Origin of the sequence: Marinomonas lutimaris, from assembly GCF_019426345.1 — a bacterium.
Taxonomy (GTDB): Bacteria; Pseudomonadota; Gammaproteobacteria; order Pseudomonadales; family Marinomonadaceae; genus Marinomonas; species Marinomonas lutimaris.
On the sequence record NZ_JAHLLW010000010.1, the window covers coordinates 57,672 to 167,582 of the forward strand.

Here is a 109,911-nt window from a genome sequence, read left to right on the forward strand (position 1 = left end):
AACGCAATACGGTCACGGTGCTTAGGATCCATGTTAGCCTGGATTTTAAAAATAAAGCCGGAAAACTTTTCTTCCTTTGCTTCAACTTTGCGGCTATTGGTTTCGCGATCAATAGGAGCTGGCGCCCATTCCACAAAACCATCGAGCATTTCACGAACACCAAAATTAGAAAGCGCAGTACCGAAAAATACTGGCGTCAACTCACCTGCTAAATAAGCAGCATGATCAAATTCATGGCTCGCACCACGAACCAGTTCGATTTCATCGACATAAGCTTCCCAATCATCACCAAGCAATTCTTTTGCTTCGTCAGACTGTAGACCTTCGATACGAATATCGTCCATCAATGTATGACCACGACCACGAACAAACACATGGATAGTATCTGTATAAAGGTTATAAACCCCCTTAAAGAAATCGCTCATACCAATCGGCCACGTAATCGGTGCGGCAGCGATTTTTAGGACTTCTTCTACTTCATCTAACAATTCAATAGGATCACGAATATCGCGGTCCATTTTGTTGATGAAAGTCAAAATAGGCGTATCACGTAAACGACAAACGTCCATCAATTTGATAGTACGGTCCTCTACCCCTTTTGCGCCGTCAATGATCATCAATACCGAATCAACCGCAGTAAGTGTACGGTAAGTATCTTCCGAGAAATCTTCGTGCCCAGGTGTATCAAGCAAATTCACAGTACGATCTTTGTATGGGAACTGCATCACTGAAGAGGTAATTGAGATACCACGCTGCTTCTCCATCGCCATCCAATCAGATGTCGCGTGCTTATCACCTTTACGGCCTTTTACGGAACCCGCTGTTTGAATAAGCTGACCAAGCAACAAAAGCTTTTCAGTGATGGTTGTTTTACCTGCGTCAGGGTGGGAGATTATAGCAAAGGTTCTTCGTTCGCTTACTTCGTTGAGAAAATTCTGGTCTGCCATTAAAGTGTTCTTTTAAGTTATACGCGGGTTCTACAAGCACTCGACATAAAAGCCAATACTCAACCCCGTTATGTTAATCGTGATTTCATTACGGCTATTTTCGCTGATCTCGGCCTTATAAACAATCAATGCCTATGGAATTAATCACTATTTAAACTTTCATGCGATAACCACCTAACATCCTCTGCATAGCACAACAGCAGATAATCAACACATACCCACCAAGAAAATCAAAAGTTAAATTTACAAATGATTTGCATTACCATTATCAACAACAATAAAATAACATCCCGTTAGAGTTTCAGTACAAAGCCTCAAATGCGGGTATAAGCACGATAAATCATCGATTTAAAATAGTAGAGCCTTAAAAAATGATAGAGTCTAGAGAACTGCAGTTTAGTATCGGTGACCGTTCACTATTAAAAAACTTTTCAATGTCATTTGAGCCAGGGAAAATTTACGCTCTGGTTGGTCACAATGGTTCTGGCAAATCGACTCTTTTAAAACTCCTTGCTCAGCAACAAAAACCAACAGCTGGCAATATTTTGTTAGACAGCAAATCTATTACTTCTTGGTCTCAAAAAAAGTTTGCTCAGCAAATAGCGTACCTTCCTCAACAAACACCTTCTACAGACAGTCTTTCTGGAAGAGATCTTGTTAGCTTTGGTCGCTATCCTTGGCATGGATTACTCGGACGACTAAACAAAGAAGATCAACAATACATTGACGAGGCAATGGAACTAACCGATACAACAGGCTATGCCGATCGGTTGGTTGACACCTTATCAGGAGGTGAGCGCCAGCGCTTATGGTTGGCTATGTTATTGGCCCAACAAACACAATATCTACTTCTCGATGAACCTCTTTCGGCACTCGATATCGCACACCAAGTTGATATGCTCAATCTCATAAAAACACTCAGTGAAAAACTCAACTTAGGCGTTATTATCGTCATCCACGACATCAATATGGCGGCACGCTTTTGTGACCATATTGTGGCACTTCACAGCGGTGAAATGATTGCTTCGGGCTCTGTAGAGAGCATTTTTAACCAAGATCAATTGCAAAAAATTTATGGTATCAAGATGCATATCTCTGAACACCCAGCCGGCTACCCAGTTGCTATGCCCTACTGATGAAAAAAGACTTTATAACGATGAAACACTCAATGATTTTAATGGTATTTTTTGCTTTTTTCGCATCAAATATTCTTCAAGCAGAACAAACAACGCCACTTAGAGTGATGTCGATTGACTGGACTCAAACTGAAACACTTATCGCGCTTGGTGTAAAACCTATTGCCATGGCACAACAGTCTGGTTACGACGCTTGGGTTAAAGAACCAGCGATCCCGACTACAACCGCAGATGTGGGATTAAGAACCCAACCAAACCTAGAACGACTTTCAGAGCTCAAGCCTAACAAGATTTTCATTTCACCCATGTTTAGCTCGCTTATCCCTAAGCTTTCCCATATCGCTCCTGTTACTAATATCACCCTTTATAAGCAAGACAACATCTCTTGGAATGGTCTTAAGACCTTTACTCGTAGGCTTGGCGACGAGACAAATACACAGGCAGAAGCAGAAGCCCTAATTTCCTCCTCAGAAAAAAAACTCGCCGATCTAGCCGGTCAAATAGCAAAAGACACTCCACCACTACTGATGGTCCAATTTATGGACAGTCGTCATGTCCGAGTTTTTGGTGCAAACAGCATGTATAAAGTTGCAGCGAATAAAGTCGGTTTAGAAAGTGCTTGGAAAGAAGAAACCAATGCTTGGGGATTTTCGCTGGTAGGCATAGATAAATTAATGAATACCCAGGGTCAAATCATCATTATTAAACCTTTACCTGTTGGCGTAGAACAAAACTTACAACAAGATTTATTTTGGCAATATTTAGTGAAGAAATCTGGCCAACCCGCTTTGACTGTAGCGCCCACATGGAGCTTTGGCGCGATCCCATCTACGGTTCGCTTTGCAGAGTTACTCACCAACACTTTAAGCAATAAGGAGAAGCAATAATGCGATTTTTTCCTATTAGCTTTATCACCATATTAACCGCCAGTGTCGCATTACTTATCGGATGGCAATTGTCACTTAATGACACTTTTATCCATAATCTCACAAGTTTAATACAGCCAGATTGGCTCTCGGACAACTCAATAAAGCTTCACTTGACCTGGTGGCCTCGACTCTTTACCACTTTAATTTGTGGTGCCGCATTAGCTATTGCAGGCCTACTAATGCAACAAGTATTAAGAAACCCATTAGCCTCACCAACTACGCTTGGTGTTGCAAGCGGGGCCAGTTTTAGCTTAATGATGGCAACGCTCTATGCGCCATGGTTGATCGAATTGTCTCAAAGTTTAGTCGCACTGGCTGGTGGCTTAATAACCATGGGGATTGTTTTTGCCCTTTCTTGGCGTCGTGCTCTTTCACCTACCATTGTGGTTATATCTGGACTCATCCTTAACCTCTACTTTGGCGCTTTCAGCTCTGTCCTCCTCATCATGAACCAAGAGAAACTCGCGGGACTAATGATCTGGGGTGCAGGTTCGTTAGTGCAAACAGGCTGGGAAAATGTTGCCTATTTGGCACCTAGAATTATCGTACTTATTCTTATTGCCTTCCTTTTCGTTAAGCCTTTAACACTCTTACAACTGTCTGAATCTGGCGCAAAAAGCCTTGGTGTCTCACTCGCTAAATTGAGAGTTATCTGTCTAGGTCTTGCTGTATTATTAACCTCCTTTGTAGTGGCCACCGTTGGCATAATAGGTTTTATTGGGCTTGCCGCACCAGCTATCACACGCCTTATTGGCGTTCATAGATTACTACCGAAATTTCTAGTATCTATGTTTATTGGCGCATTTTTATTAACCCTGACTGATTTGCTGATACAACGCTTACCTGGCCTCATGTCGATCATGCTTCCAACAGGCGCCGCAACGGCTGCTCTCGGTGCGCCACTCATGTTGTGGTTATTACCAAAACTGACAATGCGCAGCCAAGCACATACCGAAACGGTTTTAACTCGCCACAGCGAACAAGGACGATACCTGAGCAAATACACCATCTGGATTGCTCTTAGTAGTGTTTTGATCGGGTTCTTTGTTTTTTCAAGCCTGTCTATTGGCAATCATGGCTGGAGCTGGATATTCACCACAAAGGATTGGCCAGTATTAGAGTGGCGACTGCCTCGATTACTAGCTGCCATTCTAGCTGGCGCCATGCTGGCAACAGCTGGAACCATTATTCAACGTCTAAGTGGCAACCCAATGGCAAGCCCAGAAGTCATTGGCATCAGTTCAGGAACAGCTCTTGGCGTTATTGCTGTGCTATTTTCTGGTCTGAGCGCAAGCTTAACCGGAATGTATGTTGGCGGTTTAATTGGTGCTCTATGCGCTGTTGGTTTAATCATATTACTCAACCGGAAAACCGGCTTCCAACCAGAAAAAATGCTATTAACCGGTGTTGCTATAACCGCATTAATGGGAGCGGTACAAAGCATTGTTTTGGCTGGTGGCGATCCAAGAAGCTATCAGTTACTTGGCTGGCTGGCTGGCACAACGTATTACGTTACGACTGATGCCCTCATTCCACTAACAACGATTACATTTATCTTTATCTCTATTGGTTTTCTCTGCCATCGTTGGCTGGATATTTTGCCGTTAGGCGAAGCCAGTGCTCGAGCTTTAGGAGTAAATGTCTCTCGATCAAGAATGCTACTGTTATTGCTCGTTTCAGGACTAACAGTTAGCGCAACGTTAGTAGTTGGCCCTCTTAGCTTCATCGGCCTAATGGCACCACACCTAGCTCGTTTATTGGGATTTAGCCGTGCCAAAGAACATCTGATTGCCTCTATTCTGGTTGGCAGTACATTAATGCTTTTCTCTGATTGGCTTGGTCGTCAGATACTTTATCCTCAGGACATTCCAACCGGTATGGTTGCCTCTATTATCGGCGGGCTCTATTTGATGTGGGGGCTGATAAGACTCTAAATTACAATTGAAAAATTCTCTTTGATCATTCAGAGCCACAAACTTGTTAAAGAGTTAATGCTCGCTAAAGCAGGCGATATTCAGACTAAGGGGCTCTGGACATCAAATTATTATCACTGTTTCAGCGGTTGTCAGATTGAAGTCACCAACAAAACTAACTTGTTAATTGCTCACAAAGGGACTGCCAAGAACAACGAAAACTCCCCATTCCCGTCACAAGAGAAATTTCACCAGATAACAAATTTGAGTCAGTAACAGCATGCCAATGCAAAATTTTCTGCTGATCTAGTACCGTTTTAACACTATCGAACAATTCAGGAGAACACAAAAGGGTCCCATTATGTGATTGACGCTGAACCTTCACAAGCTGCCTTACAAGAACTTGCGCCTTTTCCTGATGTCCTGCTTGCCCCATAAATTGCAGGAGTGCTTCATTCAAAACCACTGTTGCACTCTTCTCAATATCATCCCACAACTTCTCCTTTTGTTGATTCAACTCTGCAATAAGCTGATTCAACTCACGCCAAGCCTCCTGCTCTATTTCTTGCCGGACAAGTAAAGCTTGCTCATTTGCTTCCTTTTCAGCCTGTTGGCGAATATGTTCTGCTTGCTCCAATGCTTCATCCAATATGTTCTGAGCACGTTGTTGGGCATTAGCGATGATATCGTCAACAGTAAGACACACGTTTATATCTTGGGCTTTAAGCAAGGACAACACCGCATCATCATTTTTCGAGAGGTTAAACTGCCGTTTCACAAATGACATTTTTTTATTCCTTACCAGTATCGGCAGCATGATCATCTAACGATTGGTTAACAGATTGCAGCTGTGATACCCGCCACATCACCGCATGCCAGAGCTGATTTAAACGCTTCTCAGGAATCTCTAAAAAAGGTTCTACTGATAAAGAGTCTACAAGGCCTTTATCGTAAAAAAGACGCAGTCTCTGCCAAGTAATAGGAGACACCCACTGACGCATAAGCAACAACCCAACCTGCTCAACTAGTAGTAATTTCCATGAGGCCACAGACCATTTCCCAGGTGTGAGCGCTTTAGCTATATGACGCCCCCATTTAATATCGTCATTTTCCAAGTCAGCCCTACCTATCTCAGGTATTACAATTTCAGCTGCTAACTTTAGCGCATATGAGCGAGCCTTATCGTTCATCATAAGCCAATATTGCAGTGCCTCTCCTGGCTCCGACGGGATACTATCTTCAATAGAAAAGACTGAGCGCATGCATTCGGAAGGAAATTGCTCCCTGCGCCAGCTACCTTGCTTCTTCCATTCTTCAGGAACACATACCTCCCAACTAGGATGCATGCTAACCCAAGGAGACTGCCAAATTCTCAGCCATGCTAAAAAGCAAGATGGAAAAGGGCCATACAATTCGGACATAGCATATGACTCCAGACTAACTACGAGACAAAATAGCGCGACGCCATTGTGGGTTCAGCAACACAGCCAAACCTGCAACCAGTAATACAAAAAATACGCTCCCCCCTACAAGCAAAACTTGCCAGAAACTGACATCTTCTTGTGCCAAAAGAAAAGGGCCAAGATATACAAGTTGTTGCTGCTCCTGATAAGCTTTAGCGGGGACAAATACAACGCTCATTTTTTCTTCTTTTTCAGATAATCCAGGAATACTAGTTCGAACAAGTCTCTCTATTCGTGGCCTGATGACATCTGGATCAAGGTCTTCTCTATGCTTAATAAAAACCGCTGCGGAAGCTGGCTGGACAGGCTCTCCTGGTGCGATGCGTTCTGGTAATACAACGTGCACTCTCGCTACTAAAACACCATCTATTTGTGACAGAGTAGATTCTAGTTCTTGCGACAATGCGTAAATATAACGAGCTCTCTCCTCAAGAGGGGAAGAAATAACACCTTCCTTGCGAAAAATATCTCCCATATTAGAGCGTGCTTCCTTAGGTAAACCAGCAGCATCGAGAATACGAACCGCACGAGCCATATCTGATCCACCTACCGTCACAGATACACCTTCTTTAGTGATCACTTTTTCGGCTTCGATATGCTTTTCCGCTAGTTGAGCAATAACATCATTTGCATCTGATTCACTCAACTGGCGGTGGAGCTCGACATTTTTTTCGCAACCTGTAAGAAAAAGAAGAACGAACAACAGGGCCCCTTTAATAAGATAGTACCTCATAGAAATACCCTTATTTCTTATTGAAGGCTGGTTAATTTTTCTACGGCCTGCGTACCTTTACTGATCAACTTAGTTGTAAGTAAACTCTCCAAATAGAATGAAGAAAGTGCTCGGTTTGCTTGAACAACGTCTTGTGCATCATTGGACTTAGAGGCTTTTTTTAGTGCTCGATCCGCGTCATTTGATAACTTTTGCAAATGTTCAGATGAGCCTGACAACTGCCCAACAATACGCTCGGCAACGTTACCTGTTTCAGTTGTTTTTTGATTCTGCTGAAACGCTGCACTAAACCAACTAGCATCGGTCTGATTCGCCTCTACAGGCTTATTTTGTGTCGCGCTCGCTGAATAATTAGCAGAACTAGGTTCTATACTCTGAATTGATTTAACAGACATCATGCTCTCCTGCCATTTTAAAAAGCGGGCAATGAAAAAATCATTGCCAGCTACTTTATGCTCAGTACTTTTTCCACAAAGCTACTTAGAAACCTTATGCATTGCTTCATTAACAATCGCGTTAGAAAGCATCATGGCATCCATATCAATCTGTTGATCACCAGTGCTCTTGCCTTCCATCACACCTTTAACAGCTTCCATTGCTTGCTTAAAGCGACCTATCTCTTCCGAGTTAAAGTCTTTTCCACGTTCGATTCGACTAGCCCAACCACCACGAGGCTGCTCTCCAAACTTATCGGTATGTTGATCCATGAATTTACCGATATCCTTAGCCATATCTTTATCTTCTTTACTAAAAGAAAAACGCTCGCCACCATGAGATGAGTTTTTCTCACTTGAGCGAAACCCACTTTCTTTTATATCGATAGAATCGACTGCTGTTTTACCCAAATGGGAAACAAAGTCTCCTCCCATTGAGAAGCCGTTACGGCTTGCAGGAGACATATCTCCTAAGCCTAATCCACCACCGATTCCAGAATTGCCAATAGAAGAACTACCGAAGCCTGCACCACCAAAACCACCGACACCGCCAAAGCCTGACCCACCTAAACCGCCAATAGCATTACCTAAGCCGCCCATTGCACCACCAGCCATACCGCCAAGAGCCCCACCTAAAGTATCTCCAACCATACCACCGACAGCGCTACCCAATGGGCCCCCAACACTACCTAAAACAGAACCAGCCATGCCACCAGCAAGCCCTCCGAGCCCACCCATAGAACCACCAATTCCACCTAATATTTGCTGCAGTCCACCAGTAATAGCCGTGCTTAATGCATCCTTCAAGCCGCTTGTAAAATCCTTAAGCTCGCTGCCACTTAGATAGTTGTCTTCTGACATTTCATCCTGCCAGTTACGCACGTTACCTGTAGCATCATGTGGACCATTGTATTTACTCGCATTTTGGTCCATAAATTTAGCAATCATATCCATCATTGGATTATTGCCAGCATTATTGAAGGTTGCGCCATCGCCTTTTTTCTGTAGTAGTGAATCTATTAGCAAATCCGCTAACATACCTACTAGTGCATCAGCACCTTGATTAGGAGAGTTGTTCCCGGTAGGTTTATTGAAATCGGCAATACCCTTGTTGCTACCGCCACCCACACCCTGACCAGCCATAAAACCGCCAGACTGATTTAAAGGAATACTAATGGTTAATTTTGCTTCTATCATACTCACCTCTGCATTTTGTTAGACAGCCTATAAAACCCGCTCAACAAACAGGATTGATAGGAAATTGAAAGATGACTTAGACCAATACACAGGTATAAGTCATTCTTTCATAAATCCACAATTAATTAGTAGTTGATGGCTTTACCACTTTGAGTCGCGGCGTTATTCGCTTTATTGGCAGAGTCAACATAGCCATTCATAATGCTATTCACAGTATCTGTCTTCATTTTGTCTGACTGAGCCTGAGCATTCATTTTCGTTGTTTCTGCTGAAGTTTTATCCAACATTTGCAAAGCATCTTGAGACGCTTGAAGACCAGAACCACCTATTCCACCTAAAGCACTTAGTAAATTACTCATAACAATATCCACCTTAAAAATTAATTAGTTAAAAAATGAGAACACATATTTATGTCTCGCTAATCTAAGTGGCAGAGATCTATATTCAGTTCCTAGATTTTTTGTTCTATATTTTAAAAGCTCAATATTCCGTCAATTGGAACCAATCCTTCTTTCTTAGCCACTCACTGGATGTGATGGTTTATCTATTACAAACAACCTCATTAGCTATATCGGAGTGAAAGGATTACTCAGTTACCATAATGAAGTTAGGACTATGGTTACTTCCCCCTAACACTCACCACTTTTTTATCCATATAGGAGATTAAACATGACTATTTCATCAGGGTGCATGCCACCACAAAACTGGAATAACCAGGGACCTTCAGCTCAAGCAGGAAAACTAGAAATCACCTTTAGTTTTTCAATGGGTAAAGAAAATCAGATATCAAATCAACCTAAAAATGGATGTACATCAGATCAATTTAATGACGATTATCTTTACGGTGGCTGTCAAGACAACAATGCAAAATCAAGCTCTGGTAGAGATTCAGGAATTGGCTGTGGCTCAGGACTTGGCGGTGGCTCAGGGCTTGGCGGTGGTTCAGGACTTGGCGGTGGCTCAGGACTTGGCGGTGGTTCAGGACTTAGCGGTGGTTCAGGACTTAGCGGTGGTTCAGGACTTGGCGGTGGTTCAGGGCTTGGCGGTGGTTCAGGAGTCGAAGGTCAAACAGGCACAGACAGCGCTTCTGGGTCTCCCAACTTTAATTCCATTGAAAAAGATATGAAACAACGTAGCCTAGAACTACAAAAGCAAACCTTAGAATCATTAGAACTACTCGACCATTCCATGGCCGAAACCATAAGAATGGCCAGTATTGCTCAATCAGAAAAGTTAATCGTTGATACAAGAAACTCAATAACAAATGGCTACGTAGATTCCGCCAATAAAGCCAACAATGCCAACACCCAAAATGGTAAAGGTATTAATTTCTAAACACCGTATGCCAGCCTCTGGCTGGCGCTTTCTCCTGTAAAACCTAAGTTCGTCTATTCATAAGCCAACCTTACACTCCACGTATCACTAAATACTAGAACAATTTTTTACAGCACAGTAAGCTAACTGTTTAACAAAATAATTGGGCTTCAATATGGATAATGCTGATACCCTTATAGGACCATCAAGCAAGGTTGACCATCTACTACAGGAGAACTCTCTACTTCGAACATTATTTGAATTCTCTCTTCGCCCCGCAATATTCGTCACCGATCCAGATAATGATTTTAGATTTGTTTTAGTAAATCAAGCTGCCTGTGAACACTTTAAAGTCTCCAGAAAACAGCTCTATCAATGGACGCCATTAGATGTTGATCCATCCTGTACTAAAGAAACACTTCAAGGTTTGTTAGTCGATTTGAAAAAATATAAAACCAAGACTTTTGAATCCTATCACCTACTCCCTGATGGTAAAATTGTTCCGGTCGAAATCATTACAAACCTGTTCGAGTTCAACGAAAAACAATTTATCGTGGGTTATTTCTCGAATATCGAAGAGCGAAAATCAGAAGAAAAACGACGAAATGAGGAGCAAATAAAGCGCGAGAATGATCTCCTAGAACAACAATATCAAAAGGTATTCGATAACTTATATGACCGAGTATATTTATTAGATGTGACTAACAATAAAATCCTCAACCTCAATAACACAGCAAATATTTCTCCCTCTAAAACACCGACCACAACTTGCAATACTCTATGCTTAGAAGACATTATCCCTCCTTCTAAGTTGCTTTTATTCGAATCCCAAAAACGGCTTTGTTTGCGCAAAAAAGAAAGCTGTCACTACGAAGAAACAATCATCCAAGCAGATAATTTGCGCATACACTTAGATATTGTTTTAATCCCAATAATATCTTCTACAGAAGAAGTAAAGCGTATCATCCTTGTCGCGCGCGACATCACAGAAAAAAAGAACAAAGAAGAAGAGTTGGCACGTAAGGAGCAAGAATTTCGCGCTTTAGTCGAACTATCAAAGGATGCTATCACTCGCTACGATATTAATTTAAAGAGGATTTATGCAAATCCTGCGTTCACAACACTTTCTCCCATAAAAGAAAACGACATTCCATCATCCGTAGAATTTCACAATAAATTAACCCAAGTTTTTCAGTCTGGAGTTAGCCAAACATTAGACCTTTCTCGATTTGTCCATAACGAAGAGCGCTTCTACGAAATTCATTTTATTCCTGAGTTTGATCTAAACAAAAAGGTTATTAGCGTCCTTTGCATAGGCCGAGACTGTAGTGCAAAAAAGCATGCCGAACGAGCCTTATTAAAACGGGAGGAGGAGTTTCGATCATTAGTTGAAAATTCTCTAGATAATATAACCAGACATGCTCCTGATGGTCGTCGAATCTATATAAACCCTATTAGCGCAAGCTCGGCTGGTCCGCTAACTCAAAGCTTAATTAACACCACCCCCGAAGAATATCCAGGCGGAGAAAGCGGCCTTTTGTACCAACAAAAAATCCAGCAAGTAGCCAAAAACAAAACAGCAGCTGAATTCGAGCTCTATTGGACATCAAAAAACAGACAAAAGTGTTCATTAATTAGTCTAGTTCCCGAACAAGATAAAGATGGCTCCGTCATTAGTATACTAGCTATAGGCAGAGATATTACCGAGCTAAAGAAAATCAGTAACGATCTCAAGCAATCGCAATCTCAACTTCGCGACCTTGCCGCACATCAGGAACGAGCAAAAGAAAACGAGCGTAGACAGATCGCCAGAGAGCTACATGACGAACTAGGGCAGCAATTAACAGCACTCAAAATAGAAACACAAATTCTAGAAGTACGTTATGGACACTTAGACACAACGTTCAAAGAACAAATTTCTCGCATTAAAGATCAACTAAAAAACACCATTTCGTTCACGCGTGGTTTTGTTTCTTGGCTACGACCAGCCGCACTGGACCTTGGCTTTACAGCTGCATTGGAATGGTTAGTAGAAGACATTGCCAAACTGAATCCAAGCTGCCATTTCAATTTAGAACTCTCACATGAGGATATTGATGTATGCGAAGAAAAAGCTATTGCTCTGTTTCGTATCGCCCAAGAATCACTAACAAACATTATCAAGCACGCCTATGCCAGCCAAGTGAATATTAAACTCAAGCTACAGAACTCTTTTTTAGTAATAAAGATAAAAGATAATGGATGTGGTTTTGATACGAAACAATACAACACAAAATCCTTCGGTTTGGTCGGCATTAAAGAGCGAAGTATCATGATCGAAGCCTCATTAAATTTAACCAGCAAGATAGGACAAGGCACATGTATTATCGTCCGCACGCCTTTAGAAAAGAAAAAAAAGCAACAACAAAACTAATTATTGTGGATGATCATTCCATTGTAAGAGCAGGCTTAAAACAACTCTTTTCTATATATAGAGATATTGAATTAGTGGCCGAAGCCGAAAACGGAGAGCAAGCGATTGAACTCATTAGGCAACATCGTCCCGATGTGATCACCTTAGACATACTTATGCCAGGATTGAGTGGCATTCCCCTTATTGAAGCCATTTTAAAAGAGTTTCCTGAACAAGCCATTCTTATATTGAGCATGCATAACGACACGCAAATCACCCGTAGGACATTAAGAGCAGGCGTTAGAGGCTACCTCAGCAAAGACTGTGATACTGAAACTCTGCTTGATGCCATCCGTAGCATTCATCACGGTGGGCGATATATCCAACCAGATGTCGCTCAAAAGCTTGCCTTTGAATATGACGATGCCATTGATAGCCCTAAACACAAGACATTATCTAAACGAGAATTTCACATATTCTGCCAGCTCGCAAAAGGAACCAGCATTAGTGATATTGCTCAGACATTAAGCATCAGTAACAAAACAGTCAGCACACATAAATTTCGTTTAATGCAAAAAATGGGCTTCTCAAGCCACTCAGAAATTATCCGCTACGCCTTGGCTCACAACCTTATTAACTAACTAATTAGTACAGCTAAATTCCTTTCATATCTAATTTAGGACAAGGAAAGTGCTCAGCAAACTTCAAGAATAATGGAACCTAACGGCACAAATTTTCACTCATTGCTCGGATAATAGAACTTTTATTCGCACTAAGAAGCAGTGACTAGTTTTATCTAAACACTATTTCGATCACTCACTTGCATTACATGGGAAGGTATCAGCTATGTCGATAGGTATTCAATCAAACTCGTTTGGAGGTGGGATTAATTCATTTGATTCATCGAATTTATCCACTGATTTTTCTCAACAGGGAAAAAACACCAGCTCAAGTCAAAAGCTAGGAGGAGAGCAAGGTGGCTCTATGGAGCAACTAGTCGAGCTGCTAGTAAAAACACTTGTCGATATGCTGAAGCAACAAGGTGCCAACGGCCAAAGTAATGGCGGCGGCATGAATGGCATGGGCGGCATGAATGGCGCCGCTCAAGATGGTGGCCTCGCTGGAGGGCTTGGTGGTGCTTTAGGCAACAAACTCCTCGATACATTAACAGACAGTCTGGGCGGTGGCGATAAAAACGCTGGAGCAACAGGCACAGGCAATGCAGACAGAAGTAATGGACAAAACAATGGTATGGGAAGTTCGGATGGCCAAATGAAGCCTGAAGAATTAATGAAAATGCTGATCATGGCCATGTTGCAAATGATGTTAAGCCAAGACAGTCAAGGTGGCGCAAACAAGGGTGGCATGGATGGGGCTGGAGCGCTAGGCAACAATGCAGGCCCAAACAGCACAGGTGCAGCTGGGCCAAGTAATGCAGGTGCAGCTGGACCAAGCAATAGCAGTGCTTCCAGTGAAGGCGGCTCATTGCTAAAAGATTTAGGCAAAAGCCTTGTTGATATGGGCAACTCTCTTATGCAAGGCGTAGGAGAAAGCGCACTAAATAATGCAATCAGTCCAACCAAAGATGGTGGCGGTCAAGTCGAAGATCTACTCAAAGACTTTCTCAAACTCATTGCCAAAATGATGGATAACAACTCAGGTGAATTCAGTAGTCCAGCTGGAGCTGGTGATACAAATTCAGCGGCCCCAAAAATCGAATTATCTATTCAAACCAGTTAATCACCTATTAAGGAATTGACCTAGTCAATTCCTTACGTTTATGACTTAAACAAACTCCATTATCTGTGAGGCCTCATATGAACACTCAACTATCAAACACAGCTGCTCCACAATTCACAACATGGCAAGCTCTTATTGAGCAAGGCGATGGGTATCTCACTCCCGAGCAACGCCAAACCTTTGAAAAAGCGATCAACATGCTAATAGAACGCTTTCACGTGACACTTGGGAAGGCAATATCTCCCGCAGAACAAGCAGAAACCTTTGAGTTTCAGAATTATATCGAAAGCATGGAAGAACGCTTTTTAAAGGACACACCAAAGGACGATGAGCTACAGCAGGATGTTGCTTTGACCGCTGCACGTATCATTGAACAAATTGGTCAAATTATTCAACAAGGAAAATAAGATCAATTGTCTTGTCTTTAATTAATAGGAAGCAAGGTTGATGAACTTGCTTCCTATTAATCACTTCATCATTCTTTTTTGCAGATCATTTTTATCGCTAGGCAATTTTAGGAACCAATTCCACAGTAATTCCACCAATATCAGAAGAAAGATATCCTTAAACTGATTGACGGCGGCATTTACCTCATGAATATATCGTCTACCAACAATGCGACATTGAACACGATGTTCAACACTACGGCGGCACCACAAAAGGCCGCCGAAGTGAAAAGTGTAGCGAACAATGAATCAGACAACATGGAGGAAATCTCCATGAAGTTTAGCGAAAGCATAGAGCGCAACTCAAAAAGCTTAGAAAAGAGGACTATTAAACCCCAGACGCAAATGCGCGCAGAAAAATTAGAGGCCCTTTATAAACTATTAGCTGGGCAAGGCGATCAGCTGCACGAAGAAATACAAAGAATTCTTGCCAGAGGACAACAGGCTCTTTCGATGGAAGCCTTTATGTCCGCAGCAAATGGAGACCCCACCAAGGCAGAGGTTCTACTTCAGCATGCAACCCATCAGACAAAAACCTCTGGGAATCAAGCATTGCTCAAAACGTTACAAAATATCTCACAAGAACTCAACGAAGAGCATGGTCAAGATATCTTAGCTGGCATAAACACAGCAGAAGCGCTGGCGATGTACTCTCAAGACCCTCAGCAAAGACAAAATATGCGCAATCTTTATTACCGAAATATTGTTGGACAAGGATCACTGGCAGCTATTTTCGATACGTTATTAAGCCAATTTGACGAAAAACATTTTGCACAAGGTATACATACGCTTATGCGAGCGTTATCAGATGATATTTCCTCTCTGTTTCCATCTAAACCAGGTGCACAACTAAAAGCGCTACTAAAAGACCTTACCGCGAGCCAGAAGCTAAACAGCATACTCAATAGTAGTCGCGATTTATTAGACCGTGTTTCTACTCAGCACCCTCCCCAAGATATGAGCGCTGCGCGCCTAACAAAACGCCTAATTGATTTTACTCAGGGAAGCCTTTATCCAAGGGAAATAAAAAGCCTAAGCGATGACACAGTCGGACAAGATCCGCTTAAGCATGTAAAGTTTCTCAACTCACTCTACCCCTTAGTTAAAGAAATGCCTCTACCACTCTGGAAAGACGGTGAATCTAGACGCAGCGCGCTGCAAGTCATTTTACGCATGATGACCGAATACACTCATTACGAGCGCCAACATCTGGCAAGCACGCAAGCCAATCAAGTACAACAATAGCAGAGACACGGAGAGATCGAATGCCAACACCCCCAACGATGCCTACAGAACGCCAAAATTTTTTTATGCGCCGTGCAGACGACAATGATTTGATCTTTGCACGTGAGCTCATACGCAACAATATGATGAGCTACTACAAAATGATTGGGCTTGATTGGAACAATGATGCTTTCCAAGAAATATGGAACCTTACATCTAATATCATCGTTACTCCCCCTGAGAAAGATGCTTCTCCAATCGGCGTCATGAGAATGCATATTAGCGATCAAGAGGCCACCTTGTGGGATCTGCAATTGTTGTCTGAATACCGTAATCAAGGTATGGGGAAACAGCTTCTGCAGCACTGCATCCAAATATCACGTAATGCAGGCTGCAAGCTCATCACTCTCAATGTCTGCAAAGCCAATCCTGCGCTTTCATTGTATCAGCGTGCCGGATTTCAAATCGACAACGAGACCGAACACCAAATAAAAATGAAATTTTTACTATCTTGAAGTCATCGAGCACACTATGAACACACTTTTTAACATTCTAAATCGTATCGCCATCAGTGCAATGAAGCGCTCAGAAGTCGTTGGTGCTGTCTTTGTCATGGCCATTGTTTTTATGATGATCATTCCTTTACCAACAGGTCTATTGGATGTTTTGATCGCCATAAACATAAGCTTGTCATCACTCTTAGTCGCGCTAGCAATGTACCTACCGGGTCCGCTGGCATTTTCATCTTTCCCTGCCGTTTTATTGCTAACCACCATGTTTCGCTTAGCACTATCTATCTCCACCACCCGACTTATCTTACTCGAACAAGATGCTGGGGATATCGTCGAAGCATTTGGTAACTTCGTTGTCGGTGGAAACCTCACGGTCGGTCTCGTCATTTTCTTAATTCTAACCGTCGTTAATTTCTTAGTGATCACCAAAGGTTCAGAACGGGTCGCTGAAGTTGCCGCTCGTTTCACATTAGATGCCATGCCAGGCAAACAAATGTCCATCGATAGCGACCTTCGTGCAGGATTAATTGATGCAAATGATGCACGTTTTCGTCGCGAGCAATTAGCCAAAGAAAGCCAACTATTTGGTGCCATGGATGGCGCGATGAAATTTGTGAAAGGCGATGCTATCGCCGGTCTTGTCATCGTTTTTATTAACTTAATTGGTGGTTTTTCTATTGGCACATTACAGCACGACATGTCAGCCTCGGAATCCATGCATCTATATTCGGTCTTAACTATCGGCGACGGCCTCATCGCACAAATCCCAGCACTTCTAATATCCCTCACTGCCGGCATGATCATCACTCGAGTGGCACCTGACAACCAAGCTCTAGATGCCAATATAGGGCGTGAAATGGCAGAGCAAATTACAAGTCAACCGAAAGCCTGGATTATTGCAGCCTTTGGTATGACAGGCTTCGCACTTCTTCCAGGCATGCCTACGATTATTTTTTTAGTGCTCGCAAGCTTGTCTTTCACCTGCGGTATTTTCCAGCTATTCAAGGCACATCGCATTCTAAAAATGCGAGAATCTAATCAGCTTTCTGCAGACATGCCACCAGAACAAAATGGTGTTGAAGATATTCGTCGCTTCAACCCTGCCAGAGCCTATTTATTACAATTCCACCCTTGCCGTAGTGGAGAAAGCGATCCGTTTACCGTCGATCTTATTCAACATGCGCGTAAGTGTCGTAACCGTATCGTTAACCAATATGGTATCACCCTACCTTCGTTCGATATTGCTTATAATGATGAACTAGCTGAAGATGAATTCTGTTTCTGTGTCTATGAAGTTCCCACTTTAAGAGCCACTTATATAAAAGATAAGATAGCCATAGAACGAGAGTTCGTGCCAGAAAATCACCTTGAAGAAGGTGAGCAATCGCCAGGCAATAGAGAAGAAGAACGCTGGCTATGGTTTTCGATCAACCATCCTATTTGTCAACAAGAAGACATACCAAAGACGACGCCAGATACCCTGATTATCGAACGATTAGAACGACTTTTCTTTGCCACAGGACCACAATTTATCGGTTTACAAGAAACCAAGGCCATCCTTAGCTGGGTAGAAATGGAACAATCAGAACTAGCACAAGAGCTGCAGAGAGTTCTGCCTATGTCACGGTTTGCCGCTGTATTACAACGCCTTGCCGCTGAAAGCGTTCCACTTAGAGCAATACGTCCAATTGCTGAGGCCCTCATAGAACATGGTCAATATGAACGAGATATAGGAGCCTTAACTGACTATGTGCGAGTAAGCTTAAAAGCACAGATTTGTCATCAATACAGCACGGTCGATGGCATGCATGTATGGCTGTTAACGCCGGAGGCGGAAGAACTGTTGAGGGACTCATTACGCCAAACTCAAACAGAGTCATTTTTTGCTTTACCGCCAGAAGTGAATCATACTCTAGTGCAACAGCTAAACTCGTCGTTTCCAGTTCTAGCAAAGCCAAAACCTGTTATGCTGGTAGCTCAAGACCTACGTCGAGTATTGCGAAATTTACTACAAGATGAGTTTAACCATGTCCCTGTATTGTCATTCTCTGAGCTACAAAGCACTTCACAAGTTAATGTATTAGGACGTATTTCTTTTGAAACCTAACCTATCCCTAGACAAACATATCACTACCAATACTAAACTGGCCTTACAAACTAGAATACTGACGCTATTCATTTTACTTACAATAGGACTCACTTCTATTTCCGTTTATCGCGAAATAAATAACGCCCAAGCGCAAGTAAAAAAAAGTTTAACTATTGCTACATCTTTAAGCCAAAACGCTATCGATAACCTATCTAAAGGTCGTGCCCTAAATACCTTGTCATACATAGAAAAAAACGAATTACAAGCACAGATAAATAGCCTCACACAACATTTCAATTGCCAGCTATATATCATTAATAAAGAAGAAAACCTGCTATTTACCGGCTCAGAAGGCGGACCTTTCAACACGGCAGCAGGACAGCAACTACATAATATTACAGGTCTAAGCCAAGCCATTAGCAAAATACTAGCGGAACAAGAGGAGGAAGCCTATTACGATGGAATAAGCAATCAACATCTGCTAAAAATACTGCCCTTAGAATCACCTAATATGTTTATTGTAGGAGATACCCCGCTATCAGCTTGGTATATGAATTTAGGTGGATCGCTATATTTCTTGTTCATTGGACTAACAGGGCTATTACTTGCTCGTAAATGGATCAAGCAAGCAATCACTGACTGGCGTCGTCAAAACTTGAGCCAAACCATTATGGACTCTTTAACCAGCCTACCTAATCGACGTGGTATGGAGCTCTTTTTACAGCAGGCATTTGCTACACCGTCCTCTGCAACAAATCCACACTCTCTGTTATTAATTAGCTTGGATCATTTTGCGCAGGTCAACATCCACTATGGAACGGATGCTGGCGATATGATTTTAAAACAGATCTCTAGCCGAATACGAACCTTACTGGATTCAGAAGATCTTGTTGGCCGCTGGGATGGTGATACCTTTTTAATTCTCCATAAAGGCATATCTGACACTAATGCAGCCACCATAGCTGAAAAAGTGTTCTTAGATATCAATAGAATAAACTTCGATATAGCAGGAGAAACGGTTCGTATCAATATCAGCATTGGCGTGCATACGATCAACGATCCAGATACGCAACGCTTCTCTCTAGCACACACAGAACAGGCTCTGCGTAAAGCAAAGAAAAAAGAAGACCACCATGTGGTCTACAGCAACGGTATCGCCTAAATAAAGCCTCCTGAGCACTTAACCGAGCATATCTATCAATAGTTATTCACTCTTAAGTGCTCTCTCAACAGTCATCACATTCTATCTCCCTTGCTATTCACTTAGGGAACTCATCCCGTACTTATGCCACTTAATAGTTGAATCTTAGAACTGTCATAGATGTGACTCTAGGAGAAGTTTTAATTTTTTAGGACAAGCTATCATGTACGAATTACGAGTTCTGACGGGTCTACATCGTGGCGCAGCTCTCCCCTTAATTGGGCAACAATGGAATCTCGGTAATGATGACAACGCCGATCTTGCTTTATTTGATCCAGGGATCAGACCAAAGCATTGCCGCCTTATTCAGTTAGAAAATGGCTGGGGATTAGAAAGCGAACAAGGCAAGATTACCGATAACGAAGGCCACAAAGTCGATAAAATTGACCTTCTTTCGGTGAATGCCTCTTTCGCATTAAGTGGTATTTGGATGAGCATTGTTGACGCAAACACCCCGTGGCAACAATACGAAGAAGATGAGCTGATTACCCAAAATATCGAAGATGCTTCAAATAGCCCCAAAAAAACAGCGAAAAGCCCCAAAAGAACCAAATCCCTTATCAATTTCACTTTGGGTTTTTTAAGCGCTGGAGCCATCGTCGCTACGAGCACTTGGGCTTCTTTAAACACCAGCTCTTTTGACAAACCACAAGCCACTAAAAAACAGGAAGAAACAAAACCTGCAGAGCAGTTACTACCTAATCTATCAACAGAACCAGAAGTGATCAGCCAGCTACGTACAATGCTGCAAGCACGAGAATTAGATAGCTTGGTTCAGGTCAAATCTAGCAACAACCAAATCGTCATCAATGGCGCTATTGACGATTCAGATCGAGAGCGATTAACGCGTATGTTGAAACGCTTTAACAAACAGTTTTATACGTCGATCAAGATCACAAATCAAACCTCTGAATTACCAGTAAATCTACCCTTTAAAATTGTGCAAATCACATCCGGATCAATGGGGAGCGTTGTCACCAATACTGGCAAACGATTATTCGTTGGTGACGAGCTAGACGGTATGCGCTTGATGTCAGTTAGTGAGAATAAGATCATTTTCAAAGGCAAACAGGACTATGAGGTAAACTGGTAATGCAAACCTCATCTCGGTTACAAAACTGGGGGGAAGAACGAAAACACCATTTTTCAAACCTTCATCCGGTCAAGATCCAAGGCAAAGTATTGCAGATTAATGGCATATTATTAGAAAGCCATCTACCTTTTGCTCGAATTGGTGACCTATGTACCATTCACGGTGAAAATGGCAAAGAAATTTTAGCCGAAATCATTGGCTTTAACGCTGAAACAGTACTGCTCTCTGCTCTCGCTGCCCTAGAGGGAGTCGAAGCAGGTGCACTTATCACCCCTCATTATCAATCACATCATATTGAAAGTAGTGACGCGTTATTTGGCTCTGTATTAGATGGTTTTGGACGACTATTACAAGGACCAAAAGACGCCTTCACCTTGGCAAAAAGTGAGACGATTACTCCCGTGATTAATGAAGCTCTGGCCCCCACCCAACGCCCACGAATAAGCACACCGATGCCCACAGGCATTCGCGCTATCGACGGTTTACTTACCATAGGTGAAGGTCAGCGCATTGGCGTTTTTGCAGGGGCGGGCTGTGGTAAAACCACCCTACTTGCCGAGCTAGCTCGCAACATGCCCTGCGATGTTATTGTCTTTGGCCTTATTGGTGAGCGGGGCCGAGAACTTAGAGAATTTCTAGACCACGAACTAGACGATGAACTACGCAGCCGCTCTATTCTTATATGCTCTACATCGGATAGAACCAGTATGGAGCGTAGCCGTGCCGCTTCAACCGCCACAGCCATTGCAGAAGGTTTTCGAGCTCGCGGTAAACGTGTTTTATTGCTCATTGACTCTCTCACACGCTTTGCGAGAGCCCAGCGAGAGATCGGCCTTGCCGCAGGCGAGCCACCAGGTAGAGGCGGCTTTCCTCCGTCGGTTTACACTATGTTGCCACGCCTAGTTGAACGTGCTGGCAATATGGAAGGAGCAGGATCTATTACAGCACTTTACACAGTGTTAATTGAGGGCGACGTTATAGCAGGCGACCCAGTTGCAGACGAAGTACGTTCATTATTGGATGGCCATATTATTTTGTCGCGAAAACTAGCGGAGAAAAACCATTACCCAGCGATTGATGTACTTGGCAGCATCAGCCGAACTATGGGTAATGTAACCGACTCTTCTCATATCCAATCTGCTGGAAAAATGCGCAACCTCATGTCCGCTTACAAAGAAGTAGAAATGCTGATTCGCCTTGGAGAATATGAACAGGGCCACGACCCATTGACCGACTCTGCGGTCTCGTTAAATGGGCCTATCAATACATTTCTTAAGCAGTCTATGCGAGCACCATCATCGCTCAATGATACCGTTGAACAATTAAGTCAGTTGGTATCCCATGCTAACGACTAAACCCAGATTCGTGATTGAAGAATCACCTCCTCCTAATCCTGAACAACAAACGCTAAAAGATACCTTAGCGATTCTTATGCCAATTCGTGCCCACCGCCAGTTCAAGAGTGAACAACAATGGCGAGAGGCAAAGCTAAAACTAAAACAAATAGAGCAACAAATTGAAGAAATGGAAGCCCATCTTGAATCACAAAAACAAGAGCATTTAACTCGCCGCCAAGAACTAAGCGATACACACCAAGGCCAAACACTTAACCAAAAAAACTTGAACGAGTGGATAGGTGAAGAGAAACAGTTGTTGGTCAAATTAGACACAATTAACCGTGAGCTAAACGCTCTACACCAAACGCTTCAAAAACAACAAGAAATAGAGCAACAAGCCAAAGCCCAAGTTCAAGTTAAACAACGAGACCTTGAAAGACTCACGACCTTAAAAAACGAAATTGAGGAGGCCTTATGAACATGGCGACTTCCCAAGCCACCAGTCAACCAGACAGAGAAAGAAACACTCAAGCACTAGAAAATAAGCCGCGAGCAAGGGGCAATGATGAACTGATCGCAGACTCATCCTTGTTTAGTTCGTTTGTTTATCCATTCATACCACCATTATTGGAACCAAACAGCCCGATTGAAAACACGGCCCCTATATCTAAAGCGCCACATTCAATCTATCTTCCACCTCACTTAAATGACGAAATGGTCTTGAATTCGCTGGAAGTACAAGTATCCGATGAACTTAGCGGTAAACAACCCTCTTTCAATTGCACGCTAATCCTACCTCACTTAGGCGAAGTTAAAATGAACGCCAGCCAATCATCCAGTCAATGGCATATTAATTTGGCTTTTAACAAACCAGAAGCATTGGAATACTTACGTCGGACTCAGTCAACGGCAACCCATCGCCTACGCGAGAAGCTAGGGGCAAATGTCATTCTAGGCTTATCCTTAATAAGGGAGAAAGTCACTAATGAGTAACTTTTTAAACACACGTCGTTCCATCAATGCAATGGATATTCCACTCAATAAACGTCTTGGCCGTGGTGTAAACCTAGCTTATAAAGGTAAAGAAAAAGGCACCTTAACGCTCGATTATGGATCCCCTTTTTTTTCACCTAACGATTATCTTGAGATTCAAACGGATATTGGCTGCATTGGCATTAAGATCAATCAAGCCGAACATTGCTTAAATCTTTTTTCCAGTGTGCCCTTTGTGTTAACGCCCTCCGTTACGCAAATAGAAAAACAAGAATGGTATATAGAGCTGTATAACCAGTGTTTATTTTCTAGCTTTCGTGCTCTATTTGGTCGCCTCACAATAAGCCGCACACCATTATTAGACGATGTAAGACCCTATGAGCTCAACTGGAATGAAGAAGCAAGCACTGGAACAGCCTCGCTATTACTCTCACCTAGCACTTTAGAACAGATGTTAGAGCGTCAGCCTTGGCAGTTTTATTCGTTTCTAGACATTTCTGAACTGATACTGTCCTCTCCTGTCCGCTTAGCAACGACTCGTATTCGATATTCGCAACTAAAACGGTTAGATATCGGCGATATATTAATCCCTGATCGGCCTTTTTTTTCTAGTGAAGGCCAAGGCAGCCTACGTCTATCTAATCTAATTCTGCAATTAGACTTCACCGATAATGGAACTCTTCGCTCTTATAAGGTCACTCAACTACATAAAGCAGCAGTAGAAGAGCTAAATATGTACAACGAGAATGAAGAACATACCTCAAATGAAACACCAACACATCTTGACGAGGATAATGCTTTGAACATCCTCCCCAATGCGGAACATAACAACCCAGCTAGAATAATACCAGAGACACAAATCGCTCTATCTCTGTGTGCTGGAGAAGTGTCTCTCAGTCTACACGAGCTAAGCCAATTGCGTGTTGGTAGCACTCTCACTGCTATTGGTGAGATGCCCGGACACGCAACGCTTTACAAGGGCAATATCGCGGTTGCCCATGGTGAACTAGTTGAAGTTGATGGCCGCTTAGGTGTGCAACTTACCCAAATTCTACTGAATCAAGTACCTCGTTCCGAGGGAGCTAACACATGAATCTTGGCCAAGTCGATCCGATGCTATTCGCCCTCTTTTTAGGAGGGTTATCATTGCTTCCTATCATGCTTATTGTCTGCACCGCTTTCTTAAAAATATCCATGGTGCTTTTAATTACCCGTAATGCCATGGGGGTTCAACAAGTACCGCCAAATATGGCCATTTATGGTATCGCTCTAGCTGCAACATTTTTTGTAATGGCGCCGGTCTTCAAAGACATCAGTATCAAGGTAAAAGAGACGCCACCTGACTTTTCGTCATTGGACGCAATGCAAACCAGCGTTAACCACCTTATTGGGCCACTACAAGCCTTTATGTCTCGAAATGTTGCCCCTGATATCCAGTCCCATTTAATGGATACAACAGCACAAATTTGGCCCAAGGAAATGGCAGAAAAGGTTACCAAAGATGACCTTATGATTGTGATCCCCTCCTTTATGCTTTCAGAGCTACAAGCTGGACTGAAAATAGGCTTTCTAATTTACATCCCCTTTATCGTGATTGACCTAATTGTCTCTAATTTACTTCTAGCATTAGGAATGCAAATGGTATCGCCAATGACCATTTCTCTACCACTAAAGATTTTACTATTTGTACTCGTCGATGGTTGGAGCCGACTACTGGATGGACTCTTTTACACCTATATCTAAGCATTAAATCTGAGGCAAGTATCATGGACGTATTAACACTTTTTAAGCAAGGAATGGTATTGGTTGTCATGTTGTCTGCTCCACCTCTTTTGGTTGCCTTGCTTGTCGGCGTGATCGTCTCGTTATTACAGGCTCTACTACAAGTGCAGGATCAAACATTACCATTCGCCATAAAACTCGTTGCCGTCTCAGTGACCCTAGCATTAACGGGGCGTTGGCTTGGTGTGGAGTTAATTCAATTCACCGGACAAATGTTCAATCTGATTGCATTAACAAGAGCGTAAGACATGGTTTTCCAAGGAATAGAACCTTTAACAGACTGGTTATTATCTATTGCATTAGCGATGGCACGTTTGTACCCATGCTTACTACTGGTTCCAATCTTCTCCTTCCACGAATTAAAAGGCATGCTGCGCTACGCGATTGTTGTGATTATGGCGCTTATGGTTTCTCCTGGCATTCATGAAGCATTACCTAGCGACCACTCTTGGCTCACACTTTTTTTACTGTACTTCAAAGAAGCCGTACTAGGCATGTTATTAGGAACCCTGCTGGCCATTCCTTTTTGGTTGTTTGAGTCTATTGGGGCTTTATTTGATAACCAACGAGGCGCCTTAATGGGTGGACAACTTAACCCTTCTTTAGGTGCAGACTTCACACCACTTGGTTTCCTTTTTAAGCAAACATTAATTGTATTAATCGTTACAACGGGCATGTTTCCATTTCTATTGCAAATCATCTGGGACAGTTATGTTATCTGGCCACCTACTGATTGGTTTCCAAGCCCGTCACCAGATGGAATGGAGGTCTATCTGAGCCTATTAAAACAAGCATTTGTTGATTTGGTCCTATACGCTCTTCCTCTTGTAGCACTTCTGCTATTTATTGAATTTGGCATGGCACTACTCAGTCTATACAGCCCACAACTACAAGTTTTTGTGCTGTCGATGCCATTAAAATGCCTAGTCGGTCTGGGCTTTTTAATCCTATATATACCAACGCTGTTTTATTTAGCCGCAGAACGGAATCAAGAATGGCTTCAATTTGATCACATCCTAAAACAACTATTAACCGTTGATTAATTAGGCCTATCTCATGAGCGAAAAAACGGAGAAAGCGACCCCAAAGAAAGAACAGGACTCCAGAAAAAAAGGGCAGGTTGGGCAAAGCCAAGATGTCCATAAGCTCATGATCGCCGCAGCCCTTTTTGAAGTCATACTAGCAATGGTAGACAATAGCATGGCTAGCCTCACCTCTATGGTGTCAACGCCTCTATACTTACTAAATCAACCCTTCTCATACGCCATACAAAAAGTACTCGTTCAATGCAGTACTATTGCTGGATCACTCATTATTATGGCGATAGGAATTGCCGTTATAATGAGGCTTGCAGGAGCTTGGATTCAATTTGGTTTTCTATTTGCTCCAGAAGCATTAAAACTGGATTTTAATAAACTCAATCCCATGAGCCAACTAAAAAACATGTTTTCAGGTAAAAAGCTGTTTGAACTCTTCAATAGCTTAGCCAAAGCGATTGTTTTAGGGTTTATTCTCTACCTTCTCATCACTCCCTCTCTTCAAACATTGATAAAAATACCACTCACCGATATCAATACTGCATGGCATGGCATAGTGCAAATATTCATAAAAATAGAGCGAACCTGCCTAATGGCATTGCTGGTCTTGGCCAGCATAGATTTCGGTATGCAAAAATACTTCCATTTGAAAAGCCTTCGAATGAGTAAAGACGATATAAAACAAGAGTACAAAAACTCCGAAGGAGACCCACACACAAAGGGCCATCGACGCTCTGAAGCCCAACGTTTAGCAAATGAAGACATCCCGACGCCACAAAAACAACAACCTCAAAACTTGGGAGAAGCAGACGCTTTAATCGTCAACCCCACTCACTTTGCTGTCGCCTTATACTACCGCCCAGAAATTACCCCCTTACCTAAAATCATTTGCAAAGGAATGGACAACGATGCATTAGATTTAATTTCTCAAGCAAAGAAGAACAACATCCCAATCATACGTTTTGTATGGCTTGCTCGTACGCTACATAAAGAAGATGTAGGGAGCTATATTCCTCGTAAAACTCTACGCTATGTCGCAAAAATATACCAAGTTATTAAAGATTTTGACAAAGATGCTATGCAAGATGGTCTGCTACCTATACCAGACCTAGAGTCTTTATAAAAGCCAGCTTCTCTTCCCCCCAAAAAAACAATCTTAAATACTCCAACTCAATCGATCAATCGATCAATCGATCAATCGATCACGACAACTTTACTAATCGAAAAAAAAACGAACAACCATATAAAGCCATAAAAAATATAAGAATAAAAAACAAATCAAAGCCACAAACAAACAAAATAAATGATTACATCGCATGTAATCATTTATTTACATTAAAATAAAAATACATGAAAACAAAAAATTAAACGCAAAAAAACAAACGCCTAAGTCATTGTTTTTAAAGAATTTTAATAAATACTATCAGGCCAATTTATTATTGCTATAAAAATAAGCACAGCCCCCTATTAATAAAATGTTTTTTTCTGTTAACCTTTAACACCTCAAAAGAAAAAATTAAGGGAACTAAAAATGACTTTCGTCCACTCAACTAATAAAGAAAAAATAAATATTGAAAATTTATTTAAAAACCAAAACAGTAGACTAAAAAAATTCATTAGTAAAAAAATATGGAAAAATGAGGATGTCGAAGAAGTTCTACAATTAACTTATTTAGAAGCTATTCGTTGTAAAGATAAGTTTAATGGTGAATCAAAACCTGAAACATGGTTGTTTGGTATTGCCTCAAATTTAACAAAAAATTATTTCAAACGTCACTACAAGCAACCACACACAGAAGAAATCACAGAATTATTAATATCTGAACTACAATCAGATATTGAAACAGATCCAGCTATTTTAATTGAATATGAATATACTTTAGAAAAAACACTAGCGGCAATGGCTAGCTTACCTCAGGAAACACAGCATATTCTCAACATGATTGTAGATAATGAATACAGCTATCAGGAAGCTGCAGATAATATTGGAGTACCAATTGGCACTATTCGCTCCAGACTTTCAAGAGCTCGACAAGTTCTAAAAAAATGTTTGATCTGAAATCATCATGTAAAAAACAAGAGCGGTAATAATCTATTTTATTACTGCTCTTATTAGGAACCAAGGAAGAGTATCAGTCACTTAAGTAAAAAGACTGAAACCAATACATATATAAAATCATAAGGAATAAAGATGACTGAGACACAGTTAAAAGCTGAACAGCTAATTAAAAATTTTGGAAAAAAAATCAACACTCCTCTCTCTTTAGAGAATGGCGTCTGCGCTATATACGATTTAAACAACCAAGAACAAGCAATAATTGAAGTTCCAGAGCACAGTGAAAATATAATTTTGCACTGTACAATAATAAAGATTACTGCAGATATTTCCGTACAATCATTACAAAAATTATTATTATTAAACTTTGAGGTCAGTGCTATGCAGGGTTGCTGGTTGGCGATTGATGAAGAAGATCAAATTTGTTTATGTCACATCTTAGACATCAAAAAAACCGATGAAAAATATTTTTCCAATACTCTCGTAGGTTTCATGGAAAAGACAAAAGATGTTCGACTATTTGTAACGAACTTACTAATCCCCATGCAAAAACATTGAAAAAATAAAACTATCACTTAAATCTCTTCAAAATAAAAATGGAACTTATTTTTATTAAAATCCACCTATATTACGTACAAAAACTTCTAATTAATATAATGCGAGGTGACTATGTCTTCCATTAATTCGACACGTTCTCAATTAGACCTACAATTTAACCGTACTCTAAAAAACATGGATAATCTAATCACAAATTTAGACAATGCCTCCCTTGAAGATGTCTATGCTTTTAACTCCGCCATGCGACAAAATGCCACTGCAAGTTGGGCAGTAAACCAAGAAGTACAGGTTAAACATAACCTAGCTAAAACCATAATCAATGAAATTCGTTAGCCATGTTTTCAACTGCTGAACTAAAAAATAGCCTATGTCACTTTCTAGTAGGCTCAAAAGCACGTATTAGTTTTGCAATCGAACAACATCAATGCGAGCTAATTAAAGTAAATCAAGGCATAAATTGTTTGATCAGTATTGATGCAGAAAACAACAAAGTTGCCCCCGATCTACTATCACGACTAACACAAATAGGGGCAAACCAATTTCCAGGAAAACCGATCTTAGGCTCTGACGGGATGTATTGGCTTGAAGTTTGGCAGCCTTTATCAAAAGCTTCAGATACAAATAGCGAGAAGCTAATGGCAATCATTGAAATACTGGCGAATCAGGCTGCGGTTTGGAATGAAATGTTAAACAATTTTAAGCCGAACAAAACGACCTCGGCGCCAAACGATATGCTTAAGTTTGCAACTCGATTATCTAAAAGTCCCAGCCCTTTTTAAACGCCTTATTATATTTATACATTTTGATACAAGGCCATATTAAGAGAAGCATATGCGCAAAATTTCATTCGTTTTTATATTACTAATTGGTCTCTGGAACACCCAAGTTCAAAGTGCTGTGCCGGAGCTATGGAAGAAAAATGCTTATGCTTATGATGCAGACAATACGTCTCTAGAAGATGCTCTTAATACCTTTGCTAAAACATTTGGTGTAAGCCTAAATCTTGATCGTGTAAAAGGCGTTGTCGAAGGTAAGATCCGAGCTAACTCAGCCGTTGACTTCCTGAACCGCCTAGGCATGGAACATCAATTTCTTTGGTTTGTTTACAACGGTACTCTTTATATTAGCCCTCTCAATGACCAGCGATCTGTCAGCTTAGATGTATCTAAAGACGCCATTTCTGATTTAAAAGAAGCCCTGCTACAAGTTGGCTTATTAGAAGAACGTTTTGGCTGGGGGGAATTACCGGATGAAGGTACAGTCATCATTTCTGGGCCAAGAAAATACGTTGATTTTATACGCTCACTGACCAAGAAAAAAAAGAAAGGTGATGATAAGTATGAAGTCATGGTATTTCCACTTAAATACGCACTAGCGGATAACCGAACAATTCAATATCGAGAAAAAGATATCGAAATACCAGGCGTAGCCAGCATGTTACAAAGCCTATTTGACGAAAAGAGCAGCACGCCAATGGCTATGAATACCTTAGATATGACTCTAGGAAGTAGCATGCAGGCACTGGATTCATTACAAGACCTCGCTCGTCAACGAGCACAGAGCAAAATGTTAGATAGAAGCACATCACAAGAACAAATTGCATCAAGACTATCAGACAAGAAAAAAAAGAACTCCAAAATCAGTGCCGATATTCGTAACAACGCCATATTAATAATGGACGATTATGAAAAACATGACATGTACCAAAAGCTAATACATCAACTCGATTTACCTCGTAGTGTCATTGAAATCGATGCCATCATCCTGGATATTGATAAAAATAAGCTACAAGAACTTGGTATTAACTGGCAAGGAGGGTCAGGCAGCACTGAAGTGTCCTTCAATACGTCAGGCACAGATCCATTTCTTCCCAGTGGTTCATCAGCCACCGTATTAATTCAAGATTTTGGCCATTTTTTTGCGAGAATCCGTGCGATGGAAAGTGATGGAGATGCATCACTCGTCGCCAATCCATCCATTCTAACCATTGAAAATCAACCTGCTGTCATAGACTTTAATAACACGTCTTATATTAGCTCCATTGGCGAACGGGTAGCCAACGTTACTCCTATTACGGCAGGCACTAGCTTACAAGTGGTTCCTCGCCTAATAAAAGACCAAGCTAACAGCCTAATTCAGCTTTCACTTGATATTGAAGATGGCGGTATTGAGTCCCAACAAGACCAAAATACACCTTCAGTTAATCGTGGCAGCATCAGCACTCAAGCTGTGGTACAAGCACAACGTTCATTAGTCATTGGAGGGTTTCGAGTTGAAAGAAATACTCAACAATACAATAAAATACCACTATTAGGAGACATTCCAGGACTTGGTAAATTATTCAGTTATTCCAGCAATAATCAGTCAAAACGTGAACGCTTATTTATTATCACTCCTAGACTAGTCGGCAACGAAGTTGACCCTCTCAAATATGTGTCGTCAGAAAACCGTGAAGCATTGGCTTCAGCGATAAAGAGTCAAGAGAAAAAGCTGGCTAGAGAGCATAATAAGATTACTCGCACAGAAGTAAGTGATGCTTTTGCCGACCTCGTTAATTTATATGTTCCGGAAGGCTTTGAGCCGCAGACAGATATCCCCTTTTCATTAGACAATTATTGCCGAGAGGAAGGGCCACTACAAATCAACAAGCAAAATCGACAATGGTATAAAGGAAAAAAGTTCAACATCGTAGTCGGCACCATTGAAAATCAAGGCTTAGAATCAGTGCGCTTCGATGAAGCCAATTGTGCACAGCGGGATACGATAGCAGTAGCTGTTCAGCCTAACGCCATGCTTAAGCCGGGAGAGTCCATTGAAGTGATACTCGCGGTACACCTACCTACTAATTCCGCTACAACAAGATCCTCTTTACTGGCTCAAACCACTTCAAACGAAAACAATTAGGCTTCTTATAATGAAACACATAATACTCATATTGACCCTTGTTTTGACTGGCTGCGCCAATAACCAAACCAAACCCTGCAACTCAGAAAGCTGTAAACGTCCCCTTTCTACCGAAGCTGATTTAGTCATTTGGTGGAGCGCAGACATGCGTGATGGATTAAAACAAGGGGAAAACATTACTCGCTATACGCTTAACCAGTGAAGACTCTTAACATACCAAGACAATAGAAGCACAGTGCTCATTTATTCCCCACATTGTGGGAACCACTTCTCAATAAACACCACTCAATCGATACCAAACACAAATTGCTACGACTCGCTCTAGCAACTCAATCTAACTTGATCACGGATATCGAGGTATAAACCATGCTAAGTTTAGAAATGCGTTTAACCCCGCCAAGCAATTGGCAACAAAATGCTAACTCTTCCAACATTTCTGATAAACCAGAGGGTATGAACCAAGGCTTAGGTGGTGATAAGCAGATGTCCTCTGAGATGCAAGACAACCCTCTTTTAAAGCTGCTCACAGTACTGCTCTCTGCTTTAATGCAAAAAGGCCAGCAAGGCAATGCAGACAATGATCAACTCAATTCGTCCTTAGGAAAACCTGATAGCGCTAATAGCATAATGGGCGACCTTGCCAATAACCTACTTAAAAATATGTTACAGCCAGCGGCACAAGATGGTGCTCAGCTTTCCGAAGCCGCTAAACCACTGAATCGCGAAGTAGGTAAGTTAATGGATACTAATCCAGAGACATTTGGTACACCGGACTCCCCTAAAATAGCAACTCAGACAGCACCATCGAATACATCCAGCAGTAATCCTATGACAGAAAAAAGCACCATAACCACCTCTAATTCATCCGTTAATAGCACCATGTTTCCTACCGCATCCTCTGATGCCGTGGTGATTGATGAGCCAATTGTCGTAAAAGCTGGTGAAACATTTGACGGTGCAGGAAAAACCTTTACGGCAAGCAGTAAATTGGGTGATGGCGGTCAATCTGAAGACCAAAAACCTCTTTTCATTTTAGAAGACGGAGCATCATTGAAAAATGTAGTACTTGGCGACAATGAAGCTGATGGCATTCATACCTACGGTGACGCCAAATTGGACAATGTTCACTGGACCGATGTTGGTGAAGACGCCATGACCATGAAAAAAGGTGGACGAGTAGAGATATCCAATAGCAGCGCTAAAAATGCTGATGACAAAATATTCCAACTAAATGATTCAGGCACATTGATACTGAACAATGTTCAAGCGGATAACTTTGGCAAACTGGTTCGCACTAATGGTGGGCAGCAAGGCGACTGGGATATTCAATTAAATGATGTAAAAGCGACCAATGGTAAACACGCATTGGTACAGAGTGACAGCTCAACAGTTAATGTGACAGCCAACAATGTACAAACTGAAAACGTGAAAGGAATGTACAAGCTTCCGTCTTCCGCTTCTCTTTCTCTCAACTAATACTATTACAACCTCTGCTTTATACAGCTTGATAGGCAGTACCAATTATAGAGCAGAGCCTTATTAGCTTAAATAAAGTTTAAATAAGGCTCTGATATAAAAGGCATTATATTATGAAAATACATGAAAATTCTCTTCATTCCTTTAATCAAACTGCCCATGCTTCAAGCTCCCAAGCATCAACATCAACATCATTAAAGCAAAAATCGACACAATCAATCAGCAAACAGGGTGAAGTAGCGACATTAGCCAGAGAAGGTCAGAGCACTAATCTACCAAAAAACCTGACGCAGCTGGAAAATACACCAGATGGATGCAGCCCCGCGAAACAGAAAAATAAAAAATTCTCTTTGAAAAGCCTACTTGGTTTAAAACACAACAAGCCCCAAAGTTCGCCCCAAAACGCCAACAAAGCCAACGTACCTCAACAACCAGACAATGGACGCCAAAGAACAACATTAGGCAGCCTACTAAGCAACAGTGGCTCTTCTATCGGATCCTCTGGGACAACATTTAGGGAGCATGGCAAACAAAATGAGTCGCTAACTCAAGCACTTAAAATAGCCAACACTCTAAGTCAAGACATACAAAACACGCCACTTGATTTTAATCTAGTCAATAATGACACTGAAAATGATCCCGAGGTACTTAGCCATTTACAGGCTTTTCAAGCCCGCAACCAAAAACTAAGCACAATACCTGAAGGCGTAAATGAAGGCTTTGATGAAGATTCATTCTCTATAAAACGAGCAGGTAAAGAGCCTCTTACCGGCACACCTTCCACAACCATAGAAACGGGAGAGAGTTCAAAAATAAAAAGCAGTAACTCTGAACCTTCAACACCCTCAGAATTATCAAGAAATAACTCTAATGTTTCCTCTACATCAGCATTAACAAGTAATACAACTGCCGAGACAAGCAGCATCAAAGGGCCGATAATCAGTCTTGAAAAAGAGAAACTCGTCTTTAGCGGTGAAACGGCATTAAATACACTGCTTGGCGAAACATTAGGTAAATCATCGCAAACGTATACGGCCCATGAAAGCCATCAAGACAATCAAAATCAACTGCTATTGGATAAACAGGGTCGAGTCTTCCAAGTAGCGACTCAACCAAATATTGGTCTGCTCGCAATGCATTCATCAACACCAATATTAGATGCCTCTGCACCACCTAAATCTCTCATAGAGCACTTGGAACAATCAGGACAAAATTCGGCAGACAACGGCTACCACTCAGTAGCGACAGGCATCTATTCTGACACTAATGACAACCATTGGCGCGTTAGTGAAGGAAAACTATATGCTCTTAAAGAACTCAGTGACTCAGAGGCGTTATCGGGCATAAAGCTTTGGCAGCAAGAAGACGACCCCGTCAATAAACTGACTGAAGTCAATGACAACGTGTTAGGGATCAAGAACAAGCACCAAATAACCAACTTGACGACAAATCAAAGCAGCCCAAAACTAGAGCAAGAGATTCAATCTTTCAGTGTAAATCAAGAGGGCCAAGTGGCTCTATTATTAAAATCTGACGATGCACCAACACTCAGCTTACTACCAAATTTAAGCTCCCCAGCACAAGACATACAAAACCTCGAACTAAAATACGCAGAGACTTCACGACAAAAAGACCCAATCAAATTAACAGAAGTACATATCTCAAATGATCGTTTGTTCGCCATTGATAATGATAACAATGTTCTCAGTGCATCACTGCCAAAAACAGGCCAAAGCAAGGTCGAATTCAAAGCCTTACCACAAGCTGAACTCCAAAATGCATTTGGTAAAGACGTAAAATTTGAAGGTTTCACCGCTCATAAAGATGGCTCGCTATCACTACTGGCTCGCGACCACAGTGGCCAGTTACATGGCTGCCCCGCTAACAGTGCATCCGGTAATACATTTAAGCCTGGCTGGAATCTATCTGACACACTAAACCTAAACAACACCCTAGGATTAGAATTATCTGATAGCCAGGCTATGAAAGAACAAGACTTTGGTAACCTAGGCTCTCTTTCGATCGACAATGGCACTCTCTACAGCAAAGACAAACTGACCCAACAATGGTCAAAAATTGGGGATAATGTTCAAAACCTGCAACGAGGTGTAGATGGGCAAGCGTACGCTCTTCAAGACGGAAGCCTAAAAAAAGTCACCGTTGATGCAAGCTCTAGCAAAATAGGTTTTGGCGCAGATAATGTTTTTTCATTGACGCAAACCCATGGTAAAGCCTCGTTAGCCGATGGACCAAAAGGCCTTCCCGAAGAAAAACTTAACGCGGTCGCTGTGCTCGACAACTATCAGCATGTCAGTTTATCTGAATCAGGTAAATTGCAATACAGCCATATCCGACCAGGAACTAGCAATCCTATGCATCCCCCTCGCGACATTAGTCTTCAGGGGGTAGAGGGCAATATCAAGCAACTAAGTGTTGATCGAGACCATCAACTGTTTGCACTCACAGATTCTGGCAAGCTCTTTAGTCTGTCAAAAAATGATTGGCAAGCCCCTCAAACCTCTCCATCCACCTCTTTATGGAAAGAAGAAACAAATGATCTTCTAACAAAAAATCTAGACGGTGCCAGCCTAACGTTAACTAAAGACCACCAGCTAGAAATAACCACAAGCACAAACACTAAACTCACCAAATTAGAAGGAGGATGGGAAAAGTCTACTCCCGCTACAAGTTCAGGCTCCAGTACTATGCGAGATAAGTTCTTTAATAATTTAGCGCTAGCAACAAAAGGCGTCAAAATAAGTGATGATGGTGTGCAATATACTATGAATGCGCGTTTAGGTGGCGTCTTAGGTTTAGAATCTAATAAAGTCAGTAGTAAATTTACCGATCGTTTAAAAGCACACGTATTTAAACCATCTCTAGAGATCCCCCGCCCACTTAAAACGGCCGCTTACAGTGCACAACATCAATGGCAAGGTCGTGAGGGACTAAAGCCTTTATATGAACAAGAAAGCGCTTTATATAAAGCTCTTGAAGCAAATAACACCAACATCGAATCTAACAGCTTGCCCAAGCGAGATAGTATGGATGTAAAAACTCGAATTGATCGTTTAGATTTAGGTCCTTTAGGCGATGGCTTAAAAGCAGAATTAGAATCACTTCGTTCGGAAATTGAACACAGTGCCGAAAAGCAACTCATCCAGCTAGGAAAGCATCAAGGCGTGCTACAGGATAATAATGCTGCTGAACTAAAGTTAAACTACAAACCATCTGTAATCAAAGATGCAGTGCAATCCCTTAACCCTGATAGGTCTGGTCACAACCTCAGCCAAGAGGTACTCACGAGCTGGAAACGTAATCCAGCCTCTCAGGATAGTAACGTCTCTCAGTTACTTAAAACCTTTACCGAAATGAACGTCAACATGAGTCACCGTAAGACAGAAATTCCTGCTGGTCGTATGCGTGACTCCAATGACCAAATGGCCTTAAGTAAAGCTCGTCTTGTACTGGATACACTCACATTGCAAAAGTTAGACAATCTCATCGACAAAGCCGAGCTACTATCAGGTAAAGCACCAGATCAAACACAAATAGATATGCTTCACAAAAATGTGTCCGAACTTCGAGATGGAAGCTATGAAAATAGCCGTATTAAACACTATACAGACAAAGGTATGACTGGACACAAGGATGTAGAGAGACATTACGACGTCGCTAAATCCTTTATCAAAAGCTTCAGCTCTCCTGAGCATGGCGTGAATTTGATTACACGAGCCGTACTTGGAAGTACGGATCAGAGTGAGCTTAATAGTGACTTAAAAGATTTAATGCATTCATTAAAAGCTAACGACAGTATCACCATTAGCCGAGGATACAACCTTGGGGCATCAGCCACCTTCATTCCTACAGAATTGGGTAACCAACCAGTTAGTCTGTTTCCTTCTGCTGGAATCGATAGCAAGCGTGGCTACGATCTTGAGATTAACGGTTTGGGTGATGGCGTTGAAGTCGTTCTAAAAGGCAACCTTGCCCAAAGTGGTAGCGCCAACTTTGGAATGAACAAAAATTTCTTGCCGGATCTAATGGGCGATAATGAAGATAGAATCCCCATTGCTATCAATAAAAATCACAACTTCTCACCAGATGTAGTCGCTGGCGCTGGTGTCACTTTAAACGGGGGGACGGCAAATATGCATGAGCTAAAGCTAAACCTTCGAGGTGATACCATTGACGCTTTTGTTGAGGGCTTAACTAAAGGAAACATTTCTCCGGAAGAACTTATAAACATAGGCACGGAGCATACCAATGTTCAAGGTAAGAAATGGAATTTCAGTGTCGACTTGGGCATTAACGTAGCAGCACGTGCACGAGTCAATTTAACCGATGCAGATGATAACCCATCCGCGATGATTCGCCTTGGTGGCGGTATGAGCGCTAACCTTAATATACTATCTATGAATCATGATGATCTAAAGTACCAATCAATTGACTCATCAAAACATCGTATAAACAAAACCGATGGACTATTTAATAGAGCCTCTGCTGGAATCGACGGCGCTTTGACTCTTGGCTCTAACCTGAATAAGAGCGAAGGTGACCTTGTTATGAACGCCAACATAGCAAGCTCTGCCACTGTTGCGGTTGACAACTCGGTCAAAGTTCGAGGGGAACTTAAGTCTAAACCATCATCAGAAGTAAACACAAAAGACATGAAAGGTTTACAAAGCAAGTTAAGCGATGCCTTCCAAGATCCAGCCAGTCAGCAAGTACTCAAGGGGCTAAACGAACTCACAAATATTGATGAACAACTAAAAGTGCTTAAAGACCATTTTTTATCTGGCAATACAGAAGAAACCAAACCAAAAAATGATCAGCAATATGCAGCACTAAACGGCATAAAAAGTATCGATATTCAGCATTTAGCCGCGACAAGAAACGTAGACCTAATGTCAGACATTAAAGGCGTTGTATCCCATGCTAACCCACATCAACTCGACCATTCTGGGGTTTTAAACTTTTTAACATCATTGATTGCACCGTCAAAGAAAGACCCACTATCTGAGCAAATTAGCAATTTTATGAAAGACGACCCTGTTATCTCAAACATGATCAACGATATTCGCGCTAAGCCAAATACCTACACCTGGGTAACATTACAACTTAAAGATGAACCAAGACTCAAGCTTGAGAAAGAGTTTGTTGAAGGTAAAGTTACCCTGCAAGAAGCGCAAAAAATACTTGCAGACCCTGAACAGCGACGTATTAAATCTATCTCCATCCTTGAAACAGGTCAACATACAGAAGGCTTTAATGCACCAACACTCTTTTTAGGTGGTGGAAGTAACGCCTCGATCTATATGGAGCGTGAAGCAGGCGTCATTAACTTTAGTTATGGGCAAGATCAAAACACACCTCGTAATTACACCATCACAGGCGACTTCACCGAAGCCAAACCCGAGTTAGCAAACGCAATCCAAGATCTCAAAGAATCAAAAGGATTAACACTCAGCGTCTAAAGAAGAGACAAATAGAGGTCTTTGCACGAAATCAAGAGCAAAGGCCTCATATAAAGCGTCTATGAATCATAATAATTAGATTACAAAGGAAACTAATTGTCAGTACTAACCACTCAATAAGGAATATTTAACAAGGATTTTTATCATGCAGCAATCAACCTCTACCTTAGGCTTTTCTTATATAGAAAATTTTCGCTGTCTTGCCGACAAATGTGCAGACAATTGCTGCAGCCATAACTGGCGTATAGCCGTCAATGACGAGCAAGCGCAAAACTACCTTGATAACTATCCTTCTCTTTATAACATCATAGCCAAAGACAGCGATGGCTATCGTATTCAAAATAATGAATCAGGCTGTATGGCTCAAGACCAAGGTCTTTGTATTATTCATCGTGATCATGGCGAATCCCTACTGTCTGATACCTGCACAGATTATCCGCGCATGTATCGCTCACTCAGCCAGTTCTACACACGTTCAGGCACCATGAGTTGTCCTGAAATCGCTCGCAAATGCTTATTCGACGATCACCCTTTTGCACTGCAACCAACAGAACTTCCCGACAATCATAAAAATGGTACCAAGCTACAGAATCAGAACATAGCTGAATTAAGTCAAACCCTGTGGCAAGAAACCATTTCAGGCCTTATGGAATCAACTTTAGATAAAGAAAAAAGTATCGAAGAAACCTTATCGACTTTATGGCATATGGCGACAAAATTAGAACAAAACTCGCTGACTGATTGGCCTAAAATCATCATGCAAAGCAAGCCAAAACAGCTATTATCTTCATTAAAGGACATTGCAAAAAGCGCAGAACACACCACAGATTTACTTTATATGTTACTTGAAAATCTTGACCGTCCAAGTGAAACAACCGAGCATTTACGCCAACTCGTGATCGGTGCTTTTACGATCCATTCCCACGATCTACAAAATCGTCCACGTTGCCAACTTAAGCAAGAATTCAAAGACTATTATCAAAATCATAAAAGTCAGTGGTTGCAATCCAGCTTAAAGCGATTTGTTGCAGCAGAAATAACCCGTACAGGATTTCCTTTTATATCTCATACAAGTAACGGCAAAGACTATGGCACTTCTCTGAAAGAATGGACGACCACGCTTTGTCTTCGAACGCTAACACTACGTCTATTACTCAGTGTATGTGGAACGCATTACGCTGCCGATAGGCAAGGCAATTTACCTGATGAAAACAGCGTCATAACTTGGGTCTATAATTTCTGCCGCAAAGTAAATCACACTCAACCAGGCAATAATGAAATGGACTTACGCCAAGCGGTTTTAGATTCCCAAGGCGAACGCTTATACGACTATTTCGATTTCATGGCCATGTAATCATAAATAAGCGATTTAGTAGGTAGTCAACGGCAACCTACTAAATCGATCTTTTAAGAAACACTATAGGAATCTAGCAACAGCCCCAGAGGTCCAGTCATCGAGTCGAATATCCGACACCAATAGATCGGCAGACCACACAGCTGTAATCACTCCCCACTCAAAAGAAAAGCTTTTCAAGCAATATTGTTTGCCCTGCCAATGTAAAGAGTAAGACTGGTCACTCAATAAACTTTGTTGGCAATTGATACGATTCAAGTCGTCTATCAAACCACTTCCACAGGCTTTTAGCAGTGCTTCTTTCGCAGTCCAAAGCTTAAAAAAACCTTTGCTTCGATCATCACATATATCAAGTTGCTGCATCTCGTCAGGATGACAGACCATCTCAATCATTGACTCAAGATCATCCATTTGCCGAAAACACTCGATATCCACACCAACAGCACCTTTATCAGTAGATTCGACAAGGGCAACCGCAACAGAGCTGGCACTATGGCTAAGATTAAAGGCAATGCCCTCTTTTATAAAAGGCTTGCCAGCTGGCGTCTGATGAAAATACCACTCAGATGGCTTTTTAAATGAAAAATAATGACTCAAAACCTGCCGCTTAAAAGCATGAGCAAAGGTATATTGTCCGCGTAAATGCTCAAACCGAAAACTAGAGGCACGCTTTTTTTCAACATCATCCAATGTGTTATCTATAAAAAAAGCATTTTGACTATACGCAACCACCAACACTATCTCCTCCCTAAGACCCAATGCCATTTTCGAAAATTAAAACTCAACTCATGAAACACGCTAATAATAACACGCTAAGATGAGATTGATTCCTAAAAACCAAAGAAGATAACAAAAGACAGTAAAAGCTTGTGATGGGACATTTTTGTCCTCAATATAAGCTCAAACCTAACGATTATAAGGCCTTAAAGTTGGCATCAATCTTTCATTAGGTTATTTAATTATAAAAATAATAAGGTATACATTCATGGGCATCCCCGCGTTTTTTTGGCTTCGCAATATTGGTATTGGCGGCAGGCTATTTTTGGCTTTCGTCTTAATTTCTTCCATCACCATTGTTGCAAGCGGTTTGGCGACAAACACTTATTTACAGCTTAGTGATCGTCTTCTTCTACTAAAATATCAGGACATTCCTGGGTTAGATGCTGCGGCTCGATTAAACGATAAAAGCCGTCAAATCGTCGCGACTGCACCAATGCTCGTGACCAGTGACGCTTCCATTTCCAGAGAAAAAACCATGAACGAGCTGAGTGCCGCCATCAGTGATATGGATTCTTTAATGCGCAATCTGCCGGACTACAATCGATATTTTCTTGAGCTCATTACGCAAATCCAAAACAGCCTAACGCTCTTAAATCAAAGCGTTGAACGCCGCGAAGTCATAAGACGCGAACTGACCACACAGTCATTACTAATTTTCCCTTTATTTCAGGATCTCATTTTCCAAGTGGATCAATTGGAACGCTCAGCAGAATTGGAACAAGTCATTAGTCGCCTGTATTACTTCTCAGGTTTAATAGAAAAAGTCAGCAATGATGCCTCTTTTAACGAACTAGATTACACCTTTTTACGACTTGAAAAGTTAGGCTCAGAGATTGCTCAATACCTTACTCTGTTGCCACAGGTGCCAATACCATTACGCCAATCCTTGCTCGATTTACTCACCATGAGTTCTCGACAAGGCGAACTATTCCAACTCAAAAATGAAGAGCTAGACTTGCTCTACCAACAAAGTTTTCTTTTAGAAAATAGCCAGCAACATATTCAACAATTAGCAGCGCAAATCAATCAATATACCAATTATACCAATACCAGTATTCGTGGCTCCCTTGAAGGTGCCATCAAATCCATCAACAACAGCATTCGTAATATTCTATTGCTGTCTCTTATAAGCCTAAGTGTTGCTTGTGCTATTTCTTGGTTTTACGTACGTCGCAATGTATTACAACGCATCATCGAACTACAAAGAAACATGCGCGCCATTGCTAGCTCTCAGTTGGATACCAAAATACGCATTGTCGGACATGACGAAGTCTCCAGCATGGCCAGAGACCTACAATACTTCCAGCAAACGGCTATAGAAGTAGAGAAAACCAATCAAACTCTCGCCGCTGAAATAGAAGAAAGAGTCGCCGCTGAAGCACAATTAAAAGCCGCGCAAAACGAATTAGTACAAGCTGGAAAACTCGCAGCCTTAGGTCAGCTTGGTGTAGGCATCACCCACGAAATAAATCAACCGTTAACCGCTATTGCCAGTCATTTGCACACAGCAGGGCGACATATGGAAAAAGGCCAAGTAGACAAAGCGCAAAATAGCTTAGATAAAATAGGTCTGTTACTCACGAAGATCACGCGAATTACCAAACACCTCAAAGCCTTCGCTCGCGTTGCAGGTACTGAATTGACTCCCGTCTGTTTAGATACTGTCATCCAAGATGCTATCGAACTCATGTCGAGTCAGATCATAGAACAACATTGCACATTAGATTATCAAGCAAACTCAGCATCACTCTATGTTCTTGCCGAACCAATCAGGTTAGAACAAGTCATGGTGAATCTGATTAGCAATGCCGTTGATGCCTTATCCAGTGCGCCAGTAAAACAGCTGTCCATCAAGGTCTATGAGCAAGACGACAGGATAATGATTGACGTAAAAGACACTGGAATTGGTATTGAGGAAAGTCAGTTAGAACAAATTTTCGATCCATTTTTTACTCAAAAAGAAGTAGGTCAAGGACTCGGTCTGGGCTTATCTATTAGTTACAACATAATTCAAGATTTTGGCGGTCAAATTAGAGTGTCATCAACACCAGAAGCAGGCAGCCGCTTTACCTTAGAATTAAAAAAGGCAGAAAAAAAATGCTTAACACAATAAAAATAATCATTATCGACGACGATCAAACCATCATTGAAGCATTAACCGAAATGCTAGAGCTTGAAGGTTTTCAAATAGAAAGCCATAGCAGAGCCGACAAAGCCATCGCATTGCTCGATAGAAATAGCGCAGCGGTAATACTGAGTGATGTCAGAATGCCCAAAATGGACGGCATGAATTTACTGGCGCGCCTACAACAACTAGATCATGAATTACCCGTCCTACTAATGAGCGGCCATGGCGATATACCTATGGCCATCGAAGCGATGAAAGAAGGCGCATATGACTTTCTTGAAAAGCCCTTGCAGCCAGCCCAATTGATCAGCCAGCTACAACGTGCCGCAGAAAAAAGACAGCTGGTTTTAGAAAACCGAAAACTAAAACAAAACCTCGCTCAACAAACAGGTTTAGAAGCCTTTATCATTGGCGAATCGGCTGCCATTAAGAACATTCGCCAGCACATATCCTCCCTAGCACAAGCCAATGTCGACACCATTATTTATGGCGAAACTGGCAGTGGCAAAGATGTGGTTGCCAGAGCATTGCATCAATTTAGCCTGCGTAACAAAGGCCGATTCATTGCCATTAACTGTGGCGGCATCAGCGAAAGCTTGATTGAGAGTGAGCTTTTTGGCCATGAAGCTGGCTCCTTTACCGGCGCTAATAAACGCCATATCGGCAAGATTGAGGCGGCCAATGGCGGAACACTATTTTTGGATGAAATAGAAACCATGCCACTGCCGGTACAAATTAAATTACTACGCGTACTACAAGAACGCACCATTGAGCGAGTCGGCAGCACCATGCCCATTCCCGTCGAGCTCACGGTTATCGCTGCTAGCAAAGACAATCTTGCCCAACTGGGCGATGAAGGAAAGTTTCGTAAAGACTTATTTTACCGACTCAACGTTGCCAGTCTCACCATTCCACCACTCAGAGATCGACCAGAAGATATTCTGCCGCTATTCCATCACTACGCACGAAAGGCCGCCGAGCACTTCTCTAGAGAGTTACCCAGCATCACACCTTCGTATTTAGATTATTTGATCCAGCATCAATGGCCAGGCAATGTTCGAGAGCTGAAAAATTCAGCTGACCGATTTGTGCTTGGCATTAGCGAAAACTCTCTCGCATCAATTAAGCGCGAAGACGACATAAATGGAAGTTATGAAGAGCGCATGGATCAATTCGAACGCCACATTATTGAAGAAGGACTAAGAGCCACCAACGGCCTATTAAATGAAGCCGCTGAACTATTGGATATGTCACGCAAGACTCTCTACCGAAAAATGAAGAAACACCAACTAGACAAACAGCAATTCAAAGCACCAGAAGACGAAGGACAAGAATGACCCATTTCCTATTTCCACATGAGACTAAAACGTCCCAAAAAATATGATCACTTTATAAATAAAAACATTAAGCATCTGTTTTTAAAAGATTTATTACTATTGGCATCCGACTTGCTCTACATCAGTCAATCCTTCTTACGTGTGGGATTGACTCATCTCGGACAACGGACTCTCCCGACCGGTGATAACAATAAAAAATACATCTCGAGGAAAATAATAATGCCTATTAAATTATTAACAGGTTTAGTGCTCTCAAGTTCATTGCTATTAGGTGCCAGCACCGCCCTAGCTGATGACTGCAGCTACCGTGGCGTTCTAGACGATAAGTTCTGTGACGAAAACTACGACCTTGTTGCCGACCTACCAAAAGATTCAAGCCAATGGCGAGATCCAAGCACCTTAGTATTCACCTACACTCCTGTGGAAGATCCTGCGGTTTATAAAGACGCATTCAGTGATTTTCAAAAATATCTCAGTGAAGTGACTGGCAAAAAAGTGGTGTATTACACAGTTCACTCTAATGCGGCAGAAGTCGAAGCTTTGCGTTCTGGCCGATTGCACATTGCTGGCTTCTCTACTGGCCCAACTGGCTACGCTGTTAACCTCGGTGGTTTGGTTCCAATCGCCGTAAAAGGCACAGAGGAAGCGTTTCAAGGTTACAACCTCATCACCATCGTTCGCAAAGACAGCAGCATTACCAAAATGGCTGACTTAAAAGGCAAAGTGGTTGCTCATACATCTGCGTCATCAAACTCAGGCAACTTAGCGCCTCGCGCTATTTTCCCAGCATTGGGGTTAACGCCTGATAAAGACTATGAAGTGAAATACTCAGGTAAGCACGATCAATCGGTTATGGGTGTTCTATCTGGCGATTATGATGCTGCACCTGTTGCCTCAGATGTTTTCAAACGCATGGTTGATGCGAAACGCGTGAGCAAAGATGATTTCCGTATCATTTATACCAGCCCTCGCTTCCCAACTTCATCCTTTGGCTACGCTTATGATCTCAATCCTGAGTTGGTTGAAAAGATCAAAAAAGCCTTTTTCACTTTCCGCTTTCCACCAGAAATGCAAAAGACTTTCGGTGGCGCTGATCGCTTCTTCCCAATCACTTACAAAGAAGATTGGCAAGTTATCCGCGATATCGCTCACTCATCTGGTACCGCTTACACCAAAGCTGGACTTAAACAGCTAGCGGAAGCAGATGCTGCTAAAGCGGCTGCAGACAAGCGAAAAAAAGAAGCCGCCAGTAAAAGCCAATAATCGATTATCCCTAATCGTTTAATCCATTTAAAAAGACGTATTTTAAAAAGACCAACAGCCTGATCCATCAGGTTGTTGGACCTCTTCGCCTGTAGGAAATCATCATGTCTGTCACTCAAAACACAGCTGAGCGTTCAAACTTTCTAGAAATTCGAAACTTAAAAAAAGAATACACAGCAGGAAATCCCATTTTAAAAGGGATAGATATTAACATCACAGAACCCGGTATCGTCGCCATCATAGGGCCTTCTGGAACGGGTAAAAGCACATTACTGCGTTGTATCAACCGTTTAATTGATCCTACGGATGGGCAAATTTTATTTGATGATGCTGACCTTTGCTTAGCCAAAGGCGCTCAATTGCGCAAGCTACGCCGCCAAGTGGGCATGGTGTTCCAAGAATACAACCTTGTTGAACGCTTAACCGTTATTGAAAACGTCTTAACAGGCCGTCTAGGTTACATGTCTGCATGGCAAGCTTGGCGCAGAAAGTTCAGCCAAGAAGACATTAATACTGCATTTGAATTATTAGACGCTGTGGGCTTAACCGAACATGCAAAAAAACGCGCCGATAGCCTTTCTGGTGGCCAACGCCAGCGTGTGGGCATCGCTAGAGCCGTGATGCAAAACCCACGTATTCTATTGGCTGACGAACCAACCTCTTCTCTCGACCCAAAAACTGCCGTGGAAATCATGGAGCTACTTGAACGCTTCTCTGCAGAAAAGAACATTCCAGCCTTGGTCAATATTCATGACGTAAAACTGGCCAGTCGTTTTGCCAAACGTATGATCGGCATGAGCAATGGCATTGTGGTTTACGACGGTCCACCAGAAGGCATTACCGACGAGCACCTAAAACAAATTTATGGAGGTGAATCATGGCTGGTATAAATTCTTCACAAAACAGAGAAAATCCATTCAAGCAGAACTGGTTTGTTACTGCAATTTGGCTGCTAGTCATCTGTTATGTGGTTTATTCTTTTAATGCGATGGGTCTAAGTTGGGAACGTTTTAACGAAGGCTTAGGCCACGCCAGTAACCTACTAGGTCGCATGGTTCCGCCTAACTTTAGTCGCTGGTCTTTGCTAATGAGCGGACTGATTGAAAGCCTTGAAATTGCCGTTATTTCAAGTATTTGCGGAATTTTTATTTCATTGTTTCTAGGGTTATTTGCTGCTCGTAATATGATGCCAAGCTGGATCAGTACACCAGTGAGAACACTTATCGCACTTTGCCGTACTTTTCACCCTGTGATCATTGCGATCTTGTTTGTTAAGAGTGTGGGATTTGGCGCTTTGGCAGGGATTTTAACTCTGGTTGTTGCATCGGTTGGCTTTATCGCCAAACTCTTTGCTGAAGCCATAGAAGAAATTTCTCTTAAGCAAGTCGAAGCAATCCGCGCCACTGGCGCTGGCTTTACTAGCATCATTTTATTTTCCGTTATGCCACAGGTGTTTTCTCGCTTTATTGGCTTCTCCACATATCAGCTCGACTCTAACTTGCGTAACTCCACCATGGTGGGGATTGTCGGCGCGGGTGGTTTAGGTGGCACACTTTTCTCTGCGTTCCAACGCTTTGATTACGACTTTGTCGCGGCCATTCTGATCATCATTATCGCTCTAATTATGTTTGGCGAGTTTCTATCCAACATCGTTCGAAGCATTTTTCGCTAGTTTGACCTAGGAGCCTATTTTTATGAACACAATAGATCATCACTGGCAGCGTTTTACGCTAAAACAAAAACTATCTCGTTATGCAGTTTACCTTGTTCTTGTTATAGCATTTGTGCAATCCATTCAATCTGTCGAAGTCATCCCTGAGTTCTTGCTGGATGCGCCAGAGCAAATGGCAGATATGTTTTCCCGTATGTGGCCCATTGATTTCGCGTACTATCCTGTTGCCGTACACGACGCTATGGTTGAGACATTAAACATCGCTACATTAGGTACGCTCATTACATTAATTTTTGCGATTCCGTTAGCATTAATGAATGCCAGCAACATTGTTAATTCAGCTTGGTGTCATTGGATATCTCGATTTTTCCTAGTGTCTTCTCGCTCGGTAAACTCACTGGTTTGGGCATTACTTTTTGTCTCCATTTTTGGCCCAGGCGTGATCGCTGGTGTCTTAGCAATTGCCTTCCGCTCTATCGGCTTTGTCGGAAAGCTACTTGGGGAGGCGATTGAAGAAGTGAATATGGGTTCTATTGAAGCACTAAAAGCCACTGGCGCATCTTGGATGTCTATTTTGCTGAAAGGCTATTGGCCTCAGGTACTACCTGCTTTCTTTAGTATCGTATTGTTTCGTTGGGACATTAATGTCCGAGAATCTGCTGTGCTAGGTTTGGTAGGAGCTGGCGGTATCGGCGTAGTGCTTGATGATTCGATGAATCTATTCCAATGGGATCGGGTTGCTATGTCTTTATTGGCTATTTTTGTCATCGTTATATTGGCAGAAATTGTCGTAGTGAATATTCGTAAACGCTTAATCTAAACTCACTACCTAGTATCGCTATTTGATCTAAGTATTTCATCATAAAGAAGGAGCCGAAATTGGCTCCTTCTTTATTCGTCTTATCTCACTTTAATAAATTATTCAGCGTTTTCGTTACTCGATAATGCTTCAGGGCGTTTCGGGAAAATACGACGCACAATGACAAAGAATAAAGGCACAAAGAAAACCGCCAATATTGTTGCCGTTAATGTACCACCCACGATACCAGAACCAATCGAGATTCGACTGTTTGCACCCGCGCCAGAAGAAAGTGCCAAAGGTAATGTACCTACCATAAATGCCATAGACGTCATGATGATAGGACGTAAGCGAAGACGTGCGGCTTGAGCCGCAGCATCCCAAACATTTAAACCTCGGCGATAAGCTGCCTCAGCGAACTCAACAATCAAGATCGCGTTCTTTGAAGAAAGACCAATAGTTGTCAACAAGGCAACTTGGAAGTACACGTCGTTTTCTAGGCCGCGTAAGTGCGCTGCCGCTGCCGAACCAATTACCCCAAGAGGAATAACCAAGATAACCGAAAACGGCACAGTCCAGCTTTCATACAAGGCAGCCAAACATAAGAACACCACCAAAATAGAAATGGCATAAAGTATCTGTGTTTGGCCACTCGACAAGCGCTCTTGGTAAGACAAACCACTCCAAGACCCAGTTACACCGCCCGGTAAAGCATCCGCTACATTTTGTAATTCATCCATCGCAGCACCAGAACTTACACCTGGAGCACCAGAACCTTGAATTTCATAAGAAGCCAAGCCATTAAAACGCGTTAAGCTTTTTGGGCCATATGTCCATTCACTCTTAGCAAAAGCAGAGAAAGGCGTCATCGTATTATCACTACCGCGAACATACCAATGCTGTAGGTCTTCAGGAGAGGATCTGTACTGAGCTTCACCTTGCATGTAAACCGTTTTAACTCGGCCACGATCGATAAAGTCATTGATATAAGAGCCCGCCCAAGCACTACTCAAAGTCGAACTAATATCAGACATAGAAAGACCTAAAGCAGATGCTTTTTCCTGGTCTATATCAATATGCAATTGAGGAGCTTCAGAATCTGAACCTAAACGAACACCCGTTAACAGTTGGCTTGTATTAGCATTTTGCAATAAAGCATCACGCATTTCTAATAGGGTCGCACGATCTGTATTCCCTGATGCTTGAAGCTGGAAGGTAAAGCCATTACTCTGACCCAGACCTTGAATCGATGGTGGTATCAAAGAAAAGATTCTTGCATCACGAATTCCCGCAAAAGCACCATATGAGCGACCAACAATAGCGCTCGCACTATTGGCAGGACCAATGCGCTCGCTCCAGTCTTTTAAGGCAACAAACGCCATACCGGCATTTTGTCCACTGCCCATAAAGTTAAAGCCTGAAATGGTAAAAATATCTTTAACATTATCTTTTTCTTGATTCATGAAATAGCTTTCAACGTCACGCATTACCTTATCGGTACGTGACATAGCAGCACCTTCAGGCAAAGACACCATGACCATCACCCGCCCCTGATCTTCTACCGGCAAGAAGCCTGACGGCAATGTCATCATCAAGCCACCAAGGCCAGCAACAATAACACCATAACCCAGCATCCAACGAACTGGTTTCTTAATTATGCTGCTGACGCCACCAAAATATTTATCCGTAGCACGATCAAAATTACGGTTAAACCAACCGGCTAAACCTTTATTACTCGCACCATGATTTGCTTTTAATAGCGTCGCACAAAGCGCTGGGGTCAAGGTTAAAGCCACCACAACAGACAAGGCCATAGATGCAACAATCGTTATAGAGAATTGACGATAAATAACCCCCGTTGAACCACTAAAGAACGCCATAGGCAAAAATACCGCAGACAAGACAACCGCAATACCAATTAAGGCACTGGTAATTTCTTTCATGGATTTAATAGTGGCTTCTTTTGGAGACAACTTATCCTCTTCCATCACCCGCTCTACGTTTTCCACCACTACGATGGCATCATCAACCAACAAGCCGATAGACAGCACAACACCAAACATGGTTAAGGTATTAATCGAAAAGCCAAATAGTTCCAATACGCCGAACGTCCCCAAAAGCACAACAGGAACAGCAATTGCAGGAATTAACGTGGCACGCCAATTCTGCAAAAAGATAAACATAACAATAACAACCAAAACGATGGCTTCAAAAAGAGTTTTCACCACCTCTTCGATTGATATTCTAATAAAGGCGGTATTATCAACAGGGAAAGAAAGCTTATAGCCATCTGGTAGAGTTGAAGATAATCCATTCAATACATTTTTAACCGCTTCAGAAGTAGATAAAGCATTAGCACCGGGAGCTAACATAACGGCCATACCAGAAGCAGGGTGGCCATTCAAACGTGGAATATAACCATAAGATTCGCTACCTAGTTCAACCTTCGCAACATCACTCAAACGAACCGTCGCGCCACTGTCATCGTACGCCAAAATAATATTGCGGAACTGCTCAGCGGTTTGCAATTTAGACTGAGCCGTGACAGTCACATTCAACTCTTGACCCTTTATTACTGGGTAAGCACCTAAACTGCCTGCTGCCACTTGGGTATTTTGAGCGTTAACAGCAGCTGATACGTTAGAAGGCATTAATTTATAAGATGCTAGCTTTAATGGATCTAACCATATACGCATCGCGTACTCAGCACCAAAAACCTGGATACTGCCTACCCCATCCACACGAGAAACAGGATCTTGCACACTAGAAACAAGAAAATCGGAAATATCGTTTGCAGTATCAGTATCGGTTTCATCGTAAATAGCCGCAACCATTAAAAAATCAGAATTTGATTTTCGAACAGTTACGCCGTTTTGCTGTACTGATTCAGGCAAATTAGACGTGATTTGTTGAATCTTATTTTGAACCTGTACTTGTGCTATATCAGCATCGGTCCCCTGCTCAAACGTTACGTTAATGCTAGTACGGCCACTTGAGCTACTTGATGAAGAAAAGTACAACAAACCATCTAAGCCAGTAAGCTGTTGCTCTAATATTTGCGTAACACTGTTTTCGACTGTTTCCGCAGAAGCACCAGAATAAGTAGCAGAAATGCTAATGGTAGGCGGCGCCACATTAGGATATTGAGATATTGGCAAATTCAGTATCGATGCTAGACCTGCTAGCATGATAGCGATGGAAATCACCCATGCAAAAACCGGACGGTTTATAAAAAAATGAGCTAACATAAATTAATTCCCTTGAGCCGAAGAAGCATTGGCATTCTTTGCGACAATAGCGCCGCTTTCAGGGTCTCTTGTCATTTCAACTGACACAACCTCATCACCCGTCTTCACTTTCAGGGAGCCTTCAACAATCACTTTCTCACCAGCTTTAACACCTGAAAGCACCAGCCACTGATTATCAATTGTACGCTCAACGGTCAGAATTCGACTTTCAACAACATTGTTAGAATTAACAACCAAGGCAATTGGATTGCCTTTAACATCACGAGAAACCCCCTGTTGAGGCACCAAAAGAGCGGCGTTATGTGTTAACTCATGTATCACACCACGCACAAACATACCTGGTAGTAGAAGGTTATCTGGATTCGGAAATTCGGCACGAAGCGTCACACTACCAGTGGACTCGTCGACACTTACTTCTCGAGCTTTAAGTGTGCCTTGATATTGATACTTGGTACCGTCTTCAAGGATCAAAGACACTTTGTTTGAGCCTTTTTCAACACCATCTTGGGATAAGAAATTTCTCTGTTTAAGTTGATCTAAACTGGTTTGCGCTAAATCGACAAAAATAGGATCCAAAGAACGAACAGTCGTCATGACTGTTGCTTGACTAGCGGTTACCAATGCACCCACAGTTACTTGAGAAATACCAATGCGCCCATCAATTGGTGACCTGATTTTGGTATAACCTAAATTGATTTTTGTGTTTTCTAATGCTGCTTCAGAACCTTTCTGCTTGGCAACAGCTTCAAGATAAGCAACATGAGCATCATCAAGATCTTGTTGAGATACATTATTCTGTTTACGCAATTGTGTATAACGTTCATTTTTTAACTGTGCAGATTTAAGACTGGCATTTGCAGACTCTAAATCAGCTTGTGCTTGCTTATATGAAGAAACATAAGTGGAGTCATCCAATTCATAAAGTAAATCACCCGTTTTGACATCCTGACCTTCTTCAAAAAAACGTTTTTTCACTATTCCACCAACCTGAGGACGAATTTCTGCCACCAAGCTAGAAGTGGTTCGACCAGGTAATTCAGTCATTAAATCGGTTTTTTGAGGTTGAATCGTAACAATGCCGACTTGAACTTTAGGTACGGGCTTATCAGCAGCAGACTTAGGGGCCTCCTCCTGGCAGCCAGCAAGCAATAAAACAAGTAACACACTTGAAGCATATTTAAATTTAGACAGCATTGAGGAGACTTCCTTTCGACATATTGAGAATGATCATTCACAAGCACTATAATATAAGCAGTATTTCTAATAAATAAAAACCAATGTAAAGAAACGAAAATGATTAAATTACCGCGAGATAATGACCTTAGAAAACAATGCATTATTGATGCCACCGAGCAACATGTCCTCACTAAAGGTTTCCACAAAGCCAGTATGAGTGAAATTGCTAAGACGGCAGAACTAAGCGTAGGCCAGATTTATCGTTACTTTTCCCATAAAGATGACATCATTTGTGCATTGGTTGAGCAGTTTACACAAAAAAGATTACAGTTTATGCCATCTTTTTTAGATAAAAAAAATTGGCTAGAACGTCATTTTGGTGAAAATAATTTAGAAAACGATAACATGAGAATTATGCATGCAGAAATTAAAGCAGAAGCAGCACGCAATCCAGTGATAGCCAATATCTATAAAGAGTCTCATAGACGGTTACAAGAAAGAGCCATTAATATTATGGAATCGATTTACCCACGAATGGATAAAAAAGAAGCTATTGCTCGCATCGAAATGCTCGTCACTTTAACAGAAGGATTACTAGTCCGTTGGGAGTTCCAAACCAGACCGTTCAGCAAAGAGATGCACAACGTCTACAGTCAAACACTGGATACTATTTTGCCAGATACGTTCTAGCTAAAAAGATTTAACCGGCTTAAAAATTGCTCTTATTTGAGGCCAACGACTAACGATCATGGCAATAAATATTAAGAAACAACCAAATACCTGCCCACTTCCCATCGACTCACTGAACCAAAAAACCGCAAAAATAGCCGTCCATACAGGCTCTAAGTTCATAATAACTGCGGCATGACTCACTGGTGTCAAACTCATACCATAAGTTTGTAATAAGAAACGCAGACTGCTTGCAACCAAGGTGCTAGCTAGAAACCATCCAGCCACAGCCATACTAATACTATGAGGCAGCGTTTCAGTTAACAGTGAAAGGAAGAGTAACAAACAGCCCGCCACACTCAATTGAATGGCAGTTAATACTAAAGCATGCATACGCATTGAAAAACGCGATAATAAATTTAATTGGAATGCCGATCCTAAAGCGGCTCCCAAAAAATAGACATGAGAAAATTCAAAATTCAATCCATTGTTCAACGCTAAAAAGCCTAAACCGACAACAGCGATAGGCAAAGCAATCCAAATACTTAACGGCGGCCTTGCACCAAACATAAAACGCGCAACCACAGGGACAAGTACAACACCCAAACTGGTAATAAAAGCGCCTACGCCCAAGTTTGAACCTTGATCCAGCCCAGTAACCCAAAACATCATAGTGATGCCCATTACCAAACCAACCATGCCAGCACGTTTAACATCTTGCCAATCTAGGCCACGAAAATATTTCAATCCAGCAAGATACAATACAAAACCAGCAACAATAAATCGCACCCCCATAAAAAACAAAGGCGGCAAACCAGCCAGTGCTTCTTTGGAAAATATCCAACCAAACCCTGCCAAAATAGTGACAAACACTAGAATTAATTCGGCTTTAACATGTGATTCTTGCTTCAAAAATATTCCTTACGAAAAAAATGACTAGATAAAACTTACAGAGACCTTTACAAGAAAGCACGAAAAAGCCCGCTAACCTGGGCTTAAAATGCAGGCTGGCGGGCTTCCAAAGAAATATTTTACTTTTTGAAATGTCTATTTAGCGCCTTTCGGCCAAGCGATAAAAATAGAAATCAAAGCTGCCACAGCCAATAACCAGCTGTATTGAACATAACCAACAAGCTCTAATGGCGATACTTTTGCCAAAGAAGACGCCAATAAAATTTGCGCGCCATACGGTAATACACCTTGCACCACACACGAAAAAATATCTAACAAGCTAGCACTGCGTTTCGGATCGACATTATATCGTTCAGCAATATTTTTTGCGACTGAACCATTAATTAAAATCGAAACAGTATTATTAGCCGTACATAAATTCGTTAATGCAACGGCCGCACTGATACTCAGCTCACCGGCACGTGTTGATCCAGCTTTCGCACCCAAGACACGACTAATACGCTCGATGGTGCCAACCAACCACTCTAGACCACCTTGCGATTTCATCAATGCAGCTAGACCACCAATCAACAAGGAAAGAATCAAAATTTCCTGCATGCCAGTGTAACCCGCATAAATATCAGAAGACCAAGATGCCACAGAATAATCAGGCTGCATGGTCAAACCAATAACACCCGCTAAAATAATACCGCTGAACAGCACCAACATAACGTTAACACCAGCAACAGCCAGGCCTAAAACAACAACGTAAGGCAAAACGCGAATCAAATCATAGTCTTTAATATCTGTAATATGCGCATCGCTACTCTGGAAAAACAGCCAAACCAAAGTCACCAAGGCTGCAGGTAAGGCAATTTTGAAGTTCATGCGGAATTTGTCGCGCATATCACAGCCCTGAGTTCGTGTTGCTGCAATAGTGGTGTCGGAAATAATCGACAAATTATCACCAAACATAGCACCACCAATGACGGTGCCGACTGTTAGCAACAAAGGTAAATCAGCAGCTTCGGCAACCCCAATCGCTATCGGAGCAATGGCCGCAATCGTGCCCATGGATGTTCCCATGGAAGTCGCAACAAATGCCGTAATAACAAACAAACCGGGTAATAATAGCGAAGGCGGAACCACGCTTAAGCCAAAGTTAACTGTCGCATCAACACCACCAACGCTTTTTGCAACGCTAGCAAACGCACCAGCCAACAAATAAATAAGCACCATAGTCACAATAGTGTTGTCACCCACACCTTCAATAAAGGTTTCAATGCGCTTATTAAAATGCCCTTTACCTAATAAAATTGCCAAGGCTATAGCTGGTAAAATAGCGACAGGAGCAGAGATCTGATAAAAGGCAAAGTCCACGCCTTCAGACTGATACCAAAGGCCGCTGCCAACAAAAAGAACAAGGAAAAGTAACAATGGCAACAGTGCCAGAGGAGATTTAGAAGTCATATCGTCTGAGGATTCCAGATTAAGTTAGCCCCGCGACTTGTGGTCTTAGGGAAGAAAGGCGCAAATAATAGTAAAAAGTTATAGATGAGACCAATAATAAATTGCGATGTCGTTGTCACAAAACGTTATAACAAAAAAAACGTATATTGATATTTTTTATTCAATATTGCTATATGCAATATTAAGACAACAAAAAGTCCAGTATTAAAATCGCCAGCTCTCTGGCCACTTCAATACTGGACTTTGTTATATCTTATAACAGCAGTTTCTTTATAAGAAAAAGTTCAACCTTAGCATTACTTTTTCAACTTATAAGCAACCACATAATCACCAATGGTTGTACCAATAGAACCATGTCCACCAGCTACCTGAACAACCATTTGCTCGCCTTTACTGTTTAGGTAAGTCATTGGTGTGGCTTGTCCGCCTGCCGGCAATCGACCTTTCCATAACTCTTCGCCAGTAGACATATCATAAGCTCGCAAATAGTTATCAACCGATGCCGCCATAAAAACAACACCGCCATCGGTAATCACTGGACCACCAATACCGGGCATGCCCATTTCTATTGGCAACTTAAGAGGTGTCATGTCTTCGATGGTACCATTTTTGTGTTTCCAAGCAGTCTTGCCCGTTTTAAGATCCACACCAGCCACATAACCCCATGGTGGTTGCTGACAAGGGACACCTAACGGCGATAAGAAAGGTTTCAATTCAACGGCAAAATCTGCGCCTTCGTTTGAGTTTAACCCTTGCTCACCTTTGTTCGCTTCCCCTAAATCAGCACCCTCTTTTGGCACCAAGGTAGAAGTAAAAGCAAGATACAAAGGCATGCCAAACATTTGTTGACGTTTTGGATCAACAGCAATACTGCCCCAGTTGAATACCCCAAAGTTCCCAGGATAAACAATAGAGCCTTGCTCTGACGGTGGCGTGTAACGACCTTCATAGCGCAATTGCTTGAATTGAATACGACACATTAGTTGATCCAATGGTGTCGCGCCCCACATATCCGCTTCCGTTAACTTGGCAGGCTTAAAAGATAAAGCCGAAGTAGGTTGAGTTTTCGCCGCATAGTCACCAGGAATCGTGCCTTGCGGTGCTGGCTCTTCAGTAATAGGGAAAATAGGCTCGCCAGTTTTCCTATTCAACACGTACACATCACCTTGTTTGGTTGGCACCACCAAAGCAGGCTGCTTACCCGTTGCCGTATCTAGATCCAACAAAGCAGGTTGCGCTGGCGTATCCATGTCCCATAGATCATGATGAACAAACTGTTGTACCCAAGCGACCTGGCCAGTTTCGAGGCTCAACGCGACAACCGAAGTCGCATATTTTTCTTCTGCCGGTGAACGGTACATACCTAACTGATCTGGTGTGCGATTCCCCATTGGGAAATACGCCAAACCAAGTTTTTCATCAGCGCTAGCAACGGACCAGCTATTTGGCGAGCTTGTCGCATAAGTTTCGTCGGCACCGATCGGCGCTGTTTCATCTGGATGACCAGAATCCCAGTTCCACTTCAATTCACCTGTTTTGACGTCATAAGCTCGAATTACGCCAGATGGAGAATTCACTGCATAATTATCGTTCACCGAGCCAGAAACAATCACCACACCGCCAGCAACTAATGGCGGCGATGTAGAATAGTAATAACCAGACTGTTTAAACGGCATGTTGTGCATTAAGTCCAACTCACCATTATCCGCAAAGTTAGCGCAACGAGCGCCAGTTGTTGGATCCACTGCCACTAAACGCGCATCCGACGTTGGCAAGAACAACTGAGCATCACACTGCATGCTAGGTAAGCTTTGGGCTGGTACGGATGATTTTTGAATAGCTGGAAGCTGTGTTGAATTGGAAGGTGGTAAATAAGAAACACCTCGACAAGTTTGATGCTGACGCTGACTTTCTGCTGGTACTTTCGCATCATAAACCCATTGTTCCTCACCTGTATCCGCATCTAGAGCAATTAGCCAGTTGTGCGGAGTACAAACATAAAGAGCGTTACCGAGTTTTAACGGTGTTGCTTCATAGGTAGTTTCACCCACATCTTTTGGCCCTTTCTTATCGCCTGTTTGATATTGCCAAGCAAGTTGCAACTGATCAGCATTATCCGGCGTAATTTGACCTAATGGCGAAAAGCGCTGACCTAGATTACTACGTCCATATGCGTTCCACTCACCCTGCGTAACATTACCTGTATCAGCATCAGACATGGTTACTGAACGCGTCAACTTGCCTTCAACTGTCGTAGGTGACGTCATAAACAAAGGTGAGATAGTGACTAATGCGGTTGCTAACCAAATTGGAAACAACACACGTCCACCACTACGCTGTTTAAAGAAAGCCAATAAGAGAAGAGGAACGGCGAGTACTAAGAAAAGCCCCATTCGTGTTGCTAAAGGCCACCAACTTAAACCAGACTCCATAATCGACCAGATTAAGGTTCCCACTAACAATAGAGCGTAAATTAGATTCGCTATTTTATTACGCTTTTTTAACAACAAAGCAACGGCGATAAAGGCAACACCAGCAACAACATAGTAGAGGCTGCCATCTAATGACACTAACCAGCCACCACCTAATAGCAAAGCCAAACCAATGACTAAAAAGAGTACCGAGAGAACAATCATATGACACTATCCCTTCGTGTTTAATTCGTTCATTTAATTCAGGAGTAAAGCAGCGTAGCGACCGCAGAACAGCCGCCAAGCCACCTATTCACAATAGATGATTACAACTCAAAGAAAAAGTGTAGAACATAAAATGACAAAATAGACTCTTTTCTTACATATTTATAAAACGATCCGTATCAATCCTTGGTCACGTCATAGCCATACACTACATCTAACTTAGACTGGATAACATCAGGAACAAAACGACCCGCAGCTTGAAGCGCTTTTAATTTCATTTTGCCCAGTACACCACCGTGCATATGATATAAGCCAGCATTGGCTTTAGACATTTGCTGAATTTTCGTCGCCCGAGGTTTACGCACTTGCTCGTATTTCAGTAAAGCATCGCTCAAAGTATGACGAGACAAATACTTAGCTAAAACAAAAGCATCCTCAATCGCCATCGCGGCACCTTGCGCCATAAAGGGCAACATGGGGTGGCAAGCATCACCCAATAAAACTACTCGACCTTCGTGCCAGGTAGGCAGTTCATTGCGGCCATTCAACGCCCATAAAAATGTACTACTCGCGGACTTTATTAACTCACTCACTTCAGGGTGCCAATTGGCAAAAGCACGTTTTAGCTCTTCAACATCACCTTCTTCGCGCCATGACTCAGATTGCCAATCACTGCGTTCTTCAACGGCAACAAAATTCACATAATCGCCGCCGCGTAAATAATAGCTCACAAAATGTCGACCAGGTCCCGCCCAAACACACGCATCTGGTTTAATATTCACGATCAGATCACTAACTGGAATCACGCCACGCCATGCGACTTGCCCCATGTAGTTTGGGCACTCTTGCCCTAGCATTTGCTCTCGTACTTTTGAACGAATGCCATCCGCACCGATCAGTAAGTCAGCACTAAATTCACCACCATCTTCGAGCAACAAACAGACTTGATTAAGCTCAGTATTTTCGCGATAACCAGTCACTACCGCATTTAATACCAATTCGACACCCGCTTTTGCACAAGCTGCAGCTAAAACTTGATGCAAATCCGCACGATGTAAATGCCAATAAGGCGCACCATAGCGAACTTCAGCTTGCTCGCCCAAAGAGGATTTAAGGTAGTACTCACCGCTTTTATAATCTCGAATCGCGGCGTATTGGGGAACAAAAGCCAATCCGCTCAATTCAGCTTCCAAGCCAAGCTGTCGCAACACCTTTAAAGCATTAGGGCTAATTTGTAAGCCTGCGCCAACCTCCCCAAGACTTGCAGCTTGCTCGCACACCACGACTTGAACGCCTTGCTTAGCCAAAGCTAACGCGACACACAAGCCTCCAATACCTGCACCAGCAATAACAACGCGACTTACCTGATCCACTCACCTTTCCTCTTTGTTGATAATGCTTTTGCAAAACTCTAGAAGCACCATAGTAGCGAATTTCGACTTGAATAAAACCGATCTATATCACTTCCCGGCAAATTAAAAGCCTACACATTCTTTGCAAATACTATGGCTCGATCCTTGCTTTATTCTTCAAGTAGTGCGAAAACACTAGTCACAACCTAGTTAATCAAGGTAATGATATAGCTAGGTTTAACCTTACAAAGTAAAGAAGTCTCCCCGATGTGGGGCGGATGCACAAGAAAAGCGCACGCAAGTGTGCAGGTTTAAGGCACCCACCTCCGGCTTGATAAAGAGAACGAGGTATACATGGAAAAACTAACCAGCCATTATCAGTCATCTGATTTTTTTGACGAGTTAATAGATGACAAAGGCGCCCCAAGATCTCCAGCAAAACAACTCTTGGGATATTTAGACAGTCTCTCTGAAGACGAGCTAGAAAAGAGGCGCCTCACCGCAGAAGCAACAATACAAGAGATGGGCATCAGCTTCACGGTCTACACAGAGGAAGGCAATATAGACAGAGCATGGCCCTTCGATATTGTCCCCCGAACCATAGAAGCCTCAGACTGGAAAATAGCTGAAGCTGGATTAAAACAACGACTCACCGCTCTTAATCTTTTCATCAACGACCTCTACCACGACCAAAACGTCATCAAAGACGGCATCATCCCAGAACACATCATCAAAGATTCCAAAAATTTTAGACCAGAATGCGTTGGCGTATCACCAGCCTACGGCGTATGGGCGCATATTTGTGGTACCGATCTAGTACGAGATGAAAATGGCGACTTCTTTGTTTTAGAAGATAATCTACGCGTACCTTCTGGTGTGTCTTACATGCTGGAAAACCGCGCCATTACAAAGCGAGTTCTTCCTGAACTGTTTGAAAACGAATCCATCTTGCCGATCGATTCATATACCTCGCAATTATTTGATACCTTGGCATCTTTATCACCAAGAGACATAGAAAATCCTGAGATCGTGGTATTAACACCTGGTATTTATAATTCCGCTTATTTTGAACACGCCTTTTTGGCGCAACAAATGGGCGCAGAATTAGTAGAAGGCAGCGATTTATTTGTCGACAGCGACGACTGTGTTTACATGAAAACCATCGATGGGCCTGAGCGCGTAGATGTAATCTATCGTCGTATTGACGATTTATTCATCGACCCAGAAGCCTTTGATCCAGAATCTGTCCTAGGCGTTGCAGGTCTCATGCGCGCATGGCGAGCAGGGAATGTTGCACTGGCAAACGCGCCGGGGGCTGGTGTTGCCGATGACAAAGTGGTTTACGCTTATGTGCCAGATATTATTCGTTATTACTTGAACGAAGAGCCGATTCTTAACAACGTCGAGACCTTCTTGTGCGATGACCCAGAGCAACGCGCCTACGTACTCGCCAACCTAGACAAACTAGTGGTTAAACCGGCCAACGAATCGGGCGGTTACGGTATGTTAGTTGGTCCCCACTCAACCAAAAAAGAACAAGCATTGTTTGCTGAGCTAATCACTAAAAACCCGCGTAACTACATTGCTCAACCAACGTTGAAATTATCCACCGCACCAACGCTTATATCCAAAGGTGTCTTAGAACCTCGTCACCTAGACCTTCGTCCATTCATCTTGCAAGCGAAGGAAACCTACGTCACCACAGGCGGCCTAACTCGCGTGGCCATGAAAAAAGGCTCCTTGGTCGTTAATTCGTCACAAGGTGGTGGTAGTAAAGACACTTGGATTGTTGAAACAAAGGGGCAGTAATCATGTTATCTAGAGTCGCAGAACGCTTATATTGGAGCGCACGGTATTTGGAACGCGTTGAAAACACAGCCCGCTTGGTCAGTGTTTATGACGACCTATTGTTCGACCTACCGAAAGATATCGAGGTATCTTGGTATAACCTAATCGAGATACTCAGTGGAGAAGAAATTTTCGAACAACGCTACAAAGTAAAAGACGAACGCAACGTAGTGAAATTTCTTTTAGCTGACGACACAAACTCAAGCTCAATGTTGTCGTCATTAAAAATGGTGCGAGAAAATATCCGAACCACTCGTGATGCGGTTCCCAAAGAAACATGGGAGCTGATAAACGAGCTGGATCTATACGCACAACAAAATATCAAGCAAGGCATTAATCGTTCAGAACGTCACCTTTTCTTGAATACCATTATTGAAGGTTGTCAAAAAATCATTGGTCTCTTTGCTGGTGCTATGAGCCGTGATTCTGGCTGGCATTTCCTAATTATGGGGCGCTATTTAGAGCGTGCTGACATGGGAACGCGTATTCTTGATGCCGCGGTATCATTAATGCTGCAATCCGAACCAGAAGCGAGAATCCAGCTTGGACAAGTGACTTGGTCAAAAGTATTAAAATCGCAAAGTGCGTATTTGGATTATCGTCGCACCGTTAGAACCTCTATTAACGGAGCTAAAGCCACGACATTCTTGATGAATGATCCCTGCTTCCCTAGAACACTAGCTTATTGCTTAGGTCAAATAGGTGAAGCGGCGACAAAATTACCACGCGCCGGTTTAATTACCGCTAAGGTAGATAAACTTTTAGAATTTGATTACCCAATCAATAGTTCAGAAGATTTGGATGAAGACTTTCACAACCATCTCAATGATATACAGATTGCCATTATCGAAATAAATCACCAGATCACCGAAAACTGGTTTCATTTTCGGCAAGGAGACGCTGCATGACCATTAGAGTCGCAATACAGCACAAGACCACTTACGAGTTTGACCGTTTTATTAACGTAGCTCCTCACGTTTTAAGACTGCAACCGGCTGCGCACTCACGCACAAAAATTCATGCTTACTCGCTTAAAGTCTTGCCTGAAACGCATTTTATCAATGTACAACAAGACCCATTTGGTAACTTCCAGACGCGCTTAGTGTTTCCTGAAAAAACCAACAAACTCGAGTTTTACGTGGAAGTTATCGCCGATATGACGGTGATCAACCCATTCGATTTCTTCGTTGAAAGCTACGCGGAAGAATATCCATTTGCCTACGATAAAGCACTTAAGAAAGAGCTCGATCCTTACTTACAAGTAACCGAATCTTGCCCGTTATTAGATAAATGGTTATCAACAGTTGATCGTAAAAATACGCCGATTAACGATTTCCTTGTAGCAATCAATAGCCGCTTGGCAGCCGAGATTGGCTACGGCATTCGTTTAGAGCCAGGCGTTCAGACTTGTGAAGAAACCCTGACCCTGAAAAAAGGTTCTTGCCGTGATACTTCTTGGTTATTAGTTCAAATACTACGTAGCCTCGGTTTGGCAGCACGCTTTGCGTCTGGTTACCTTGTTCAGCTAACCTCTGACGTGAAAGCCCTCGACGGTCCATCTGGCCCTGAAGAAGATTTCACCGATTTACACGCATGGTGTGAAGTGTTTTTACCCGGCGCAGGTTGGGTTGGATTAGACCCAACTTCAGGTTTGTTCGCTGGCGAAGGTCACATCCCTCTCGCTTGTACACCTGAGCCAGCTTCAGCAGCACCGATTACTGGCTTTGTTGACGAATGTGAATGTGAGTTTAGCTACAGCAATATTGTAACTCGTATCCATGAAGATCCGCGTGTGACCAAACCCTATGCAGAAGGCGAATGGGACACCATCAAAGCCTTAGGTTTTGCGGTTGACAAACAGCTTGAAGACGGCGACGTTCGTCTGACAATGGGTGGAGAACCGACCTTTGTCTCCATCGATGACATGGATTCAGAACAGTGGAACACCGGCGCATTGGGGGCAGAAAAACTCAAATTAGCCAAAGACCTGCTGATTAAAATGAAGCAAGAATTCGGTGCTAATGGCCTACTTCATTATGGCCAAGGCAAATGGTATCCGGGTGAAGAAGTACCGCGTTGGGCACTGGGTTGTTTTTGGCGTACTGACGGCGAAGCCTTGTGGAATGATCCAAAGTATTTAGCGCGCGTAGACAAAGACTACAAACACACCATCAAAGACGCCCAAGCGTTTGGTGAATTGTTGTGCGAAAAACTCGCCTTGGATAAGCAATACCTTCAAAGCACCTACGAAGACACTCTATATTATTTATGGATGGAGCAATCGCTTCCTGCGGATGCAGATCCAACCAAAGCCGATTTAAAAGATGATCTAGAACGCCGTCGTCTAGCAAAACTGCTTAGCCGTGGTTTAAGCACCACAACTGGCTTCGTTTTGCCGTTAGAATTCGATACGGTAAACAATCGTTGGAATAGCTCCCTTTGGCCAATGCGCAGTGACGTTATCACTTTGATTCCGGGCGATAGCCCAATGGGCTATCGTTTGCCATTGAATTCTTTGCCAGCGCAAGCCGAAGAAGATCGCATACCCGAGCGTGACCCGTTTGATCCTCGCCAACCTTTGGCGAACAAAAAAGACAACGCGGTATTAGAAAGCGTTGCCAAACAGCATTTCGCTAAGAAACCAGCTGCAACGCCTGCTTTAGCGCCAGAAAAAACGCTGAAAAACGTGATTCGCACTACCTTGTGTATCGAACCACGAGATGGCCGCTTGCATGTATTCATGCCACCAATGACGCATCTTGAGCATTTTGTAGATGTTCTTGAGCAGCTTGAAGCGGTTGCGAAAACGCTTGAGACACCTATCGTTGTCGAAGGTTATGAGCCTCCAAAAGATCCGCGCTTGCAAAAGTTCCTGATCACGCCAGATCCAGGGGTTATCGAGGTGAACATTCATCCTGCCGCGAGCTGGAAAGAACTGGTTCACAATACCGAGACCTTATATCACCAAGCCTATCTTTCTCGCCTAGGCGCAGAAAAGTTCATGCTTGATGGTCGCCATACAGGCACTGGTGGTGGCAATCACGTGACGCTAGGTGGTCGCACACCAGCAGACAGTCCGCTGTTGCGCCGCCCTGAGTTGTTACAGAGTTTAGTGACCTTCTGGCAGCATCATCCAGGCTTGTCTTATCTTTTCTCTGGCATGTTTATTGGCCCAACTAGCCAAGCACCACGTCCAGACGAAGGCCGCGATGAAGCCTTATATGAAATGGAAATTGCTTTCCAAAATATGCCAGAAGGTTTTGTTGAAGAACCTTGGTTAGTTGATCGCTTAATGCGTAACTTGCTAGTCGACATCACAGGCAACACCCATCGTTCCGAATTCTGTATCGATAAGCTATACGCTGCTGGTAGCGCCAGTGGTCGCCAAGGTCTATTGGAATTCCGTGGTTTTGAAATGCCGCCACATCCGCATATGTCGCTCGTACAAATGCTGCTGTTGCGCTGTCTCGTGGCCCGTTTCTGGAAAGAACCGTACAAAAAGCCTTTAGTTCGTTGGGGCACCAGCTTGCACGATAAATTCATGCTGCCGCATTTCGTTTGGCAAGACGTGAAAGAAGTGGTTGAAGATCTTCAGCGCCATGGTTTCCCATTCAAACTAGAATGGTTAGCTCCGTTTGAAGAGTTCCGTTTCCCGCATTATGGCCGTCAAAAAATCGATGACATGGAAATCGAGCTTCGTTGGGCGATTGAACCTTGGCACGTTCTAGGCGAAGAAATCACCGGGTCGGGCACTGCTCGCTATGTAGATTCTTCTGTCGAACGTTTGCAGGTAAAACTATCTGGCTTAACCGATGGACGTTATGTGCTTAGCTGTAATGGCCGTCGTGTGCCGATTCGATCTACAGGTCGCAAAGGCGAATATGTTGGCGCAGTTCGCTATAAAGCTTGGGCGCCACCATCTGCCTTACATCCAACATTGGGGACCGATACGCCACTAATATTTGATTTGATCGATACTTGGAATGGCTTATCTGTTGGCGGTTGTACTTATCATGTGTCTCATCCAGGTGGACGAACGTATGACAATGTACCGGTCAATAGCAATGAAGCGGAAGCACGCCGTGTTAACCGTTTTTGGGATCATGGCTTTACTCAAGGCACGCTATCTCCACCGCCAGCCTTCAGTGCATTGCGCTCTTTTTACCCGAATGGAGACGAGCCTCGCGCTATGTCGCCACCAGCAGAAGAGCCAATGAATGAATATCCGCATACATTAGATCTAAGGAAGCAGTATAATGTTCTCTAATAATTAATTTTTTTAGGCTCAAGCACATTATGCAACTTCAAACAGGTACTTTTATAACGTCGGTAATAGATGAAAAACCGACGTTATCTTCCGCCTATGATAAACCGATAAATGCTTATGATGAGGCCTTCACGGAAGATCGCCAACCGCGCGCACATTGGGAAGACCTTTTGCGCAACATGAGCAATCTCTCAAACGAAGAAATGCTAGACCGACAACGTCGTGCTCAGCGCATCCTTCGTGAAGACGGAGCTACCTATAATTTAACCAGTGACCCACTCACACCAAGTGTGTGGTCGCTGGACCTTATTCCCAACATTATTCCAACCAATGAATGGCTTGCCATCGAACAAGGCTTAGCTCAGCGCTCAAACTTATTCGATCTGATCTTAAAAGATCTATATGGTCCACAAGAATTACTGAAAAACGGCATTATTCCATCTGAAATTATTTTTAGTCATCCAGGATTTTTACGTCAATGCCACGGTGTGATGGTTCCCGGCTCACATCAACTTTTACATCATGCTGTGGATCTAGTTCGTGATCATACTGGCCAATTCCAAGTCATTGGCGATCGTACCCAAGCACCAAATGGTGCAGGCTACGCATTGGAAAACCGCACAGTGGTGTCACGTGTTATTCCAAACAGTTTCCGAGATAGCCAAGTGCGTCGTCTTGCAGGATTTTTCCAATCCTTCAAAAATATGCTGTCTTCCCTTGCAAGCCAATGGACGGATACGCCACGTATCGTCATGCTGTCTCCTGGCGCCTACAGCAGCACGTATTTCGAACAAGCTTACTTATCAAACTATCTTGGCTTTCCATTAGTTCAAGGCAGTGACTTAACAGTGCGTAATGGCGCGGTATGGATGAAATCCCTAAACGGTTTGGCTCGAGTCGATGTCATTCTTCGTCGAGTCGATGACGCCTACTGCGATCAAGCCGAACTAAGAGCCGATTCTTTCCTTGGTGTTCCAGGTTTATTGGAAGTAGTACGAGCAGGTAACGTTGTGCTGGCCAACCCATTGGGCAGCGGCATTTTAGAAGCGCCAGCGTTAGTTAAGTTTCTGCCAGCCATTAGCGAGTTTTTGACTGGCGAACAGCTCACCTTACCATCGGTAACAACTTGGTGGTGTGGCAATAAAGACGACTTCAACTATGTTATCGCCAATATTAATAACCTAATTATCAAACCTGCGATTCGCAGTCATAGCAGCAACAGCATTTATGGGCACACGCTGAGTGAAAAACAAAAACTCAGCACCATAGAAAAAATCAAGAAAGCCCCTCATCTCTACACGGCACAAAGTTATGTGCCAGGATCAATGTCGCCTATTTGGTTGGACGGAAAAATACAAGCCAGACCTAGCCTATTACGAGCTTTCACTATTGCTGGCCCAACAGATTACATAGTCATGCCCGGCGGTTTATCTCGTGCTGGCGAATCGCCAAAAGACACTATTGTTACCAATATGTCTATTTCAAAGAGTAAAGACACTTGGATCATCGCCGCAGAACCTGAAACACACACCACCTTGCTCAATGATCAAGTCTTGTTACAAGACGAAGCCTTACAATCAAACTTGCCAAGCCGAGTGGTAGAAAACTTATTTTGGATGGGGCGCTATGCAGAACGCGCAGAAATAAGTATGCGCTTGCTACGTACCATTTTTAAACAAATGAATGGCATTGATCCACTGCCAGAAGAAAGCCGTCGCATGCTACTTGAAATGGCCTCTACACAAACGGGCTGCTTACCTGGCTTTATGGAAGCGGATGAAAAGCTGCTAGCCAACCCAGAAGCTGAACTCGTTTCTATCATCACGGATGGCAGTCGAGCAGGATCGGTCAAAGCCAATCTGCAAGCCATGTTAAGTTGTGGCGAGCAAGTCAAAGAAATGCTTTCGGCCGATACTCGTATCATCATCAATGAGCTTCGTGACCACATTCATGAGCTAGACCGTGCTTATACCAATGGCTTGCCTTCAGCGCCGGAAGAATCGCTAGACAGCCTAGTTACTTCCTTATTGGCACTGTCCGGTTTGAATCATGAAAGTATGCTACGTGGACTTGACTGGACGTTTCAAGAAATTGGCCGCCGTACTGAACGAGCATTGCAAACAGCAACCTTGCTACGTTCCGCGCTAACCAAACCACTGCCATCAGGACCACAGCAACAAATTCTAGAATCTGTTTTATTGAGTGTAGAAGCCCTTATTTCTTTCCGTCGTCGCTATCGTAATCGTGTTCGTGTGGCTTACGGATTGGATCTATTGATGATTGATGGCACCAATCCACGCTCTTTACTTTATCAAGTAGAACAACTGCGTAAATACATTAAAGAACTACCAAGAAATGAGACGACAACAGCGGGGCTCAGCCCAGAAAATAAAATCATTTTAAAGTCACTAAATGATATTCAGCTTGCCGATTTGGAAGAGCTTGCTAAGGTCGATCCAGACAGCCAGAGCCGTCTAAAATTAGAACAACTTATGACCGAACTACTAGATCAGCTAGAACAATTCACCGTCCTCATTAGCGATAAGTATTTTGACCATACCGCTGGCCCTCAGTCATTGACCGAAGCCATCAGAGGAACAAGTATATGAGATACCGCGTTCGTCATATAACGGAATATACCTATGGAGCACCCGTGAGCTTATGTTACAACATGGCTCATTTGTTGCCACGAGACACACGCAATCAACGCTGCTTAAATCAAAAAGTACAAATTAATCCACCACCAGTTTATCAAAACGATGGCGAAGATTATTTTGGTAATCAGACGTTTTATTTTTCTATTCAAGAAGCACATAAAAAGCTGGTTATCGATGTCACTACTGACTTCGAAATTTCGCCATTGGACGTACTGCAATGGCAAATGCAAAGCACACTGACTTGCGGTCAATTGCGTACGCAATTAAGCAATCCAAATACCCCTGAACTACGCATGGCAAAAGAGTATTTACTGGATTCACCGCAAATTCGCTGCTCAGAAGATTTAAAAGCCTACGCGCTAAGCACGTTTGCAGATGACAAACCGGTCTTGCAAGCCGCACTGGCTTTCACCCATAAGATCTTCACCGAGTTCAAATTTGACCCAACAACGACAACCGTTGCGACGCCGCTTGAACAAGTACTTAAACAGCGCAGCGGTGTATGTCAGGACTTCGCTCATTTAGCCATTGGCTGCTTGCGCTCGGTAGGCATTCCAGCTCGTTACATGAGCGGCTATCTGGAAACCTTGCCACCACCAGGACAAGAAAAATTAGTTGGTGCTGATGCTTCCCACGCTTGGTTCGCGGTTTTTATCCCTGAATTGGGCTGGGTGGAATTCGATCCAACTAATGACTTAATGCCAAGCGACCAACATATCGTCACCGCATGGGGACGAGATTATGCCGATGTCACACCATTGCAAGGTGTGATCTTTGAAGGCGGAGGTTCTCAGCAGCTTGCCGTGTCAGTGGATGTAAAACGAGTCTAACGAAAAAACTAGGGAAGATACGAATAAGTCTTTGCTCGACATAGTTTGCTCGACGCAGTAAGTCGATGCAAAGACGCTTTTACTGCACTTTTTAATGAGATTTAAGCCAGTGCAATTATCGTACAAAAGCCATACTACATAGCATGTAGAGCCGATATAAGGTAAGCTTCGCGAAATTCTTGCATAACCTGACCTTTCAGCTTTGCACCTGCCTTTATAAAACATGAGAACATCTATGAGTTTCAACAAACTTGGGCTTTCTGCCCCCATCCTAAAAGCCATTGAAGATCAAGGCTATACTGAGCCGTCTGCAATTCAAGCTCAGGCAATACCCGCCATTCTTGAAGGCCAAGATGTGATGGCCGCAGCCCAAACAGGGACAGGCAAAACAGCCGGTTTTACCTTACCCTTGCTTGAAATTCTAAGTAAAGGCGAAAACGCACAAAGCAATCAAGTTCGCGCTTTGGTATTAACGCCAACTCGTGAATTGGCAGCGCAAGTCGCAGAAAGCGTCAAAAATTACGGTCAGCATTTATCGCTTAAATCAACCGTGGTATTTGGTGGCGTTAAAATCAATCCGCAAATGATGGCACTACGTCGCGGCGCAGATATTTTGATCGCAACGCCTGGCCGCATGATGGATTTATACAATCAAAAAGCGGTACGTTTCGATAAGCTAGAAATCCTAGTATTAGACGAAGCAGATCGCATGTTGGACATGGGCTTTATCCATGACATCAAAAAAATCCTCGCGATTTTGCCGAAGAAACGTCAGAACCTATTGTTCTCTGCGACCTTCTCTCCAGAAATCCGCCAGCTTGCAAAAGGCTTGGTAAACAACCCAGTCGAGATTTCCGTTACGCCGCGTAATGCGACAGCGGTCTCTGTAGAACAGTGGTTACATCCAGTCGACAAGAAACGCAAAACTGAGTTGTTAATTCAACTTATCGCTGATGGTCGCTGGGATCAGGCATTGGTTTTTTCTCGCACTAAACACGGTGCCAATAAGATCACCAAACAATTAGAAGATGCTGGCATTCGTGCTAGCGCCATTCACGGCAACAAAAGCCAAGGCGCACGTACTCGCGCTCTATCAGACTTTAAAGAAGGCCGTATTCGTATTCTTGTCGCGACAGACATCGCGGCACGTGGATTGGACATTGAACAGCTGCCTCACGTAGTCAACTTTGACTTACCAGATGTAGCAGAAGATTACGTTCACCGTATCGGTCGTACTGGCCGCGCTGGCGCAACTGGCAAAGCCATTTCATTGGTCGCTGCCGACGAGCTAGACCAATTACGTGCTATCGAGCGTTTGACTCAGAAGCTAATTGAACGTCGCTACGAAGATGATTTCATGCCAACGCACATGTTGCCTGATACCACTCTAGATACACGTCCAATCAAGCCTAACAAGCCGAAAAGACCGCGTGAGCAAACCAATGGTCCACGACAGGGTAATGGCGCAAAACAAGGTGGCAATCCAGCGAAACAAGGCAATGCGCCTAAGTCTGGCAATCGTCGCCCTAGCGCACCAAAAGCAGAAATGACACCAGGCCAAGGTTTACGCAGCAAGCCTCTAGCACCTGCGCGTCGTAACCGTAAACCAGATTAATTCTCATCAACTAATCTGCTAGAATAAATAAAGCCACAGTGAGACTATCTCACTGTGGCTTTGCTTTATCTAAAAGACTATTTGAAACTCAACAACATCAAGGACGTGTTATGGGAATAATCATTCTCCCTCTTTTTTTATTTTGGGTAATCTGCTTTCTTTTCTCGCTTCGAATCGGCTATGTCTTATTGAAAGAAGAGAAGCTGTTTGTCTATAAAATACTACCAACGCTAGCCGCCATTCTTCTCGCCATCATGTATATGAAGCACTCTATCAATCAGTTTGAAAGTAGTGAGTCGCTCTGGGCATTTGAAATAATATTTTTCTTCTTATTTAACCTTGATGCTGCACTGCTATATTTAGCCGCATTTTTAGCCTATTTCATCCTCAAGAAACGCATTAAAAACCCATCAATTAAATCTCTCATTTTCATCATCGCGCTCTCTATTTCATTAGGCACCTTGCTTGGTTCATTTAGTAGTGAGAGCTTTATGGAAGAACACAACATCGAACAAACACACTGAAAAAAACACAAATAAGCACTAAATATTAAAACGATAGGATCAGATCATGGGATTAATTTTAGGACCACTTTTACTGCTTTGGATTATTGCAGCTGGATTTTCAATTTATATGGGAAATACGCTATTAAATGATTACCAAATATTTCAAGCATACATGATTGCCATAGGGACTACTGTTTCATATGTTTTACTCAATTTGATCATTAGATACGGAAACAAAAAAGAGCTTTGGATTTTCGAAATTCCCTTCTTTTTCACGACCAACAAAATTAGCTTGTTTCTATATGGTGCATCTATATTCTTTTACGTTTGGGGAGATGCCTTAAAGGCCCAAGAATATGGCAATGAAATGATATTTGTCTTAAATTTCACTATTTCCTTTAGCGCGATTATAGGCACATTTAGTAATGATGTTTTCATGAAGACCTTCGAGATAAAACGCACTCATTAGATCAAAAAAGACATCAAACTCTCAGTATGAAAGTTTGATGTCTTTCCTAGCTAACTCAATTTATACGAGCTAATCTCTTTCAGTACATTTTCAAAACGCTGCTTAGCTTGCGCTGATCCTTCGTCGGTTTTATTAACCATATCCAGAATTCGTTCCGAACGTTCGCTGACATTCTGAATATTCTTATTAATTTCTTCAGACACTTGAGATTGTTCTTCTGACGCGGTAGCAACTCGTTCTATGGTTTGCGCTAGCTTCTCAATAGCATCAAACAAGCCTTGCATCATGGTGACATTCTCAGTCACCACATTCGAAGTTTGCGTCGCCATGCTGGCACATTTATCCATGGATTGTAGAGCGCTCTTACCTGACCCCACCAAGGCTTCGATCATTGAACGAATCTCTTCGGTCGAATTTTGTGTACGCTGAGCAAGCGTTCTCACTTCATCCGCCACTACCGCAAAACCTCGCCCTTGTTCTCCTGCACGAGCCGCTTCTATCGCTGCGTTTAATGCCAATAAATTAGTCTGTTCAGCGATAGATTCAATGGTTTGTAAGATGCTGCTAATTTGCTCCGTATGACCAGTAACCGACTGCACCGCTTTATATCCGCCATCCACTTCCAAAGATAAATTAGCGATGGATTGTAGAATAGTCTGCATCCGCGCTGAGCCTTGAGTGCTTTGCTCACGAATGCTATCAGTCGCTTCAGCTGAAGCTAGCATATCTTGAGAAATCGTATTGCTCGTTAGAGACATCTCCTCCACTGCCGACGCCATAAGATCAGTCTGATTAAACTGGTCCTTGGTTTCCTGTAACGCATTTCTCGAATAGCCACTCAGCACATTCATACTTTCTTTAGATTCAGATGCCATATCAACCATCAAATGGAAAGACTCACTCAAATGATCTAAATGAACGTTTAAGTATTGGATGATCTCACCCAACTCATCATGTGATGTATTTTCAATTCTGCCGACCAAATTACGATCTGTAGAGACATTGGATAAGGTCTGGCTAATCCGTTCGACACGCTTAGAAAGAGATCGAGTAAGAGAAAATGCTAACCAAATAACAGGAGTAATTAATAAAATAAAACCAATAATCAAGCCATTACGATAAAGCTCGCTACGTGAGGTTAACGATGAACTAAGAATATTAATCTCAGAGCTAATTTTATCCGCAACACCTTTTATCAAGCCTATCTTTGCTGTGGCAAGTGCAAACCAATCAGCAGGGCCATTCACAGAAGAAACATCTTTTGTCGCTAAAAAATCATTCGTAGCTTGGGTAACCGCCTTCCATTTAGCATCTTTCATAGCGGCATTCAGCAACGCCTCTTCTTTATCTGACGCCGTCACAATAAAGTGCTCTAGCTGATGATGCTCATCTTCAATAAAGGCCGCTATTTGTGACTGACGTTTTAACGTTGTAGATTTAGCCGCATATACGCCATTTAGAGCCCCACGGTACTGACCTGCTCGCTCTTTCATCCATAATAAACTTAAACGGGCTTCCAGTGCTTTGGCAATATCTCGATTTCTGATATCCAAAATAACACGCTGAATAGAGTTTAACGCTTGGCGGTTTACCTCAGAGTAAAAGTCAAAAGCCCCATTATCAGCCGCCAAAGCATCGACTTTTTGGCGAACCTGATTTTTATCTTTCAGCATGTTTAAAACAGGAGTTCGTAAACGATTCAAACGCTCAGAAGTAAGCACCTCAAAAGCGCTATCATCTATATTTTTAAGCGCTGCCTCTGCATTGTCGGCTAACTTACGCTGCGCCAATAAAGTATCTTTTCCGTTGCTGCCTTTACTACCTAAATAACCCGCACTTAAACCACGCTCAACCGCAAAATTGTGAGCCACTCCATCTAAAATAGACGATAACTTCACCATGTCTTCGGCGATACGACCTTCATGAACACGTTCATTTAAATCTTTGACTAAAAAACCCACAATAATAATGGCAAACAGCGATGGTAAAATACCAACAATGGCGACCGAATGGGATACTTTTAGATTTGAAAATAAGGACACACGCCTCTCCTTGTCGTTGTTATTAAGCAAGCTTAGATTAATTCAAGCACTTTGCATGCCTAATACTCAAATTTTCTATTTGAAAATTAATTACTCATAAAAAGCGTGGTATATAAACAAAAAAACCACCCGAAGGTGGTTTTAAAATAAAAGCAATCAAACTGCTTTGCTATTAACTGTTTCTCAGCTCGGCTTCTGGAACTTCATCTTGTTCAAACACACTCGAATCAGAATGACCAAGCCATTTCGACGTAATACTACCCGCGGTCATTGCACCATTAACGTTCACAGCGGTACGACCCATATCGATCAAAGGTTCGATAGAAATCAATAAGCCAGCCAACGCAACAGGCATATCCAGCGCAGACAATACGATCAAGGCTGCAAACGTCGCGCCACCACCAATGCCAGCAATACCAAATGAGCTAATGGTTACGATAGCAATCAGTGAAATAATAAAGCTCGGATCTAATGGATTAATGCCTACTGTTGGTGCAATCATCACTGCCAACATGGCTGGGTACAAACCAGCACACCCATTTTGACCCATAGTTGCACCAAAAGAAGCCGAGAAATTGGATTCACCTTCACCGTTACCTAGACGTTTAACCTGAGTATCGATATTCAACGGAATCGTTCCCGCACTAGAGCGAGAAGTAAAAGCAAACAACAATACAGGTAGAACTTTCTTAAAGTAGCGCAGCGGTGAAATGCCATTAAATGCCAACAAACATAAATGCATGACTAGAATAAGCGCCAAACCAACATAAGACGCCACAACAAAGTTAAGCAAAGTCAAAATATCAGAGACATCTGACCCCGCAACAACCTTAGTCATCAGCGCAAGAATACCGTATGGCGTCAGGCTTAACACCATACGAACCAAGGTTCTAACGATTGATTGAGCGACATCAACAAAACGCTCAAAACTTGCCCCTAACTCTGGCTCAGTACGAGCAACGGTCACACCTGCCACGCCAACAAAGGCTGCAAAAATAACCACAGCAATGGTAGAAGTCGGACGACTTCCTGCTAAATCCGCAAAAGGGTTACCTGGGAAGAAAGAGGTAATCATATCAGCAAACGAAACATTCGCTAATCCATCTAAGCGAGTTTCCAATGCTGCACCGCGAGCCATTTCGCGAGCGCCCTGCACAATACCATCGGCCGACAAACCAAATAAGTTACTGACGAAAACACCGATCAAAGCAGAAACCGCCGTTGTCGCCAACAAGATACCAATAATACCGCCAGACATCTTGCCCAAAGAGCCCGTGTCTTTAACCTTAATAATAGCGCCAATAATAGACACTAAAATTAACGGCATAATGATCATCTTCAGCAAGCTAACATAGCCATAACCGACGATATTCACATACTCTAATGTTTCGTTAGCTTCTGTACTGCCAACACCATAGATAAATTGCAACGCAGCACCAAACGCCACACCAAGACCCAAACCAGTAAATACTTGAGTCGATAACGTCTTTTTCGCTTTTTGCAGTTTGAACAACAACGCGATTAACAAAGCGAACACCGCTAAGTTAATAATGGGATACAACATGGAGAAAAAACCTTAAAAAATAAGTCATAGAACACCGAACCTGTTCACCTAAACATCAATCAACAAGTCAAATCGGCAAGTTAGCGCAATGTTAACAAAATGTTGACTAAATGGATAAGAAGGAAAAATGATTAACTTATATAAGAAAAACGAATAAGGAAAAAACTTGAACGAATGATAAAACAAGAAAAGTCACAAATCGTCACACTTATTCATTTGCACTAATTCACAGATTAGACTTCTATTAAAAGGCGCGTAAGTATCTAGCAAATTCGGCTTTTAACGCTTATTGCAAGGAAGTAAATAGTGACAACCAAAAAACGGATATTCAAGCGATTCTCTATCAGAATTCTTGTTGCCAATATGTTTCTTCTGGCAATCGTCATTACCGCAGGTATTGCTATTTCTCTGCAATACAACGCCAGTAAGAGAATGGCTGTCGATCACATGCTGTCAAGTATGAATCTACTTTCTGATCACATGAGCGACAGTGTTTATAGCCTAGACAGCGATGCCAAACAAACAGTCAATCTGCTTGCAGAGCTAATCAATTCTGATTTATCAAACACCAGCATCGAACGTAAAAGCAGTCTATTTGCTCAATTTCTACAAAAGCGTCCCCAGCTATACAGCGTCTATATTGGTGATAAGCAAGAAAACTTTTTTCAGCTCATTAACCTAGACTCAGCCAAAGACACAAGACAACGAATGGGGGCACAAGCGGATGATCGTTGGGCTGCGGTAGATATTTCTGGGAGTGGCGAAAAGCGTTTACGCATTACCTATTATTACTCCAGTACCTTTCGCCTTAATCACCAACAAACAGAGAAGAGTAGTTTCTCCCCTACAGAGAGACCATGGTTTGCGGCATCAGAACAAAATAATATCTATACAACTCAACCCTATCTTTTTCAGCACTTACAAGTTTCTGGACAAACCTACGCAAAGAGAATCCGCAACACAGATCAAGTAATAGGCTTAGATATCCTCTTATCGTCTTTATCAGATCAACTTACTTTGTCTTCATCGAAACTTATAAATGGTCAGGAGCAAGCCTTTTTATTCAACCAAAATGGCAAAATCATTGCCTCAAATCTAACGAATAGCGACTCAGACGCATCGTCGTCTCATCAATACATTCAAGATTACCTTGGCATAGAGTCAAAAAAATTAATCGACATTGCCAACACCCCAAACGCAAAACAGCCAACTCTTATCGAAAAAGAAGAGAGTCGCCGATACTATGCATTTATCACTGCCATCGGCAGCGACATACTTAATCAACAATACATCACCGTCACCCTACCAAAAGACGTGTTATTTCAACAAGCAACCAAAGAAGCGCTTCACTCAACATTATTAAATGCTTTGGTAATGATCATATTATTGCCAATTATCTGGCTTTTCAGTGCGCCCATAGTGCGCCCTATTAGACAATTACAACTTGAAACAGAGAAAATCAAACAACGCCAATTTGATGATGTAGTCTTCACAGACTCGCACATTAAAGAGATATGGCAACTCTCTAACTCCTTTATATCCATGTCTCAAGATATTAAGCAGCATGAAGCCAACCAGAAAGAATTTATGGAGGCATTAATCCGCCTTATCGCAACCGCTATAGATGACAAATCGGCGCACACAGGTGGTCATTGCTATCGGGTTCCAGAACTTGGTCTGATGATCTCCGACGCCTTAGAAAAAACAGAAGATGGCCCTTATAAAAACTTCCAATTTGCCAATGACAACGAACGTCTAGAGTTTCGCATTGCTGCTTGGTTACACGACTGTGGCAAAATCACCATGCCAGAACACATCATAGACAAAGGCTCCAAGCTGGAATGTATTTATAATCGTATTCATGAGATTCGCATGCGATTTGAAGTCTTATGGCGTGATGCAGAAATAGATTACTTACGTGCCGTGTACATTGAAAAACAAAACCCAACCGTCGCTTTAACAACATGGCAGGAAAACCAAACAAGGCTTCAAGAAGAATTTGCTTTCGTAGCCAAAGCCAACGTTGGCAGTGAATTTATGAGCGAACAAGACCGGGAAAGAATCAAAGCCATTAGCGCACAAGAATGGACTCGAAATTTTAATAATCGCTTAGGATTATCTCCTGCAGAAGAAATGATGCTTGCCAAGCAAGAACAAGATAACAAGCTAGACAGCGACCAACCTACCACCATAGAAACACTACTGTCAGATAAACCTGAACATATCATTCCACGACATAAAAATATCAAGTTTGACGCATCTTTAGGCATAAAGATGACAATACCGGAACATCAATATAACCAAGGTGAAATCTACAATCTCACTATAAAAAGAGGCACGCTCACCGAAGAAGATAGGTTTAAAATCAATGAACATATGATCAGCACAATTACCATGCTAGATAGCCTGCCATTTCCGCCAGAACTCAGCCGAGTACCTCGTTACGCTTCAACTCACCACGAAAGAATGGACGGCCAAGGCTATCCACGAAAACTCAATGCAGAACAACTTAGTATACCCGACAGAATACTCATGATCGCCGATGTATTCGAAGCGCTTACCGCCGCAGATCGACCTTATAAAAAGGCCAAACCAATCAGTATCGCCATCGACATCATGTTTAACATGTGCAAAGAAGGACACCTTGATCTACAGCTATTCCGCTTCTTTCTCACCAGTGGCACTTACTTAAAATACGCCGAGAAATTTTTACCAAAAGAGCAGATAGATACCGTTAATATCCAACCTTATCTAGAAGAATAAATAGAAGAACGCTGTCCTCTTGCGCCACTTCGCTATATAACGCAATATATAACGCATCAATATAAATCCTATTCTCAAGCAATGTTATAAGGGTAAAGCCATGCGATTATTCAATTCACTAAGCATCATACTATTAAGTTTCTTGATGCTTAGCCCTTCAAGCTATGCCGAAGAAGTCCATGCCGCCGTCGCATCAAATTTTACTACTCCTATGAAAGACATCGCCAAACAATACGAGGAAGAATCTGGCAACAAAGTGATTTTATCCTTCGGTTCCTCTGGTAAATTCTTTGCTCAAATCCAAAACGGCGCACCTTTTGATGTCTTTCTATCCGCTGATCAAAACAAACCCGACGCCTTAGAAAAAGCAGGCGCCATAATCCCAAACAGTCGCTTCACCTATGCCATTGGCGCCTTGGCTTTGTGGTCGTCTAAAGCCGATTTCATCGACAACAATAACGCTCGTTTAAAAAGCGGAGATTTCAATAAACTGGCCTTAGCCAACCCAAAACTGGCGCCTTATGGTGTGGCAGCAATGGAAGTATTAAAAGGTTTAGGAGTTACAGAAAAGACACGATCAAAATGGGTAATGGGCGAAAACATCTCGCAAACCTATCAATTTGTCAGCACGGGGAATACCGACTTAGGATTCGTTGCTCTGTCACAAATAATGAGCAAAGGACACATTAAATCAGGCTCAAGCTGGATTATTCCCTCGGATCAATACAGCCCAATACGCCAAGATGCCGTGTTATTAAAAAAAGCTGAAAATAGCGCCGCAGCAAAAGGCCTGATTGACTATCTACGCAGCGACACAGCCCGTAACATCATCCATTCATACGGTTATAAAACGGAATAACAGCCAATATGCTTTCTGCGTCAGACTTAGAAGCCATTTGGCTAACCTTTAAAGTAGCGACAACTGTTACTGTTATTTTACTGCTCATTGGAACCCCCATCGCTTGGTGGCTGGCACGAACCCGCTCCCGCCTAAAAGGGCCAATCAGCGCCATCGTTGCCCTACCGCTTGTGCTTCCGCCCACCGTATTAGGTTTTTATCTACTGATCGCCATGGGTCCCAATGGTTTTATTGGTCAATTGACCCAAGAATTAGGTATAGGAACACTGCCCTTTACCTTTTGGGGATTAATCGTGGCGTCAGTATTTTATTCTCTACCTTTTGTCGTGCAACCCATACAAAACGCCATTGAAGCCATTGGTGAGCGACCATTAGAAGTGGCCGCCACCTTGCGAGCAGGAAGCTGGGATCGATTTTTCACTGTAGTTTTACCATTAGCGAAACCCGGCTTTATTACGGCTGCTATTTTAGGCTTTACGCACACGGTCGGCGAATTTGGCGTTGTCTTAATGATAGGCGGCAACATTCCCGGACAAACTCGCGTAGTATCCGTGCAAATTTATGACCATGTTGAAGCATTGGAATACGACCAAGCTCACAAACTCGCCGCCATCATGATCATCTTTTCTTTTGTGGTGTTGCTCAGCCTTTATAGCTTCCAACGAAAAAACACCCTGTGGGGAGCTAAATAGCCATGCCAACCAACAAGATCGTAGTGGAAAATACAGAACAAGGCCTACACGCCAAATTTCACTTACAGCATCCACAATCCCACTTTGCTTTAAATGTCGATCTCACGCTGCCAGACAGCGGCGTCACCGCTATCTTCGGGCAATCAGGCTCAGGGAAAACGACCCTATTGCGCTGTATTGCAGGTCTAGAGCGAGCACAGCAAGGGCATTTTGTGATGAAAGGCGAAACATGGCAAAACGATAATTTTTTCCTACCGACACACAAACGGCCATTAGGCTATGTGTTTCAAGAACCTAGCCTCTTTCCCCATTTAACCGCAAAAGGCAATTTAGATTACGCCATTAAACGCAGCGGCATTCCCTTACCTGCTGGTTTATATGACCAAGTCATCGACTTAATGGGCATTGAATCCATACTAAAGAATAATTCGCAGCAGCTTTCAGGCGGTGAAAAACAACGTATTGCCATCGCGCGCGCCTTATTGATTCAACCCAAATTATTGCTTATGGATGAACCCTTAGCCTCACTGGATAATGCGAGAAAACAAGAGATATTGCCGTATCTCGAAAAGCTGAAGTCCACACTCAACACGCCCATTTTGTATGTCAGTCATTCAGTCGAAGAAGTGATGCGCCTAGCGGATCATGTTGTACTGATGGAAGATGGCGAAGTCGCCACTCAAGGACAGGTAGAAGAGGTTTTCTCACAACTAACATCACCATTGCTGTTCAATAATGACACAGGTGTCATCTGGCAAGGCCAGATTGTCCAACAAGATGAAAAGTGGCACTTATCAAAAGTCTCTTGTGCTGGCAGTGACTTATGGATTCGTAACAACGGCGACAGTCTTGGTCAGCAGGTTCGAGTCAGAATACTCGCCACCGATGTGAGTCTAACGCTAACTTGCTATGAAGATTCCAGCATATTGAATCGACTGCTAGTCAGTGTGATCGACATTATTCCCGACCAAGACCCAGCCATGGCGTTAGTCCGCTTACAGACAGAGCAAAACACACTCATTGCGAGGCTGACCTATCGATCCGTTGATCACTTAGCCTTGGAGGAAGGAAAGAGACTATGGGCGCAAATTAAAAGCGTGGCGCTGGTCAGATAACTGCACCAGCGTCACGCGTCTTTCAGTAGAATAACGCTTGGCGCTTTGAACAAGGCGCAGGCTGCTTGCCCTACTTCCAGCTCTAGCTCTAGTGCGCTTATATTCGTGATAACAGCAGACACAGACTTGCCACCACCAATATCTAATGTCACATCCGTATTCACCGCACCTGGCAACAAACGAGAAATCGTACCGACCAACTTATTTCGAGCGCTGGTGACTACCTTGGTATTCGTACTTAAAATCACCGAAGACGCCTTAATCAAAGCCACCACATCGCTGTTCTTCTCTAACCCAAGCTGCTCAACGCTTTCCTGAGTGATCATCGCAATAATGGATTGATCAGTGCCAATATCCAACTCAACCTCAGTATTCACAGTACCAAGAGTAATATTGCTAACCGTGCCTCTAAATTGATTTCTTGCACTGGTTTTCACACTCTCGCTCCTCATAAAACTCGCCACATCATTTAAGTTATGCAGTTTATCGCCTAAGCGTTCAATGAATTTCTGATGCTCATCCTGCAAAGCTTGGAAACCTGAAATCACCTTGTGGCCCAACTCGGTCAACAGCGTTCCGCCGCCTTGCGCACCGCCCGTAGAGCGAACAACTAAAGGCTGAGCCGACATATTATTCATCGCATCAATACGATCCCAAGCGGTTTTATAACTTATTCCTACTTGCTTCGCCGCCTTAGAAATAGAGCCACACGTATCAATCGCCGCCAACAACTCAATCTGCGCCGACGCAAAAGGTTTATGCTGCTCGGTTAACAGGAAAACCTCCCCCTTTAACCCAGCCAATGCTGTTTTTGTATTATCCATGGAGTGCTCTCTTAGAAATAATAGCCAATTGTGCCCGTCAGTTTAAAGATATGCAGTCATTGCTGAACACTAGGATTTACCATTTTTTGGGCTTGCCAGCTTCTGCCACTCATCTAGTACTGCCTCTAACTTAAATAGCTGGGCTGCGTGTTTGTCTTGATTTTCAGCCAACTTAGCAATGTTTTGCAGTTTCCAACGTATGGCTGGTAATTCTGCTACTTCTGGAAAATCAAACAATGACCAATCAGGATTTCCTTGCTTAAAAGACAATAGAAATGCGCGATCTTGCAGTGTGAAGTGTGTTTGTAGAGCCATCAACATAGCGGGCCTTACAGAAACCAAATCTTCAAGATCAACAGTTTTAAAAGTCATCCCATCAAACTCTTTGTAAAATGTCTCATCAAGCGACTGCCAATTAGGCGCCATCACTTCACTTATGGGCCTTGGGTGACTTAAAACATAAGTAAGAAATCCTACGAAGATTTCCCGAGAAATACCGCCCTCTTCAAGTAACATACGGACATCAAATAAATCTCGAGGATGCTGACGATCCATTGCTGCACATAGCTTACCGCCATAAAGATCCGGAATACTAACAACCTGCACCTCGGCATAACCAAACTCGTCTTCTACTGAAGGCTGAACGGACATTGTCTCAGGTTGATGTAATGTACCTCTCGCAACAGGAGAAACCTCAATTTTGATTGTTGCATTTGGGCTTGTTACTACAATCCGAAGCTCGTCTATCTTTTGATCTTGTAATACGGCACGAGTCAAAGGCTGAACATTGATTAAGTCTGTAATCCGTTGTAGAGCCGCTCTTACATTTGCTAATGCTTCATCTCTAGGTTCAAGTGGGAGATAAGCCAAATCAATATCCACTGACAAGCGAGGAAAATTTCTCACAAATAAGTTAATAGCCGTACCGCCCTTAAGTGCAAATACCGGCTCTGTTGCTACCACTGGCAACATCCTAATAAGTAACGAAACCTGATTGTAATACGGACTATCCCTATCCATTGCTCTACTCTCCTTTTTTGGTACTAAACGTTTCTGGCACTGTGATTTGATAAGCCTCATCAAACCGCCCGTTTTCTACAACTTGTCGCTTACCAGAACCTAATTTGATCGTTTTTTCATCAATACGCTTAACCCACTGATGACCGTAATAATGGCTTAAAAACAAAAACACGCGATTCGTTTGAACCGAGCTACTACGCTCAAGAAGAGATTGCACCTTCCTCGGGCTAAGATTCACTAAACCTTGAAAAAGTTCTGCCGCATGCTCAAACGAAATTTGTTTGCCGATTGCATCAACAACTTCATAAGCTGCAAGCTCGGGACAACTGACTGGCAATTCTCTTCCTTTAACTATTACCGTCTTCAAGTCTCTATCAGGAATGACTTCAAGTTTATGGTTACCACAGTAAAACCAATTCTGGTGTTGAAACTCACGAAACCATTTAGGTAGTGATTGCTTGTTTTTTACGCCGATCCAAACCTGTCCTTTGCTTAGCTGTAAGTAATGGCTTAGTCCTTGATGAGTCAAACTGCTCAAACCAGCAAGATGAACGGGAAAATGCAACTGCCCATCAATAGCTTGTATGGCATCAACCCAGCTAGGCTTGAGTTCATCCTTTCCATCAGGGCGATAATAAACACCAGAACACAACTTCTTCAGCCAACCACTCTGTGCATACTTCTGAGCTAAAGAGTAGCTAACGCCATTCTCAGTCAGCCATTGCTGAAGAACAAGCGCTCCAGGAGCTGTATGGGTAACAAGCCAGTTTATTTTAGATGACATTTTCACACTATAGGTATCAAAATAATCTTTATATCAAACCACATTGTTTACTATAAACCAAATATTAATACTTAAAGTATTAAAATATACAACAAAATAAACAAAACCAAAGACGTAAAATGTCTAATTTTGATATGAAATTATTGGTATATCAGTCGATATGAAAGTGAAGTCGATGATCACTGTTTGCATAACTTACTGGAAAAACTCTCTTTTAACCCAGTCAACACCGTTTTCTTATTATCCATGAACACTCGCTTGCAAATCAGTCTACCGATTCAGTAATTACGGCTCATTCATAAAGTAATCAAAGCACATTATTCAAAATCATTTCCCCCCATTCAAGAAATGGTGTCACAATGAAAAAGGATCGTTTACACCCGCTGAACGATGAGGCAAATGGATATATCTGCGCTTGCCACAAACGTAGATCACTACAATTAATATATGTGCAGTGATGTAAGCACTATAGAAAGGTAGCGTTCAAGCAAACTTTCTTCTAGTTACAAGTATTGAAGTTATTTAGGGACACTAACGCTATGACCAAGAACTCAAAGGTTACACCAACTGAACTTACCAGTGGAAAAGGATTTGATTTTGAAGATTTAGTTGGGGCTTGGCTGACAACCTACATGCTGTCGTCTTCCCATTTTATTCCGCATAAGTCCTCGCTTATAAAGGCAATCTACTTTCAGGCAGGTAATAGTGGTTGGATCTTTGATGATATTCTTGTTGAATTTAGTGATAGTAAAAAAGACTTCAAATTAGCTTTATCTGTAAAGAGTAATAAGCAGTTCACATCTAAAAAAGCACCAGATGATTTAGTAGAAGACATATGGAAGCAATTTTTGAATGAAAGTACACCATTTGACAGTAATTGTGACTATTTAGGTATTGTGACTGCCCCTCTATCAGGCATATCAAAAACATCTCTGACTTCATTACTTACTAAATCAGAGTATCTTCCTGAAGGTGAGTTACAGGAACAAGTAGACAACACTAAGTTGGCTAAAAATGTATGCTCTCTACATAAAAGCTTTAACTGCTCTTCTACCTTGTTAGACGCTGCTAACAGACTAAATTTAAATACCGACAAAATTTTAAAACGTTTTAAAGCCTATCAATGTGACTTTTATGACCAACCCTCAACCAGTGAAATTCAGTCAATTACCAATATTAAAAGTATTTTAGTTGACCCTAGTGCGAGCAACGCGACCGATGTTTTTGAAAAAATCTGCACATTGGTTAAACGTTATAGAGTTAACGGAGGTGCTATAACGTCGCAAATAGCAGCATCTTTCATTGCAAAAGATATCCAGCTTAAAACAGCTCCCGAATTTGCAATGGATTTGAAGAAGCTTAAAGCCTATAGCACGTCTGCAATGAATAGAATTGATAGTTCAATAGGCAGTCAGGTTTCACTATTAAGAGTAGAAGAAATAAGTAAAGTTAGAAAATCCATTTCTTCCGCTAATGTTTCCATAGTTTTGGGAGAGTCTGGCTCAGGTAAATCAGCATTGGTTAAAAGACTTGCTTTATCGCATACAAATAGAATTTGGGTTGAGCCTTCATTGTTCGAATACAACTCTTTACATGAAGCCGAAAATGGAGCTTTTCAGTTAAAGAATCCTTGGGTAGATATAGCAGCCGAAATAACGTCTAAGTACAAAATACTTGTAATCGATGCTGTAGACCGCCTATGGAAATCTAGCTATTTTTCAACTTTAGGCGAGTTTTTAGAACCAATACTTTCTGAGAATACTGGCTTAAAAATAGTTATCACTTGTCAGTCATTCCATTGGCAAAGAGTGCAAAATGAATTATTAAAAATAGGCAGCGCTATTGCAACTGAAAATACTGTTTCGTTGGGTGATATTAGCCAAGATGACATAGCGACTCTAAGAACCCTGTATCCTCAGTTTAATAAACTTCTGGCCACTGAATCTGTAAGAAAATTTTTATTAAGGCCTAAAGTTCTAGATTTATTTTCTAAGCTACCACCTTCGAGCTTTTCTAAATCTAACCCGTGGCACTCAGAAGTCGAGCTCATTAACTGGTATTGGGATTCTGTAATATCGAACTCTACTCATGGTGCAATGAAAGAAAGATTCCTCATCAAACTATCTAAACTACAGGCTGAAAACCTGGTTAACACTACTCAAACAACTATGTTTGAAGTTCCTGAATTATCAGTTCTTGAAGAGCTAGAACAGTCACAAATATGCTACCGTAAAAAGGGATATATATACTTAACACATGACATCTATTCCGACTGGTTTAAGCAGCGGACGCTTGTAAATGAAAGAGTGAGCAATCCATCCTTTTTAGATAGTTGCATTAAGAATCCACAATGGCATCGCGCTATTTCACTTTTTGGCTCAGAGCTGGTTCAAGATGAGCTTGCAACGGCTGAGTGGGAAAATGTTATTAAAAGTGCGCTAAAAAGTAAAAACTTTCTTCTTGTTGACTTATTGCTTGATGCCATTATTCATACATCAAATTCATGCGAACTTATTCTGAAACATTGGGTGTTTTTAACTACTAATAAAGCAGCTTTACTAGATCGATTCTTTAAACGATTTTTATACATTGCTACACAAGCCAATAAAAAAACTATCGCGCTAGCTAAATATTTCAATGTTTCCGAGTTAGATGCATCGCTTATAAACCGAACACCTATATGGTTAATGTGGCCGAGTGTTTTAACGTTAATCATAGAGAAACAGGAAGATTTAATTGAGATAGTACCTAAAAATACAGCTGAAATTTGCAAACTTTGGGTAAACAACACACAGAAAGATGTCCCCTATCGGAAAGACCTATCAGAAATTGCAATTAAAATTGGCTGGCGAGCTTTGCAATGCAATCAACACTATAGGTATCATGATCGATGGGCTGGTCATAATCACGATGATATTTCGTTTTATTACGAAACTGTCCTTAGCTGCGCTGCAGAAGATACAGCTAAAGTAATTCAGTTTGCTAATTGTGCATCAGGTATTACAGAGCCAACCACAGAATTACCACCCGACCCTCCACGAGAACCAACAACAGATCCTCAAGCACTAGAATATTTTGCGAAAATGGAGCAATCCTCTACCTTTTTGGACGAGGACAAGCAGGAGCTTCCACTAATAGAAGGTGGAGCAATCTATAAAAGAGATCACTACTTTCAGAAACTAGTAATAGAAACAAAGTTTTTCATAAATTTGATGCTCTTATCCCCTAAAGAATCAGCCGACATTATCCTAGCGAACTGTATACGAGAGCCAGGGGCAAAATATCGTTATAGCAGCTCTGATATTGACAAAGATTATGGTCTTACAAAAAATCTAATGAGGCTATTTCCTCCTTTTTATACAAAAACCCCCTTCCTTGAATTATTAACCATTTCGCCAGAGCAAGGAATGAGAGTTATATTGCGTTTGACCGAAATAGCAACAAGCCAATGGTTATCTAAAGAGCGTTTTCGAAGAGAGCACTCTCGACAGAATATGTTCGACGAAGGCTATCCTTTAAGCATAAACCTATCAATAAAAGGGGTTATTAAAGAATATTATGGTGATCGAAGGTGGATGCATGCCTGTAGAAATACCACTATTGTGCCTGATTTACTTACATGTGCCTTAATGTCATTGGAGAAGTGGCTATCTGACAAGCTTGATAATGGGGAAGATGTTAACCAAGAAATAGAAGAACTTTTAACGAAAAGTGACTCGCTGGCAATTGTTGGAGTTTGCTTTCAAGTAGCAAAAAAAGAAAGCGCTCTATTTAAAGGAGTTTTATTTGAGCTGCTTATGAACCCATGGATCTTTGTATATGACCTTCATCACTGTATAAGCGATGAACACCATCAAATGATTGGGCATAGAAGTATGGGAGAGACAGAACACCAGTTCAACGAAGCTAAAGAGTGGCACTTACGTGAATATAGGAAAACGCATCTTGAGACGATAATTTTTCGTCAAATACTTAGTGATCAGAATTTTGAGAGAAAAATAAGAAATGAGCTACTTCCTACCTTGCAAAACTTGCTTAATAAAACGTCTAAAGAGGATGAATATTATACATTCATTTTAAAACTCAGACACCAGCTAGAACTAAAAAACTGGACTACTTTTAAGAATAAAGACGGAAACATTCAATTTAAGTTTAATACACCGGGTGAATTGTTAGAGCTACAGAGAAAAGATGAAATTTATTTTGAGACAAAACAGATCATCCTTCACCTACCTAACAAATGTCTTGAAATTTTAAATTCAAATATAAAATTAAATGAACAAGAATTTAAAAAAATATTCGATAATTTATCAAACATAGAGCCTAACATACTCAAACAAGAAGATGAATATTTATCTCTTGTTAGGAGTCAGTGTGCAGTCGCTACAACTATTATTTTAAAAAGAGATCAATTACCTAATTTATACAGAGAGCATAGAGAATATTGTAAAAATATTTTACTACATTACTCATTAAATCCTCCTCAACAAGAGTTTGAAATTGCTGAATCGAATTTTGAAATCGAATGGGATAGATTTTGTGCAAAAGCATTACCAAAATTGCTCGCTGAAAATAGCACTGAAAAAGAGCTTCGCACTGCTATTGTGAAGCTATGTTTAGGTTTGCATTATGAAACCTTGGGGGTATTAGTTTCTCAATGCTTTTTATTGCGTGATCAGATACAAGAAGACTTTTACCGCTTACTGAATCTAGTCAATTTTTGGGCTGCTCTAAGATTAAGGATAATGATAGCAACGAAGGATAATATATGGGGGAATGAGCCTCTAACAGCTGAGCAGCTATATACTAAAGTAGATCAATTAGCCGATAAGTTTATTAATAAAAGCTTATCAATAAGCTTGCCAGTATGGTCGAACTTACAAGTTTTATATAGTCAATATAATAATGAAATAGAGGTAAATACATTCCCTGAAATTTATAGAAAAATGGACTGCCACGTTGTCATGTATGGTTACTCATGGTTACCCCCACTCGATGAAGCAATAACCGATAAAGAAAAAGACGAGTGGTACAGCATATACCAACAATTATCTCTTGTTTTATGGGAACGTCTAATTTTTGAACTAGATGAGAAAGACGAAATTGATGGCACTCCATACGAAATTGACTATTGGATTATCGATAAGATAATAGGCACTTTATTACATTGTCCGAAAGATATAGCCCGAAAGCTATGGGAGCCGCTTCTTAGTGTAGGAGCTGCCGCTGAGTATTGGATCACTGATTTTATGCGTAAATGGTTTAATCAACTATCCAAAGTAGATGTCAATAAAATGCTATTCCTAGACATCTGGAGGGATATGATTGTCTTCGCCAAAAACTCCGAAGCTTGGTTTTCAGAAGTAGCTCATTGGCATACATGTGGAAAAGTTTGGGAAGCTCTTCTGGGCTTCGACTTGATTACAGCTCAGTCTGTATGGAAACAAGATTATACTGATTTAATAATAAGTATGCGCCATGAACTTAGTTACTATGCTGAGAATCACTTAACAAACTATAAAATTGAGCATTTTGCATCCTTTCTAAATACGACTAGCGGCAAAGCCTTATCGTTAGATGGTGTAGTTTGGATTTATCAACATATGACTAAATATAAATCGTCGCGTATAGAAAAATATACTCAAGATTCGGTTAATGATCTGATTAGATCTGTCCTTGACGCTAATCGATTTGACCAATTATCAAAAGACAGCAAAGGCGCTATTCTTGGTCTCTTAAAACTACTAGCGGACTGTCAGAATACTAAATCAATGGAATTATATAAGAAACTCACATTTCAATAATTTTAGCCCTAAGTCACGTAGTTCGGTAATCCTCACTTTTTTATCGAAGAGAGCTTGCTTAGGTCACCCATTAGAACCCCCAAAAATCGTAGGCAATAAAAAAGCCCCGACTGTTAGTAAACACTAACTGCCGAGGCTTCGATATATGGTGGGCCTGCCCAGACTTGAACTGGGGACCTGCCGATTATGAGTCGGATGCTCTAACCAACTGAGCTACAGGCCCTAAAAGCGTTGCAGATTATAGCGATATGCTCGCTGCTTGCCAAGAAGTCGATGCAATTTATGTGTAATAAATTTTCGAAAGTGGTTGATTAACAGGCTATTTTTCAATCAACCACTTGCCTAGCCCTTTTGTTTTCTACCTTGCCACGCTTTTTAGCAATGGGATTAAGCTCCCCTAAACTCGTTCAAAAGCGTGCTGAATGTCGGTATAGGTCACTTTAGCCTTAATCGCTTCTAAGGCAATTAGGTGCAGTAGTTGTTCACGAGTAGTACAAGCATCTGGCAAGATGCTGACTTGATAAGGATCAGCGGCATCAGAAATGGCGGTATGAGTTACACAGTTTTGCGTCATCATGCCGCAGATAACCAAGCGGTCGACTTCCAGTTCTTCTAGCAGTTGCGTTAGGTTTGTCTCTTGAAACGCATCCGCGTGTGCTTTTGTTACGATGGGTGCATCTAGTGCGGCGTCTAGAATCGCTTGGTGTATTTTCACCCCTTCACTGCCTTCAGCAAATAACGGTGATTCGCTTGCAGCCACATGTTGCACAAGTATCACAGCTGCATCTTGCTCTTTCGCGGCTTGAATGGCGTTAAGTATTTCTTTTAGGGCTTCATCGGCATTCCATAGAGGAAAGCTACCATTAGCGAAGTAGTCGTTTTGTGGATCAATCACTAATAATGCAGTGCGGCTCATTGTTGGCTCCTATTCTATTGTTTACAAAGACTGTATCAAGAGTACTAGAATCGCAAAACGACGGATTCCATTACAGTGTCAAATTTGACATATTAGAAGGCTAAAATGACAAACAGGATAAATCCTTGAAACATTATCAAATCGCTGTGCTTGCTTATCCCCATTCTCTTTTGTCGGCGGTTTATGGTTTTGCCGAAACGTTCGAGCTAGCCAACGAAGCCTGCAAAGAAATAGGTTTGGAAATTCGTATCACTACGCATATTTTACACGAGGCAGACTTAAAGAAAGACTTGGACACGCAATCTCACTATCATGCAGTCTTGTTGCCGCCTAGCTTACATAAAGCCAGTTACAGCGAGAAAAATGTCAGCATCAATGATTTTTTAATCGCACAGCATCAACAAGGTGCCATACTTTGCAGTGCCTGTGCTGGTGCGTTCTTTTTGGCATACACAGGTCTTACAGATAAACGCCAAATGACGACGCACTGGGCGCTAGAAGGTTTGTTTAAGGAACGTTTTCCTCAGCAAGCAATGGACACGTCGAAGATATTGATTAACCAAGGCGATGTGATCAGCGCCGGTGGCATGATGTCTTGGATGGATTTGGCCATGGAACTAGTACAAGTACTGACGAATGCTAATATCGTTCGTCAGTTAGGCAAAACATTAGTGATTGATACAGGTAAAAGAGAGCAACGCTACTACCAACAGTTTCAACCTAATTTCGACCATGGTGATGCGGCGATTTTGACGGTTCAGCATTATTTACAAGGCCATTTTGCCGAACTGCAACGCACTGAAAGCATGGCCGCTCTCGCTAAATTAACGCCGAGAACCTTTTTAAGACGCTTCGCTAAATGCACTGGATTCAACCCAAATGAATATTTGCAACGTATCCGTATTCAAACGGCTTGCGATGCCTTAGAACAAACAACGCTGTCGTTCGAGAGCATCGCCCTGCAAGTAGGATATGAAGATGTTGGCAGTTGCCGTAAGGCCTTTCAAAAGATTATGGGGTTAACGCCCAGCGCCTTTCGCCAGCGTTTTGTATCGCCATCACCCCATTAATTCAAAGACGAGATTGACGACCAATGTCTCCCGGTGTCATGCCAATGACTTTTTTAAAAGTCCGGCGAAAAGCCGCCTCGCTTTGATAACCCAATTCATCACTTAAAATTGCGAGATTTCGGTCACCATTTTTTATCCGTTGCGCAGCTAAACGCATGCGCCATGAAGTCAAATAAGCCATGGGAGACATTCCCATCGTACTTTTAAACAAGCCACTAAATACCGAACGTGACATACCCGCTTTTTCGGCAAGACTAGCAACCTGCCAAGCTTGTTGAGGCTGCTCATGGATAGCCACAATTGCCCGCGCCAGCCTCGCATCACTTAAACCTGCTAACAAGCCTAATTCGATTTTTTTGTTTTGAATAAACAATCTCAGCATTTGCACCAAATAAGCTTCAGCTAGTCGCTCAATCACCACTTGAGAACCACAACGAGGCTGCAAGCTTTCTGTGAGTAATATGCTTTTCAAAGGCGACAATTGCAGGGCAATCTCATCACCTTTTTCGACTTTCACCCATTGCCATTCCAAGTCCAACAATGGATTAAGCGCTTTTGTGGCGAAATCAAATTCACAAATTAATAACTTAGTTTCACAGTGTAGCCTTTGTATAAGCGATGCTCTGAGATCCTGGCCCGTAGCAAACCACACACCATCACCCTCTTTCAATCTCGTTCGGCTTTCACCGTGTGTGGTTAAAGAAAGTTCTCCGGAGATTAAATACAACCAATAGCTAGAATCTGCTGATAAAGCCAAACGCTCATTTTGACGAGAAAAATGGAAAGCGCTTATCGAAGTCGCCTTAGGGCGAAACGCACTTAATACCGATGAAAGACGATCCATAATAATTCTTCCTCAAGAGAAAATACGATCTGCAACACATAAAGCACAAACAATCACCAATCATATCACCCTTAACCATAAACTGCCTTCATCAAAACAAACAACAGATTATGAGGTAAGCGAAATGTTCGTCCTAAAACCAAGAACAGCAACACCAAATCTCACTATTAATACTCTGAAAGAGTCTTGGTCACTTGCTCAGCAAGCACCTGAAAACTTCACCATGGTTGTCGTTTATCGTGGTTTGCATTGTTCTATTTGTAAAAATTACTTAAAAGAATTAAGTCGCCTAGCAGATGACTTTATCGCGAAAGGTGTGAATATCCTTGTACTAAGTTCCGACACAGAAGAGAGAGCCGCACAGGCATCAACAGAATGGGAAATTGAAAACTTAACCATGGGCTATGGCCTAACGGTTGAACAATCTCAAGCTTGGGGATTACACAGAAGTGCAGGCCGAGGTGTGACTAGCATTGGCATTGAAGAGCCTGCCGAGTTTACTGAACCTGGACTATTCCTTGTTCGCCCAGATGGCACATTATACTGGAGCAACATCAGCACTATGCCTTTTGCTCGTCCGCACTTCAAAGAAGTACTTGGCGCAATCGAATTTGCTGTCAGCAAAGATTATCCAGCACGCGGTGAACTTATTTAACAACAAAACGTGTATTGTGATTTGACGTTATACAATAAAAAGTAGAATCAACATCTCGGTTCTACTTTTTTATATCCAACACATCAATCTACAATAAATAGCGTTGCACCATCAGAAGTAGAAGAGCGATGTGGTTCGGCATCATCAGCCACTTGGTAACTCATACCTGCGGATAACACAAAAGTGCGACCGTCTTTTAATACGGTTTTTAACTCGCCACTCATGCAAAAAAGAATATGCCCTTTGGTACACCAATGATCCGCCAAATACCCAGCAGAATAAGTCACTATTCGAACTCGAATTTCACCAAATTGTTTGGTCTGCCAATAGGCGAATCCACTTTCGCCTTTGTGGGTCGTTTTTTCGACGCCTTGCCAATCGGTAATGCCAAAGGGTAAATCTGTAATCTTCATAAAAACGCCTTAAAATCCTTCTATTTACAAGACAATGCCGCTTCATTTGAGCGGCATAACATGAGATGTAGTAAGCGTTAGCAGAAGATTAAGGTCAAGTACTATCTTGAATGTTAAGCAATCTCTATTTGGTAACAAAACGTCTCTGCTGCACCATGCGAAATTCGGTATTCCAAGGGCGTTTTATCATAGCCATAAGCCACTCGTTCAATGACGGCTACAGGGCTGTTTTCAGTAGTTTTGAGTGCTTCAGCAATACGCGTATTTGCAGATTTAATCGTTAAGGTTTCTTTCGCTGAAGCAATAAGCTGCCCGCATTGTTGTTCATAAAATGGGTATAGCAAATTACCAAACTCAGATAGTTCTAAATCAATCAGGCTGGTAAAAAGTGATGCGGGCAGCCAAATCTCTTCCGTTAATACCACTCGATTTTCCAAAAATCGCAGACGTTCAAGACAAATTGCCTTGTCATTCACATCGATTGCTAATGCATCAGCCGCCTGCTGTGGTGGCTTTTTAAAGGTTCTAGATAACAGTTGACTTGTGGGCATAACAAAACGCCCATCGGAAGACATTTGACGGAAAAAACGAAATAGGGAAGCATTAAAATCAGGACGACGCACGAATGTGCCACGACCTTGACAGCGATAAAGCAAACCGTCATTAACTAAGGTGTCGACCGCTTTGCGAATAGTCCCAATGGCAACACCAAAGTTTTTTGTTAGCTCACTTTCCGTAGGAATTGGGGCATCCGGCAGCCAATTTCCTGCGCTAATATTTTCTAGCAACTCATCACGTACCTGTTGATAAAGCGGCAAACGTTGATCCCGCCCATGCTTAAACAGCGCCATTTTTATCTCTCATTGGTAAATTGCATCATTCTAATCTCCGCACAGCAAAGCGTCCACGATTGTTGACTTAATATTCATATAAACATATATTCATATATATGAATTACATAAATATACAAATATCCTTACAGTCACAATTTTAACAACATGTATGTAAAGGTTTTTTAATGATTTCTGACACCAATCTGCCAGTAAAGGGTATAGACACCCACGCGCATATTTTTCGTACTGATTTGCCAATGGCTGCAGAACGCAGATACGCGCCAGACTATAATGCCGTGCCTGAGGATTTCTTAACTCACTTAACAGACCACAACATTTCCCATGGTGTTTTAGTTCAGCCAAGCTTTTTAGGCACTGACAACCGCTTTATGGTGCAAGCCTTACGTCAATACCCTCAGCAATTGAAAGGTATTGCTGTTGTAGACCCTACGATTGGTGACCTTGAACTAGATGAATTGGATGCTGCGGGTGTCGTCGGTATTCGCCTAAACTTAATCAAAAAAACCTTAGAAGATTACACATCTCCTCTTTGGCAAACCTTTTTAAGTAAATTAGCAAAGCGTAAATGGGTTGTTGAGATTCAGCGAGAAATAGACGATTTGACACGTTTTCTACCAGCTATTTTAGAGTCGGGTGTTGAGGTTATTGTCGATCACTTTGGTCGTACCTTGAATGGGATTCAAGTATCTAACCCTGCCCACCAAGATTTTTTAGATTTGTTAAGCAGTGGCGCGCCAATCTGGACAAAAGTATCGGCCGCTTATCGCTGTAATGCCAATCTTGAACAAGCACAAGAAATGCTAGCAATCTTGCGTTCAGCCTATGGTCATTCAGACTACTTTTTATGGGGCAGTGATTGGCCGAACACTCAATTTGAAGCGCAGACAAATTACAAAGAACAATACGATTTTATGGAAGCTTTACTACCCAGCATGGATGAGCGGAATAAAGTACTGGTTATTAACCCAAGCAAACTATTTAAGTTTTAACCGCCAACCAAATAAGCACTGTAAAAGAGAAGCATAAAAATGAGTCTACTTGTTGTTGGAGCAATCCTACTATCCATCATCCTTGGTTATAAAACCCGAATTAATATCGGACTTTTTGCCATTGCCTTTGCCTATTTAATTGGTAGTTTTGCGCTTGGACTAAGTCCTAACGACATCATTAAAATGTGGCCGCTGAAGATCTTCTTCATCATTTTCTCTGTGTCCTTGTTTTACAGTTTTGCCATTATCAATGGCACGTTAGAAAAGCTAGCCGAGCATCTTATGTATCGTTGCCGCCGCTTTCCTCATTTGTTGCCGTACGCAATTTATATTACGACAACTATCATTTCTGCGCTTGGTGCAGGCTACTACACAGTTTTAGCCTTTATGGCACCTATCACGCTATTGCTTTGCCAACGAACTGGTATGAGCATGGTGATTGGTTCTATGTCAGTCGGGTACGGCGCATTAACTGGCGCGAATTTCATGTCTAGCCAAAGCGGTATTATTTTCCGCGGTATAATGGCGAACGCTGGTGTGACAGAGAATCAGGCATTCATCAACTCCATCGGTATTTTCTTGAGCACCGCGGTTATTCCTTTAATAGTGATAACAGCGTTGGTTTTCTTCACTAAGCACAGAAGCACCATCGCAAAAGGCGGCTACCAAGCAGACATTCCTACTCCATTTAATAAAGAACAACGTCAAACATTGACGCTAACGCTGATAATGATGGGCTTGGTCTTGCTTGCGCCAATTTCACATCTGTTATTACCTGACAATGCGACCATTACCTTCATCAATTCCAAAATGGATATTGGTTTAATTGCCAGCGTGTTCTCAGTTATTGCCCTATTGCTTAAATTGGGCGACGAACGCAAAGCTATTGCTTCTGTGCCTTGGTCAACTCTTATTATGATCTGTGGTGTAGGCATGTTGATTTCAGTGGCGATAAAAGCCGGCACGATCAATGACCTAGCATCTTGGATCGGCACCTCAATTCCTGCGGTCTTAGTGCCTGTTGTGTTTGGTATTGTTGCTGCATTTATGTCCCTATTTGCCAGTACATTGGGCGTGGTTACACCAGCCCTTTTCCCAATCGTACCGTCAATTGCTCAAAGCTTGTCACTGGATCCGATGATGCTGTTCATCTGTATCGTAGTAGGTGCACAGGCTACAGCGATATCACCTTTCTCCTCTGGAGGAAGTTTGATCCTTGGCGCCTGTCCAACAGAAGAAAGCAGAACAAAGCTGTTCCCTCAATTACTGTTCCGTGCAGCACCATTAGGTTTTGCAGCAGCCCTGATCTTTAATTTGCTAATCACCTTTGTCTTTTAGCGAACCCTAAACCTCTTTGGGCGTAGTCATCACTAAGGTGCTGCGCCCTTTTTTTATATGGAGATACACACATGACTCTTTCATTGCGCGCTCGGATCCTGAGCGTCAGCATTCTCGCTGTCGTCATAACGACGGCTTACCTTGTCACTGAAACAACCTTGTCCCTCACTCAGCAAATGCGTGATTCTTTATTAAAAGATATTCGCCACTTTTCCAGTGCCTATGGCGACAATACTAGTGAGTGGTTGAATAGCCGAAAAGTCATTGCGGCCTCTCTTGCGAGCACATTAGAACGAGCACCTGATCAATCACCTTATATTGCCATTAAACAAGCTTATGACAGTGGCCAATTTGCCCTAACTTATTTCGGCAATAATGACGGTAAGATGTACCGTCAAGATCCAGCATTAGACGCCAAGCGACCTGATTACGATCCACGCAAAAAAAGCTGGTACACAGAAGCCATGAGCATTGGTAAAGCCAGCATCCTCGGTCCAAATCTAAGTTCCACCACAAAAGAACTGGTTATTATCTTAACTAATCCTGTGACTAAAAATGGCCAAAAATTCGGTATGGTTGGTGCAAACCTAAGTTTGGATCAATTATCTAAACAGGTGGCTGAACTTGATATTCCAGGTTCTGGCTCTGCCATGATGGTGGCATCCAACAACGATATTATTGCCCATGCAAACAAAGACATGGTGATGCAAAAAGCCGAGTCTATATCTCCAATTTTCACACCTAAGTTGTTATCCAACCTAGTCAAAGAAGATAAATTAGCTGAAGAAACACTGAATGGCAAAGACGTTTTCGCCTACGCTCAAGCCATTCCAGGAACAGATTGGTCTTTAGTATTCACTATGGATAAAAGCGAACTTATGGCACCGGTTTACAAGGTCTTAGTTCGTCAAATAACAACCGCTGTTATTTTGTTAGTGGTGTTTATCTGCTTATTGTACTGGCTATTTAAAGTACTCTTTAGCGACCTAACTCGTGTCTCCAAAGCCTTGCAAGATATATCTAAGGGCAAAGGCGATTTACGCGCTCGCATTGAAGTAAAACGTGACGATGAAATCGGTGTATTGGCCCAAGGTTTTAATGACTTTGTTAGCCACATGCACGGCGTTGTTGAACGTCTAAAAGTACTTTCTAAAGACGTTGCGGATGAAGCACAGAACGTATCAAACTCTTCAACACAGAGTGCTTCCCGTGTTGCCACACAGCAACAAGAAATCGATATGGTTGCTTCCGCAGTTACTGAAATGGCGGCAGCAACTCACGAAATCGCGGGCAATGCAGAACAAACTGCCAAAGCGGCTAGCCACTCGGTGGAACTTGGTCAAAAAGGCAGTACACAAGTACAAAAGAGCCGTAACTCTACTTACCAGTTGGCCAACGAAGTGAGCCTTGCTACTGAGCAAATTTCTGCTTTGGATCACCATGCACAGCAAATCAGCGGTATTTTATCGACCATTACAGGCATCGCAGAGCAAACCAACTTACTCGCACTAAACGCAGCTATAGAAGCCGCTCGTGCAGGAGAACATGGTCGTGGTTTTGCAGTGGTAGCCGACGAAGTTCGCACGCTTTCTCAACGCACTCATTCTTCTACAGAAGAAATTCAAAAGATGATTGAATTGTTACAAGAGCAAACATCAAAAGCCGTTACTTCAATGCAAAACAGCAGCAGTAAAGCGCAAACCAGTGTGGCCGATGCGGATGCAGCAACAGAAAGCCTTGAAGAGATTGCTAATGCCATCATCAGCATTGCAGACATGGCAACACAAATTGCTACCGCTGCAGAAGAGCAAACTGCAGTAACTAATGAGATCAGCCAAAACAGCGAAATCATTCGTCAAGTGGCCGCCGATTTAGCAGATGAAAGCAAAACTGGTGTTGAGCAATCTAAACGACTTAGCCAACTTGCCAAGCAAGTTGATACCGAAGTTGGCCAGTTCCAGATCTAATTTAACAACGCTCATTCATCAGCTAAAAAAAGCCCCGCTGGCAAAACCAGCGGGGCTTTTTCATTGCAACAAAAAAAACGACAAGCGACACTGTCAGCCGCTTTCTGAAACAAGAGTTTTCTCAAAATTTAAGCAAAAAAAAGTGATGGCTCATAAATGAGACATCACCAAAAAAAAGGGAAGTACAGAATGAATCTTTAGCGATTTAAAGAATCATCACCCTTAAAAAAGGGCTACTGCCTCAACCTATAAAGCAGAAAAACCACAAAATAGCATAGAGAACAGATTCGTTGTCGAGCGGATAAAGTCTTATCAAACTCGCGAAAATTCAAAAGCTTTGAAAACTGTCATTACATGGAATAAATAGAAAAATCTAAGATCTAGCAGCCTTCAAGATGTGGTCATGATAAGAAGAAATTTGGCGCGAAACAATGCTTCAAAGACATCATGAACATTCTTGTCTCGTTCAAGCCTTTTGACGTAAATTCATGACAATTTGCAATAAACTGTCATAAAAATATAAAAAAAGATTACATAAAGCATATCTATCATTCTTTATGTAACCACCGAATCTGCCCCCCTTTTTTACTTATTTCAAAGACTGGATATCCGTCAAAACCCACGCACTGTTATGCTGGGTAAAACCAATTTTAGGATAATAATCTACCGCCTGAGGAGCAGACAAAAGGATCAAAGAACACTTTGGCTGTAAGGCTTCTTTTGTCATTCGTACCAAGGTTTTACCAATCCCTGATGCCTGTACGGTTTCATCTACCGCCAAGTCCGATAAATAACAGCAAAAAGCAAAATCCGTCACCGAGCGAGACACCCCCACCAAGGCTTCACCCTGCCATGCCGTAATCAACAAGTTGGCATTTGCTAACATCGCATTCACTGTCTCTATATTATCAATAGGACGACGCGCACCGAGTGTGGTTTTCGACAGCAGCTCAATAAACTGAGCCGCCGTAATAGCCTGATTTACCTTGTATGTAATAGCCAGTTCAGTGGATTGTTCAATGGACATAATGCGGACTCCTTTAACGTTAGCTAGCGCTGTGGCGAAGTTATCATTTAGCATTTTTTCGTATAAACAATCCATTTTAAATTGGTTTTGTTCGCACAAGTGTTTACTTAACCTTTCCTTGTCTTTAACACCTCAGGCCAACCTCATTTCACCAAGGAAAACAAAAAATGACCTTTAAAAAGCGACTCAGTTTATTGCCTTTCATTATTAGTGCTGCCGTGACTAGCCAACAACTCATAGCAAAAGACATCACCTTGCTCAATGTATCTTATGACCCAACACGGGAGCTTTATCAGGCGTTTAACCCGCTGTTTATCGACTATTGGAAGCAGCGCACTGGTGACGACGTCACGATCAAACAATCCCACGGTGGTGCAGGCAAACAAGCACGCGCTGTGATTGATGGTTTGCAAGCCGATGTAGTGACGTTAGCCTTGGCCTACGACATCGACGCGATTGCCGAAAAAACTGGCAACATAGATTCAAATTGGGAGGAAAAACTCCCCAACAACAGCGCGCCTTATACATCGACCATTGTTTTCTTGGTTCGAAAAGGCAATCCTAAAAACATCAAAGACTGGGACGATCTAGTCAAACCTGACATCCAAGTCATCACACCGAACCCGAAATCCTCTGGCGGGGCTCGTTGGAATTATTTAGCGGCTTGGGGTTATGCAGAAGAAAAATACGGCAGCAAAGAAAAAGCCAAAGACTATATTAAGCAGCTGTTTAAAAATGTCCCTGTGTTGGACAGCGGCGCCCGTGGCGCAACCAATACCTTTGTTCAACGTGGCATAGGCGATGTATTACTCGCATGGGAAAATGAAGCCTTTCTTGCCATAAATGAACTAGGCCCAGACCAGTTCGAAATTGTCGTGCCGTCTGTGTCTATCTTGGCGGAGCCACCTGTTGCCGTAGTAGATAAAGTCGCTGAAAAACATGGCACAAAAGAAGTGGCAGAAGCCTACTTAGCCTATTTATATTCACCCGAAGCACAAGGTTTGGCGGCAAAACATTACTACCGTCCAGTCTTACCAGCATTGGCAGATCCTAAGGACATCGCCCGCTTTCCAGAGATTAAAACCTTCACGGTTAAGCAGAAGTTCGGCAGTTGGCAGCAAGCGCAGAAAACTCATTTTAGTGATGGTGGGGAGTTTGACCAGATCTATACCGTTAAATAAGAACCAATCACCTTTTAATCTTCTAACCTCTTAACCTATAGACGCAAAACGGGCGCTCCATCAGCGTCCGTTTTGCGTTTAACATTTTACGTTTACGAGACCGTTTCACAAGAAAAGCCAAATCACTTTTCTTCATAAGCTTCGCATTTTTTCTTGGTTCTTCTGCATAAGCCATCCCCATAAACTACAGACTTTAGATATTCTGGAGTCAGTCATGAACACGCTTCGTCAATTTTCGGTGTTACCCGGATTTGGGTTATCTCTGGGTTATACCTTGGTGTATTTATCCCTCATTGTACTGGTTCCCATCAGCGCAGTTTTTATTTTCACCAGTCAGTTAAGCCTGAGTGAATATTGGCAAGTAGTGACTTCCCCTCGCGTTATGGCGTCGTATCAATTGTCATTTGGCACATCATTTTTAGCGGCTGGCATCAATGCCGTCTTCGGCGTGTTGCTGGCTTGGTGTTTAGTACGTTATTCCTTTCCCGGTAAACGCATCGTCGACGCCTTAATCGACTTGCCTTTTGCTTTGCCTACTGCGGTTGCTGGTATCGCCTTAACCGCTTTATACGCACAAAACGGTTGGCTAGGACAAATTATTGAAGGTTACTTTGGTATTAAGGTCGCTTTTACACCGATTGGTATCTTGATTGCGTTGGTGTTTATCGGCCTGCCTTTTGTGGTGAGAACGGTACAACCCGTATTGGAAGAAATCGATACCGAACTGGAAGAAGCCGCGTCAAGTCTAGGTGCGAGTCGTTGGCAAGCTTGTCGCTATGTGGTTTTACCCGTCTTGTTACCCGCCATCATGACGGGCTTTGCCCTAGCTTTTGCCCGTGCGGTGGGCGAATACGGCTCGGTTATTTTCATTGCCGGTAACATTCCTATGGTGTCCGAAATCACGCCCTTAATGATCATCAGCAAGCTAGAACAATACGACTACACAGGCGCGACAGCTATCGCTTCCGTCATGTTAATTGTGTCATTCATCTTATTACTACTGATTAATTTATTGCAGTCATGGACAGCCAAACAAACAGGAAGGAACGCTTAAATGAGCACACTTGCTATACAAACGCACCCGTCACAAACAACACGCTTTGAAAAGAACGCCGCAACACGCGAACCCAACTGGGTAAAATATTTACTGCTAGGAATCTCATTAAGCTTCTTTGCGCTGTTTTTATTATTGCCGTTAATCGCTGTCTTCACTGAAGCCTTACGCAAAGGATTAGAAACTTATTGGCTTGCATTTACGGATGCTGATGCCCTGTCCGCCATTGCTCTTACACTAACCGCCGCGCTGATATCTGTGCCGCTTAATCTGGTTTTTGGCGTAGCAGCCGCGTGGGCCATCACAAAATTTGAGTTTAGAGGTAAACAGATTTTAATCACCTTTATCGATCTGCCTTTTTCCATATCACCGGTCATTGTTGGCTTAAGTTTGGTATTGGTATTTGGTGTTCATGGTTGGTTTGGCGAATGGTTAGTCGCCAATGACGTCAAGGTTATTTTCGCCTTACCCGGCATTGTGCTGGCCACCATATTTGTGACCTTTCCATTTGTCGCGCGGGAACTGATTCCACTCATGCAAGCACAAGGCAAAGAGGAAGAAGAAGCTGCCATTGTGCTGGGTGCGAAAGGCTGGCAAACCTTTTGGTACGTGACCTTACCGAATATTAAATGGGGCTTGCTGTATGGCGTGATTCTCTGTAACGCCAGAGCCATGGGCGAGTTCGGCGCGGTATCGGTTGTATCTGGTCATATTCGTGGCGAAACCAACACTCTGCCCTTACATGTGGAAATTCTTTACAACGAATACAACTTCTCGGCGGCCTTCGCAGTGGCGTCTTTATTGGCTTTATTAGCCTTGCTGACCTTGGTCATCAAAAGCTATGTCGAACATAAAATCAGCAAAAGAACGAATGGATAATAGGTGATACATGAGCATTAACGTAAAAAATATACACAAGCAATTTGGCGAATTCACCGCCCTTGACGACATATCACTGGACTTTCCATCAGGCGAATTAGTGGCGCTACTTGGCCCATCTGGCTGCGGCAAAACCACGTTATTACGAATCATTGCCGGATTAGAACAAGCCGATCAGGGTGACATTATTTTGGATGGCGAAAACGCCTCAAACACGCATGTTAGAGATCGTCAGGTCGGCTTTGTTTTCCAGCATTACGCCTTATTCAAGCACATGACGATTTTTGACAATGTCGCCTTCGGTTTAAGAATGAAACCTAAAGCACAACGTCCGTCTGAGTCAAAAATACGCGAAAAAGTATTCAGTTTATTGCAACTTGTGCAATTGGATTGGTTGGCAGATCGCTTCCCTGCACAACTCTCTGGCGGCCAGCGTCAGCGTATCGCCTTGGCCAGAGCCTTAGCGGTCGAACCACGCGTTTTGTTACTGGATGAACCCTTTGGCGCCTTAGATGCAAAAGTACGAAAAGAACTACGTCGTTGGTTGCGAAAACTCCATGACGAGCTGCATATCACCTCTATTTTTGTCACGCACGATCAAGAAGAAGCACTAGAAGTCGCCGACCGAGTGGTTTTAATGGATCACGGCAAAGTAGAACAAGTCGGCACACCAGAAGCAGTTTACAACCATCCTCAGACGCCCTTTGTCTACAGCTTTTTAGGTTCGGTGAACGTGTTTCATGGCCGTGCGGAGCAAGAGCATTTACAAGTTGGTAATGAACAATTGCGCCACCATAATGATTCTTACGGCCATAGCAAAGACGTGTTTGCCTTTGCCAGACCCCATGAAATAAAAATCGTCGATAATAACCATCACGAAGGCGTATCCGCACGAATAAGCCGTGTATTATCCTTTGGTATAGAAACCAAGGTGGAACTGGACGGTCTTAACGGCACACATTACGAAGTCCACTTGTCCCAGCAACAGCGACAAGCTCAATCTCTGTACATTGGACAAGAGGTCAAATTGGTTCCCTCGGCTTTAGCGCTCTTCCCAAGAGAACTAGAAACATCAGCACAAGCCCAACGACTTAGCGAACAACAAGGATAACGACCAGTGAATTTCCAGCAATTACGTATTTTGCGAGAAACCGTCAGACAGGATTTCAATCTGACGGAGGCGGCTAACCACCTTTTTACGTCGCAATCGGGTGTTTCTAAACACATCAAAGATTTAGAAGACGAGCTAGGTGTCGAACTGTTTGTTAGAAAAGGCAAACGGCTGCTCGGACTCACCGAACCGGGCAAAGAATTAATCAAAATTGCCGAACGGATTCTGTTGGATGCCAACAACATCAAAAACTTAGCAGATCACTATCGCGACAACGACAGTGGCGAACTCACCATCGCCACTACTCACACTCAGGCGCGATATATCCTGCCGGCAGTGATTACTTTATTTAAGCAAAAGTACCCAAAAGTCCATTTGAAGTTACATCAAGGTAGTCCAAGCGAAATTGCCAAGCTGTTACTCGCCGGCGAAGCAGACATTGGTATTGCCACAGAGACACTGGGCGACATCGCCGAATTGGCGAGCTTCCCTTACTATCAATGGACGCACACCGTCGTCGTGCCCAAAGATCACCCATTGAATCAGCATCCACAACCACTGACATTAAAAGCCATCAACGCTTATCCGATAGTGACCTATCACGATGGGTTTACTGGTCGAGCCAATATCGAAAAAGCCTTTCGGCATGCGGGTGAAAAACCGAATATCGACATGTCAGCGTTAGATGCGGACGTCATCAAATCGTATGTAGAATTGGGCATGGGCGTGGGGATTATTGCTTCCGTCGCTTACGACGAAAAACGTGACACAGATCTGGTTACCTTACCATCACAACATTTGTTCGAACCGAGTTGGAGTAAAATTGGCTTACGCCGAGGGCATTATTTACGCCAATACGCCTACGACTTTATTCATTTATGCGCCGACAACTTAACCGCCGACGTGATAAATGCAGAAATAAAGCCCGAATAACTGACACCTCTTTTAATTATCGCTCTGCCGACAAGACTCGCAGCGCTACACCAGCGGCTGAAGTTCGATTTTCAACACCAAGTTTTGGAAAAATTTGCTCTAGATGCTTGTTAACTGTACGCGGGCTCATTTCGAGAATTTCCGCGATTTCTCGGTTGGTTTTACCGTTGGCAATCCAGTGCAATACTTCTGATTCGCGATCCGTTAAATCCAGCTCTTTCTTCAACAAGGCTGGGCCTGCTGGTTTATCGCCGTCTTCCAGTCGTAATAGCACTTCTTTTTGCTCAGTGATCCCCATCATTTTCAGTGCCAAAGGGTATTCCAAACCGCTGAGTTTCAAGACGTTGCCGACCACGGGTTGATGAGCTAACCAAAGACGTATTTGCAAGGCCAGTTCCGTACTTTGCCATTCGCTGCTGGCGCGTGCTTTGGCAAGCAAGGCATAAGTTTGCGGCGTTGCCCAAGCAATTTCCCCTGCATAGGTTGTCGTCATTAAATACTGTCCCATACTATCAAGTGCTGATTGTGCATTGTTGCTCAAACGAGCATTAGACAAGTGCACACGCATGCGAGCAATCAGCTCATTAGGTTGAATTGGCTTAGTGAGATAATCCACTCCACCTGCTTCTAAACCGCGCACAATATCATCGGTATCACTCAAACCTGTCATGAAAATAACCGGAATCGACGCCAAGCTTTGGTCGGCTTTTAGTGCTCGACACGTTTCAAAACCATCCATATTCGGCATGATGGCATCGAGCAAAATAATGTCTGGACGAATCCGTCGGGCGATGGTTAAGGCTTGCTTGCCTTCAAGGGCAACAAGCACATCCATATTAGCCGCTTCCAAGGTGTCATGAATTAGGCTCAACGCATCTGGCGAGTCGTCGACCACTAAAACAATGTCACTTTTACTACTCGGATTCATAATTAGACTTCTCACTTACATCACTGATTACATATGAGTTTTTTTGTATATATTGGGCAATCGCATCGAACTGAAAACTTTGATACAAGCTCTCTAATTGCTGCAAATGGCTCGCTGCAATCACCTCTGTTTTAGCCAATTGATCCAGCACACCACGCACGCCTTTTTTGTAACCCATTTCCGCGAATGCCATCAGTTCGCGCACGCTTTCATGGTCTGGAATAGCCGCTGCTTGTTGCTTATCTAACGCGATCTGATGAGACTCTTCACTGCTGCCAGAAAGCTTTTCTATAGAAATCGGTGCCAAGGTGTCTAATTCAGTTTCTTGATACACCCAATCCAGCACCAGCCAGTTTTTAATCGCATCCAACAAAGCACTGTTGTTCACCGGTTTAACCAAATACTGATTAAACGCAGCTTGCTCGTCAGGCTTACGCTGATTTTCTTTGGCATCGGCGGACAACATAATAATCGGCGTGCTGTAAGCGCGATCTCGTAACAGCTTAGCCAAGCTCAAGCCATCCATTCCAGGCATAGACACATCCAATACGAATAAATCTGGCGAGCAGGATTCCAACTCATCCAAGCAGCTTTCAGCATTGGCGGCTTCCAACACATTAAAACCAAGCGGCACGAGAATATCCGACAACAAACCACGCACCACCGGATCATCGTCCACTACCATCAGAGTACGCTGATAGCCACGATAACTCACGATGCGTTTGTATTCATAAGCGGAGCCATCTCCTTGGCTAACCCAAGGCAACATCAGGCTAACGCGAAACTCACTGCCTTCGCCGACCACAGAATGAGCTTGTATATCACCGCCCATAATTTCCGTCAGCAACTTCACTATGGTCAAGCCCAAGCCAGTGCCGGGTAAATTGCCAGTACTGACGTCGCGGACTCGCTCGAACGGATCAAAAATACGTTTTAAATGACCTTCTTTAATGCCAACGCCCGTGTCGCGAATAACAAACTCCGCCACTTGGTTGCGATAATTCACTTCGAACAAAACTGAGCCTTTTGGCGTGTATTTCACCGCATTTGATAACAAATTTATCAAAATTTGCCGTAAACGTTTTTCATCCGTCACCACATGCTGAGGCAAAGGCGCGAGAATTTTCGACTGTAATTGAATGCCTTTGTCACGAGCCTGCATGGCAAACATACTATTTAGCTGATCGATCAATTTCGGAAAATCCACCGTATTGCGATACAAATCAAAGCGCCCCGCTTCAATCTTCGAAATATCCAACAAACCTTCGATCAAATCTGCCAAATACAAACCACTACGATGAATAATATCCAAGCCGTTCTGATGCCCTGAAGGCGTATTGGCTTTTTCTGACAAGAGCTGCGCATAGCCAATAATGGATTGCAGTGGCGTGCGTAATTCGTGACTTATACCGGTTAAATAGCGACTTTTCGCTTCATTTGCCCGCTCAGCTTGCTCTTTGGCATGTTGTAATGCACGGTCAGTTTCTTGGTGAGCGTCAATCTCACGAATCAATTTTCGCGTTTGTCGATTCGACTCTTTCTGCGCCACCACTCGGCTCTCATGAGCAAGTACAAACAACCAAGATAAAACGCCAGAAACGATCAATAAGGTAAAAAACAGCGCCAACATGGTGTCTTTCAACAAGACAGCTTCATTCAGCGAACTCGGTGCCATCTGCCGATAAATCAACATCATCAAGGCTGCGTTGATAATATTGATCACCAGCAACAAAGACGCAAAGCGACCAAAACGAGAACTCAGTGCTTTTACCAAACCTTTAGGCAAAAACAGCTTTAAGAAATAATCACTCTGCTGACCGATACTCGCCTGGGGCTTGCAACTGTCTAAACAGCGCACATCCAAGGAACAACACAAGGAACAAATCGGCTGCATGTAGGCCGAGCAAAAACTCATGTCTTCCGTTTCGAAAGCATTCTCACAAATCCCGCAGGTCAAGGTGACATACTTAGGATTGCGTTGCTTTGCTAACTCGATCATCGGAATCAGTTCAGGGCTTTGGCGAGCAAGGTAATATTTGCCCTTGGTAAGCCATGCGATCAGCGGCACAAAGACAAAACACGAGCCCAACGAAATGAAGTGGCATAAGCTTTTTGCCACTTCACCAAAGACACCTAAATAACTCACTAACCCTAACGTGGTCGCGATCAACATCGAGCCCGTTCCTACCGGATTAATGTCGTATAAATGCGCGCGTTTGAACTCGACATAATTGGGACTTAACCCCAAGGGTTTGTTGATCAATAAATCCGCCGACAAACTGCCCAGCCAGCTCACCGCAGCGATGGCAAACACGCCCAAAATCGCACCCAAGGCTTGGTAAATCCCCAACTCCATTAGCAATAACGCAATGGTGACGTTAAACACCAACCAAACCACACGCCCCGGATGAGAGTGAGTTAAACGCGAGAAGAAATTAGACCAAGCAATAGAACCAGCATACGCGTTGGTTAAATTGATTTTCATCTGGCAGATAAACACAAACACCGCAGCCAACAACAAGGCCGTAGTCGGGGAGGTAGTCAAAAAGAAAAAGATGCGCTGATACAAATAAGTTGGATCGGTGGCTTGTATCGCGGAAGCACCATCAGAGATTGCCAAGTAGGCCAAAAAAGAGCCCAACAGCATTTTGATGGCACCAATAAACACCCAACCAGGACCCGCTAAAATCAGCCAAAACCACCAGCGACGGCGGTTTTGTTTGTTCTTGATAGGAAAAAAACGTAAATAGTCGACTTGCTCGCCAATCTGCGCCATCAAGGCAAACAAAACAGACGCCGCCGAACCAAACAGTATCCAATCGAAATGCGTGCTTTGTGGTAAATCCACTGGCGCGTATTGCGTCCAACCTTCGAAGTTTTGGTATTCCTGCGTCACCACCACGCCGATAGCCGCCACTTGCAACACCAACCAAATCCACTGGCTGCCATTTTGAAAGCGACTAATAGCACGAATACCGTGTGTCACAATGGGAATAACAAAAATCGCCGAGAGCGCATAACCCAAGGCCAACGGAATCCCCAACAGAACTTCCAACGCCGAGGCCAAAATAGCCGCTTCTATGGCAAAGAAAATAAAGGTGAACGACGCGTAAATCAGCGAGGTTATCGTCGACCCAAGATAGCCAAAACCCGCTCCTCGAGTCAGTAAATCTATGTCCAAGCCATGCTTGGCAGAATAATAAGCAATGGGGAAACCGGTTATAAAAAACACCGCCAACACAGTGAGAATCGCCGCTACGGCATTAGTAAACCCATACGCCAGTGTAATAACCGCAGCCAATCCCTCTAGCGCCAAAAACGCGGTAGCACCGAGCGCCGTATGACCGACACGCTCGATGCTCATGGTGTGACCTTGCTTGGAAGTGTAGCGTAACGCGTAATCTTCCATCGTTTGGTCAGCAACCCACTTGTTATAGTGGCGTCGCACTTTAAAGATCTTTTGTGCCGCTGTCATAATATCTCGGACTTAGGCATTAAGATGCCGACCATCTTCTTATGCAAAAGCAAGAAACAAACCCGCTGTCGCAATTAAAGAACCACTAATGCGCGTCGCCAAAGGCGTGCCGATTTTCGCCATTACCTGACCAACCCCCAAACCAACCACATGCAAGCCAGCCGTTGCCAAAGCAAAGCCCAGCGCATATTGCAGGCCATTGGCACTCAAAGGCATTTCCATACCGTGAGCGGCACCGTGGAATAACGCAAAACCACCAGCAATCGCCACGCAAACCGCCGTTGGTAAACGCTTAGCAAACAACACCAAAGCGCCCAAAATGATGACAGACAACAAAATACCTTGCTCAACAAATGGCACATTTAATCCCGCCACCGCTAAGCCGCCACCTAGTAACATAGTCACAACAAACGCCACTGGAATTGCCCACAAAGCGCGACCTCCAATACTCGCCGCCCAAAGACCAATCGCCACCATGGCCAAAAGATGATCTAAACCCCCCATAGGGTGGGAAAAGCCCGTCATAAAACTGGACGAGTGTTCGTGCCCCGGATGAGCAAACACAGAACCTGTCGCTACTAACGAAGCCGCAGCAAACAAGCCTTTTGTTTTCAATGCCTTCATGATTTTTCTCCTAATACTTGATCAACCAAAACTTAATACTTCCCAAAGTCGTTACGAGCGCAGTAGTCGTTTAAACGACGGCCTTCGCTGCTGGTAACTCTTTTGCTTCCAACATCCCTTCCGACACAATGATCTGAATAATCTCATCCAAACCTTGGGCTTTTTTAAGATTCGAAAAAATAAACGGACGGTCACCTCGTTGAATCTTGGCGTCGTGCGCCATAACGTCCAAAGACGCACCAACCAAAGGAGCCAAGTCGGTTTTATTAATAATCAACAAATCGGACTTGGTAATACCTGGACCGCCTTTACGAGGAATCTTGTCACCGGCGGAGACATCAATAACATAAATGGTAAAATCGGATAGCTCTGGACTAAAGGTCGCACTCAAGTTGTCGCCACCACTTTCCACAAACACCACATCCAATTCGCCATGACGTTCTAGCAATTGGTCAATCGCCGCCAAGTTCATCGACGCGTCTTCACGAATCGCCGTATGCGGACAACCGCCGGTTTCGACACCGATAATACGATCTGCATCCAAGGCTTCATGCTGAGTTAGGAACTTCGCGTCTTCTTGGGTGTAAATATCATTGGTCACCACGGCAATGTTGTAATAGTCACGCATAGCACTACACAAAGAACGCAATAAAGCCGTTTTTCCTGATCCTACTGGACCACCTACACCAATTCGTAACGTTTGTTTTTTCATACTGGGTTCCTTTTAAAAATACATTAGAAATCTTCTGGTTGTTATTTCCACTCGCAAAACTACAAAACCAAAATACATACATGAACCAAACACGTAGGCCGGATGAATCGAGGGACGAAGATGT

General features: G+C 42.7%; 87 protein-coding genes, 1 tRNA gene and 1 pseudogene (1 of these 89 cut by a window edge). 60 read left to right on the top strand and 29 right to left on the bottom strand.

What is annotated here, in order from left to right:
- A protein-coding gene (locus KPL72_RS12805) for a peptide chain release factor 3 (RefSeq protein ID WP_212917887.1) crosses the window boundary here: on the bottom strand, positions 1-947 show its 5' portion. The gene continues 640 nt to the left of window position 1, outside the view; the window shows 947 of its 1,587 coding nt (coding positions 1-947); its start codon is at positions 945-947; the stop codon falls past the left edge of the window.
- A gap of 371 nt (positions 948-1,318) precedes the next feature.
- Here KPL72_RS12805 and KPL72_RS12810 point away from each other — a divergent pair, with 371 nt between their 5' ends.
- The 3 genes from KPL72_RS12810 to fhuB are packed head-to-tail and all read left to right on the top strand — an operon-like array spanning position 1,319 to position 4,946.
- Complete coding sequence (locus tag KPL72_RS12810; RefSeq protein WP_212917886.1) at positions 1,319-2,083, top strand: ABC transporter ATP-binding protein; 765 nt, start codon at positions 1,319-1,321, stop codon at positions 2,081-2,083.
- A 20-nt stretch (positions 2,084-2,103) separates the two neighbouring features.
- Positions 2,104-2,970 carry an iron-siderophore ABC transporter substrate-binding protein gene (locus KPL72_RS12815; RefSeq protein ID WP_249422240.1) on the top strand — a complete coding sequence of 289 codons (867 nt, stop codon included), beginning with the start codon at positions 2,104-2,106 and terminating at the stop codon, positions 2,968-2,970.
- Entirely contained in the window at positions 2,970-4,946 is a 1,977-nt protein-coding gene (fhuB, locus tag KPL72_RS12820; RefSeq protein ID WP_219703107.1) for a Fe(3+)-hydroxamate ABC transporter permease FhuB, read from the top strand. Before KPL72_RS12815 ends, fhuB begins: the two co-directional genes overlap by 1 nt.
- Positions 4,947-5,100: 154 nt before the next feature.
- Here fhuB and KPL72_RS12825 read toward each other — a convergent pair whose 3' ends face one another.
- From KPL72_RS12825 to KPL72_RS12850, 6 genes are all read right to left on the bottom strand, one after another.
- On the bottom strand, positions 5,101-5,712 hold the full coding sequence (locus KPL72_RS12825; protein ID WP_212917883.1) for an HrpE/YscL family type III secretion apparatus protein: 612 nt from the start codon (positions 5,710-5,712) through the stop codon (positions 5,101-5,103).
- 4 nt (positions 5,713-5,716) lie between these two features.
- Positions 5,717-6,346, bottom strand: coding sequence for a hypothetical protein (locus tag KPL72_RS12830; protein ID WP_219703109.1), 630 nt, complete (start codon positions 6,344-6,346; stop codon positions 5,717-5,719).
- A 16-nt stretch (positions 6,347-6,362) separates the two neighbouring features.
- Positions 6,363-7,091, bottom strand: a complete 729-nt coding sequence (gene sctJ / locus KPL72_RS12835) for a type III secretion system inner membrane ring lipoprotein SctJ (protein WP_249411699.1) — start codon at positions 7,089-7,091, stop codon at positions 6,363-6,365.
- 47 nt (positions 7,092-7,138) lie between these two features.
- Positions 7,139-7,516 (bottom strand): type III secretion system inner rod subunit SctI, encoded by a 378-nt coding sequence (gene sctI, locus KPL72_RS12840; protein WP_219703111.1) that lies wholly within the window; start codon positions 7,514-7,516, stop codon positions 7,139-7,141.
- An 81-nt stretch (positions 7,517-7,597) separates the two neighbouring features.
- Positions 7,598-8,752: a harpin HrpZ family protein gene (locus tag KPL72_RS12845; RefSeq protein ID WP_219703113.1), complete on the bottom strand. Its 1,155-nt coding sequence runs from the start codon at positions 8,750-8,752 to the stop codon at positions 7,598-7,600.
- Positions 8,753-8,877: 125 nt separating this feature from the next.
- Positions 8,878-9,111: a type III secretion system major pilin HrpA gene (locus tag KPL72_RS12850; protein ID WP_219703115.1), complete on the bottom strand. Its 234-nt coding sequence runs from the start codon at positions 9,109-9,111 to the stop codon at positions 8,878-8,880.
- A gap of 310 nt (positions 9,112-9,421) precedes the next feature.
- Here KPL72_RS12850 and KPL72_RS12855 point away from each other — a divergent pair, with 310 nt between their 5' ends.
- From KPL72_RS12855 to fliB, 27 genes and pseudogenes are all read left to right on the top strand, one after another.
- Positions 9,422-10,087: a type III secretion system major pilin HrpA gene (locus KPL72_RS12855; protein ID WP_219703116.1), complete on the top strand. Its 666-nt coding sequence runs from the start codon at positions 9,422-9,424 to the stop codon at positions 10,085-10,087.
- Positions 10,088-10,241: 154 nt separating this feature from the next.
- Positions 10,242-12,479 carry a sensor histidine kinase gene (locus KPL72_RS12860; RefSeq protein WP_219703118.1) on the top strand — a complete coding sequence of 746 codons (2,238 nt, stop codon included), beginning with the start codon at positions 10,242-10,244 and terminating at the stop codon, positions 12,477-12,479.
- Positions 12,425-13,099 carry a response regulator gene (locus KPL72_RS12865; RefSeq protein WP_212917875.1) on the top strand — a complete coding sequence of 225 codons (675 nt, stop codon included), beginning with the start codon at positions 12,425-12,427 and terminating at the stop codon, positions 13,097-13,099. Before KPL72_RS12860 ends, KPL72_RS12865 begins: the two co-directional genes overlap by 55 nt.
- 205 nt (positions 13,100-13,304) lie before the next feature.
- The gene (locus KPL72_RS12870) at positions 13,305-14,198 is read left to right on the top strand and encodes a hypothetical protein (protein ID WP_219703120.1); all 894 of its coding nucleotides are present in this window, start codon (positions 13,305-13,307) and stop codon (positions 14,196-14,198) included.
- A gap of 77 nt (positions 14,199-14,275) precedes the next feature.
- Positions 14,276-14,605, top strand: coding sequence for a hypothetical protein (locus KPL72_RS12875; RefSeq protein WP_219703122.1), 330 nt, complete (start codon positions 14,276-14,278; stop codon positions 14,603-14,605).
- Between the two features lie 186 nt (positions 14,606-14,791).
- Positions 14,792-15,889, top strand: coding sequence for a type III secretion system gatekeeper subunit SctW (gene sctW / locus KPL72_RS12880; protein WP_219703124.1), 1,098 nt, complete (start codon positions 14,792-14,794; stop codon positions 15,887-15,889).
- A 20-nt stretch (positions 15,890-15,909) separates the two neighbouring features.
- Positions 15,910-16,383, top strand: a complete 474-nt coding sequence (locus KPL72_RS12885) for a GNAT family N-acetyltransferase (protein ID WP_219703126.1) — start codon at positions 15,910-15,912, stop codon at positions 16,381-16,383.
- Positions 16,384-16,399: 16 nt separating this feature from the next.
- Entirely contained in the window at positions 16,400-18,487 is a 2,088-nt protein-coding gene (gene sctV, locus KPL72_RS12890) for a type III secretion system export apparatus subunit SctV (RefSeq protein WP_219703128.1), read from the top strand.
- Entirely contained in the window at positions 18,477-19,631 is a 1,155-nt protein-coding gene (locus tag KPL72_RS12895; protein WP_219703130.1) for a GGDEF domain-containing protein, read from the top strand. The genes sctV and KPL72_RS12895 overlap by 11 nt, the downstream gene beginning before the upstream one ends.
- Before the next feature lie 202 nt (positions 19,632-19,833).
- Positions 19,834-20,568: pseudogene (locus KPL72_RS12900) on the top strand (FHA domain-containing protein); the annotation flags it as partial.
- Between the two features lie 194 nt (positions 20,569-20,762).
- Positions 20,763-22,118, top strand: coding sequence for a FliI/YscN family ATPase (locus tag KPL72_RS12905; protein WP_219703132.1), 1,356 nt, complete (start codon positions 20,763-20,765; stop codon positions 22,116-22,118).
- Positions 22,105-22,578 carry a hypothetical protein gene (locus tag KPL72_RS12910; protein WP_212917866.1) on the top strand — a complete coding sequence of 158 codons (474 nt, stop codon included), beginning with the start codon at positions 22,105-22,107 and terminating at the stop codon, positions 22,576-22,578. Before KPL72_RS12905 ends, KPL72_RS12910 begins: the two co-directional genes overlap by 14 nt.
- A complete protein-coding gene (locus KPL72_RS12915) occupies positions 22,575-23,093 on the top strand; it encodes a type III secretion system HrpP C-terminal domain-containing protein (protein WP_219703133.1) in 519 nt (172 codons plus the stop codon). Before KPL72_RS12910 ends, KPL72_RS12915 begins: the two co-directional genes overlap by 4 nt.
- Complete coding sequence (locus KPL72_RS12920) at positions 23,086-24,186, top strand: FliM/FliN family flagellar motor switch protein (protein WP_212917864.1); 1,101 nt, start codon at positions 23,086-23,088, stop codon at positions 24,184-24,186. Before KPL72_RS12915 ends, KPL72_RS12920 begins: the two co-directional genes overlap by 8 nt.
- Positions 24,183-24,836: a type III secretion system export apparatus subunit SctR gene (gene sctR / locus KPL72_RS12925; protein ID WP_212917863.1), complete on the top strand. Its 654-nt coding sequence runs from the start codon at positions 24,183-24,185 to the stop codon at positions 24,834-24,836. The genes KPL72_RS12920 and sctR overlap by 4 nt, the downstream gene beginning before the upstream one ends.
- Positions 24,837-24,859: 23 nt before the next feature.
- Positions 24,860-25,120 carry a type III secretion system export apparatus subunit SctS gene (gene sctS / locus KPL72_RS12930; protein ID WP_212917862.1) on the top strand — a complete coding sequence of 87 codons (261 nt, stop codon included), beginning with the start codon at positions 24,860-24,862 and terminating at the stop codon, positions 25,118-25,120.
- 3 nt (positions 25,121-25,123) lie between these two features.
- Positions 25,124-25,918 (top strand): type III secretion system export apparatus subunit SctT, encoded by a 795-nt coding sequence (gene sctT, locus KPL72_RS12935; RefSeq protein ID WP_212917861.1) that lies wholly within the window; start codon positions 25,124-25,126, stop codon positions 25,916-25,918.
- Between the two features lie 13 nt (positions 25,919-25,931).
- The gene (gene sctU / locus KPL72_RS12940; protein ID WP_219703135.1) at positions 25,932-27,035 is read left to right on the top strand and encodes a type III secretion system export apparatus subunit SctU; all 1,104 of its coding nucleotides are present in this window, start codon (positions 25,932-25,934) and stop codon (positions 27,033-27,035) included.
- Positions 27,036-27,443: 408 nt separating this feature from the next.
- The gene (locus tag KPL72_RS12945; RefSeq protein ID WP_212917859.1) at positions 27,444-27,971 is read left to right on the top strand and encodes an RNA polymerase sigma factor; all 528 of its coding nucleotides are present in this window, start codon (positions 27,444-27,446) and stop codon (positions 27,969-27,971) included.
- Between the two features lie 132 nt (positions 27,972-28,103).
- The gene (locus KPL72_RS12950; protein WP_219703137.1) at positions 28,104-28,526 is read left to right on the top strand and encodes a type III secretion system chaperone; all 423 of its coding nucleotides are present in this window, start codon (positions 28,104-28,106) and stop codon (positions 28,524-28,526) included.
- Between the two features lie 111 nt (positions 28,527-28,637).
- Positions 28,638-28,859 (top strand): serine kinase, encoded by a 222-nt coding sequence (locus KPL72_RS12955; protein ID WP_212917857.1) that lies wholly within the window; start codon positions 28,638-28,640, stop codon positions 28,857-28,859.
- 2 nt (positions 28,860-28,861) lie between these two features.
- Positions 28,862-29,305 (top strand): hypothetical protein, encoded by a 444-nt coding sequence (locus KPL72_RS12960; RefSeq protein ID WP_212917856.1) that lies wholly within the window; start codon positions 28,862-28,864, stop codon positions 29,303-29,305.
- 52 nt (positions 29,306-29,357) lie between these two features.
- On the top strand, positions 29,358-31,430 hold the full coding sequence (gene sctC, locus KPL72_RS12965; protein ID WP_219703138.1) for a type III secretion system outer membrane ring subunit SctC: 2,073 nt from the start codon (positions 29,358-29,360) through the stop codon (positions 31,428-31,430).
- Between the two features lie 10 nt (positions 31,431-31,440).
- Positions 31,441-31,632 (top strand): HrpT family type III secretion system protein, encoded by a 192-nt coding sequence (gene hrpT / locus KPL72_RS12970; RefSeq protein WP_212917854.1) that lies wholly within the window; start codon positions 31,441-31,443, stop codon positions 31,630-31,632.
- A 164-nt stretch (positions 31,633-31,796) separates the two neighbouring features.
- The gene (locus KPL72_RS12975; protein WP_219703140.1) at positions 31,797-32,906 is read left to right on the top strand and encodes a pectate lyase; all 1,110 of its coding nucleotides are present in this window, start codon (positions 31,797-31,799) and stop codon (positions 32,904-32,906) included.
- A gap of 113 nt (positions 32,907-33,019) precedes the next feature.
- The gene (locus KPL72_RS12980) at positions 33,020-38,383 is read left to right on the top strand and encodes an AvrE-family type 3 secretion system effector (protein WP_219703142.1); all 5,364 of its coding nucleotides are present in this window, start codon (positions 33,020-33,022) and stop codon (positions 38,381-38,383) included.
- 145 nt (positions 38,384-38,528) lie between these two features.
- The gene (fliB, locus tag KPL72_RS12985) at positions 38,529-39,737 is read left to right on the top strand and encodes a flagellin lysine-N-methylase (RefSeq protein WP_219703144.1); all 1,209 of its coding nucleotides are present in this window, start codon (positions 38,529-38,531) and stop codon (positions 39,735-39,737) included.
- Between the two features lie 63 nt (positions 39,738-39,800).
- Here fliB and KPL72_RS12990 read toward each other — a convergent pair whose 3' ends face one another.
- A complete protein-coding gene (locus tag KPL72_RS12990) occupies positions 39,801-40,475 on the bottom strand; it encodes a 4'-phosphopantetheinyl transferase family protein (RefSeq protein ID WP_219703146.1) in 675 nt (224 codons plus the stop codon).
- A gap of 247 nt (positions 40,476-40,722) precedes the next feature.
- Here KPL72_RS12990 and KPL72_RS12995 point away from each other — a divergent pair, with 247 nt between their 5' ends.
- The 6 genes from KPL72_RS12995 (at position 40,723) to phnE (KPL72_RS13020) (ending at position 47,737) form a co-directional block, all read left to right on the top strand.
- The gene (locus KPL72_RS12995) at positions 40,723-42,630 is read left to right on the top strand and encodes an ATP-binding protein (protein ID WP_219703151.1); all 1,908 of its coding nucleotides are present in this window, start codon (positions 40,723-40,725) and stop codon (positions 42,628-42,630) included.
- Positions 42,615-43,982, top strand: a complete 1,368-nt coding sequence (locus tag KPL72_RS13000) for a sigma-54-dependent transcriptional regulator (protein WP_219703153.1) — start codon at positions 42,615-42,617, stop codon at positions 43,980-43,982. Before KPL72_RS12995 ends, KPL72_RS13000 begins: the two co-directional genes overlap by 16 nt.
- 219 nt (positions 43,983-44,201) lie before the next feature.
- On the top strand, positions 44,202-45,245 hold the full coding sequence (gene phnD, locus KPL72_RS13005; RefSeq protein WP_212917847.1) for a phosphate/phosphite/phosphonate ABC transporter substrate-binding protein: 1,044 nt from the start codon (positions 44,202-44,204) through the stop codon (positions 45,243-45,245).
- 104 nt (positions 45,246-45,349) lie between these two features.
- Complete coding sequence (phnC, locus tag KPL72_RS13010) at positions 45,350-46,135, top strand: phosphonate ABC transporter ATP-binding protein (protein ID WP_219703154.1); 786 nt, start codon at positions 45,350-45,352, stop codon at positions 46,133-46,135.
- Positions 46,123-46,917, top strand: coding sequence for a phosphonate ABC transporter, permease protein PhnE (gene phnE, locus KPL72_RS13015; protein WP_169459056.1), 795 nt, complete (start codon positions 46,123-46,125; stop codon positions 46,915-46,917). The genes phnC and phnE (KPL72_RS13015) overlap by 13 nt, the downstream gene beginning before the upstream one ends.
- 22 nt (positions 46,918-46,939) lie before the next feature.
- Positions 46,940-47,737 (top strand): phosphonate ABC transporter, permease protein PhnE, encoded by a 798-nt coding sequence (phnE, locus tag KPL72_RS13020; protein WP_219703156.1) that lies wholly within the window; start codon positions 46,940-46,942, stop codon positions 47,735-47,737.
- Positions 47,738-47,835: 98 nt separating this feature from the next.
- Here phnE (KPL72_RS13020) and KPL72_RS13025 read toward each other — a convergent pair whose 3' ends face one another.
- Both KPL72_RS13025 and KPL72_RS13030 read right to left on the bottom strand, forming a co-directional pair.
- A complete protein-coding gene (locus KPL72_RS13025; protein ID WP_219703158.1) occupies positions 47,836-50,964 on the bottom strand; it encodes an efflux RND transporter permease subunit in 3,129 nt (1,042 codons plus the stop codon).
- Between the two features lie 3 nt (positions 50,965-50,967).
- Positions 50,968-52,158: an efflux RND transporter periplasmic adaptor subunit gene (locus KPL72_RS13030; protein ID WP_219703160.1), complete on the bottom strand. Its 1,191-nt coding sequence runs from the start codon at positions 52,156-52,158 to the stop codon at positions 50,968-50,970.
- 99 nt (positions 52,159-52,257) lie between these two features.
- Here KPL72_RS13030 and KPL72_RS13035 point away from each other — a divergent pair, with 99 nt between their 5' ends.
- Entirely contained in the window at positions 52,258-52,830 is a 573-nt protein-coding gene (locus KPL72_RS13035; RefSeq protein WP_212917842.1) for a TetR/AcrR family transcriptional regulator, read from the top strand.
- Here the strand turns inward: KPL72_RS13035 and KPL72_RS13040 are convergent, their stop codons facing one another.
- From KPL72_RS13040 to KPL72_RS13055, 4 genes are all read right to left on the bottom strand, one after another.
- Complete coding sequence (locus KPL72_RS13040) at positions 52,831-53,721, bottom strand: DMT family transporter (protein WP_219703161.1); 891 nt, start codon at positions 53,719-53,721, stop codon at positions 52,831-52,833.
- A gap of 135 nt (positions 53,722-53,856) precedes the next feature.
- Positions 53,857-55,170 carry a Na+/H+ antiporter NhaC family protein gene (locus KPL72_RS13045; RefSeq protein WP_219703163.1) on the bottom strand — a complete coding sequence of 438 codons (1,314 nt, stop codon included), beginning with the start codon at positions 55,168-55,170 and terminating at the stop codon, positions 53,857-53,859.
- A 296-nt stretch (positions 55,171-55,466) separates the two neighbouring features.
- Positions 55,467-57,806, bottom strand: a complete 2,340-nt coding sequence (locus KPL72_RS13050; RefSeq protein ID WP_219703165.1) for a glucose/quinate/shikimate family membrane-bound PQQ-dependent dehydrogenase — start codon at positions 57,804-57,806, stop codon at positions 55,467-55,469.
- 179 nt (positions 57,807-57,985) lie between these two features.
- Positions 57,986-59,179 (bottom strand): FAD-dependent monooxygenase, encoded by a 1,194-nt coding sequence (locus KPL72_RS13055; RefSeq protein WP_219703167.1) that lies wholly within the window; start codon positions 59,177-59,179, stop codon positions 57,986-57,988.
- Between the two features lie 333 nt (positions 59,180-59,512).
- Here KPL72_RS13055 and KPL72_RS13060 point away from each other — a divergent pair, with 333 nt between their 5' ends.
- The 8 genes from KPL72_RS13060 (at position 59,513) to KPL72_RS13095 (ending at position 71,350) form a co-directional block, all read left to right on the top strand.
- Entirely contained in the window at positions 59,513-60,967 is a 1,455-nt protein-coding gene (locus KPL72_RS13060; RefSeq protein ID WP_219703169.1) for a circularly permuted type 2 ATP-grasp protein, read from the top strand.
- A gap of 2 nt (positions 60,968-60,969) precedes the next feature.
- A complete protein-coding gene (locus KPL72_RS13065; RefSeq protein ID WP_219703171.1) occupies positions 60,970-61,914 on the top strand; it encodes an alpha-E domain-containing protein in 945 nt (314 codons plus the stop codon).
- A complete protein-coding gene (locus KPL72_RS13070; RefSeq protein WP_219703173.1) occupies positions 61,911-65,273 on the top strand; it encodes a transglutaminase family protein in 3,363 nt (1,120 codons plus the stop codon). The genes KPL72_RS13065 and KPL72_RS13070 overlap by 4 nt, the downstream gene beginning before the upstream one ends.
- 29 nt (positions 65,274-65,302) lie before the next feature.
- Positions 65,303-67,882 (top strand): circularly permuted type 2 ATP-grasp protein, encoded by a 2,580-nt coding sequence (locus KPL72_RS13075; protein WP_219703175.1) that lies wholly within the window; start codon positions 65,303-65,305, stop codon positions 67,880-67,882.
- Positions 67,879-68,760, top strand: a complete 882-nt coding sequence (locus KPL72_RS13080) for a transglutaminase family protein (protein ID WP_212917833.1) — start codon at positions 67,879-67,881, stop codon at positions 68,758-68,760. The genes KPL72_RS13075 and KPL72_RS13080 overlap by 4 nt, the downstream gene beginning before the upstream one ends.
- Positions 68,761-68,995: 235 nt before the next feature.
- Positions 68,996-70,375 (top strand): DEAD/DEAH box helicase, encoded by a 1,380-nt coding sequence (locus KPL72_RS13085; RefSeq protein ID WP_219703177.1) that lies wholly within the window; start codon positions 68,996-68,998, stop codon positions 70,373-70,375.
- Positions 70,376-70,485: 110 nt separating this feature from the next.
- A complete protein-coding gene (locus tag KPL72_RS13090) occupies positions 70,486-70,899 on the top strand; it encodes a hypothetical protein (protein ID WP_212917831.1) in 414 nt (137 codons plus the stop codon).
- A 46-nt stretch (positions 70,900-70,945) separates the two neighbouring features.
- A complete protein-coding gene (locus KPL72_RS13095) occupies positions 70,946-71,350 on the top strand; it encodes a hypothetical protein (protein WP_212917830.1) in 405 nt (134 codons plus the stop codon).
- Positions 71,351-71,400: 50 nt separating this feature from the next.
- Here KPL72_RS13095 and KPL72_RS13100 read toward each other — a convergent pair whose 3' ends face one another.
- A complete protein-coding gene (locus KPL72_RS13100; protein WP_219703179.1) occupies positions 71,401-73,392 on the bottom strand; it encodes a methyl-accepting chemotaxis protein in 1,992 nt (663 codons plus the stop codon).
- Between the two features lie 172 nt (positions 73,393-73,564).
- Positions 73,565-74,956, bottom strand: coding sequence for an L-cystine transporter (locus tag KPL72_RS13105; RefSeq protein WP_219703181.1), 1,392 nt, complete (start codon positions 74,954-74,956; stop codon positions 73,565-73,567).
- A gap of 306 nt (positions 74,957-75,262) precedes the next feature.
- Between KPL72_RS13105 and KPL72_RS21460 the strand changes: the two genes are divergently transcribed.
- From KPL72_RS21460 to modC, 4 genes are all read left to right on the top strand, one after another.
- A complete protein-coding gene (locus tag KPL72_RS21460; RefSeq protein WP_219703182.1) occupies positions 75,263-77,719 on the top strand; it encodes an HD domain-containing phosphohydrolase in 2,457 nt (818 codons plus the stop codon).
- 100 nt (positions 77,720-77,819) lie between these two features.
- Positions 77,820-78,578 (top strand): molybdate ABC transporter substrate-binding protein, encoded by a 759-nt coding sequence (gene modA / locus KPL72_RS13115; RefSeq protein WP_219703184.1) that lies wholly within the window; start codon positions 77,820-77,822, stop codon positions 78,576-78,578.
- A gap of 8 nt (positions 78,579-78,586) precedes the next feature.
- On the top strand, positions 78,587-79,270 hold the full coding sequence (gene modB / locus KPL72_RS13120) for a molybdate ABC transporter permease subunit (RefSeq protein WP_114412330.1): 684 nt from the start codon (positions 78,587-78,589) through the stop codon (positions 79,268-79,270).
- Positions 79,271-79,272: 2 nt separating this feature from the next.
- On the top strand, positions 79,273-80,385 hold the full coding sequence (gene modC, locus KPL72_RS13125) for a molybdenum ABC transporter ATP-binding protein (protein WP_219703186.1): 1,113 nt from the start codon (positions 79,273-79,275) through the stop codon (positions 80,383-80,385).
- 11 nt (positions 80,386-80,396) lie between these two features.
- On the opposite strand, the gene KPL72_RS13130 is transcribed toward modC, so the two are convergent.
- From KPL72_RS13130 to KPL72_RS13140, 3 genes are all read right to left on the bottom strand, one after another.
- Positions 80,397-81,209 carry a TOBE domain-containing protein gene (locus KPL72_RS13130; protein ID WP_219703188.1) on the bottom strand — a complete coding sequence of 271 codons (813 nt, stop codon included), beginning with the start codon at positions 81,207-81,209 and terminating at the stop codon, positions 80,397-80,399.
- Between the two features lie 69 nt (positions 81,210-81,278).
- Positions 81,279-82,229 carry a nucleotidyl transferase AbiEii/AbiGii toxin family protein gene (locus KPL72_RS13135; RefSeq protein ID WP_219703189.1) on the bottom strand — a complete coding sequence of 317 codons (951 nt, stop codon included), beginning with the start codon at positions 82,227-82,229 and terminating at the stop codon, positions 81,279-81,281.
- 4 nt (positions 82,230-82,233) lie between these two features.
- A complete protein-coding gene (locus KPL72_RS13140; protein WP_219703190.1) occupies positions 82,234-83,013 on the bottom strand; it encodes a type IV toxin-antitoxin system AbiEi family antitoxin in 780 nt (259 codons plus the stop codon).
- Between the two features lie 539 nt (positions 83,014-83,552).
- On the opposite strand from KPL72_RS13140, the gene KPL72_RS13145 reads away from it, so the two are divergent.
- Positions 83,553-88,817: a hypothetical protein gene (locus tag KPL72_RS13145; RefSeq protein WP_219703191.1), complete on the top strand. Its 5,265-nt coding sequence runs from the start codon at positions 83,553-83,555 to the stop codon at positions 88,815-88,817.
- Positions 88,818-88,963: 146 nt separating this feature from the next.
- Here KPL72_RS13145 and KPL72_RS13150 read toward each other — a convergent pair.
- Positions 88,964-89,040 (bottom strand) — tRNA-Ile (locus KPL72_RS13150).
- A 174-nt stretch (positions 89,041-89,214) separates the two neighbouring features.
- Positions 89,215-89,733: an isochorismatase family protein gene (locus tag KPL72_RS13155; RefSeq protein ID WP_212917823.1), complete on the bottom strand. Its 519-nt coding sequence runs from the start codon at positions 89,731-89,733 to the stop codon at positions 89,215-89,217.
- A 125-nt stretch (positions 89,734-89,858) separates the two neighbouring features.
- Between KPL72_RS13155 and KPL72_RS13160 the strand changes: the two genes are divergently transcribed.
- Complete coding sequence (locus KPL72_RS13160; protein WP_219703192.1) at positions 89,859-90,803, top strand: GlxA family transcriptional regulator; 945 nt, start codon at positions 89,859-89,861, stop codon at positions 90,801-90,803.
- Position 90,804: 1 nt separating this feature from the next.
- On the opposite strand, the gene KPL72_RS13165 is transcribed toward KPL72_RS13160, so the two are convergent.
- Positions 90,805-91,647 carry an AraC family transcriptional regulator gene (locus KPL72_RS13165; protein ID WP_072840239.1) on the bottom strand — a complete coding sequence of 281 codons (843 nt, stop codon included), beginning with the start codon at positions 91,645-91,647 and terminating at the stop codon, positions 90,805-90,807.
- Between the two features lie 124 nt (positions 91,648-91,771).
- On the opposite strand from KPL72_RS13165, the gene KPL72_RS13170 reads away from it, so the two are divergent.
- Complete coding sequence (locus KPL72_RS13170; RefSeq protein ID WP_072840238.1) at positions 91,772-92,302, top strand: peroxiredoxin-like family protein; 531 nt, start codon at positions 91,772-91,774, stop codon at positions 92,300-92,302.
- 83 nt (positions 92,303-92,385) lie between these two features.
- Here the strand turns inward: KPL72_RS13170 and KPL72_RS13175 are convergent, their stop codons facing one another.
- Positions 92,386-92,715 (bottom strand): DHCW motif cupin fold protein, encoded by a 330-nt coding sequence (locus tag KPL72_RS13175; RefSeq protein ID WP_114412335.1) that lies wholly within the window; start codon positions 92,713-92,715, stop codon positions 92,386-92,388.
- A gap of 113 nt (positions 92,716-92,828) precedes the next feature.
- Positions 92,829-93,566 (bottom strand): GntR family transcriptional regulator, encoded by a 738-nt coding sequence (locus KPL72_RS13180; protein ID WP_219703193.1) that lies wholly within the window; start codon positions 93,564-93,566, stop codon positions 92,829-92,831.
- Positions 93,567-93,733: 167 nt separating this feature from the next.
- On the opposite strand from KPL72_RS13180, the gene KPL72_RS13185 reads away from it, so the two are divergent.
- The 3 genes from KPL72_RS13185 (at position 93,734) to KPL72_RS13195 (ending at position 97,863) form a co-directional block, all read left to right on the top strand.
- Positions 93,734-94,558, top strand: coding sequence for an amidohydrolase family protein (locus KPL72_RS13185; protein WP_219703195.1), 825 nt, complete (start codon positions 93,734-93,736; stop codon positions 94,556-94,558).
- A gap of 39 nt (positions 94,559-94,597) precedes the next feature.
- Positions 94,598-95,896: an SLC13 family permease gene (locus KPL72_RS13190; protein WP_212917817.1), complete on the top strand. Its 1,299-nt coding sequence runs from the start codon at positions 94,598-94,600 to the stop codon at positions 95,894-95,896.
- Positions 95,897-95,967: 71 nt separating this feature from the next.
- Positions 95,968-97,863 (top strand): methyl-accepting chemotaxis protein, encoded by a 1,896-nt coding sequence (locus KPL72_RS13195; RefSeq protein WP_219703197.1) that lies wholly within the window; start codon positions 95,968-95,970, stop codon positions 97,861-97,863.
- A gap of 589 nt (positions 97,864-98,452) precedes the next feature.
- On the opposite strand, the gene KPL72_RS13200 is transcribed toward KPL72_RS13195, so the two are convergent.
- The gene (locus tag KPL72_RS13200; RefSeq protein WP_181858535.1) at positions 98,453-98,890 is read right to left on the bottom strand and encodes a GNAT family N-acetyltransferase; all 438 of its coding nucleotides are present in this window, start codon (positions 98,888-98,890) and stop codon (positions 98,453-98,455) included.
- Between the two features lie 167 nt (positions 98,891-99,057).
- Between KPL72_RS13200 and KPL72_RS13205 the strand changes: the two genes are divergently transcribed.
- The 5 genes from KPL72_RS13205 (at position 99,058) to KPL72_RS13225 (ending at position 104,048) form a co-directional block, all read left to right on the top strand.
- Positions 99,058-100,071 carry a sulfate ABC transporter substrate-binding protein gene (locus tag KPL72_RS13205; protein WP_249422241.1) on the top strand — a complete coding sequence of 338 codons (1,014 nt, stop codon included), beginning with the start codon at positions 99,058-99,060 and terminating at the stop codon, positions 100,069-100,071.
- 214 nt (positions 100,072-100,285) lie between these two features.
- Entirely contained in the window at positions 100,286-101,125 is an 840-nt protein-coding gene (gene cysT / locus KPL72_RS13210) for a sulfate ABC transporter permease subunit CysT (protein ID WP_219703199.1), read from the top strand.
- Entirely contained in the window at positions 101,126-102,004 is an 879-nt protein-coding gene (cysW, locus tag KPL72_RS13215; RefSeq protein WP_219703201.1) for a sulfate ABC transporter permease subunit CysW, read from the top strand.
- 10 nt (positions 102,005-102,014) lie between these two features.
- The gene (locus KPL72_RS13220) at positions 102,015-103,115 is read left to right on the top strand and encodes a sulfate/molybdate ABC transporter ATP-binding protein (protein WP_219703203.1); all 1,101 of its coding nucleotides are present in this window, start codon (positions 102,015-102,017) and stop codon (positions 103,113-103,115) included.
- A gap of 6 nt (positions 103,116-103,121) precedes the next feature.
- Complete coding sequence (locus KPL72_RS13225; RefSeq protein WP_212917812.1) at positions 103,122-104,048, top strand: CysB family HTH-type transcriptional regulator; 927 nt, start codon at positions 103,122-103,124, stop codon at positions 104,046-104,048.
- Between the two features lie 16 nt (positions 104,049-104,064).
- On the opposite strand, the gene KPL72_RS13230 is transcribed toward KPL72_RS13225, so the two are convergent.
- The 4 genes from KPL72_RS13230 to ureG all read right to left on the bottom strand — a co-directional run bounded on the left by KPL72_RS13230 (position 104,065) and on the right by ureG (position 109,787).
- Positions 104,065-104,976 carry a response regulator transcription factor gene (locus KPL72_RS13230; protein ID WP_219703205.1) on the bottom strand — a complete coding sequence of 304 codons (912 nt, stop codon included), beginning with the start codon at positions 104,974-104,976 and terminating at the stop codon, positions 104,065-104,067.
- Positions 104,963-108,451, bottom strand: a complete 3,489-nt coding sequence (locus KPL72_RS13235) for a hybrid sensor histidine kinase/response regulator (RefSeq protein ID WP_219703206.1) — start codon at positions 108,449-108,451, stop codon at positions 104,963-104,965. Before KPL72_RS13235 ends, KPL72_RS13230 begins: the two co-directional genes overlap by 14 nt.
- 39 nt (positions 108,452-108,490) lie before the next feature.
- Complete coding sequence (locus KPL72_RS13240; RefSeq protein WP_219703207.1) at positions 108,491-109,075, bottom strand: HupE/UreJ family protein; 585 nt, start codon at positions 109,073-109,075, stop codon at positions 108,491-108,493.
- A 70-nt stretch (positions 109,076-109,145) separates the two neighbouring features.
- Positions 109,146-109,787, bottom strand: coding sequence for an urease accessory protein UreG (gene ureG, locus KPL72_RS13245; protein WP_072840224.1), 642 nt, complete (start codon positions 109,785-109,787; stop codon positions 109,146-109,148).
- Positions 109,788-109,911: the final 124 nt, after the last annotated feature.

Excerpts from the sequence above, each read along its gene's own strand:
- KPL72_RS12810 (WP_212917886.1), top strand. The coding sequence starts at position 1,319 with ATGATAGAGTCTAGAGAACTGCAGTTTAGTATCGGTGACCGTTCACTA.
- KPL72_RS12815 (WP_249422240.1), top strand. The coding sequence starts at position 2,104 with ATGAAACACTCAATGATTTTAATGGTATTTTTTGCTTTTTTCGCATCA.
- fhuB (WP_219703107.1), top strand. The coding sequence starts at position 2,970 with ATGCGATTTTTTCCTATTAGCTTTATCACCATATTAACCGCCAGTGTC.
- KPL72_RS12825 (WP_212917883.1), bottom strand. The coding sequence starts at position 5,712 with ATGTCATTTGTGAAACGGCAGTTTAACCTCTCGAAAAATGATGATGCG.
- KPL72_RS12830 (WP_219703109.1), bottom strand. The coding sequence starts at position 6,346 with ATGTCCGAATTGTATGGCCCTTTTCCATCTTGCTTTTTAGCATGGCTG.
- sctI (WP_219703111.1), bottom strand. The coding sequence starts at position 7,516 with ATGTCTGTTAAATCAATTCAGAGTATAGAACCTAGTTCTGCTAATTAT.
- KPL72_RS12845 (WP_219703113.1), bottom strand. The coding sequence starts at position 8,752 with ATGATAGAAGCAAAATTAACCATTAGTATTCCTTTAAATCAGTCTGGC.
- KPL72_RS12850 (WP_219703115.1), bottom strand. The coding sequence starts at position 9,111 with ATGAGTAATTTACTAAGTGCTTTAGGTGGAATAGGTGGTTCTGGTCTT.
- KPL72_RS12855 (WP_219703116.1), top strand. The coding sequence starts at position 9,422 with ATGACTATTTCATCAGGGTGCATGCCACCACAAAACTGGAATAACCAG.
- KPL72_RS12860 (WP_219703118.1), top strand. The coding sequence starts at position 10,242 with ATGGATAATGCTGATACCCTTATAGGACCATCAAGCAAGGTTGACCAT.
- KPL72_RS12865 (WP_212917875.1), top strand. The coding sequence starts at position 12,425 with ATGTATTATCGTCCGCACGCCTTTAGAAAAGAAAAAAAAGCAACAACA.
- KPL72_RS12870 (WP_219703120.1), top strand. The coding sequence starts at position 13,305 with ATGTCGATAGGTATTCAATCAAACTCGTTTGGAGGTGGGATTAATTCA.
- KPL72_RS12875 (WP_219703122.1), top strand. The coding sequence starts at position 14,276 with ATGAACACTCAACTATCAAACACAGCTGCTCCACAATTCACAACATGG.
- sctW (WP_219703124.1), top strand. The coding sequence starts at position 14,792 with ATGAATATATCGTCTACCAACAATGCGACATTGAACACGATGTTCAAC.
- KPL72_RS12885 (WP_219703126.1), top strand. The coding sequence starts at position 15,910 with ATGCCAACACCCCCAACGATGCCTACAGAACGCCAAAATTTTTTTATG.
- sctV (WP_219703128.1), top strand. The coding sequence starts at position 16,400 with ATGAACACACTTTTTAACATTCTAAATCGTATCGCCATCAGTGCAATG.
- KPL72_RS12905 (WP_219703132.1), top strand. The coding sequence starts at position 20,763 with ATGCAAACCTCATCTCGGTTACAAAACTGGGGGGAAGAACGAAAACAC.
- KPL72_RS12910 (WP_212917866.1), top strand. The coding sequence starts at position 22,105 with ATGCTAACGACTAAACCCAGATTCGTGATTGAAGAATCACCTCCTCCT.
- KPL72_RS12915 (WP_219703133.1), top strand. The coding sequence starts at position 22,575 with ATGAACATGGCGACTTCCCAAGCCACCAGTCAACCAGACAGAGAAAGA.
- KPL72_RS12920 (WP_212917864.1), top strand. The coding sequence starts at position 23,086 with ATGAGTAACTTTTTAAACACACGTCGTTCCATCAATGCAATGGATATT.
- sctR (WP_212917863.1), top strand. The coding sequence starts at position 24,183 with ATGAATCTTGGCCAAGTCGATCCGATGCTATTCGCCCTCTTTTTAGGA.
- sctS (WP_212917862.1), top strand. The coding sequence starts at position 24,860 with ATGGACGTATTAACACTTTTTAAGCAAGGAATGGTATTGGTTGTCATG.
- sctT (WP_212917861.1), top strand. The coding sequence starts at position 25,124 with ATGGTTTTCCAAGGAATAGAACCTTTAACAGACTGGTTATTATCTATT.
- sctU (WP_219703135.1), top strand. The coding sequence starts at position 25,932 with ATGAGCGAAAAAACGGAGAAAGCGACCCCAAAGAAAGAACAGGACTCC.
- KPL72_RS12945 (WP_212917859.1), top strand. The coding sequence starts at position 27,444 with ATGACTTTCGTCCACTCAACTAATAAAGAAAAAATAAATATTGAAAAT.
- KPL72_RS12950 (WP_219703137.1), top strand. The coding sequence starts at position 28,104 with ATGACTGAGACACAGTTAAAAGCTGAACAGCTAATTAAAAATTTTGGA.
- KPL72_RS12955 (WP_212917857.1), top strand. The coding sequence starts at position 28,638 with ATGTCTTCCATTAATTCGACACGTTCTCAATTAGACCTACAATTTAAC.
- KPL72_RS12960 (WP_212917856.1), top strand. The coding sequence starts at position 28,862 with ATGTTTTCAACTGCTGAACTAAAAAATAGCCTATGTCACTTTCTAGTA.
- sctC (WP_219703138.1), top strand. The coding sequence starts at position 29,358 with ATGCGCAAAATTTCATTCGTTTTTATATTACTAATTGGTCTCTGGAAC.
- hrpT (WP_212917854.1), top strand. The coding sequence starts at position 31,441 with ATGAAACACATAATACTCATATTGACCCTTGTTTTGACTGGCTGCGCC.
- KPL72_RS12975 (WP_219703140.1), top strand. The coding sequence starts at position 31,797 with ATGCTAAGTTTAGAAATGCGTTTAACCCCGCCAAGCAATTGGCAACAA.
- KPL72_RS12980 (WP_219703142.1), top strand. The coding sequence starts at position 33,020 with ATGAAAATACATGAAAATTCTCTTCATTCCTTTAATCAAACTGCCCAT.
- fliB (WP_219703144.1), top strand. The coding sequence starts at position 38,529 with ATGCAGCAATCAACCTCTACCTTAGGCTTTTCTTATATAGAAAATTTT.
- KPL72_RS12995 (WP_219703151.1), top strand. The coding sequence starts at position 40,723 with ATGGGCATCCCCGCGTTTTTTTGGCTTCGCAATATTGGTATTGGCGGC.
- KPL72_RS13000 (WP_219703153.1), top strand. The coding sequence starts at position 42,615 with ATGCTTAACACAATAAAAATAATCATTATCGACGACGATCAAACCATC.
- phnD (WP_212917847.1), top strand. The coding sequence starts at position 44,202 with ATGCCTATTAAATTATTAACAGGTTTAGTGCTCTCAAGTTCATTGCTA.
- phnC (WP_219703154.1), top strand. The coding sequence starts at position 45,350 with ATGTCTGTCACTCAAAACACAGCTGAGCGTTCAAACTTTCTAGAAATT.
- phnE (WP_169459056.1), top strand. The coding sequence starts at position 46,123 with ATGGCTGGTATAAATTCTTCACAAAACAGAGAAAATCCATTCAAGCAG.
- phnE (WP_219703156.1), top strand. The coding sequence starts at position 46,940 with ATGAACACAATAGATCATCACTGGCAGCGTTTTACGCTAAAACAAAAA.
- KPL72_RS13025 (WP_219703158.1), bottom strand. The coding sequence starts at position 50,964 with ATGTTAGCTCATTTTTTTATAAACCGTCCGGTTTTTGCATGGGTGATT.
- KPL72_RS13030 (WP_219703160.1), bottom strand. The coding sequence starts at position 52,158 with ATGCTGTCTAAATTTAAATATGCTTCAAGTGTGTTACTTGTTTTATTG.
- KPL72_RS13035 (WP_212917842.1), top strand. The coding sequence starts at position 52,258 with ATGATTAAATTACCGCGAGATAATGACCTTAGAAAACAATGCATTATT.
- KPL72_RS13045 (WP_219703163.1), bottom strand. The coding sequence starts at position 55,170 with ATGACTTCTAAATCTCCTCTGGCACTGTTGCCATTGTTACTTTTCCTT.
- KPL72_RS13050 (WP_219703165.1), bottom strand. The coding sequence starts at position 57,806 with ATGATTGTTCTCTCGGTACTCTTTTTAGTCATTGGTTTGGCTTTGCTA.
- KPL72_RS13060 (WP_219703169.1), top strand. The coding sequence starts at position 59,513 with ATGGAAAAACTAACCAGCCATTATCAGTCATCTGATTTTTTTGACGAG.
- KPL72_RS13065 (WP_219703171.1), top strand. The coding sequence starts at position 60,970 with ATGTTATCTAGAGTCGCAGAACGCTTATATTGGAGCGCACGGTATTTG.
- KPL72_RS13070 (WP_219703173.1), top strand. The coding sequence starts at position 61,911 with ATGACCATTAGAGTCGCAATACAGCACAAGACCACTTACGAGTTTGAC.
- KPL72_RS13075 (WP_219703175.1), top strand. The coding sequence starts at position 65,303 with ATGCAACTTCAAACAGGTACTTTTATAACGTCGGTAATAGATGAAAAA.
- KPL72_RS13080 (WP_212917833.1), top strand. The coding sequence starts at position 67,879 with ATGAGATACCGCGTTCGTCATATAACGGAATATACCTATGGAGCACCC.
- KPL72_RS13085 (WP_219703177.1), top strand. The coding sequence starts at position 68,996 with ATGAGTTTCAACAAACTTGGGCTTTCTGCCCCCATCCTAAAAGCCATT.
- KPL72_RS13090 (WP_212917831.1), top strand. The coding sequence starts at position 70,486 with ATGGGAATAATCATTCTCCCTCTTTTTTTATTTTGGGTAATCTGCTTT.
- KPL72_RS13095 (WP_212917830.1), top strand. The coding sequence starts at position 70,946 with ATGGGATTAATTTTAGGACCACTTTTACTGCTTTGGATTATTGCAGCT.
- KPL72_RS13105 (WP_219703181.1), bottom strand. The coding sequence starts at position 74,956 with ATGTTGTATCCCATTATTAACTTAGCGGTGTTCGCTTTGTTAATCGCG.
- modA (WP_219703184.1), top strand. The coding sequence starts at position 77,820 with ATGCGATTATTCAATTCACTAAGCATCATACTATTAAGTTTCTTGATG.
- modB (WP_114412330.1), top strand. The coding sequence starts at position 78,587 with ATGCTTTCTGCGTCAGACTTAGAAGCCATTTGGCTAACCTTTAAAGTA.
- modC (WP_219703186.1), top strand. The coding sequence starts at position 79,273 with ATGCCAACCAACAAGATCGTAGTGGAAAATACAGAACAAGGCCTACAC.
- KPL72_RS13130 (WP_219703188.1), bottom strand. The coding sequence starts at position 81,209 with ATGGATAATACAAAAACAGCATTGGCTGGGTTAAAGGGGGAGGTTTTC.
- KPL72_RS13135 (WP_219703189.1), bottom strand. The coding sequence starts at position 82,229 with ATGGATAGGGATAGTCCGTATTACAATCAGGTTTCGTTACTTATTAGG.
- KPL72_RS13140 (WP_219703190.1), bottom strand. The coding sequence starts at position 83,013 with ATGTCATCTAAAATAAACTGGCTTGTTACCCATACAGCTCCTGGAGCG.
- KPL72_RS13145 (WP_219703191.1), top strand. The coding sequence starts at position 83,553 with ATGACCAAGAACTCAAAGGTTACACCAACTGAACTTACCAGTGGAAAA.
- KPL72_RS13155 (WP_212917823.1), bottom strand. The coding sequence starts at position 89,733 with ATGAGCCGCACTGCATTATTAGTGATTGATCCACAAAACGACTACTTC.
- KPL72_RS13165 (WP_072840239.1), bottom strand. The coding sequence starts at position 91,647 with ATGGATCGTCTTTCATCGGTATTAAGTGCGTTTCGCCCTAAGGCGACT.
- KPL72_RS13170 (WP_072840238.1), top strand. The coding sequence starts at position 91,772 with ATGTTCGTCCTAAAACCAAGAACAGCAACACCAAATCTCACTATTAAT.
- KPL72_RS13175 (WP_114412335.1), bottom strand. The coding sequence starts at position 92,715 with ATGAAGATTACAGATTTACCCTTTGGCATTACCGATTGGCAAGGCGTC.
- KPL72_RS13180 (WP_219703193.1), bottom strand. The coding sequence starts at position 93,566 with ATGGCGCTGTTTAAGCATGGGCGGGATCAACGTTTGCCGCTTTATCAA.
- KPL72_RS13185 (WP_219703195.1), top strand. The coding sequence starts at position 93,734 with ATGATTTCTGACACCAATCTGCCAGTAAAGGGTATAGACACCCACGCG.
- KPL72_RS13190 (WP_212917817.1), top strand. The coding sequence starts at position 94,598 with ATGAGTCTACTTGTTGTTGGAGCAATCCTACTATCCATCATCCTTGGT.
- KPL72_RS13195 (WP_219703197.1), top strand. The coding sequence starts at position 95,968 with ATGACTCTTTCATTGCGCGCTCGGATCCTGAGCGTCAGCATTCTCGCT.
- KPL72_RS13200 (WP_181858535.1), bottom strand. The coding sequence starts at position 98,890 with ATGTCCATTGAACAATCCACTGAACTGGCTATTACATACAAGGTAAAT.
- KPL72_RS13205 (WP_249422241.1), top strand. The coding sequence starts at position 99,058 with ATGACCTTTAAAAAGCGACTCAGTTTATTGCCTTTCATTATTAGTGCT.
- cysT (WP_219703199.1), top strand. The coding sequence starts at position 100,286 with ATGAACACGCTTCGTCAATTTTCGGTGTTACCCGGATTTGGGTTATCT.
- cysW (WP_219703201.1), top strand. The coding sequence starts at position 101,126 with ATGAGCACACTTGCTATACAAACGCACCCGTCACAAACAACACGCTTT.
- KPL72_RS13220 (WP_219703203.1), top strand. The coding sequence starts at position 102,015 with ATGAGCATTAACGTAAAAAATATACACAAGCAATTTGGCGAATTCACC.
- KPL72_RS13230 (WP_219703205.1), bottom strand. The coding sequence starts at position 104,976 with ATGAATCCGAGTAGTAAAAGTGACATTGTTTTAGTGGTCGACGACTCG.
- KPL72_RS13235 (WP_219703206.1), bottom strand. The coding sequence starts at position 108,451 with ATGACAGCGGCACAAAAGATCTTTAAAGTGCGACGCCACTATAACAAG.
- KPL72_RS13240 (WP_219703207.1), bottom strand. The coding sequence starts at position 109,075 with ATGAAGGCATTGAAAACAAAAGGCTTGTTTGCTGCGGCTTCGTTAGTA.
- ureG (WP_072840224.1), bottom strand. The coding sequence starts at position 109,787 with ATGAAAAAACAAACGTTACGAATTGGTGTAGGTGGTCCAGTAGGATCA.